The following is a 113,523-nucleotide window of genomic DNA, read 5'->3' as shown; positions in this document are numbered from 1 at the left end:
TGGGCGTCGTGGGCGGCGGGGCCTACGCAGAACGGGCGCGCATTGACTGGAGAATGGCGATGCCCATTCCGGCAACGCTCGACTATGTGCATGCGGCCGCCATACCGGAAGTGTTCGTCACTGCGCACGAAGCGTTGTTGCATCTGGGCCGCTTGCAGCGCGGCGATGCGGTGCTGATCCACGCAGCGGCGGGCGGGGTGGGTTCCGCAGCGGTCCAGCTGGCCTATGCAACCGGCGCGACGATTTTCGCAACGGCCGAAGCCTCGAAGCTGGAACGGATCGTTCAACTGGGTGTGGACCATGCGATCGACTACAAGACGCAGGACTTTTCGGAAGTCGTCGCAAGCAGGACGGGCAAACGTGGTGTCGATGTGGTCATCGACTTCGTGGGCGCACCGTATTTTTCCCGGAACGTCGCGTCATTGGCAAACGGCGGCCGGCTGGTGCAGGTCGGCATACTCGGCGGCGGCGGTGACGTCAGCGTGAGCCTCGAACAGATCCTGTACCGTCATCTGCAAATCATCGGCACGGTGATGAAGTCGCGCGACCAGAGCGAGAAACACGCGATGGTTCGGCGGTTTCGCGAACATTGGCTGGACCGCTTTGCGGGAGGCGCGGGTCTGGAGCCGGTCGTCGACAGCGTGTTTCCGCTCGCAGACGCCGCGGCCGCCCATCGACGGATGGAGTCTGCTGTGAACGTAGGAAAGATCATCCTGACGATGAGCGAAGATAGCTGACGTAGGGCCGATTCGCGTCGCGGCCCATGTACGAAGCTGGTTGATGGCAGTCAGGCGGACGGGAGCGCGTTGCTCATGGCCGGAAATAAAACCATTCGCGACGACGGGCCGGCAGCGCCGATGGTGCATGTCGCGGCTTCCCGCACCCGAATCGAACGTCCCGCACGTACCGGAACGGTATCGCTCCCTCGCAGCTTTCCGGCACGACGCTCAGAACAACACGCTCGAGGCGGTATCCGGATCCTCCGGCGTGAAGACTACCCCACCGTCGCCGGATTCGTCGCGCATCCGGCGAGGTTCGGTCTCGTCGAGCAGAGGCACCCCGCCGCACTCATGGAATTCCGCGTGCGGAGACGCCGTCTCGATCGGCAAATCCGGCCGCCGCCGGGCCATTCTGATTTTCGAAGTCATGACATCCTCCGTACATCGGCAATCGTATCGTCGCGCGACCTCGCTCACGCGCGATCGGCGGCCTCGGGCAGCGGTTCCGCGCCCTCGCACACCTCGTCCGCAGGCTGCGGCGCATCGACCCGCTTGCGAAACAATCGGGACGTCACCCACAGCACCCACGCGCCCGGACCGCTGAGCATCACGGCCATGAACAACAGGATGTGCTGGATGCCTAGCACCGGCCCCACGCTCGCGGTCAACACGCCCGCGAGCGGATACGAGAGCCCGTTGATCAGATAGAACGGCCCGATCACTTTGCCGAGGTGCTCGCGCTCGATCGCACGTACGCGCAATGTCCGGTTGAACACGTTGTACCAAGCAGCCCCCGCCATCGCGCCGAGAAACGCGATCACATAAACCCAGACACCCTGCGCCAATCCCATGCATACGAGCCCGGTGCACATCAGCGCGAAGCCGCCTGCACCGAGCCGATAGATGCTCCAACTGCGGGTCAGCTTCGGAATCAGCAACAGGTTCAGCAGCCCGAGCACGCCCGCGCCAGTGTTCATCAAGCCGAATACACTGTCGGATGCGCGGAACACGCCCGTGACGAGATATGCGTTCGCGCTCGCCGCGATCGCAAACGCGAGGTTGATGGCGAAGTTCACCAACGCAAGCAACACAACCGGCCGGTTCGCGATCAGCAATCGCCATCCCAGAACCAGGTCGTGCCGGACCCGACCGTGAGCGGTGCCGCGCGGGCTCGCCGGAAGTTCGCGCCAGCACCACGCGGCCAGCGCGAATCCGGCCGCCGCGACGAGCAGGAGCGGGAGCTTACCCAGCCATTGCGCCAGCCCCGCCGCAAGGGCTGGACCGAGGGCCATCGCGAGCAATTCGACGTTCTGCACCAACGACTGCAAATCCGACAGCTTGCCGCCGTCCGCTAGCATCGGCACCGTCTTTTCCACCGACATCCGCACCGGCGCGATCAGCAGCGACAGGAAGACGCTGTTGACCATCAGCGCAATGATCGTGGCCGACGGCATCGCGAAGCAGGCTGCCACGGCAATCGTCAGGCAGGTCATCCGGACGCGATTTGCATACCGGAACAACCGGCGGCCGCCGAGCCGGTCCGCGAACAAGCCGGCGAACGGATAAGCGATCAACGCCGGCACCCATTCGACTGCATATGCAATGCCCGAATACGCGAGGCTTCCGGTCCGCTGATAAATGAGAAGCGGCACCGCAAACAGCACCGTCTGCTCGGCGATCAATCCAAGCATCAGTCCCGACGCGAACCAGCGCAGCGAAGCGGAGCGCGATTCACCGATCAATCGCCACCTCCATGCTCGAGGCGCTCACGTCGCGACGGAACCCTGGCCGCCGTCCTGACCGATGAACACCACACGTTTCACTCGCCTCTGATCCATCATTTCGTATCACTTATCTATATCCTTGATTTTAGATTCCTGACCGGCTTTCCGATCTGGTGCGGCCGAGCCGCGCCAGTCGCGCAACATCGTGTGATCATCAGATGACGAGCGCTGCCTTGTCTTCGCTCCCGGCCGTCCGCGCTTCATACTGGCGAATCAGGGGCAGCACGTGGTGACAGAATCGCCGCATCTCTCCACGCGTCGGCCAGCCGGACAGGATGAATTCGCTGACACCGGCCTGCTTGTATTCGAGCAGATACCGTGCGACCTCGTCGTAGCTGCCCACCACACACAGGGCCGGGCCTCCGCGATAGGCGACGGCGCCCGTCCACAGCATCGGTGACAACCAGCCACCGGACGCCTGCTCGGCAAGATCGAACGACTTTTTCACCGCCTCCGAATCGCACGTCTTCACGAATGCCTGAACCTGCTGACGATGGGCTTCATCCGAGTTCGCCATCATGGCGGCCACTTCTGCATGTGCCTCTTCCCGCGTTTCGCGAGCCAGCACGTGCATGCGGATGCCGACGCTGCGCCCGGCCTCCAGGGGCTCACGAGCAGCGACCGCGATGCCCTCCGGCGTGTCGCCGTAACGCAGCCAGCAGTCCCCCGATTCGATGGTGATGCGCTTGGCCAACGCGGACGCGCCGCTCAGATAGATTCGCGGTCGCTCGCCGTCCTTGAATGGCAGGCCGAGGCGCGCGCCGTCGAACCGGTAGTGGGTGCCTTCATGCGACACCGGCGTCTCGCCGCGCCAGAACCGATGCAGCACACCGAGATATTCGGACGTGCGCTCGTAGCGCGCGTCGTGCGCCAGATAGTCGCCGTAGTACGCCTGTTCCTCCGGAGAAATGCCGGCGACGATGTTCAGCGAGATCCGTTTGTTCGACATCCACGACAGCGTATTGACTGCCTGCGCGAATAGCGTCGGCGGCAGCAGTCCCGGGCGATAGGCCAGCATGAACGACAGTCTGCGCGTCTCGCGCGCGAGTGCGCCGATCAGCGGCAACGGCTCCGGCAGATGAAAACCGATTCCCATCAGCAGCGTATCGATCTGCATGTCCTCCGCTTCCTGCGCAAAGTCCACCAGACCGTCGAGATCGAGTTCATTCGCGAGGTCCCGCTCGGACGCCTTAGTATTGCCCGCTCCGCGCGGCGCGCACCAATGAATCTTCAGGGGTTGAAATACCCGCATCGTCGCCTCTCCCGATAGTCGAATCCGGCCTGTTGCCGTAGTGACCTTCAGCTTAGGAGTCGAGCAACGAATCGAGCAAGCCCGCACCGCGCCGACGAAGAAACTTTGACGGCACACCAATTTTTTGATCCATCGCTGACATTTACCGGCCGCAATAAGTTCTCACGAATGCGCTGCGATCCGTCGCGCTCGCCTACTCTCGTCAACACGTCGAGGCCGATATCGAAGACGTATCGCGATTCCGCACGAATATGCGCCGGCCGACATTCCCGTGTGTCATTGCTGTTGCATCCGTTCTCGCATCACCGCCCTCCGGCGCGACACGACGCGGCCGGCGACGGTCACGAATGTTCATCGAAGAAAATGGAGCCACGCTGATGTTGAACCTGAGAAACAAACGCGTCGTCGTCTTCGCCGAGGGCTGCTTCGGCCCTGTGACAAGCAAGGTGGCGACCTCTTACCTGCGCTATCGCCACAGCGAATGCGTCGCCGTCGTCGACAGCCGTTGTGCCGGAAAGGACGTGGGCGAGGTACTCGGATACGGCCACGGCATCCCGGTGCTCGACTCGCTGGAATCGGCATTGCAGTTCGATCCGGACATTTTCCTGATCGGTGTGGGCCTGTTCTCCAACGCATTGCCCGATGCATGGCGCGCGCAGATAGCGCTCGCACTCGCCCGCGGGCTCGACGTCGTCAGCGGTCTGCATTTCCGAATTGCGACCGATCCTGATTTCGCCGCACTTGCGTCGGAATCCGGCGCACGGATCTGGGATACGAAAGAGCCGCCCGATACGCTCGCGACCAGTGAAGGCAAGCTCGACGCGCTCGATCGCTTCATCGTCCATACCGTCGGCACCGATTGCCGGGTTGGCAAGAAAACCACCGCCATCGAGATCGCGGAAGCTGCACGACGACGAGGCATCAACGCAGGTTTCGTCGCTACCGGCCAGAGCGGTATCTATATTAGCGGCGCCGGTGTCGCGATCGATGCCGTCCCGTCCGACTTCGTCGCGGGTGTCACCGAATCGCTCGTACTCGAATCGGCGCGTCACCACGACTGGATCGTCGTCGAGGGACAGGGATCGATTTCCCATCCCGCCTACAGCGGCGTCACGCTGGGCCTGCTTCACGGTGCCATGCCGCAGGCCCTCGTGCTGTGCCACGAGGCGGGCCTTGCACATCACAAGGGCTGGGCGCATGCGCCGCTGCGTCCGCTACCCGAACTCGTCACGCTGTATGAACAGCTTGGCTCGTTTCTGCGACCGGCGAAGGTGGTCGGCGTCAGCGTCCATACAGGTGCGCTTCCGGCCGAGCAAGCCGCGCGCGCCATCGAGGAGATCGAATGGGAAACGGGCCTGCCTGCCGTCGACGTCATCCGCTCGGGTGCTGACCGACTCGTGGACGCACTGAGCGTCCACGACCGGACCCTTCAACGCCTGGCGGCCTGACCGGCCGCCGGCTTTCGTCGTCCCGCCTGCATCGTCGCGCCATCGTCAAACACAGGAAGCGATTCAAATGACCGAACAGTCCAGCCTGCTCCATGTCGAACCCATCCACTCGCTCAAGGGTTACGCCGTCACCCCTTCGTCCAAGCCCGAGACCCAGCGCGCGATACTCGCCGCGACTCTCGCCGACGGCACGTCGATCGTCCACAACGATCTGCGCTGTGTCGAGACCAGCGCGATGAAGCAAGCATGCCGCGCACTCGGCGCGCGCATCGACGAACACGCCGGATACCTCGAGATCCGCGGTGTCGGCGGCGCGCTGCATCTGGGCCAGCGCGTCGTCGACGCGATCGGCTCGGGGCTCGTGTTTCGCACGTTCACCGCGTTGACGAGTTTCGCCGACTCGCCTGCCATCATTACCGGCGACACCATTCTGCGCACGCGGGTGATGAAGCCGTTGTTCGACGCACTCGAGGAACTCGGCGCGCGTATCGAATGCATCGGCGAGGCCGGCAAGGCGCCGGTCGTCAACTGGGGAGGCGGGTTGCGCGGCGGACGCTGCACGGTCCCTGGCAACGTAAGTTCGCAGTTCATCACCGCAATCCTGTTCGCCGCGCCGCTCGCCGACAAGCCGGTCGAAATCGCGATCGAAGGCGAATTGCTGTCGATTTCCTACATCCGCCAGACGATCGCGACGTTGCGCCATTCGGGAATCCAGGTTGACGTTACCGACGACTTCTCGCTGATCCGCGTCCAGCCGGGCAACTATCAAGCCGCGGAGTACCGGATCGGCGGGGACTACACATCGTCGTCGTACCTGATCGGCGCCGCCGCGCTGTTCCCCGGCACCTTCGTGCTGGGCAACCTCGGCAGCGAGAGCCTGCAGGGCGAGCGCGCAATCATCGATGTCGTACAGGCGCTCGGCCTCTCCGTCCATTTCGACGACACGCGCAATGAGCTGACGCTCGTCAATTCCCACTCCCAGCTCACCGGCGACTACGAATTCGACGCCAGCGATTTCCCGAACATCGTACCGACGCTCGCCGCGATCGGCGCCTACGTGAAAGGAACGTTCCGCGTGGTCGGCGGCTCGATCACGCGGCTGCACAAGTCGCCTCGCATCAAGGCGATGGTTAGCGAGCTGGGCAAGATGGGCGTCGACATCAAGGGCCTCTTCAAGGACGGCGTCTACGACGGCTTCGAGATCCGCGGCACCGGCGAGCCGTATCCGGGCGGCGTCGACCTGTCGAGCTGGGGCGACCACCGGATCTTCATGTCGCTGTTCATCGCATCGCTGCGTGCGCGCCAGCCGAACCGGCTCGAGGGTTACCGCGACGTGAACTGCTCGTTCCCCGACTTCTTCACGCAGTTCGAGCATCTCGGTGCCGCCTATCGCGAAGTCGGGACCGGCGCGTCGCACGACGACGAGCGTTCGCTACTGCAGGCGGTCTGATCCCAACGGAGAATTGTCATGCTTACCAACCAGCAACTGGCGTTCTATGCGGAACATGGTTATCTCGTGATCGAAAAACTCTTCGATACCGACGAGGTTGTTCGCTCGCTCGCCGCGATCGACACGCTGCTGTCGCCCGCCAATCCCGAGAAGCCGTATGAATTCGAACCCGAGGACGGCGCAACCGTGCGCCGGATCTGGTCGCCGACGCAAAAGCATCCCGCATTCAAGGACATGGCGACTGCCCCGCGCCTGCTCGACTGCATCGAAGGGCTGATTGGCAAGAACGTGCTGTTCCACTACAGCAAGCTCAACATGAAGGGACCGAAAGTCGGCAGTGTCGTCGAATGGCACCAGGACTTCTCCTACTATCCGCACACCAACGCCGATCTCGTCACCGCGCTGATCTTTCTCGACGATGCAAGCGAAGCGAACGGCTGCCTGCGCGTCGTACCCGGGTCGCACCGGCGCGGCCTGCTGTCACACGAGGTCGATGGATTCTTCCGCGGCAAGGTCCACGACGTCGATGAAGCTCGGGCGGTCAGCATCGAGGTGCCAGCCGGCAGCGTCCTGTTCCTGCACTGCCTGACGCTCCATGCATCGGCGCGCAACGTATCGCAGCTGCCGCGCCGCACGTTCCTGCCCGCCTATCGGGCGGCCGATGCATTCCCGATTTACTTCGGACCGCACGCCGCACACAACGAACCGGGTGTAGAACTGTTGCGTGGACAACGTTCGAAAGTCGCGCGGGTCGACCAGGGCACGCATCTGCTGCCGCTCGCCGAACGCGAATTCGGGTCCCTGTACGAGGTGCAGGAAGGTTCTCACCTGCGCAAGGCACTGACGACCATGAAAACGTCCGGCTACGCAGTGACGGCAGCCTCGGGACGCTGAACACGGGAGATCCGATGGACTGGAACGCCTTTTTGGTTCCGGCGCTGCGCGGGCTTGCTCCGTACCGGCCGGGCATCACCGAGGAAAAACTGCGAGCAGAGCGAGGCTTGCACGATATCCACAAGTTCTCGAGCAACGAGTCGCCGTTCCCGCCGCCGCCCGGAGTGCTCGCCGCGATGCAACGCGCGCTCGATCAATCGAACCGCTATCCGGACAGCGGCGCGCTGCTCGACAAGCTTGCCCGGCACCAGCGGGTTCCGGCCGACATGCTGGCGCTCGGAAACGGCTCGATCGACGTCATCGCATCGCTGGTCCAGGCGTTCGTTCCGGCCGACCGCAACGTCGTGCTGTCCGAGTACGGCTACTGTGCGTATCCGCCGTTCGTCACCACCCAGAGCGCTGCGCTGCGCATCGCGGCAAGCGGGCCGGATTTCGGTCACGACGTCGATCGACTACTCGAACAGGTCGACTCGAACACGCGCATGCTGATCGTTGACAGTCCGACTAACCTATCCGGCCGCTCGCTCACGGCCGCGCAACTTGAGCATCTGATCGCACAGCTCCCGTCCAACGTGCTGCTCGTGCTCGACGAGGCCTACGCGGAATTCGCGGACGACGACGCGCCGCGCGATACCGGGCAGTTGCCGCTATCGCATCCGAACGTCGTCGTCACGCGCACATTCTCGAAAGCATACGGTCTCGCGGGGTTGCGCATCGGATACGCAATCGCCGCTGCGGGCCTGATCGACGCACTGTCGCGGATCCGACCGCCCTTTCCGGTCAGCCGCGTCGCGTTGGCGGGCGCCACGGCGGCGCTCGACGACGAAGCGCATCTGGCCCGTGTGGTCGAGACGACCGCGCGAGGCCGGGCACGTCTCGCTGCTGACCTGCGCACGCTCGGCGCGACGGTCGTCGACAGTTCCGCCAATTTCGTGCTCGCCGACTTCGGTCCGCACGCGGCGCATATCTACGATGCGCTGCTGTCGCACGGCTTCATCACGCGGCAAATGTCTGCCTATCGACTGCCGACGCATCTGCGCATCGCGATCGGCACGCCGGACGAGATCGACCGGCTGGTCGATCTCGTGCGTCGACTCGTCGGGGCACGGACCGGATCGGACGCCAATGGAGTACTCGCATGAACATTCTCATCATCAACAATCTCGCGCAATTCCCGGGCACCGGGCGGTGGGATTTCGACCTGGTGCGCTACGACGAATTCGTCGATCACAGGCAGCATCGGGTCAGCTATCTCGTCAACCGTCGCGGCCGCTCCGCCGTGACCGCCTCTGCCGACAGCTACCGGCTCTATGAGCTCGACCGGCTGGACGACATCGCCGCCTACCGCACGGTCATCGCCGAAATCGTCGGCGCGAGCGGCCCGATCGACCGACTCATCGTCTTTTCGGAGTCGCTTCAGGATCTGGCCGCGCAATTGCGCGCCGAGTTCGATATTCCAGGCAAGAAGCCGGATGAGAACCGGCTGGGACGCGACAAGCTATTGATGAAGCAGAAGGTTCAGGAAGCCGGGCTGCGCACGCCGCGCTACCGGTCCGTGACGTCGACGGAGGTGAGCGGCGCACTCACGTTTGCCGAACAGACGGGCTACCCACTGATCCTGAAGCCGATCGACGGCCAGTCGAGCCACGGTGTGCAGAAAATCTGCGATGCGGTGCAACTGCGCACCGCGATCGCCAACCTGCCGTCCGGCGGCGCGTGGGATCTCGAGGAGTTCGTGGCCGGCACGTTGATGCACGTCGACGGACTCGTCGATCGAAACGGTAACGTAACGCTCGTCGTACCGTCTCGCTACGTCAACACCTGCCTCGATTTCACGGCCGGCGCACCGCTCGGCGCGATCATGCTGGAGCCCGGCACCGCGCTGCACGCCTACGTATCGAAGTTCGCGACTCAATGCGTGACGGCGATCGGACTGCGCGCGTGCCCGTTCCACCTGGAACTCTTCCATACCACCGACGACGAGCTGGTTTTTCTGGAGGTCGGTGCCCGCGTCGGCGGTGCCGACGTGCCGTCGATGATTCACCGCGCGACCGGCATCAACCTGTTTCGTGAGTGGGTCAACATGAGTCTCGACCAACCGGCACAGCTGTATGCACCGACCGGCTCGGTGGGGGCGTGGCTGATGTTCCCGCGGCCGACCTGCCTGCCGCAGCGCGTGCGATCCGTCACGCGGTTCGACGGGCGGCTCGACAGTCTGTATCGGCAACTGGTGCCGAGCGACGGACAGCTGATCGAGCACGAGGATGGCTACTGCTCGCTCCAGTCCGGCCGCTTTCTGTTCGACTCGCCCTCCGGCACGCAGGTCGCGCGCGATGTCGCGCACGTGCTCGAAGCCTTCCGCATCGAAACCACCCAACCGTGAGCTCCGGATCATGAGTACGCCCGCCCTGCTTCTTTTCGCGCATCAGGCCCGCTCTTACGCAGCGCTGGTTCGCACATATACGGAGCGCCTGGGCATCGCGCTCGTCATCCTCAGTTCGCGCGCTCGCGATTCGCGCGACCTCGAACAGATTTCCGCCGTGGGTGCCGCCCGGCTCTGGCACGTCGACGACGATTATCTGAACGATGTGCACGTCGAGGAGACGATGGCGGAGGCACGGGCGGAGAGCTTCGCGATCGTCGCGACGCTCGCCACATTCGAAGGCTACCGATTACTGATGGCGCGCGCCAATCGCCTGCTGGGCGCCACGGACGCCGATCCCGACGCGCTGCGGGTCTGTATGGACAAATTGCAGTGCCGCACGCAGCTCAACGCGCTCAACCTGAGCGGAGCACGCGCTACGCTGCTCGACCACGCGACGCTCCCCGCGCTGCTTGCGAGCGATCGATCATTGTTCGTCAAACCACGTCGCGGCGCCGGTTCGTTCGCCTGCTTCCGGCTCGATGCCGGCTTGACGCTTGCTCGCCTCGACGCGCTGCGCGAGCAGATGCGTGCCGACCTCGCGTTTCGGGCGATCTTCGACGGGCAGTTCGATTTCATCGCCGAAGACTACATCGGCGGCGACGAGTATAGCTTCGAAGTCGTCGCGACCGATGCCCGCAGCTACGTCATCGGCGTACACGCGAAATACCTCGACGACGCTACCGGTACGACGCTCGAGATGGGCAACTCGCTGCCGGCACCCGCCCTGTCCGACGCGCAGCAGCGCGAAGGCGAGCAGTTCATCGAGCAATGCCTCGCCGCACTGCGCCTCAGCGACGGGTGCTACCACATCGAGACCCGCTTCGACGGGCGAGCCGGCCGGTGGGACATCATCGAGATCAACGCTCGCATGGGCGGCGCCCTGATCAATCAGAGCGTCGGCGTGTTCACCGGCGGCATCTCGATGCTGGAGCTTTGGGTGCAAGCACTCTGTACCGAACGAACCGCCGCCGGCGCGTGGCACCGGCGCCTGGACGCGCTGCGCGAAAGCACGCGGCGGCGGGCGGGCACGCTCAGCGACGGCACCGTGTTCTTCAGCCGATACGGCGAACGCAATCGCACGCTCGAAGTGCTGTCGATCGACCGGCTGACGCCCGCGCCGGACATCGTCGACATGCCGGTCCGGCCTCACACCCGTCTACCCGATTCCGAACGCGGCATCTTCATCCTGAACGCGCTTTGGAAGGTGCCCGTGTCCGACATCGCGACCCAGGTGCGCGCGCTCTCGGCGATGCTCGACGCGCAGCTCGTCGTTCGCTATTCCGACTCAGCAGTTACCGATGCAGAACCCACACCCCAGGAGAAATCATGAATCGCGTCCAGCATTGCGGCATCGACCATCCGATTCCCTTCTACTCGCTCGCAGACGGCGAAGCTGTCCGTAATCGACTCGATCGCTATCTCGACAAGAAAATGGCCGAATGGGCGGCAACCGTCCCCTACGCGAGCCATCTCGAAGGCAGCAAGCTCGATAGCCAGTGGTATCGCCGTCATACCATCGAGCACGTCTGGCGCATTCGTCTCAGCCGCTCCGCGCACGCCAAGGCTCTCCACGCGATCACGAAGATCTCTCCCGAGGCCGCGCAGCTGTATGCGGAATACCAGGCCGAGGAAATGAATCACGACACGCTGTTCAGGCAAGACTGCAAGGCACTCGGCGTAACCGACGAGGAGTTGTACGCGACCGAGCCATTCCTCGCGACGAGGCTGCTGCAGGGGTTTTTCTACTTCATCGCCGAACACGAGCATCCGATCGGCGTGGTCGCGTCCAGCTACCTGGTCGAATACACGACCGCGAAGCTCACGCCCCGCCAGATCAAGTCGATGAAGGAGACGCTCGGTGAGGACAAGATCAAGGGGCAACTCGCGCACATCAATACGGACGTCGGAGACGATCACGCGGGCGAGATGTGGCGCATCCTGCGCTACCTGATTCGCGAGGAGGCGGACGTCGACAAAGTGCTGCGCTATTTCGACGACATCCAGACCATTCTCGCGCTGTATTTCCGCGAGCTCTTCGAGGCCACAGTCGGCCACCGCGCGGCAGCCTGAGCCACTTTCGACGGAGCGGACATGCATACAGTCATCATCAGCACGACCGGCGAATCGTTCGCGCTGCCGCACGACGCGTATCTGTCGGACGCGGCGGAGCTTCAACTGGGCGGACTGACCTTCGGATGCCGCGCGGGAATGTGCGGCATTTGCGTGATCGAGGTACTGGCGGGCATGGACAATCTTTCGCATCCCGAAGACAAGGAAAGCACGTTTCTCGAATGGCTCGGTCACGACCACGGCGACAAGCGTCTTGCATGCCAGTGCCGGCTGCGCGGCGACGTAACGATTCGACAGTGTTGAGGTCTTGATCGCCATGTTCGATATCGTGATGCTGTCGGGCAGTCCCACCGAGCCGTCGCGCAGTCGGCACCTCCTCCGCATTGCGTCGGAGCGGCTGACTGCGCGCGGCCACCGGGTGCAGTGCATCGACATCCGGCATCTGCCGGCTGGTGCTCTGCTTCATGCCGACTGGAACGATCCCGCCATTCAGGCGGCGCTCGAGGCCGTGCAGCACGCGGCCGCCGTCATCGTCGCGACGCCGCTCTACAAAGCGTCCTATTCCGGTTTATTCAAGGCCTTCCTCGACCTGCTGCCGCAGGCGGCTTTCGCAAACAAGCCGGTGCTGCCGTTCGCGACCGGCGGCAGTCTCGCCCATCTGCTTGCACTCGACTATGCACTCAAACCGGTGCTCACCGCGCTCGGCGCGCGGCACGTGCTCGACAACGTGTTCGCCACCGAAGCCGACATCGCGCGCGTCGACGGCGAATACCGGATCGCAGCGCCGCTCGCGCAGCGCTTGCACGGCGCGGTGGAATCGCTGATGCACGTGCTCGACGAACGTGCGGCGCTTACCCGTCTCGGCACTCTCGCGGCGAGCGAACGAACGGAGATAGCCGTCAACCCGTAGCGGCGCAGTCGACGGATTCGCACATGCGAGCCGGTGTTACCGCTTCATGCACGTGCTCGCTCATCCCGACTCGCTCGCGGTCGTCCGCGGCCAGAACCTCGCGCGCGCGATTGACCAGTTCCTCGGACAGCGTCTCGCAGACCGGGGGGGCCGCGCGCCATCGATGCCAGTACAACGGCACAGGAAGCGGCATGTCGTGTCGCACGTCGACGAGCCGGCCGTCTTCGAGAAACGGCAGCACCGTCTGCTCCGGCAGCATGCCGTATCCCAGGCCGGACTGGATCGTCTTGAGCTGCGACGCGATCGACGGCAGCAAGTTTCTTCGATAGCGGCCGACGCTCACGCCGAATGCCGCCTCGAAATACCGTTCGAGCAGCGCCGTGCGTCTGCCGACCTCGACCGCCGGAGCCAACGATGCAGCGTGGAGATTGAAGCCTTTCTCGAAATGGCGCTCGATGAAGGCCGAACTCGCGACACATCGATAGATCATTGCGCCGAGCGGTACGGCAATGCAGCCCTGGACTGGCCTCGACACCGTCGACACGCTGCCGATGATTTCACCACGCGCCAGCGCCGGAAAGGCCGGGTCCGCATCGTCGACAACGACTTCCAGTTCGAGCACGTTGCGCTCGATAATCCGGTGCGCGACCCGGCCGAACCATGCATCGATTGAATACGCATCGACGCCGACCGCGAGTTGCATGCCGCCCCGATTGCCACGACGGTCGATCTGGCTGAACGTATCGGCTTCGAGCAGACGCACCGCCGTGGTGTGCTTGAACAGAACTTCGCCCACCGGCGTCAGTGCCAGCGGCTTGCTGCGGACCAGCAGGGCCGCCGCCAATGCATCCTCCAGCGCCTTGATGCGTTGCGAGATGGCGGCCCTCGTAATATTCAGCCGTTCCGCCGCACGCTCGAAACTCCTCGTTTCGACGACGACGGCAAAAGCTTCGAGTTGTTGTCGATCTAGCACTGAAATCCCCTACCAAACTTCAAGCAAGTGATCCGTCCGCTCAACAGCGCGCGCGGGACGAAGGATTGCCCTCTCGTATCGCGCACGAAGAGGGGTTGAGCACCGCGCACTTGCCGTTTCGCCGCGATGCGGCACGACGACCCGTCATGCCGGGGATTAATCCAGCGGACTTTCCGTTTACCGAGGACGATCTCCGGCGATTCGACAAGGAGGCGGTAAGCCAACCTCAAATGGGATTAAGAATATTTATTTGATGAGTAACCTGCATAATTTCAAGTCACGGAGCCCATCTTACGTCTTTTTAAAAATCGTATTCACTGGCAGTTTTAACAGCTCGCTCGAAGGCTAATGCCAAAGCAGGTTATATCCAGAATGAAGATGTTTCAATCGCACGACAACCGATTTCCGCTTTAATTGGAAACAATGCTCAATCCACGCGCCGCCAGACGGAAATCGGCACATCGCCATTCGGTCGCGGCGTTACGCGATAACTCAATTCATTCCCTTTCAATTCGTAATTCCTTTTCTGTTCCTGTCCTACCCAATTCGGGAACGACGAGTTTTTGATGTGAAACGTCAGCGTGCCCTCTGCCGGATCGATCGTGATTGAACCGTAATGCGTGCTTGATCCCAGCACTGCATCTCGATACTCGTCGGGCGTGCCCTTGCTTTTGTCATTCGACGAAAAGCGCGGCCGTTCCGATTTGAAGATCTGCAGCGAATAATTTCCGCTCGTGTCGATCAACAGCAAGCCCTTCGGATCGGCACCATAGTCGCGGCCACGCGTCCCATCGGGATGTTGAACGTCGGCGGCGACGAGTGTCCAGGTACCTGCGAGCGACGGCGCAGCGGACGCGCCGGCCGGAATGATCGATGCGGCCAGTAGCAAGCCAGGGATACCTTGTCTGAGTATCGAACCGATGTTCATGGTCACTCCTTAGATGAAAGATTTGAAAGACACACCGCCTATATCGGCAACGGAATCCGCATCCATCCCGGTCGGGGGAGATGGTCGAGTTGATGGTAGCTGCGAAAATGTGCGATAAATACGATAATTCGAAACGGACCCATAAGAGAAACGACATCATGACCGTTCCTAATCTCGACATGGACGCGCTGCGCACACTGCTCGCTGCCGACCGGCTCGGCAGCCTCAATCGCGCCGCGGACCGGATCGGCCGCTCGCAATCCGCGGTCAGCCAGCAGATGCGCAAGCTCGAAACGCAGATCGGCCAGCCGCTATTTCGTCGCCAGGGGCGCGGCCTCGTCCCGACGGAGGCGGGTGATCTGATGTTGTCGTATGCACGCCGCATCCTGGAATTGAATGACGAGGCCGTGCAAGCGATCCGCGGCTCGGCGATCGAAGGCGCGGTTCGCTTTGGTCTGCCCGGAGACTTCGCCGAATCGTGGCTGCCCACCGCGCTCGGCCAGTTCAAACGCACACATCCTGCGGTGCGCGTGGAAATCGTGGTCGAACGCAACGGACAATTGCTCGAGCGGCTCGACGCAGGCGAACTTGACGTCGTGCTCGCGATGGGTGCCGAAAGCCGTGCCGACGCCGAGCACCTGATCACCCTGCCGATGGCGTGGATCGGGCCGGCCGGCCTCGACATCCGTCCGCCATCCGGCAAGCCGCTCGATCTTGCGCTGTACAAGTCGCCCTGCATGTTCCGCAAGGCCGGCACGAGCGCGCTGGACAACGCAGGTATCCCGTGGCGACTTGCCTATACGACAGGCAGCCTGCAAAGCCTGTGGGCGGGCGTCGCGGGCGGGCTGGGGATCACGCTGAGGACGATGGCCGGCGTCCCGCCGACGCTACGCCGGCTGGGCGAACGGGACGGCCTGCCGCCGCTGCCGTCGGTCGAGCTGTGCATCCACTCGGGCGATCTCGACGCGTCGGCGGCGCTCGTCAGTCTGAAGCGCGTCGTGGTCGACAATCTGATCGCGAATCTTGCCGATGCACGACGTGCCGCGTAGCGCGATCGCAACCCTAGCCCACAAAACCGTGCCACTTGGACCAGCAGGTCATGTCATGAAGCGGCTCAGTCGCGGCGCGGCACCAACAACCTGTCGCACCGCGACTGCAACCACCGCCCATAAGGCGCGCAGCAGCCCCGTTCCACGCTCCGCCCCAGCGACTCCCCAACAGCCTATCGCTTGTTTTCGCCGAATACAGGCTACGATTTGTATCTTGCAAATACATTCGATAGACTGTATTTACCCATTACAAGCGATCGCCTGTCATTCCGCGGAGAGCCCATGGCATTCCCTGTCCAGACCTTGCCCCAATTGCGCCCGATCCTCGTCGGCTTCCGAAAGGCAGCTGGGCTCACGCAGGCGCAACTCGCGGCCCGCCTCGGCGTCACGCAGCAGTCGTACGCGCAGCTCGAGGCCAATCCCTCGGCAGTCAGTATGGAACGGCTTTTCAAGGTGCTGAATGTGCTCGGCGTGCGCGTGACGCTCGAGCCCGGCGACGCTGCGGCGCCCGCACCTTCCGCGTCCGCGCCCGAGCAGACATCGCCGCCGTCTCGGCGTAGCTCGTCCGGCTCGTCAAACCGGTCCGCTCAGCCCGCCCCGGCGCCGGCCGCCGCGAAAGCCACGCGTGCGGCCACCCGCAAGCAGCCCGCCGCGGCCGCACCGCGCAAAGCGCGTGACGCCGGCCGCGAGGACTGGTGACGATGGTTCGCCGCCCCCGCCACGACCGTCTCGACCTGTGGATGAACGGCATTCCGGTCGGTTATTGGGAAATTCGACGCGGCGTCGAACGCCTCGTCTACCTGCCCACCTGGATCGACGATCCGCAGGGTCGGCCGCTGTCCCTGTCGCTGCCATTCACGCCGGGCAACCAGCCGCATCAGGGCGCGACCGTCGCCGACTACTTCGACAACCTGCTGCCCGACAGCCAGCCGATCCGCCGCCGCATCGCGCAGCGTTATCGGCTGGCGTCCACGGCGCCGTTCGAACTGCTCGCGTCGATCGGCCGTGACTGCGTCGGCGCGCTGCAATTGCTGCCGCCCGACGAGACGCCGCTGGACCTCGAATCGATCGACGGCACGGTGCTCGACGAAGCGGCCGTGGCCGGCGTGCTGCGCGACGCGACCGCCGCGCCGCTGCCGGGCCATGCCGAATCGGGCGACGAACTGCGCCTGTCGATCGCCGGCGCGCAGGAAAAAACCGCGCTGCTGCGTCACGGCAACCGCTGGATGCTGCCGTCGGGCAGCACGCCCACCACTCATATCTTCAAGCTGCCGCTGGGCCGCGTCGGCAACATGCAGGCCGACATGCGGACGTCGGTCGAAAATGAATGGCTGTGCTCGAAGATCGTCGCCGCTTACGGCTTGCCGGTGGCCGCCTGCGACATCGGCCGGTTCGACGATCAGAAGGCGCTGGTGGTCGAGCGCTTCGATCGCAGGCCGTCCCGCGACCGCACATGGATCCTGCGGCTGCCGCAAGAGGACATGTGCCAGGCTACCGGCACGCCGTCGGGCATGAAATACGAATCCGACGGCGGTCCGGGCATCGCGGCGATCATGGGCATCCTCGCGAATTCCGCCGCCGCGCAGGACCGGATGAACTTCTTCGTCACGCAGCTGGTGTTCTGGGTGCTCGCGGCCATCGACGGCCACGCGAAGAACTTCAGCATCGCGCACTTGCCGGGGAACACGTATCGCAGCACGCCGCTGTACGACGTGTTGTCCGCGCATCCGATCATCGGGACGCGCCGCAACCAGCTGTCGCCGCGGCGCGCACGGCTCGCGATGGCCGTGTGCGGGAAGAATCGCCATTACGTGATCGGCGACATCCGGCCGCGTCACTGGATCGCGCAAGGCAGCCGCGTCGGGCTGACCGAGGACGACGTGCGCGCAGCCATGGCCGACGTGGCGGCACGCACGGAAGCGGTGATCGCCGACGTCGCGTCGCACATTCCGGCGGATTTCCCGATGGATGTGGCCGACGCGATCTTCGACGGGATGCGCGCTCAGGCGCGCAAGCTGCAGGCGGCCGACTAGGCCGCCTGCACACCACGCAGCGTGCGCAGAATACGTCCGCACCCGTGGTCCGCACGATGGTCGCCGCCGTGCTCATGCAGCTGCGTGCCCGGCACGGAGCCCGTCGTACTCGATCCTGCGCTCCGCCGAGCGGCGATCGGGACCACGGCCGCCACTGCGCAACCGCACGACCGGCGCCCGACCAATGCAATGCGCGAACGGCTCGAAGCGGCATGCCGCCGCGTACTCGCGTCCGGCACTCGCTGAAAGCACCGCCGCGGCTGCCGCCCTGCTTGCGGCGGCCGCGCCTAAGCAATCCGCGGTACCGCTCAGCCGGCGTCGCGGGCGCGAGCCAGCGCGGCGAGGTTTCCTTCGCCGAACCCGTGATGCCCCTGACGCTGCACGATCTCGAAGAAGATCTCGCCGGGCCGGCGCTTGACGAAGGTCTGGAAGAACAGGCGCGGCACGCCGTCGGCGCCGATTTCGCCGTCGACCAGCACCGCGCAGCGGCGCAACGCGTCGAGATCGACGCCGTGCCCCGGCAGTCGCGCATCGACTTCGTCGTAATAGCGCGCAGGCGGCTCGACGAAGTCGACGCCGTTCGCGCGCAGCGCATCGACGCTCGCGACGATATCGTCGGTCGCGAGCGCGATGTGCTGCACGCCCTCACCGGGATGATCGGGCAGATACGCGTGCATCAGCTCGGTGCGGCGCGTGCCCTCCTCGTAGACCGGAATCCGCACCGCGCCGCAGGGCGACACCATCACGCGCGATTCCTCCGACACGTGCCAGTGCGCGTCGATCTCGTGGATTTCGCGAAAGTGGAGCAGGTCGTGGTAGAAGTCGAGCCACTCGCGCATGCGCCCCGCGCCGACCGTCTGCGTGAAGTGGTCGACCTGTTGCAGCCCGGTGCCCTCGCAGTGGAGATCGGCGTGCGCGGTCGCGATGTCGATCGGCCGGAAATCGATGTCGAAGATCGAGATGTCGCCGACGCCGCCGCGCTGACCGTCGCGCCCGCGCCAGCGATCGACGAAGTACAGGTGCGAATCGCCGATGCCCTGGATCGCCGGAATCTTCAGTTCGCCGACGCCGACCCGCTCGCCCTCGAACGCCCACGCCCCCAGCTCGATCGCACGCTCGAACGCACGCCGGGCGCTTGCCACGCGCAGCCCGATCGCGCACACGCCCATCCCGTACTCCTCCGCATAGCGAGCGGCGAATGAATCGGGCTCCGCATTGATCAGGAACTGCATCTGTCCTTGCCGGTACAGTGTGACGTTCTTGCTGACATGGCGCGCGACAGCCTTGAACCCGAGTTGCTCGAAGCGCTGCGCGAGCGCGTCCGGCACCGGCGCCGCGAACTCGACGAATTCGAGTCCGGCCATCCCGAGCGGATTGGCGGCCGGATCGGCAACGGGCGGCGTATCGCTGGACAGTGGGTGAGAATTGCCGGGCATTCCAGTCTCCGGAGGCATGCGGTCGGTGAGTACGCCCGACCTGCGCGGCGCCCGCCGGCCGATGCGACGGCCGAGGTCCGCCCGAGTCGGGCAAGGTTTCGATGGTCGAGATTTTAACCAGATCGTTCACGGCGGCACACCCCGGCCGTTCGGCCAGCCGGTGGCGCGTCTAGTGCAAACCCGCAAAGCGTCCGATAATCGCACATTGAAGAACGATAATCGCGCAAATCTCCCGATCGGCCAATTGCCGCCGTGTGGCGCGCGCCCTATTCTCGGTTCACCCAATCATCTCAATGCAGCATCGGACGCGGCGCCGCCGCGAATCACGATGCGCGATGCCAGGAGACACCGTCGTGACCCCAACTTTCGACACCCTCGACACCGCTGCCGGCGAGCGCGCCCGCAGCCAGGCCCGCAAGGCGGCGATCGGCAGCTTTGTCGGCGCCGTCGTCGACTGGTACGACTTCCTGCTGTATGGAATCGTCGCCGCGCTGGTCTTCAATTCCGCGTTCTTCCCGAAGGTCAGCCCGACGATGGGCACGCTCGCGGCGTTCGCGACCTTCGGCGTCGGCTTCCTGTTCCGCCCGCTCGGCGGCGTCGTGTTCGGCCATTACGGCGACCGGCTCGGCCGCAAGCGGATGCTGGTGCTCACCGTGATGCTGATGGGGCTGTCGACCGTCGCGATCGGCCTGCTGCCCGGCTTCGCGACGATCGGCTGGTGGGCGCCGGTGCTGCTCGTGACGATGCGCGCGATCCAGGGCTTCGCGGTCGGCGGCGAATGGGGCGGCGCGGCGCTGATGGCCGTCGAAAGCGCACCGAAGCAGAAGAAGGCGTTCTACAGCAGCGGCGTGCAGGTCGGCTACGGCGTCGGGCTGGTGCTGGCCACGGGCATCGTGTCGATCCTGAGCCACACGCTCGGCGACGCCGCGTTCAAGTCGTGGGGCTGGCGGCTGCCGTTCCTGTTCAGCATCGTGCTGGTGCTGGTCGGACTGTGGGTGCGCAAGAGCATGGACGAGTCGCAGGAGTTCGTCGAGAAGGTCGAGCACGGCAACCGCAAGCTGCGTCTGCCGGTGCTCGAAGCGCTGACGCGCCATCCGAAGGCGTTCCTGCTGATCGTCGCGCTGCGGCTGGCCGAGCTGTTCACGATGTACATCGTCACCGCGTTCGCGCTCAGCTATTCGACGTCGAACCTCGGCATGTCGCGCGACCTGTTCCTGAACATCGGCCTGCTGGTCGGCACGGTGAGCTGCGTGACGATCCCGAGCTTCGCGTGGCTCGCCGATCGCTTCGGCCTGCGCCGCATCTATCTGACCGGCGCGCTGATCGGGCTCGCATCGGCGGTGCCGTTCTTCGTCGCGCTGGAGTCGCGCTCGGTCGCGTGGATCGTCGTGTTCTCGATCCTGCTCGCCAATGCCGCGCACGACATGGTGGTCAGCGTCCAGCAGCCGCTCTTCACCGAGCTGTTCGGCGCCGAGTACCGCTACAGCGGCGCGGGCGTCGGCTACCAGTTCGCGAGCGTCGTCGGCGGCGGCTTCACGCCGTTCATCGCGGTGGCGCTGGTCAGCTTCGCGGGCGGCGCGTGGCATCTCGTGGCCGGCTATCTCGCCGTGGGTTGCCTGATCTCGCTGGTCGTCGCCGCGCGGATGCGGGTCGCCCAATGACGCCATGAGCGTCATGGCCGGCCCGGCATCGGCCGGCCATATGGGCCCGGCCATGCGCGGCGCGGCGCCCGGCCGACCTGCAGCCGCGCGTCGCGCCTGCAGCCAACGTCAAACACGGTCAAGCCCCCCACGCGCACGCCCCTTTTCCGTGCCGAACATTCCACGCCGGTCGCCGACCAATGGCATCATATGGGCCTACGTCAGTCACCGATACGCCCCCATATCATGTCGAATCTCATCGTCCACGGCGGCACCCCGCTGCGCGGGGACATCAAGCCGTCCGCGAACAAGAACGCCGTCCTTCCGATCCTGTGCGCCACCCTGTTGACCGATCAGCCGCTGCGTCTCGTCGGTGTGCCGGACATCACCGACGTGCGCAAGATCCTCGACATCTTCCGCACGCTCGGCAGCGACGTGTCGGTCGACTTCGCGACGGGCATCCTCGAGCTGCACCACCGCAACACGACGTTCGATCCGGCCGTCCACCGGCTGCCGGAGGCGATGCGCTCGTCGATCATGCTGATTCCGCCGCTGCTCGCGCGCTTCGGCGTCGCGCGGCTCGAAAACGACGTGAAGGGCTGCACGCTCGGCGTGCGCGAAATCGACCCGCACGTCGAGGTGTTCGAGCGCTTCGGCGCGCACATCGAGCGCACGCCCGATTCGCTGATCGTCCGCGCCGACGGCCCGTTGACGGCCAACGATCATTGGCTCGACTACGCATCGGTGACGACCACCGAAAACTTCGCGCTGTGCGCGACGGCGGCCAGCGGCACCTCCACGCTGATGAACGCGGCGTCGGAGCCGCACGTGCAGGAGTTCTGCCAGTTCCTCGCGATGATCGGCGTCGCGATCGACGGGCTCGGCACCTCGCGGCTGTGCGTGACGGGCGGCGGCAAGCTCGGCGGCGGCGAGTTCCGTTTCGCCGAGGACTTCCACGAGATCGCGACGTTCCTCGCGCTCGGCGCGATCACCGGCGGCGACATCACGGTGCGCAATTCGTCGCCCGAGCATTTCCCGCTGATCGACCGCACCTTCGCGAAGTTCGGCGTGACCGTCACGCACCGCGACGGCTGGTCGCGCGCGGAACGCGACGGCCCGCTGCGCGTGCGGCGTCCGTTTACGCAGAACATCCTCACGAAGGTCGAAGCCGCGCCGTGGCCGTACCTGCCGGTCGACCTGCTGCCGATCTTCATCGCGCTCGGCGTGCGCGCCGAAGGCAGCGCGATGTTCTGGAACAAGGTCTACGACGGCGCGCTCGGCTGGTCCGGCGAGCTGTCGAAGTTCGGCGCGCACGTGCTGCTGTCGGACCCGCACCGGCTCATCACGTTCGGCGGGCTGACGCTGACGCCGGCGCGCGTCGAAAGCCCGTACATCATCCGCGTCGCGATCGCGCTGCTGATGGTGGCCGCGAGCATCGAAGGCCGCTCGGAAATCATGAACGCGCTGCCGATCCGTCGTGCCCATCCGCACTTCGTCGAAAACCTGCGTTCGGTCGGCGCGAACGTCGAGTGGACGAGCAGCGAGTAACGGCATCCCGGATGCGGCGCACGCCGCATCCGATGCTTCGTGCCCATCCCGCCGCGTCGCTGCGGCGTCCTCCATCGCAAGCCGTCGACCGCATCGACCGCCTCGCCTCCCAGCCGCGCATTCGCACGATGATCGCCCGTCCGGGCGCGGCGACCGCACGCGCCCCACTCCGCCCTCGACGATGAAAAAGCCCGAACTCGACCGACGCGACTGGATTGCCGGCCTGGAAAAAGGCCTGATGATCCTGGAGGCGTTCGACAGTCAGCATGCACGGATGACGCCCACCCAGGCCGCCGCGCGCACCGGCCTCACGCGTACGGCCGCGCGCCGCTACCTGCTGACGCTCGAATCGCTCGGCTACGTGTACACCGACGGCAAGCTCTACGGGCTGACGCCGCGCGTGCTGCGGGTCGGCTGGTCGTACTTCGACTCGGCACGCCTGCCGCGCATGGTGCAGCCGTATCTGCAGCAACTGAGCGCGTCGCTGAACGAATCGGCGTACGTGAGCGTGCTCGACGGCTGGGAACTCGTGTTCATCGCCCGCAACGGCGTGTCGCGCGTGATGACGACCGGCTTCGTGCTCGGCGCGCGCGTGCCGGCGCCGCTGACGTCGCCGGGCGTCGTGCTGCTCGCCCATCATCCCGACCGCGAGGCCGTGCGCGCGTGGCTCGACGGCACCGAACTGGCGCCGTTCACGCCGCACACGATCACGAACAAGGCGCGCCTGCTCGAACAGGTCGACCACGCGCGCGACGCGGGCTTCGCGGTGATCGAGCAGCAATTGCAGGTGGGCGTGCGCGGCATCGCGGTGCCGCTGAAGAATCGTCACGGCGAAGTGGTCGCCGCATTGAGCACCAACATGCCGATCGCCGGCGAATCGACCGACGCGGCGGTGCGGCGCGTGCTTCCGCATCTGCAGGAAACGGCGCTCGCGATGCTCAACGTGCTGTAGCGGCGCGCCGCACCGCCCTCGCGTTCAACCGATGCGCCACCAGCGCGGCAACAGATCGCGCACCTCGCGGCGCCGGTAGCGATCGTCGATCAGATGCACGACGCCTTCGTCGCGTTCGGTGCGGATCACGCGCCCGGCCGCCTGCACGACCTTCTGCAGGCCCGGATACAGATAGATGTAGTCGTAGCCGTTGCCGAAACGCGCGTCCATCGCGCGCCGCATCTGTTCATTGACGTCGTTGATCTGCGGCAGGCCGAGCGTCGCGATGAACGCGCCGATCAGCCGCTCGCCGACCAGATCGACGCCTTCCGAGAACGCCCCGCCCAGCACCGCGAAGCCGACGCCGCGTCCGCCGGCGTCGAAGCGCGCCAGGAACGCGTCGCGCTCGCTTTCGGCCATGCCGGGCGACTGCGCCCAGACAGGCACGTCGGGATGGCGCGCCTGCATCAGCGCGACGACGCGCGCGAGATAGTCGAAGCTGCTCAGAAAGCCGAGGTAGTTGCCGGGACGTGTCGCATATTGCGCGGCGATCAGATCGACGATCGGCTCGAGCGAGCGGTCACGATCGCGCCAGCGCGTCGACACGTGGCTCGCCACGCGCACCGTCAACTGCTCGGCGCGAAACGGCCCTTCGACGTCGAGCCAGCCCGTGTCGGCCGGCAAGCCGAGCGTGTCGCGATAGAACCGGAACGGGCTCAACGTGCCGGAAAACAGCACGGTGGCGCGGGCGGCCTCGTAGCGCGGCGCGAGAAAACCGGCCGGTATCACGTTGCGCACGCACAGCGTCGACTGGATGCGACGGCGGCGCGCAGCCGGCACGAGCGCATCGACCGTGTCGAGTGCCGCCTGACGCGGCAGCGGCTCGCCGTGCAAGGTCGCGTCGAAGATCGACGCGCTGTCGAATGCATCGGCGAGCACGCCGAACTGGATCGCGTCGAAATGGAAGCGCAACAGCGCGTCGTCGTTCGCGCGCGGCGCATCGGTCAGGTGCTCGCCGATCGTCGCCACGAGGTTCTGCACCGCGGACACGAGCCCCGCCGGAATAGCCGGGTACGCCGCATAGCGCTCGGCCTGCGCACGATTGAGCGCGCCCCACGCGCGCGCGAGCCGGTCGAACGCCTTGCGCAGCGTCGGCGGCGCCGCTTCGCGCGCGGCGGCAAACGCGAACGGATCGAGCGACGCGCTGTACATCCGCCGGGCGCGGTCGAGCAGGTTGTGCGCCTCGTCGACGAGCACGCCGACGCGCCACTGGTTCTGCTGCGCGAGCGCATGCAGCATCGCGCTGCCGTCGTAGTAGTAGTTGTAGTCGCCGATCGCCATGTCGGACCAGCGCGCCAGCTCCTGCGCGAGGTAATACGGACACACGTCGTGCGCGAGCGCGGCGGCGCGCACGGTCTCGCGATCGAGCAGCCCCGCGCTGATCGCGGCGTCGCGCGCGGCCGGCAGCCGGTCGTAGAAGCCCTGCGCCAGCGGGCACGACTCGCCGTGACACGCGCGATCGGGATGCTCGCATGCCTTGTCGCGCGCGACGAGTTCGAGCACGCGCAGCGGCAGCGCCGGCGTGCCGGCACCGAGCGTCCTGGCCGCGTCGAGCGCGAGCGCGCGGCCGGGCGTCTTGGCGGTCAGGAAGAACACGTGATCGAGCTTGCCTTCGCCGCACGCCTTCAGCATCGGAAACACGGTGCCGAGCGTCTTGCCGATCCCGGTCGGCGCCTGGGCGATCAGGCAGCCTTCGTCGCGCGCCGCGCGATAGACGGACACGGCCAGCTCGCGCTGCCCGCTGCGGAACTGCCCGTGCGGGAACGTCAGCGCGCGCAGCGCCTCATCGCGGGCCGCACGATGCGCGGCCTCGCGCTCGGCCCAGCCGACGAAGCACGCGCACTGTTCGGCGAAGAACGCGGCGAGCGCCTCGGCGCTCAGCGTTTCCGTCAGCACGGTTTCGCGCTCGGACACGATGTCGAAATAGACGAGCGCGACGTCGATTTCGGCGAGGCCGCGCGTCGCGCACATCAGATGCGCATAGACCTTCGCCTGCGCCCAGTGCAACGCGCGATGGTTGGCCGGCATCGCGTCGAGGCTGCCGCGGTAGGTCTTGATCTCCTCGAGGCGGTTCGCGAGCGGGTCGTAGCCGTCCGCACGCCCGCGCACGGTCAGCGTGCCCCACGTGCCGGCGAGCGCGATTTCGGTTTCGTAGCGTGCGCCGCGCGCCGACGTGACGGCGCCGTGGCCGGCGATGCCTTCGAGCGCGGTCGGCGCGGGCGTGAAGCGCAGGTCGAGATCGCCGCGCCGCGCGGTGAACTCGCACATCGCCCGCACCGCGACGACGTAGCTCATGCGGACAGCCCCGCCGCTTCGGCGTGTTCGACGCCGGCGCCCGCCCATTCGACATCGACGACGCGCACCGGGATGCCGTGCGCCACGCAGTACGCGAGCCAGCGCGTCTGGTTGTCCTGCAGCCGGTCGCCGGGGCCCTTCACCTCGATCAGCTCGTAGCGCCGCTCGCCGGGCCAGAAGCGCACCAGATCGGGCAGCCCCGAGCGATTGCTGCGGATATCCGCGAGCAGGCGCGTGAACCACAGCCGCAAATGCTCGGGCGGCAAGCACGCGAGCGCGTCGTCGAGCAGTTCGTCGGTCAGCACGCCCCAGAACACGAACGGCGACTGCAGCCCCGTCTTGGTCGCATAGTGCCGACGGATCGTGTCCTGGTATGCGCCCGACTCGAGCTGTGCGAAACAGGCGGCGAACGCGTCCGCACGGCGCACCGCGAAATCGGGCGCGTGCAGGTCGGCCGGGCCGCGCTGGAACGGATGGAAGAAGGCGCCGGGCACGGCCGCGAACACGGGCTCCCAGCACAGCAGTCCGAACAGCGAATTGATCAGCGTGTTCTCGACGTAATGGACCGGCGCGCCCGGCTGCGCAAGATGGTCGCGCACCGCGTATTCGACGCTGACGGACGCGTCCGGGCGCGCCAGCACGAGCGTCTCGCGCGGCACGGCCGGCGCGCCGCGCGCGCGTTCGACCGGCTGCCCCAGGCGGCGCTGCAAGCGCGGCAGCATCCGCTCGACCCGCTGGCGTTCCTCGTCGCTTTCGAAGCGCTCGCGCGCATCGAGCGCGAGCGCGAGTGCATCGGCGATGCGTTCGCAGCGTTCCAGCACGCGAATGCGCCGATGCCGGCTGCCCGGCCACGCGCTGCGCGCATACGCGTCGAGCGCGGCGTCCCAGTCGGCGCGGCGCTCGCAGGTCTGGCCGAGCGTGAACAGGAGTTTTGCGCGGCGCGTCGCGAGCCACGGCTGCGCGCATTCGACCACGTCGATCGCGTCGAGCAGCTCGTCGAACGGCAGCTCGTCCGGCCAGGCGTCGAGCGCCGCGCGGCACGCGTGCAGCGCGAGATACGCATCGACGTCGGCCCGCTGCTGGAACGCGCGCGACGACGGCGCGAACGGCACGCTTTCGTACTGGAACACGCCGAGATCGGCGAGCACGAATTCGGTCCAGTCCTGATGAAGATTGCCGAAGAACATCAGCCGCAGCCGTTCGCACAGCGCGCCGACCGTCACCCGCAGCACGCGATCGTCGGCCTGGGCGCACCATGCGTCGAGCGGTTGCGCGACGTCGCCGTAAGCCGGGCGCAGGCGTTCGAGCCATTCCGGCTTGCGCTCGCCCGCATGCGCACCGAGCGACGGAACCATCTTCAGCAGATCGGCGCGCGTCGACAGCGCGAACAGCTCGTCGAGCGTCAGCGCGGGCGCCGGATCGACCCAGCCGAGCGCGGCGAGCGGCGCGGCCGCGTCGAGCGGGCAGCCGATCTCGTCATACGCGAGCTTGCTCGCGCGGAAGTCCGAGCCGTTGCGCATCAGCATCCGCACGAGCAATGCGCGCGATGCCTGCGGCAGCCGCGCAAACTCGGCGACGAACGCGCGCTCGGCGGCGTCGAGCAGGTCGTCGTAGCGCTCGCCGAGCCACGCGAGCGCACGTTCGAAGTTGGTCAGGTAGTAAAACGCCGGAGGCGGCGGCGATGCAGGCGTCACGGGATCGATCACTGTACGTTTGTACAGGTCGGAATCATATCACCGTGACGCCGGATGCCACAGGCGCGCGCGGGTGCGTCATCTGCGCGCCGCGGCGTGCCGAGGCAATCAGAACTGGTAGTTGACCGACATGTCGAACACGCCGTTGGTCGACTGCTGTGTGATCGGGCTGCGTCTTGCGCGCCCGACCAGCTGCTCGATCGCGCCGTCCATCGTCACGAACCAGTTCTTGTTGACGAACCAGACCATCGTCACGCCGGCGCCGAACGACTTCATCCCCGCGCCCGACGAATAGGCCGGCAGCCCCGAACGCGCGGCTGCGCCCTGGTTCACGCCGAACCAGCTGTTCATGTAGCGCGAATCGGCGAACGATACGGTGGGCCCGGCAAACCAGAAGAAATGCTCGTTGCTGCCCGGCATCGGCATGTACGCGGAGAAATCGCCGACCCAGCCGTTCGAGCCGCCGATGCTGCGCCGCACGTCGGCGCGCAGCACGAGCGGGAAGTCCTTCGAGATCACGTAGTCGGCGGCCAGCTTCATCACCGGCGCCGCGTTGATGTTGTCGAGGCCGTTCAGATGGCCGAGGTCGTCGGCCGAGCGGCGCCCGAGGTCATAACCGACCGACATGCTCACGCGCCAGTTCGGCCCGCGCAGCACGTTCGCGCCGAGCCCCTCGCCCGTCGACAGGAAGAACAGGTCGCGATAGCGGATGTCGACGTTCGGGCCGCCCATCACCCGATAGCGATCGGAGCCCTCATAGCGCGGCTGCAGCGTCATCGCGGCGCCGACGCTCACCTGCCACGTCGGGATCGTGGGGCTGAAGATCTTCCGCAGCGGAACGCCCGCCGAATATTGCCATTCGCCGAGCGGCGAAGGCGTCTGGGCCGCCGCGTCGCGCGCGCCGACCGCGGTCAGCGCAGTGAAGGCGGACAGGCCGAACACCAGCCGGCGCATGCCGGGTGACAGCAACGGGCGGGCAACGGTCATCGGGGCAATCTCCGTCGGGTATGCGTATCGAACTCGAATCAAGATGAACTCTGATCAAAGCGCGTCGCGCGCTGCCGGCCAAGGCCGCCGGCAGCGGGCCGTGCGAACGTAGCGTGCGCTTAACAGCAAATATCCTACGCGACGCGCGCAAAGTCGCAAAGCGCCCGTTGAGCCGGGGCGCTTTGCCGGGATCCGGCGCAAGCCGGGGCTGAATGGCTGAATCAGAAACGCTCGACGTGATAGTCGCCGGCGAGCGCGGCCGTGCTGCGCTTGGACATCATGCGCGAGAAGCCGTCGGCGAGCCGGCCGAGCGCGAGCTGCTTCTGGCTGGCGTCCCAGTGCGTATACGTGTAGTAAGCCGACTCGTCGAACGACACCGTGACGGCAGCCGGCCGGCCGCTTGCGCGAAAGCCGATCTGCAGCACACCGCCCGGCAGTTCCTCGATGTGATAGCGCAGCGAACGCGACTCGAAATAGCGGCCCAGCACCTGGGCGATCGCGCGCTTGTCCGGCGATTGCACGTGAATGTCCATGATGGTCCTCCTCTCAGTGAGCGCGCGGCCGGCTGCGGTGCGCCGCCCCCGCCCGGCATCCGTACCGGCGGCGGCCGCGACGGCGGGTCGCCTTGCGGCGGGCCGGCCGGCACGGGCGGGTCCACCGGATCGTCGTGCTCCGGCAGCGCTGGATCGGGATCGAGGTCGGGCGTGGGTTCCGGACGGTGCAGCAAGGATCGGCTGTTCATGTGGCTCCTGCGCGGCGGGTCGCGCGTGTCGATTGGCGCGGCGAGCGTGCGCAAACAGCGTGCCTGCTGGGCCTTGGTGGTCGTGTTTTTTGCGGCGGGCGATGCGGGCGGCGCGAGGTGGTATCGGTTGGTGAGCCGCTGCGGCGGGTTGCTGCGGAGCGCAGGGCTTGCGACGTGGGCCGTGCGCTGCGCGCGTTCGCGGCGACAAGCGATGAGCGCGCGCAGCGCGGCTTCGCGCAGAAGGTGCCGTCCCACGCAGCGCTCGTACGTTCCATTGAACTCGATAGATGCGCGGGGCGAGCTTCCTTGCGTCGAAACGCTCGCGCCACGTGCAGAAATCACCGCGTACCGTCGCCTCGCAGCGGCTTATTCGTCGGCGTTTTCCTTTCTTTGTCCCTTGGCGGATCGCGATGTATTGCCGCGTCCGCATGCGTGACGTCGCGACAAGCGACATCCCGCGCGCCGTATACAGGTACGGTCGTTGCGCCCTTCGATCCCGGAGGCTCGATCACTCGGGCTGGCGGCCGCGATGCCGTGTCAGCGGCCGCCGCTCCTTTCCGTCGCCGCATCAGCGTGTTGCGACGGCCGTGCCGGGAAGTCCATATCGACGAACCGATCGATGCAGGGCTCCCTGACAGCGCCCAACCCGCCCTCGGCGGCGCGAGCGCGATCGACGCCGCGACACCCTTCCGGCTCCGCGCGAACCACGCGCGCCGGGTGTCCTGACACCGCCGCCGCGATCACGGCTGACGGCGGCACCCGGCCCAGGCTGCGCGGCCACGCTGCGCCGGGCCGGACCGACCGGAGCAGACAGATGAAACGCATGGAACATGCATGGCACGAGGTCAGCGGCGCCGCCGGCGTCGCGGCGCTCGCGGCCGTCGAGAGCGCGCTGGTGTTCGCCATCGTCGTGATGACGGGCGTCGGACACTGACGCACTGCTCGTCGAGCCGGCCGCGGCGGAAGCCGTGGAAGATGTACAAGCGCGCTGGCAAATTTGTCGCACCGCGCGACCCGTTCGCCGGCCGCGAGCGAATCGCGCGCGGCACGCATCCTGCTCCGCGCTCGTCTTGCTCTGAAAAAGGAGGCGTCCATGTATCGCGTCAACGAGATCATGTCGCGCGACGTCGTCTGCGTCGCGCCGAACGACACGATCCGCCATGCGGCCGAACTGATGCAGCGCTTCGACATCGGCGTGCTGCCCGTATGCGAAGGCGGCGAACTGGTCGCGATCGTGACCGACCGCGACCTCGCCATACGCGCGCTGTCGCATGGCCATTTGCCCGACACGCCGGTGAAGGCCGTCGCGTCGGCGCCGGTGCAATGGTGCATCGAGGACGACGGCGTCGGCGACGTCCAGCAGCGCATGGCCGACGTGCAGTTGCACCGGATGCCGGTCCTCGACGGCCAGCGCCGCGTGGTCGGCATCGTGTCGCTCGGCGACATCGCGACGCGCGCCGGCGGCCCGGCGCGCGACGAGCTGGCCAACACGCTCGAGGACGTGTCGCTGCCGCGCCGGCGGTGATGGCGGCTACCCAGGCACCCCCTATCGTTTCGACCAGGAGAACAGCGATGACAACCGACCGGGCGCCACGCGCGCATGCAGGGATCGTCGGCGATGACGGCCGCTCGACGGGCGGGCCGGGGCCGGACGTGATGGCCGCCGGCACGCTGGAAGACGATCACGTGCTGACCATCGACGGCGACGACATCGGCAAGGTCACGCACATCATGCTCGATGTGCGCGCCGGCCGGATCGCGTATGCGGTCGTGTCGTCGGGCGGCTTTCTCGGCATCGGCGACAAGCTGCTCGCGCTGCCGTGGAACGTGCTGACGCTCGATGCGGAGCGTCGCTGCTTCGTGTTGCCGGTGCCGACCGAGCGCGTGCGCGAGGCGCCGGGCTTCGACAAGGATCGCTGGCCAGCGATGGCCGATCCGGCGTGGGCCGAGGCGCTGCATGCGTACTACGGCGCGTCGCCCTACTGGCTGATCGAGGAAGGCGAAACCGCGCTCGATTCGCCGCCTTACGAGGCGTCGCCCGGCGGCCCGGAGAATGACGCGACGACCGGGCGGCAATGAGATGGAGACGGCGGCCTAACGCGCCGCAACGGACCGTGCAAGCTCGCGCGCCGCGCGAAGGTGTTCGTTGAGCGTGGGTAGCGCATCGGCCGCGAACGCGCGAAGCTGCGCGTCGCGGCCGTCGCGACGTTCGGCTTCGTAGAGCTTCACCGCCGCCTCCTGCGCCGTCGGCCCGGCGACCGACAGATAGCCTTTGTCGAACGCCACGCCCGTTTCGGTGCGCAGCGCAGTGAGCGCCGGGTCGACCAGCATGCGCGTCTGCACGGGCACGCCTTTACGTGCGCCGAGCCGGCGCAGTTCGGCCGTCATGCGGCCGTAGTCGTCGACGATTCTGCGCGCGAACGCCTTCAATTGCGGATTCGACGAGCGCTCGAGCGCGAGCTGGCTCGCCTGCACCGCCGTCTTGCCGACGATGCCGGCCTTGTCGACGAACTCCGCATCGAAAACGGTGGGCCGCCGTGTCATGTCCGCCTCGTCGGGCGTCTCGCCCGGGCGCACGACGCCAGGGGCAACGCGCACCGAGGATGCCGGGGGCGGCTGCGGGAGCGCCGAGGTGGCGGCCAGTGCAAGCGCCGTCGGTATCGACAGCAGCAGCGGGATGCGAGGGGACGCCCTGCGGTGGCCTCTGTTGCCGTGATGGTTCGTGCTCGTCTTCATCGGCGTCTCCGTATTCGTCGGTCAATCGGCGCGCGAAAATCGCGACGGCTGCGGGCGTATGCGTCGCGGCGGCGCAGCGCGAACTCGGAACGGTTGCAGCCCCGTCACACGGCGCTCGTCCGGAACGCTGCTTCCAGAGCGCCGTCGGCGTCTCTCACGCACGTCCCTCCGCGTCATGCACGACGTGAAGCGCCGCCGCATGCTGTAGGTCGTGGCAACGCTGCTGCGTCAACTCGACCACCCCGCTGCGTCGCGCTACTTCCGGCCCACCTTCAGCCGATCCTGCACACCGCTCACGCCGCTGACGTCACGCACGACGCGGATCGCCGCCGCATGCTGCGGCTCGTCCGGCACGCTGCCCGTCAACTCGGCCACGCGGCCGTGGACCTGGACATCGATGTCGTCGGACGCGAGGCCGCGCTCGGCCACGAGCGCCGCGCGGATACGCGATGCGAGCGTCGCATCGCGCAGCTGGCCGCCCACCGCCGATGCTTCGCTCGCGAGCTTGTGCCCCACGCTTTCGTCGGCCGCTGCCGCGCGCGGCGTCGCGACGCACGCGCAGGACAGCAGCCACGCGCCGATGATCTGCGCGGCCGGCCGCATCCGCATCCGCATGCGATGCGCCGGTCGGCCGCCGATGCCGTCGCGTTGCGTGTAGTTCGATCGCTTCATCGTCCGCTCCTCGGGATAGGCGCATGCCACCGCAATTCAGTGCTGTCCCCGGCCGGCCGCCGCTCCGTCACCTTCGGACGACACGTCGACGATCACGCTCGCGAGCGTCGGCATATCGACCGGCTTGGGCAGATACGCGTCGAAGCCGGCCGCCATCACGCGCTTGCGGTCTTCCGCGCCGGTATGCGCGGTCACGGCAACCACGGGCATGCGTGCGTCGTCGCCCGGCAGATGACGGATGTGATCGAGCAGCCAGAAGCCGTCGCCGTCGGGCATGGCGAGATCGGACAGCACGACGCCAGGCCGCTGGCGCGACAGCGCGTTCAGCGCGTCGCGCCCAGAATGCGCCAGTGCGACCTGCGCGCCGAACGTTTCGAGCGCGGCCGCGAGACTCGCGCGCGACGTGGCGTCGTCGTCGACGACCAGCACGCGGTAGCCGTCGAGCGCGACCGCCTTCAACGCCGTGGCCGGGCGCGCCGGATCAGCGGCCGGATCGTCGGCGTCCCAGTCCACCGGCAACGTCACCGTCACGGTCGTGCCGAGGCCGGCGCCAGGGCTGCTCGCCGCCACGTCGCCGCCGTGCAGCCGCACGATATTGCGCACGATCGACAGGCCGAGCCCCAACCCGCGTTTCGGCGAGGCCGCGGCGCCTTCCGGCCGGTTGAACGTATCGAACAGATGCGGCAAACGCTCGGCGGAAATGCCGTGGCCCGTATCGGTGACCGCCATGCGCACGCGCGCGCCAGCGCGGGCCAGCGACACGGTGATGCGACCGCCCGACGGCGTGAACTTGATCGCGTTCGACAGCAAGTTGGACAGCACCTGGCGCAAGCGCTCCCCGTCCGCGGAAATGACGCAGTTCGTCAATGCGCAGTCGGTCGACAGCGCGATGCCGTTCGCGTCCGCGCTCCCGCCGAGTTCGCGCACCGCATCGCGCACGATGCGCACCAGATCGACCGGCGCGCGCTCGAGCCGCGTACGCCCGGTCGCGAGCGACGATGCGTCGAGCAGGTCGCCGACCATCCGCGACAACGACCGCGCGCTGCGATCGATCGCATCGATCGCCTGCTGCGCGAATGCCTGACCGTCGACGCTGCGCAACACCTCGACCCAGCCGTAGATCACGTTCAGCGGCGTGCGTAGTTCGTGCGATACGGTGGACAGCAATTCGTCCTTCAGCCGGTTCGACTGGTCCGCCTGCACGCGTGCGCCGCGCAACGCCCGCAGGTGGCCGCGCTCGTCGCGCCGCCGTTGGTCGGCCTCGCGCAGCGTGATCGACAGGCCCGTGCAGTTGCCGCCGGCATCGACGATCGGTGCGGCCGCGAAGCTCGCGCGGAAACGGCCGCCGTCGCCGCGCACGCACAGCACGTCGAACGGGCCGACGGCCGCGCGCGGGTGCTCGAACGACGCCGGAAGCGGCTGCAGCCGGAGCCAGCGCGGTGCGATCAACGTCGTGACGTCGCGACCGATTGCCGCCGTCGCATCGACGCCAAAGATCCGACGCGCGGCCCGGTTCCAGCTGACGATCCGCCGTCCCGCGTCGACGCCGACGATGGCGTCGGGCGACGCGTCGACCACGCTGTGCAACAACGCCAAGTCGTCGGAAGGCGCATGCTCGAGCGACGCGGCTGCGGGCTCGCGACGCGTCGGGCTGGGCGCTTCGTCGTCGCTGTCGGCGCCGCGCAAGCGGTCGTTCGCAAACAGCGGCTTGACGGCCACGACCAGTGCGCACTCGACGAAACTGATCGCGACGAACGCGACGGCCTGGGCCAGCAATTCGGAAGGCGCCGCCGGGCGCCACCACAGCGCGCCGATCACGGCGAGACTGACGGCGGTCGCAGCGAGCCCGCCGGCCAGCGAAGTCAGCCAGGCGGCGGCCGCGACGCCGGCATAGAACGGCAGCGGTGCGAAGGGCTCATGCACGCCGACGACGCGAATCGCCCACGCCTGCAGCGCGGACGCCACCCCGACAGCAAGCAGCACCCACGCGCCCTGCCGAAAGAGCTCACGGGTTAAGGTCCTCATCTTTACCTTGCATCGCGCCGGCGACCGTCATTTCGCGGCTGCCGCCCCGGCGGAGGACTAGCCGCAAAGCATGCCGGGCGAGCCTCGACGGCGCAGCAACCAGCGTACCTGCGCGGGATCTCGGGCGTAGGCCGCGGACGCCCCGCATGTCGCAGCGGCGCATGTCGGATGGCCCGCCGCGGTGCGCGCAGGCCTCCGGCCCTACAAATGTCTGACGAATTTGCATTCGTCGACTGTAAAAAAGCAACGATCCCGATCGCCGTAATGCGATCGGATATTTCTAGAGGCCACACGCCGCACATTGAAATTTTCTATATCGCGGCACTGCGACGGCCATTCCGTTGTCGATGTAGATATTGCAGCCGACGGAATGCGCGACGCCGATTTTCAAAACGGCGCGCGCTCTGACAGTCATGGTTGAATTCAATGTCCATCCAAAGCAACGCGGCGATGCATCGCGGCTGTCCGGCGGCTCGACTGCCGTACGCGTATTGCAGGACCGCATCGAGCGGATCGCCCCGACCGGCGCCAGCGTGATGATCGCGGGCGAAAGCGGGGTCGGCAAGGATATCGTCGCGCGGTGTCTGCACGCGCTCAGCGCGCACCGGGACGGACCGTTCGTGCCGGTCAACTGCGGCGCCATTCCGGCCGACATCGCCGACGCGCAGTTGTTCGGCCACGAGAAAGGGAGTTTCACCGGCGCGGTCGCGAGGCGCGAGGGCTTCTTCGAAGCGGCGTGCGGCGGCACGTTGCTGCTCGACGAAATTGCGGAAATGCCTGCGGCGCTGCAGGTGAAGCTGCTGCGCGCGCTCGAGTCGAACACGATCATGCGGGTCGGCGGCAGCGAGCCGATCGCACTGAACGTGCGCGTGCTGTCGTCGACGCGTCACAATCCGGCGGAAGCCGTGCGCACCGGCCGCTTGCGCGAGGATCTGTTCTACCGCCTCGCCGCCTTCGCGCTGTATGTGCCGCCGCTGCGGCAGCGCAGCGGCGACGCCGAGGCGATCGCGCATGAATTCGTCGCGGCGCTGAACGCACGCAACCGCGCGCACAAGCAGCTGACCGATGCGGCGATCGCGGCGCTGCGCGCGTATTCGTGGCCCGGCAACGTGCGCGAACTGCATAACATGATCGAGCGCGCGTACATCCTCGCGGACGACGGGATCGATCTCGCGCTGCCGAAGCTGGCGATGCCGCCCGAGCACACGTCGAACGACCGCATCGCGCTGCCGATCGGTGCGACGCTGCACCATGCGCAGCAGCGCTTCATCGCCGCCACGCTGCATCACTTCGACGGCAACAAGCCGCGCGCCGCGAAGGCGCTCGGCATCAGCCTGAAAACGCTCTACAACCGGCTGGCGCTGATGCGCGACGACGGCCACGCGTGAGCGCGGCCGCGCGCGGCGGGCCGCACCGCGTACCGGAGGAAGGTCAGGCGATCTTGAACTGCCCGACCGTCGTGGCGAGCGCGTTCGCCTGCGTCTGCAGCGCGGTGGCGGCCGCGGTCGACTGCTCGACGAGCGCCGCGTTCTGCTGGACCATTTCGTCGAGCTGCGTGACCGCGCGGTTCACTTCCTGGATCCCGCGCGTCTGCTCGTTGGCCGCATGGGTGATCTCCGAGATGATGGTCGTCACGTTGGCGACGTTCGCGACGATCTCGCGCATCGTGTCGCCGGCCTGCCGCACCTGTCCCGACCCGGCCGACACGCTCGCGACCGTCGATTCGACCAGCACCTTCACTTCACGCGCGGCCTGCGCGCTGCGTTGCGCGAGGCTGCGCACTTCCTGCGCGACCACGGCGAAGCCGCGTCCCTGCTCGCCCGCACGCGCGGCTTCGACGGCCGCGTTCAACGCGAGGATGTTGGTCTGGAACGCGATGCCGTCGATCACGCCGATGATGTCGCCGATCCGCCCCGACGCTTCCTCGATCTTGCCCATCGTCGCGACGACGTCCGACACCACGACGCCGCCGTGCGACGCGATCCGCGACGCCGATGCCGCGCGTTCGTCCGCCTGCGTGGCCGCAGCCGCCGACTGGCCGACCGTCGCGGTGATTTCCTCCATCGACGCGGCGGTTTCCTCGAGGCTCGCCGCGGCGGATTCGGTGCGCGACGACAGGTCCTGATTGCCCGCGGCGATTTCGTTCGCGGCCGTGCGCACCGATTCGCTCGCGTCGCGGATCTGTCGCATCACGTCGTTGAGCTTGTCGACGAAGCTGTTGAACGAGCGCGCGATGTCGGACACCTCGTCGCGGCCTTCGGCCGGCAGGCGCTGCGTCAGGTCGCCGGTGCCGGAACCGATCGAGGCCATTGCCTGACGGACCTGCGAGAGCCGGCGAAACGCGGTCGTCGTGATCGCACCGATGATCACCGACGCGATGCCGACGATCACCACCAGCGTAATCAACGACGCGGTCAGCAGCGATCGCATGCCGGCCGTCGCTTCCGCTTTGTCGAGCAGCACGAGCGCATACCAGTCGGTGCCGGGCACCGCCTGCGCGCGCACCAGCTTCGCGTCGTCGCCGACGTGCACTTCGACCGGCGCGGTGGCGGTCGCGATCGACGCGGCGCTCATGCCGCCGAGTTCGGACGACACGTCGGCGACCGGCTTCAGCGTGAGCTTCGTGTCCGGATGCGCGACGACGTGGCCGCTGCTGTCGACCAGCATCCCGAAGCTCGCGGGCGTCGGGTGGATCGACTTCACGTTGGCGATCACGCTGTCCATGCCGACGTCGGCGCCGACGACGCCCTTCAGCACGCCGTCACGCAGGATCGGCACCGCGAACGAGACCACCAGCTTGCCGGTGCCCGCGTCGACGTAAGGCGGCGTGACGACGGGCTTGCCGGCCTGCGCGGCCTGCTTGTACCACGGCCGCACGGTCGGATCGTAGTCGGACGGAATGCCGGTCGGGTCGGCGAAGTGGTACACCTTGTCCGCATAGCCGGCGTACACGTTAGTGAAGCCGCCGGCTGCGGCCATCTGCTTGAACACCGGCAGCGGATCGGGCGACAGCGCCGCATCCTGCAGCGACGCGATCATCCGGCTTTTGGTCGCGACCCAGTCGCCGATGCCGACCACGTGGCCGCTCGCGACGGAGGTCAGGTTGCGATCGATCGCATCGTCGTTGTACGAGCGCGCGATGAAGTAGTTGATGAGCGTGGTGGCGACGAGTGCAAATACGACGATTGCGACGCACGCGGCAAGAATGCGGGTGCGGATGGACGAGAGCATGGCAGCAACGACTCAGTAAGGAAGCGCGAACGCGCAGTGGACCAGTTCACCTGGTATACGGCAATTGCGCGGTTTACTTGAGGTTGTCGTGATGATTCGCAAACGTGTGGCGAATCGCGCGAGCGCTCGCCCATGCGCGAGCGGGCCGCCGGCATCCGGCGGCGCATCGGCGTCACGGATGCCGGCTGCTGCTCCTGTCCGACTCGTTGCGTCGCGTGCCGGACGACGCGTCGCGCTCGAGTTCGTCCTGCCTGCGCATGCGTTCGCGCAGATGGCGGATCGCGAACACGTGGATATAGTCGTGCACGCGCGCATCGGAGGACAGCGCGCGCACTTCGTCGTCGAGCATCGTGCGCAGCTGGTCGGCGTCGATCGCGCGCTGCGCGGCGGCGGCCTTCAGCGAATCAAGCAAATTGTCGGGTGACATCGACGGCTCCTGGCGGGTCGAGGAACGAAGATCAAGGGCACTACCTGAAGATTAACGACTGGACGCGCGCCCGGCGTGCGATGCACCGATGCGGGTTTGCGCGCGATCAACGGCACCTTGCGTGCCGCCGCGTCGACCGTTCGAAGGATCGATACGCGCGCAGATTCGCGGCTCAACTGGCCGCGAGCAACCGGAAGCATGACCACGTCCCCCCGAGGACGAGATATCGTGCGATCGCGCCGACGACGAACCGTCGCGATGACAGCGATACATAGAGCAAGTTAGACGGGCCGAAATGCCGCGTCAAGCAACGCGTGCAGACCGCCATTCGTCAGTTCGAAGGGGCAAGACAGGCCGCACGACGAGGCCGCACGACGCGTGCCCGTCACGGCCGCGGGATGCAGGTTCGAGCGGTATCGCGGCCGTGCATCGGCCGCACTTGTCAGTGGATTCCGATAGCCGGCGCGCATCGGCCTACAGCGACTTCAGCACGCACCGATTGGCAACGTCGTGCAGGCGGAAGATACTGACGTCATGAACCAAGCGTTCATACCGTTCATCGCGCAGCCGGCCATCGAGCCGGCACGCGGGGTCCGGCGCAGGAGACCAACCATGACATATCGCACGATCCGGGCCCGCGACGCACTGCGGCGCCCGCGCGCGCTGCCCGGCCCCGCGGGGTCGGCCGGGAATCGTCCGTACGAGGATCTCGACGCGCTGCTCGCGCTCGCCCGTGAAGCGGGCTTGCTCGTCACGCTCGATGCGCAGATCGGCCGCGAAAAGTACCAGAGCATTGCCGGTTCGGTGCGCGCGTTGCAGCGCTTTGCGGCGGCGCTGTGCGTGCGGACCGCCGCGCCCGCGCCGATCGTCACGATGCCGCGCCGCAAGCCGCGCCCCGGCTGGCCGCATCTGCGCGATCGCCGGCCGGGCTCGCGTGCGCACCTGCATGCGATGCATCGGTGCATGCGTGCATGCCGGCGTACGCGCCGCGCGCGCGATCAGCGAACGCTACGTGCCGCATGAGCGACTGAGCGCCGACGTCGGCGGCGTCGCATGACCGAGCCGCGGCCGCAGATGCATCGCTCCACGTCGCACCATCATCCGCCGTTGCACACCGCGACATCGAACCAGACCATACCTGCGAGAAAAGCCGTTGGCACGCGGCCAGGAAAGCGGACGGGGTGAACTCCACCCCGTCCGTTATCCAAGGCAGCCGCAGGCTGCCTACCCTCGTGCCAGAGAGTCCCTGACGGGATCGCGCGCTACGCGCTGCATGGCCGCACCCCGGAAAGCGGACGAATCGAACCGGCCCCAGATGCTCGCCGGATCGTGCGCGCCGCATCCGACGCGTCGAATCGCGGCGTGACGAGCGCACGACACGACGCACGCCGCGTGCGCAACTATTCCGAATATCTTACAGAAAGCACGCGTCGTTTCTACCGCAGGTCGACGAAAGCATCGCCCTTGCACGCGGCGCGGCCAATCCTTTACGCCGCGCCTCGCACCAGCAACACCGGCACCTGCGCGACATGAGCAATGCGCCGCGCGACGCTGCCGATCAGCCACGCCGCGATGCCGCGGCGGCCATGCGTACCGACGACGAGCAGCTCCGCGCGCCAGTGCACGGCATCCCGCATCAGCGCGTGCGCGACGTCGTCGCTGGTCGGGCGCGTTTCGACGATGCCGCGCTTGGTCGGATTTCCCGCGGCATGCAACAGCGGGCCGACCCGCGCGAGTGCGTCCTCGCCTTCCGCGCGATACGCGTCCTCGAGCGCGCGCACCGGCACGATGTCCGTCAGACGAATCGCGCGGTCGACGACATAGGCTGCGTACAGCAACGTCGTCGGCGCCGCGAAGCCGAGCCCGACGCGTACCGCGTGCAGCGACGGCTCGCTGCCGTCGACCGCGAACATCAGCCGCTGCAGCGGCCCGTCCGACGGCCGCGCATAGCCGGCCGGCACGATCAGCAGCGCGCACTGCGCGCGCGCCGTGAGCGTATCGGACACCGCGCCTTCGAACAGCCTCAGCAGGCCGTGGTGCGGGTTCGCGCCGACCACGAGCACATCGGCCTGCCATGCCGACGTGTCGCTCGCGAGCGCATCGGCCACCGTACCGCCGGTGACCGACGTATCGACGATCGCCTGCTCGACGGCCACGCCGCTGTCTTCGAACAACGCGGCAATGCGCGCGAGCGTCGCCTGCGCTTCACGCGTCATCTCTTCGCGCGCCGATGTCAGCAGCGCGTCGACGCGCGGGATGTCGGGCAGCACGAGGCGCGGATTGTCGATCGCGCAGATGATGCGCAACTGCATGCCGGGACGCAGCAGCGTGCGCGTGTAGCGGGCGGCCGACAGCGCCTCGGGCGTCGGATCGACGGCCAATGCGATTCTGGCGAGCGTCGGAATGGATGGGGTGGATGGCATGGCGGCGGTCTCCTCGCGGGCACGTCGTCGGGAGCGACGACGGATGCTTCGCGCGGCGGCGGTGCACGTCGGCCGGACCGCCGGCGCGGTCGCACGAATCGACGGCTGCGCACGCGAAGCGCGGACAAGCGATTTCGACAGCATATGACGTCCGGCCCGCGCACGCATGATCGTGATCAATGCGGCCGCGGGCCGTCGCCGGTGCGCACCGGTCCGCTTACGGCTTCGTCGGCGCGGATGCGCTCGCGCGGTTCGCGTAGAACATCGCATACGCGATGCCGAGCGGCACGCCCCTCACCGGGCCGATCGCGAGCGCGGCCGGAATCCGCACTATCGGCGCGCAGCGCCCGTCACTTCACTTGCACGCCAGCACGACCACGCCGCCGATACCGCCGGCATTCGGCACCGAGCCCGCGTAGCCGACGGCGACCAGCGGCTGCGTCGCATCGTGGCCGACGACGACCGACTGAATCGACAGCTGCCCCGTTTTCGACGTCCCGTTCAACGGTGCTTGTGCGTACGTCAGCGTGTACGCGGTGTTTGCGACGTTGAGCGACAGGCGCAGGTTGTCGAGCGTGCGTGCGCCGAGATCCAGCGTAGCCGTAGTCGCGCCGAGCGTGCCGGACGCGCCGCCGTTGTCGCTCGCGACCGTATCCGCGAGCAGTTGCGTGCAGGCGAGCGTACCGCTCGTCGCCGTCAACGCCAGCGGCGTACCGACGGCGTAATGAACGCCTTGCGTGCTGGTATAGGTGTTGCCGTCGGTGTCCATCGCCTGGTTCCACCGGCCGATCGCAACGTCGGTGCCGCTGCTCTGGATCTCGGTCACGGCGCCGTGATCGAGACCGAGACAGTCGGTCGCCGCAGCGGACGACGCGAGCGTGGTGAACGCGCCGCTTGCCTGCTGAACCAGACTCGACGCCGGCGCATTCGGCGCGGTGAAGTTGCGGTTGTTCGCATATGCGGGCGGCAGCGTGGGCACGGTCACGACGGCGAACTGCCCGTTATTCGCCGCGATTTGCGACGCGGAACCCGTGTACGTAAACTTGCCGGCCGGCCGACACGCCGCCTGGGCAGCTGGTGGCACAGGTTGCGGCGCTACGGGCGCCGGAGACGACGCCGCACCGGCAACGCCGGCGCTCATCGGATTCACGCCGTCGCCGCCACACGCAGACAGTGCCGCCGAGACGAGTGCAGTTGCCAACAGGGCCGGCAAACGAATGGATGTTTTCATGGTATTGGCCTCATGTATTCCCGTAGTTGTCGGGACTTTTTTGGTAAAGATGGGTTGCGGACTGCCGCATTGATCGACTGGTATTTGTGCTTCGTTTAGTCCGCTGAAACGTCGCACCACCGCCGTATCGTTACGCGGTCGAAACCGGTCCGGGTGGCGGCCTTCGGTGATCGCATTATCGATTTCGTATCGCGTGCCGCCGATAAACCGACCGCGCGTGATCGCTGCGTAGCGAACGAGCCGGTGTAGCGATCATCAACGGTGCCGGGAGGTTCGCATCGATCGCACCGGCTGCGTAGCGGTACATCGGGCTACGGCGGGCGGCCGATCGGTCACCGTGTGCTCCAGGCGCGGCTACACGGTGCGGTGGACGAGCGAGTGCTCGAATCGCAAGTCGCCGAAATAGTGGCGATCTGTCAATGCGCGCCCGGCCGATGCGCTGTTGCGACGCCAGGCGGGATTCCCGTATCTGGGCGCGTGCCGATTTGAATCGATCATTCTGGAATTGTCTCGGGATTACGCAGATTCGGGAGTTCGCCATCGTGTTTCGTTGATGGTTTTTCCGCGTGCGTCGCAATGTTTCATCGGCCCAGCGCATCCGCAATTGATATGGTGTTATTCACGGTGCGTGAGCGTAACAGAAAGCAGGCAAACCACAGTGTCAGAGATGATCAAACAGCTTCGGCGATCAACGTTTGTCGCTGCGACTTGCCGGGAAATACTTCTGATAAGAAATAATCGACGTTCTTGCTTGCCGGGTAAAACGCAATCCGAATATGAAGAATCGCGCCCGAAGTCACCGACATACGTGCGACGAAAGACGAAGCGAGCGCCGCCGCCTCACTTCGACAACGTCGCCCGCACCGTGTATTCGCCGGCGAGCGCGGCGCCATGGTGGTCCGGCTGCACGAAATACCGCGACGCATCCGCATCCGCCGGTAGCGGTTCGACCGGATAGCCGTGCTTTTCCCACGCATCGAGGCCACCCTTCAGCGCGCGGACGTTGTGGATCATCTTCTTGCGCTGCATCTTCGCGATCAGCCGCTTCGCGGTCGCCTCGTTCGGGCACACGCAATAGACGACGATCGGCCGCTTCAGCAATTCCGGATCGAGCAGATCCGGCGAATCGAGATCGACCGGCACCGCGCCGGCGATCCGGTACGGCTCGCGCTCGCGAATCGCGCGCGGGCGCGCGTCGAAGATCAGCGGCGGCTCGTTCGACGTCATCATCTCGACGAGTTGCGGCGGCGAGATGCGCACCTGCGCGAGGTAGCGGCGGAACTGCACGCGCCGCACCCAGCGGTACAGCAGGAACGTGATGAAGATCGCGAGAAACGCATCGAGGATCGTGCCGCCGCTCGCGCGCACCCACAGCACGAACTGGACGATCTGGTCGTGTACCGCTGCACCGCCGATGAGCCAGAACGCGGCCCACAACGACGCGCCGGCAAGATCCCAGAACAGAAACACGCCGATGCCGATCGCCGTCGTGCCGAGCAGCGGCGCCGAAACCAGCCCGAGGCCCGGCAGGAACTTCGACAGCACGAGCAGCGGCGCGCCGTAGCGTTCGAATACGTTACGCGCGAACCGCAGCGTCGTGTCGAGCGACAGCGAGAAACGCACGAGCCCGTTCAGCAGGCGCCGGCCGCGCGTGCGGCCCATGAAGAACCACAGCGAATCGGCGAGCATCGTTGCACCGATCGCCGCCGCGAACATGCTCGCCCACGACGCCTGCCCCATCGCCGCCATGGTGCCGCCGAGGATGAGCATCGGCACGGCCGGAACCGGCACGCCGAGCTGCGTGATCAGTACGCTCGCAAACACGGCCCACGGGCCGAGTGACGAGGGAATCGCAACGGGAAAGTGCCACACGGCGGCGCTCCTGGAAGACATGCGGACCGTGCGACGGGGCGGCCGTCGATACGGCAGGCAGCGATCGCCGCGGCACGTCCGCGGCCGATCCTGCACCACCGAGCATTCTAAACGGGTTTGCCGAGCGCCGCCGGGAACGTACCGGGCGCCGTCAGGCGTCGCGGCGCTGCGCGAGCGCCGCGACGTGTTCCGCGTACTGCGGGAACGCGGCGGCCAGCGCGGTCGCGTCCGCCAGCTCGAACTCGGAGAACTCGAACCCCGGCGCGACCGTGCAGCCGACCAGCGCGACGTGCTCCGGCGCGGCGCACCGCGCACCGAACCAGCGCCCGGCCGGCACGACGGCCTGGAACACGGTGCCCGGATGCGTGAGCGGGTTGCCGAGCCGGTGTATCGTCAGCCCGTCGTGCTCGTCAAGCACCCACACCTCGAGCGGGTCGCCTGCGTAGAAATGCCAGACCTCGTCCGAACGGATCCGGTGCCACGATGAATACGCACCATCGCACAGCAGGTAGTAGATCGCCGTCGACGCCGCGCGCGGCGCGCCGTCGGGGGCACGCGTGACCGCATCGGCGGCGCGGTAGGTTTCGCGGAAATAGCCGCCCTCGGGATGCGGTTGCAGATTGAACTGGCGAATCAAGTCGGCGGCGCTGATCGGCATGGTGGATGAAGTCGATGAAGGATGGAATCGGGCTGGCAACGCAGGATGGCAATGGGCCACCGCCGCGCCACCTGCCGCCGCCATGCAAACGGCGACGCGAGCGCGCGGGACGCCGCCTGCCGACGAAGCCCGGGCGAACCCGTGCCGATCCTGCCAGAAATTCCCGCGGACACGCAACCGCTGCGCCAACGCCGCTGATCGGCAACGAGCGCAGGCGGCCCGCGGACGAGCATGCCGTCGGTCCGCCGCCCACCGCAGCGCCTCACGGGGCCGCTCGTGCAACGCAGCACACGCTCGCCCGCCCTCCACGAGCGACCCTGCGCGGCCCGCATCGCCGCGTCAGGCGCCCGGAGCGGCGCTCTGCTGCCGCACCAGCAGCACCGGACGATCGGCCGCCCGCAGCAGCGATTCCGCGACACTGCCGAGCAACAGCCGGCGCAGGCCATGCCGCCCGCTCGTGCCCATCACGATCAGATCGGCGTCGGCTTCGGCCGCCGTGCGCATCAGCACCGCGGCGATGTCGTCGCCGTACGCGTCGAGCGCGCGCACGGTGCCCGGCACGCGATGCTGCGCGAGTACCGCTTTCGCGTCGTCGAGCACCTGCGTCGCCGCGTCGGCCGCCGCCGCATCGCCGTCGTGTTCGGCCGCGAAGCCCGCATCGACGTCGACGAGTTGCGGCCGATGTTCGACGACGTACGCACACGTCACGTTGCCGCCCGATGCCGCCGCGATCCGGATCGCCTCGTTCAGCGCGAGACGCGCGCTCGGGCTGCCGTCGAGCCCGACGAAAATCCGTTTGTACATGGTTTTTTCCTCCGAGCAGGCACGCGCGTAGCGCGCCCGTCATCGCGGGCCGGCCCGATGCCGGCTCGCCTGCCGAACAGTCTGCCGTGTGGGCCCGAGCCTCCGCTTGACCCGCGTCAAACGCCGCCGCGACGCCCGTCGCGACGCCTCGCGTCGGTTTTTTGGCTGGCCCCTATTACAAAATACGTGCAAAACGCGCACAATTTCACCTTCAAAATAGACGCCGTCCGCGGCCGGTGCGAGTTTTTTCCGGATTTGCCGCATTGCCCCGTGCCACGGGCAACCCCGACATCTGAATGGCTATCGAATGACCGCCAGTGGAACCCCGCCGCGTGACGCCCGAGGCCCGACGCGTTCGCCAAGCTTTTTACGCCAGCCGCTCGCGGCCGGTGTCGTTGCACTCTTCGCCGGCGCGGCGCTGTCGCTCGGCGTCGCGCTGCTCGTTCGCGAGCAGTGGCAAGGCGCCGTCCATACACGCTTCGAGCGTCGCACCTCGCACGTGAGCGCGATGCTGCGTCACGAGTTGCAATCAAGCGTCGCCGTGCTCGAAGGCGCGCGTGGCGCGTTCGCGCTCGCGCCGCAGATGACGCCCGAGCAATGGCGCCGGTACGTCGACACGCTCGATCTCGACAGCGGCCGCTCGCCGGTCCGGCTGATCGGCTACGCGCCGCTGTCGCCGGCAGCACTCGGCGCCCTCGCCGGCCATGCGCCGATGCCGGACGGTCCGCTCGCGGTCGCCGCACTCAGCGCCCCGGCGTCCAACGCGCCCGACGTGCATTTCGGCTCGTTCGATCAGGCGCCGCTCGCCCGCGCGCTGCGCAACGGCGACGTCGCGCTCGGCATTCATCCCGCCGACAGCGATACGTCCCGCGATGCGCGCACCCTCACCTTGTTTCTGCGCGCCGCGGCCGCGTCCCGGACGGCCGCCACGCCAGCCGACGCCGACGGCGTGCTGTTCGCCGAACTGAACCCGAATCGGCTGGTCGAGCGCGCGCTCGACGCGGAGCGCGGGCTCGATCTGCGCATCAGCGCGGGCGACAATCCGCATCCGATCGCGAGCGCGGAAACGACGACCGACGAGGCCATGGCGTCCCCCGACCTGATGCAGCGCACCGACCAGCTGAATTTCGGCGGCACGCTGCTCACGCTGGCCTATTCCGCGGACGGCCGTCCGAGCGCGACCGGCGCGCAGCGCGCGGCGGGCATCGTGCTCACAGCCGGGCTGATCGCGTCGATCGCGTTCGCGGCGCTGGTCCATGCGCTGCTGCGCGGCCGCGCGGGCGGCGCGGATGCCGGCGCGAACAGCCGCGGCATCCTGAACGAGGCGCGGATGATGGGCATCATCCGTTCGTCGATGGAAGCGATCATCACGATCGACGAGAAGCAGACGATCGTGATCTTCAACCCGATGGCCGAGCAGGTATTCGGCGTGTCGGCAATGGAGGCGATCGGCGCGCCGCTGTCGCGCTTCATCCCCGAGCGGTTCCGCGCCGCGCATGCGAAGCACGTCGACCAGTTCGGCGTGACGGGCGTCTCGGAACGGCAGATGGGTCGTCAGCGCGTGCTGTTCGGGCTGCGCGGCAACGGCGAGGAATTCCCGATCGAGGCGTCGATCTCGCAGATCCGCGACGCATCGGGCAAGCTCTATACGGTGATGCTGCGCGACATCACCGAGCGGCTGCGCGCGGAGAACGCGGTGAAGCAATCGCGCGAGGAGCTGCGCGAACTGTCGGCGAACCTGCAGAACGTGCGCGAAGAAGAAAAGACGCGCATCGCGCGCGAACTGCACGACGACCTCGGCCAGCAGCTCACCGCATTGAAGATGGATCTGTCGGTCGTCGAGCAGCAGTTGCGCGCGCAGGGCCACACGCAGCCCGACGACGGCGTGCTGTCGCACCTGCACGGGATGCGCCGGCTGATCGACGCGACCGTCGCGTCGGTTCGGCGCATCGCCGCCGACCTGCGTCCCGTGATGCTCGACGACCTCGGCCTCGTGCCGGCGATCGAGTGGCTCGCGAACGATTTCACCAACCGCTACGGGATCGACGTCGAGCGCACCATCGAAACGGGCGGCATCGCGTTCACGAGCACGGGCGCGACCACGCTGTTCCGGATCGTGCAGGAAGCGCTGACGAACGTCGCGCGCCATGCGGATGCGACACGCGTGGCGCTGCGGCTCGACATCGAAGAAGGCTTTTGCGTGCTGCGCGTTGCGGACAACGGCCGCGGCGCGGCGCCGGGCGGCCCCGCGCACGACAAATCGTTCGGGCTGATCGGCATTCGCGAACGCGCGCACATGCTCGGCGGCAGCGTGACGATCGACACCGCGCTCGCGCGCGGCTTCTCGATCACGGTCGCGTTCCCGCTCGGCGCTGTTCAACAGGAAAACACCCTCACATGATCAAGGTGCTCATCGCCGACGACCATACGCTCGTGCGCGACGGTCTGCGGCACATTCTGCAGAACGCCACCGGATTCGAAGTGGCCGGCGAAGCGTGCGACGGCCCGTCGACGATTGCGCTGGTCCGTTCGACGCCCGCGCAGGTTCTGGTGCTCGACCTGTCGATGCCGGGCCGCAACGGCGTCGAGCTGATCAAGCAGATCAAGGACGAAAAACCCGCGCTGCGCGTGCTCGTGCTGACGATGCACGCGGAGCAGCAATACGCGGTGCGCGCGTTTCGTGCGGGAGCGTCGGGCTATCTGACCAAGGAAAGCGCGAGCGCCGAGCTGGTCGGCGCGGTGACCAAGGTCGCGACGGGCGGCGTCTACGTCAGCCTCACGATGGCCGAGCAGTTCGCGCAGAGCCTGAACGAGCCGGCCGAGACGCTGCCGCATCAGCGGCTGTCGGATCGCGAGTTCGACGTGTTCCGCCGGATCGCGGCCGGCCAGACGCTGACCGAGATCGCACAGTCGCTATGCGTGAGCGCGAAGACGGTCAGCACCTACAAGACGCGGATCCTCGAAAAGATGCAGATGCCGCACGAGGCGGCGCTGGTCCGCTACGCGATGCGGCACAAGCTGCTCGACGAAGCGGACGACGTCTAGAGCCGCTTTCAGCGCGCCGGCACCGGGCACGCGAGATCGCCTTCCTCGCAGGACAGATAGCCCTTCAGCGTTTCGGTGCGCGTCTTCGTCAGATCGTCGAGGCAGGTCGACACGACCATCGGGTACACGCTGCCGCCTTCGGCGTTCGCACTCGAGAAGCTGCACTCGGCGTCGCGGTAGGCGATCCACGCGCGTTGTGCGCTCACGAGCTTGTCAGCGAGCGGCCGGGCGTCGCGCAGGCGCGCCGTGACGGCCTGATACGTGCGGTTCAGTTCCGCGTCGGATTTCTTGTACGCGCGATCGGCACACGCCGTCATCGCGGCCTGATCCGCCGCATCGGCGCAGTTCGTCTGGGCATGGGCAAGGTTCGCCGTCAGCGCGAGCGCGCACAGCAGACCGGTCGGGACACGCATGGATGCTCCTGTTTGTTTTTCGTTGAAGTCGTGGAACGTGGTGCCGGGCGTGTTGCTGGTGCCCGCCGCGCCTCGGCGCGCGGCGTCGCGAATCGGCCGGCGACAAGCGCGTTGCGCCGCCGACCGCCGCGTCGATACCGACCGCGATCCTAGCGCACGCGCGACCGGTTGTCAGCGCACGCCGCGGCCGTGCAAATGAAAAAACCCGCACTCAGGGCGAGTGCGGGTTTGTCGATGCAGCCGGCGCGGCGGCCGGCGGCCGCGTGACGACGAACGGCTCAGTGGCCGAAGTAGACCGACGAGCGATCGGTCGCGACCGGCACGACTGCGCGACGGCCGGACTGCGACGTCGCGACCGGGTTGGCACCGTAACCACTGACGTCAGCCTGTGCGCCGGTGTCGCGAGCAGCGGCGATCTTCGCCTGCGCAGCCTGGATGTTGTCCGGATAGTTCATCCAGTCGTTCGGGTTGTAGCCGGCCTTTTCGAGCTGGACCAGTTCCGCACGCACTTGCGCACGCGTCAGCGGCTGCTGGTTCGATTGAGCGAACGACACGACCGGTGCGGCGACCAGCGCGGCCAATGCAACTGCTTGGATCAGCGATTTCATGATGCGTTACCTCCAGATTGTTTTGTCGGGCGCTTCGGACTCGGTAGTCGTTGCGCATGAGTGGAAGTCTAGGAGGCGCGACTATCAGGGTAAATACTTAAATCGCAAATTCACTGTTGACGGCATCTGTACAATCTCGGGCGTTTCAGCGGAATCTTCAGATGATTACCCACACATTCGCGCGCAATCGCGGTCGGTAAGCGCGTTCGTCAGACCTCGTGCGCGTTGCTGCCGACATGGCGCCGTGCTCGGTTGCGACGGGCGCTTCGTCATCGCGCTGGCGCACGGACCGGAAGCGATCGAACAGGACTGCTGCTGCGCGGGATCACGCAGCGTCGTCTGCATCCGCATATATCGAAACGAAGCGGCACCTCGTCGCGCGCGAGCGCGACGTGATCAGTGATGGGGCCGCACCGGAAAGGCGCGGCGTGGCCGCGCGAAATGTCGCGACAACGTGATTACGGCAGCATCGCGCGAAAACCGAACGTCCGGTTACTGCGGATTGCCGGTGATACCGACCCAGGCATCGCCCCAGGCGCGACAGCCGATCGCAAGCTCATTGCGAACTGCTGGCGCTCTCCGGCGACGCAGGCGCCGGCGCCGGCCCAGGCGCGACGCCCGATGCCGCACCCGGCCCGGCGCCGCCCGCGTTCCCCGCGCTGCCGGCTGCCGGCGGCGGCAAGACCGGTGCTTGCGACGCGCCGCCCGACATCGCAGCCGCCGATGCGGCCACCTCGGATGCCGGAATCCATTGCTCGACGATGCCGCCGGACGCAGCCTCCGGCGCCGATGCTGCAGAGGCCGCCGAAGCCGCGGCCGCATCGGCGTCGGCGTCGGATTGCCGCTCGATACGCTGCGTCCTGATGCGCGTCGGCGCCTTCTTCGGCTCGGGTCCGAACCAGCCGTCGAACAGGTCGGTCACGCGCTCCCGCACCGACGCGAACCACCCCGGCGACGGCTCGGTATCGAATTTCAGCTTCGCATCGACGATCCGCGCGCGCTGCGCCCGCTGGAAGAACTCGCCGACGATCGGCAGCGCGCTGTGCGCGCCCTGCCCCCAATAGTCGCTGCGCAGCGTCACGCGACCGTCGTCGAAGCCGACCCAGGCGCCGGCCACCAGTCCCGGCTGCATCAGGATGAACCAGCCGTCCGCGTTGTCCTGCGTGGTGCCGGTCTTGCCGGCGACGTCGCCGCGCACGCCGAAACGCGTGCGGATGCTGCTGCCGGTGCCGCGCGTGACGACGTCGCGCATCACGTCGAGCAGCGTCTTGTCGGTTTCGCCGTCAAGCGCGCGTTCGGGCGGCGCCGGCGCGTATTCGGCCAGCACGTCGCCCTGCCGGTTTTCGATGCGCGTCACCATCTGCGGCTCGGTGTAGAGCCCGCCGTTCGCAATCGTCGCGTACGACGCGACCATCTCTTTCAGCGTCACCGGGCTCGTGCCGAGCGCAAGCGACGGCACGCGCTCGAGCGGGCTTTCGCGCACGCCCATGTCGCGTGCGAGCCGCGCGACGGCCGCCGGGCCGACCTTCTCCATCACCTGGGCGGTGATCCGGTTGCGCGACAGCGCGAGCGCATCGCGCAACGTCATCGGCTTGCCCGACGGTGGCACATCGTCGTTGGGCCGCCAGATCTCGCCGCCCTTCAGCGGAATCTCGACCGGCTGGTCGATGAAGGTGTCGTCGGGCGTCATCCCGCTCGCGAACGCGGCGCCATATACGAACGGCTTGAACGTCGAGCCGGGCTGACGCCGCGCCTGCGCGACGTGATCGAACGGCTCGCTCGTGAAATCGCGGCTGCCGACCCACGCGCGAATCTGCCCGTCGCGCGGATCGATGGCGACGAACCCGGCCTGCACGTCGGTCTTGGCCTTGCACAGCGCGCGCATGAAGCCGCGGTCGGCCGCGAGCTGCTTCATCGCGGCCGCGTCGTTCTTGCCGGCGTCCTGCGCCGCCTTGTATTCGGGCGACTCGCGCATGAAGGTGCGAAACACCTCGTTGTCCGTGCCGCAACCGTCGCTGCCGCTCCACGCATTGTTCGCGATGCCCTGCAGCTGGTTCGCCTGCTGCGTCAGCGCCTGCGTCGCGATCTGCTGAAGCCGTGAATCGATCGTCGTGCGCACGATCAGCCCATCCGAATAGATGTTGTAATCGTTGCGGTCGGCCCAGCCGATCAGCCATTTGCGCAGCTGCTGCGCGAAGTGCGGCGCCGGCCCCGGCGGCTCCTTCTGACGCTCGAAGTCGATGCGCAACGGCCGCCGCTGCAACTGCGCGAACTGCGCCGCCGACAGCTTGCCGTACTTCACCATCTGCGCGAGCACCGTGTTGCGCCGCTGCAGCGCGCGCTCCGGATTGAGCACCGGGTTGTAGTAGCTGTTGCCCTTGAGCATCCCGACCAGCGTCGCGGCGTCGAGCACGTCGAGCTCGTCGGCCGACTTGTCGAAATAGGTGCGCGCGGCCATCTCGACGCCGTACGCGTTGTACAGGAACGGCACCGTGTTCAGGTAGGTCTCGAGGATCTGCTCCTTGCTGTACACGGCCTCGATCTTCAGCGCGGTGATCGCTTCCTTTACCTTGCGCGTGAGCGTCGGCGCGCGGCCGATCTCGTCCGGATAGAGGTTGCGCGCGAGCTGCTGCGTGATCGTCGAGCCGCCCTGGCGATCGCCCGAGAACGTATGGAGCGCCGCCGACGCGGTGCGCTTCCAGTCGAGGCCGTGGTGCTCGTAGAAGCGATGGTCCTCGGTCGCGATCAGCGCGTCGACCATGTGCGGCGAGATCTGCTTGAGCGACACCCATTCGCGGTTCGACGGCTTGAATTCCGCGAGCACCTTGCCGTCGGCGGACAGCACCTGCGCGGGCTGATCGACGCGCGCCTTGCGGATGTCGCCGATGCCCGGCGTAAACGGTATCAGCGCGAGCACGTAGAGCAGGAACAGCACGGGCACGGCGGCGGCGGCGCGCAACGCGCCGCGTCGCGTCGGATGGCGGAGATGGCGCCAGGCGCTGGCCAGTACGCGCTTGACGGGCACGGCGGCAGCGGCCGCGACGGGTTGGGCGCGCGCGGCCCATTTGGCAAGGAGCTCACGCACTGACGACACGTTTCGGCGATTCACGCGGGTGGGGGATCTGCTGGAAAGGCTGCATCGTACCAAAAGTCGGGCGCAATTCCGGGCGGCGCCCGTTTGGCGGGGTTCCGCGGGTGATTTCTTGTCGAAAAAGGCGGGTGTGCGCAGTGGGAAGCTGCGCTATGCGTCGGGGAGACGGCAAGCGGGCGCGGTCGGTGCTGCCTGCGGATTCGGCGGATTCGGCGGATTCGGCGCTTTCGGCGCTTTCGGCGCTTTCGGCGGTTTCGGCGGGTTTAGCTGGTTTAGCCGGTTCGCCGCATTCAGCGCGCGTGCCGCGCCGATCGGCGGCGCCGTCACGGCGAATTGCTGCGTGGATGCCGCGCGCGACGGCCGTGGCTCGGATGGGCCAAACGCCGGGCCGCCGATAAGGTGGCCCGGCGATTGGTTATGTATCGAGCCAATCCACCATAAACCCGGTCAACCTCCGACCAGCCTCGCCCGATGTGCGTCGCCTTTGGTCGCGCTCAGAACCAAACCGCCACCGCCACCCTACTTCGGCGCGATGTCGCGTCGCACGCGGCGAATGTGCTGCTCGACGTAGAACGCAGCCGCATCGGCGTCGCCCGACACGATCGCCTCGTAGATCAGCCGATGTTCCGACACGTACAGCCGGATCCGGCCGGCATCGTAGATGCCGTCGTCCTTCAGACGCTTCCACAACGGCTGATCCATCGTCTTCGCGACTTCGTCGGCGATCTTCACGATCAACGGGTCGCCGGTCATCAACGCGAGTTGCCGGTGGAACAGCCGGTCGCTGTCGTTCCACAGCGCGCGCTGGTGCGGGTCGTCGATGTCCGCGATGGTTTCCATTTGCGCGAGATAGCCTTCGGCGACGGGATCGGCGCGGCCCTGGGCCGCCGCGAGACGCGCGATCGCCGGCTCGAGGATCAGCCGCACGTCGAGCGTCGACGTCGGGCTGAAGTCGGCATCGGCCGCGTCGCGCGCATCGCCGCGCTGCGCGAGCACGTCGAGCGGCGCCGCCACCACGTAGGTGCCCGAATTGCGCTTCGTGACGACCAGCCCTTCGTTCTGCAATGCGCCGAGCGCTTCGCGCACGGCCGGGCGGCCGACCTGGAACAGCGCCGCGAGCTCGCGCTCCGACGGCAGCCGCGAATCGGCCGCGTAACGCCCCGCGCGAATCTCGTCGCGGATCTTCTCCGCGACCTGTTCGTAGATCTGCAACGGCCGGAAACCGGCTTCGGGCGATTCGGGACGTGCGGACATCATCTGCGGCTCCTGCCCTGGGCCGGGCGTGGTCTGGAACGGGTTCGCACTATACCGGAGCGGCATCGGCGCCGACAGGTGCAACGCCCCATCTGGACGGATATTAGAACCAAATTCAGCGAAATGCCGACCTTCCAGCTTGCCGGATGCCGCCAAATTGGTATAGATTCGATCCACAATGGCGATTGCCGCTCGCCTCCCGGGCCGCCGACTGCAGCACGCGCAGCATGCACCCACCGACTTCACCACCATACCGACCCACACCATGACCGCTGCCAGCCCGATCCCCTCGTTCGACGCCACCGAAACGGCCGCCCTGCTCGACTACCCGGCGCTGCTCGCCACGCTCGCGCAGACCGTCGCCGACTACGCGGCGGGCGAAATCGTCAGCCCCGAACGCCTGGTCGTGCCGCTGCAGGCAGGCGGCGTGATGCTGTCGATGCCGTCCAGCGCGCGCGATCTGGCAAGCCACAAGCTCGTGAACGTATGCCCGGGCAACGCCGCGCGCGGGCTGCCGACGATCCTCGGCCAGGTGAGCGCGTACGACGCGACGACCGGCGCGCTGCGCTTCGTGCTCGACGGCCCGACCGTCACCGGCCGCCGTACGGCAGCCGTCACCGCGCTCGGGATCCAGGCGCTGCACGGCGCGGCACCGCGCGACATTCTGCTGATCGGCACCGGCAAGCAGGCGGCCAATCACGCCGAGGCGCTCGCGGCGATCTTCCCCGCTGCGCGTCTGCACGTGCGCGGTTCGCGCGCGGGCAGCGCCGCGGCGTTCTGCGCCGCGCATCGCGCGCAGGCGCCGCAGCTCGCGCCGCTCGACGGCGACGCGATTCCCGATGCGATCGACGTCGTCGTCACGCTGACAACGAGCCGCACGCCCGTCTATCGCGAGGCGGCGCGCGAAGGGCGGCTCGTGGTGGGGGTCGGCGCATTCACCGCGGACGCCGCCGAAATCGACGCCGACACGGTACGCGCGAGCCGGCTCGTGGTCGACGATCCGGCGGGCGCGCGCCACGAGGCCGGCGACCTGATCGTCGCGCAGGTCGACTGGCAGCGCGTCGCGTCGCTCGCCGACGTGCTGCGCGGCGCGTTCGAGCGCAGCGGGCCGCTGCTGTTCAAGACCGTGGGCTGCGCCGCGTGGGATCTGGCCGCGTGCCGCACGGCGCGCGACGCGCTGGACGCGCGCCAGCGCGGCTGATTCGACGGCGGCGCGACGCTCCCGGCAGCGCCGCGCCGCCGACCGCACGACCAGCTGGACGACCAGCTGCACGCCCCGCCGCACTGCCGATTCCCCGACGGCGTTGTAGGAAACGCCCTACAACGCGCCGAACTCCCCTACAAAAACTTCCAGTTCGGCCGATTTCCTTTTCGGCGGCGCAACACGATACTGGCCGGATGAATGCCAGCCTGCCACCCGCCGCCGCGCTCAGGGTGTTTCTTGTCGACCACGCGAATGCCGTCCGGCAACGGATCGCGTTGCTCGTCGGCGCGATTCGCGGCGTCGTGGTCGTCGGCGAGGCGGAGGACGGCCAGGATGCGCTGACGCACATCCGCGGCACGCACGCGGACGTCGTGCTCGTCGATCTGCGCCTCGCGGACGGCAGCGGCCTCGATCTGATCGGCGCGCTGTCGAAGGCCGTGCCGCGCATCGTCACGATTGTGCTGACGAATCATTCGGCGCCCGCATTCAGAAAGGCATGCGCGACGGCCGGAGCCGACTACTTCTTCGACAAGACCGTCGAATTCGACGCCGCGTGCCACGTGATCGAATCGCTGGTGCACGCTCGCGCGCACCAGCCCTGACCGAGCCGGAGTGACTCATGCATCAAGCCACCGCCTGCGCCGCCGATCCCGCCATCGCGCCCCGGCCGAACGTTCCGCTTCCCGCGTCCACGCGTCACGACGGCGCGAAGCATTGCGCAGTCCGCTGTTCGGCCTGCGTGATGCGCTCGATGTGCCTGCCGCCGCAACTGACCGCCGCCGAGTACAGCCGGCTCGACGCGATCATCTGCGCGACGCGACAGGTGCGCCAGGGCGACACCCTGTTTCGCACCGACGATCCGTTCCACAGTCTGTACGCGGTGCGCGCAGGCTCGTTCAAGACGGTGATGATGCATCGCGACGGCCGCGAACACGTGACGGGTTTTCAGATCGCAGGGGAAACGCTCGGCATGGAGGGCGTCGGCCATGGACACCATTGCTGTGACGCGATCGCGCTCGAGGACAGCGTCGTGTGCGTGATCCCGTTCGCCGCGCTCGAGGCCGCGTGCCGCGAGCTGAGGTCGATGCAGCATTTCATCTACCAGATGCTGAGCAGCGAGATCGTGCGCGGATCGAGCCAGATGCTGCTGCTCGGCACGATGTCGGCGGAACAGCGCGTTGCGCATTTCCTGCTCGATCTGTCTGCACGCTTCGAGGCGCGCGGCTACTCGGCGTCGGAGTTCAACCTCCGGATGACGCGCGAGGAAATCGGCTGCTATCTCGGGATGAAGCTCGAAACCGTCAGCCGGATGTTCTCGCGCTTCCATCGCGACGCGCTCATCGAAACGCGCGGCAAGCGCGTGCGGATCATCGACGCGCCGGCGCTCGCGCAGGTGTAACCGGTCGCGCGTGCGGCGCCGGCGCGCTCCAGCGCGTGCCGGTGCGGGTCGCACGTCAGTGCGCGGCGGTGCCCGTCTCGGCCGCCGACAATGCGGGCGACAGCGGATCGTCCGCGTGCCCCGCGGCCAACACCCGCTCGGCCGCGGCGAACGCACGCCCCATCGCTTCGTTCACGTCGACGCCGCTGCAGGCGGGCACCGGCGCCACCGCACGGCCGTTCATCAGCAATTCGAGCCGTACGTCGTACAGCGCGTCGTCGTCACTCGTCGCGCGCGATTCGATCGCCAGGCGACATTCGTCGACCCGCGCGTGGAAGCGCTCGAGCCGCACCAGTTGCGCGCCCGCTTCAGCTTCGAGCGCGGCCGAACCCGCGAATCCGACGCAGACGATCTGCATGCCCACGCCCATGTTGCTCCCTCCTGACGGGTCACACGCTGGTCGACCACGTTGCCTGTCCTACAAGTCCGCCTGTTGCCGAATCCGGCAATCGATCCACACACGATCGGCGCGCGAGGTTCACACGCTGAATGTCTGCGCCGCCTTCATTTCGATCCACGTCATCCCGGCCCGCAGCCCTTCGATCGCCGCCTCGTGCTCGGTCGGATATGCATGACTGTGCTCGAACGTATGATGAAAGTGCGTCGGCCCGGCACCGTGCTCGACCGTCACGCGGCAGCGGAATCCGCCGGATTCGCATTGCCGCGTCTCGATCTCGACGGACCAGTCGCGTTCATGAATCGTGCCTTGCAGTGTCATGCGCCCTCCTGCAGTGTCAGTCGGCCATCCGGAAGTGGCCGCTGTGCAGCAACACCGGCCGGCCGCCGATTTCGGCGAGCATCCGGGCCGCCATCGCCTCGATCGCCGGCCGGTGTGCTTCGAATGCAACCAGCAAGTCGCGCTCGAGCAGCGAGCGCGCACCGAAATGGTCTTCGAGTGCTTCCGCCGTGATCGCGCACGGCACGCCGTGGCCGTCGACCCGCGCCGAAAACGCGACGACCAGGTCACGCCCGCGATACTCGGGCGGTTCCGGTGGAAAGGCTATCTGCATTTGTGCGCCTGTCATCGTCGGGACGATTCAAGCCATGAGCATAACGGCCCGCGCCACCGTCCGATTGACCCACGTCAACCGGGCCGCAGCGCGCGCCGCCGCCGTGCCCGATCGCGCCGCCGCATGGGCTCAGTCGGCGTCCGAAGCGATCGTCGCGCCGCGCGCCTCGAGCAGTTCGCGCAGCACGCTGCGATGGCAGCGGCGCTCGTCCTCGCAGTAGCAGCCGATCGAAAATGCGCTCGTCGCCGACAACGCGGCGAGCAGGTCGAGCACCTTGGGAGCGTCGCCGTGCGCCATCTCGGCGCGGAACCGGCGCGTGAATGCGTGCCACTGCGCGTCGGTCTCGGCGGCCTGCGCGTCGGCCACGAGCTCCGCGCTCGGCGACAGCGTCGGCAGCCACACGTCATAGTAGTCGCGCGACGCGAATTCCGCCTTCGGCACGCCGCGCGGCGGCCGCCGCACCGTGCCGATCCGTGTGCCCTCGCCGGCCGCCCGCGGCGTGCCGAGCCGTACGATTCGAATTGCCATGCCGCTCCTTTGCTACGGATTCGATTCCGTATCGTACTGCCGCACCCGCGCCGCACAACAAAAAACCGGCTGCCTCCGCGCGGGAGACAGCCGGTTTCGTCAGGACGATCGGGCGTGCCCGGACGCCGCTCGGACGCCCCTCAGACGCCCCTCAGACGCCGCTCTTCAGCACCTTGCCAATCGCATCGGCGACGATGCCGACGTTCGAATCGTTCAGCCCGGCCACGCACATGCGGCCCGAACGCAGAATGTAGACGCCGTGCACGTCGCGCAGCGCGTCGACCTGCGTCTCGGTCAGCCCGGTGTACGTGAACATCCCGCGCTGCTTCACGTAGCGCGTCAGCGCTTCGCCGCTCACGTGGTCGCGCAGGCCGTCGTGGATCGCCTGGCGCATCCGCGCAATCCGGCGGCACATCGCGGCAAGCTCTTCCTCCCACTGCTTGCGCAGCGCCGGCGTGTTCAGCACGGTCGCGACGAGCTTCGCGCCATACGTCTGCGGGTTGCTGTAGTTGGAGCGCACCGCGCCGGCCAGCTGGCCGAGCACGCGCTCGGCCGCGTCCGCATCCTCGCACACGACGCTCAGCGCGCCGACGCGCTCGCCGTACAGCGAAAAGTTCTTCGAGAACGAATTCGCGACGAGCGCCGGCACGCCGCGGCGGGCCAACTCGCGCACCGCGAACGCATCGGCGTCGAGGCCCGCGCCGAAGCCCTGATACGCCATGTCGACGAACGGCAGCAGCTCGCGCGCCTCGATCACGTCGATCAGCTTCTCCCACTGGCCTTCGTCGAGATCGACGCCGGTCGGGTTGTGGCAGCACGCATGCAGCAGCACGATGCTGCGCGCCGGCAGCGCGTCGATCGCCGCGAGCATCGCGTCGAACTTCAGGCCGCCCGTCGCCGCGTCGTAGTACGGGTAGGTGTTCACCGTGAAGCCGGCGCGCTCGAAGATGAAACGGTGGTTTTCCCAGCTCGGATCGCTGAGCCACACCTGCGCGTCCGGGAAGTAGCGCTTCAGGAAATCGGCGCCGACTTTCAGCGCGCCCGAGCCGCCGAGCGTCTGCACGGTCGCGATGCGGCCGGCCGCCCGCGCCGGGTGATCGGCGCCGAACACCAGCGCCTGCACCGCGTCGCGGTACGCGGCGAGGCCGACCATCGGCAGATACGGCTTCGGGCCGACGTCGCGCTGCAGCGCGGTTTCGGCCTCGCGCACGGCGGCCATTACCGGAATCCGGCCGTCGGCGTCGAAATAGATGCCGATGCTCAGGTTGACCTTCTGGTCGCGCGGATCCTTCTGGAAGTTCTCGTTGAGCGTCAGGATCGGGTCGCCCGGGTACGCGTCGATGTGTTCGAACATGGCTATGTCGGTCTGGTTCGTAGGAGTGATCGGGTGCGGGCCTGCGTCAGCGGGCCGATGCGCCGTCGCCGAGCGCATAGCGGGCATTCTTCTGGCGGAACCGATACCCGATCGCGAGCACCGCGAGCCAGACCGGGATCAGGTACACCGACAGGCGCAGATCCGGCGTCAGGTACATCACGACGAGAATGCCGGCCATGAACGCCAGGCACAGATAATTCGTGAAAGGATAGCCGAGACTGCGGAACGAAGTCTGCTCCCCAGCGATGCGCTTGGCCTGACGGAATTTCAGGTGAATCAGCGTGATCATCGCCCAGTTGATGATGAGCGCCGACACGACCAGCCCCATCAGCACCTCGAACGCCTTGCCGGGCATGAAGTAGTTGACCAGCACGCAGACGCCGGTGGCGAGCGCCGACGCGCCGAGCGCGGCGAGCGGGATGCCGCGCCGGTTCACCGAGCACAGCACCTTCGGCGCGTTGCCCTGCGTCGCCAGCCCGAACAGCATCCGGCTGTTGCTGTACACGCCGCTGTTGTAGACCGACAGCGCGGCCGTCAGCACGACCACGTTCAGCACGTTGGCGACGAGGTTGCTGCTCAGCGCATGGAAGATCAGCACGAACGGGCTGCCGCCGGTGACGACCTTCTCCCACGGATACAGCGACAGCAGCACGGCCAGCGCGCCGATGTAGAAAATCAGGATGCGATAGATCACCTGGTTGGTCGCGCGCGGAATGCTGTGCTTCGGATCGTCGGCCTCGGCCGCGGTGATGCCGATCAGCTCCAGCCCGCCGAACGAGAACATGATCGCCGCCATCGACATCACGAGGCCCGACACGCCGTTCGGGAAGAAGCCGCCGTGCTGCCACAGGTTCGCGATGCTCGCTTCCGGCCCCGCGTGGCCGCTCACCAGCAGCCAGCCGCCGAAGCCGATCATGCCGACGATCGCCGCGACCTTGATGATCGAGAACCAGAATTCCGTCTCGCCGTACGACTTCACGCTCGCCAGATTCAGCAGGTTGATCGCGACGTAGAACACGAGCGCCGACACCCAGGTCGGCACGCCCGGCCACCAGTACTGCACGTAGATCCCGACGGCCGACAGCTCGGCCATGCTGACGAGGATGTACAGCACCCAGTAGTTCCAGCCGGACAGGAAGCCGGTGAAATGGCCGACGTATTTGTCGGCGAAGTAGCTGAACGAACCGGCGACCGGCTCGTCGACGACCATCTCGCCGAGCTGGCGCATGATGAAGAACGCCACGACGCCTGCGACCGCATAGCCGAGCAGCACGGACGGGCCGGCCATCTTGATCGTCTGCGCGATGCCGAGGAACAGCCCCGTGCCGAGCGCGCCGCCGAGCGCGATCAGCTGGATGTGCCGGTTCTTCAGCCCCCGCTTCAGGCCGTCCTTCTCGTTTCCAGAAACCATGTCTTCTCCGTTCTGTCCGCCTCCGCCCGAAGCGGTGCGGCGCGCCTCGGTGTGCCGGGCGCTGTTTTACTGTGCCGGCCACCGTTCGTGGAGGCGCCGGGTTGGGGACTGCGATCTTCGCGCGGCGGCGCCCCTTCGTCCGCAGGCCCGCCGGACCTGCCGCGGAGGGCCGCCATCGCCCGCATGGTCGCGGCCGTACGCGAAAATCCGGCGTCAGTTTAGCGTCGCGACCGCGAAATCGGGTTGCGTAACCCGCTCATGCAAACCCTACATTATGAGATAAGATTGCACGCGGGAGACAGATGAGGAAACAAAAATGCCTGAACCGGTTCTCGATCGCGTCGATCGCCACTTGCTGGCGGTGCTGCAGGAGAACGGCCGTGCGTCGAACCTCGATCTCGCGAAGGCGGTCGGCCTGTCGCCCGCGCAGACGCTCAGGCGCCATCGGCGCCTCGAGGAGATCGGCGCGATCCGCCGTTACGAAACCCGCCTGTGCCCGGACACGCTCGGCTTCGGCGTCACCGCGTTCGTGCACGTCACGATGGAGCGCGGGCATATCCGCGACCTGTCGAAATTCCAGAAGCTCGTGTCCGATCTCGCGCAGATCCAGGAATGCTTTTCGGTGACCGGCGATATCGACTACGTGCTGAAGGTGGTCGCGCGCGATCTGAAAGGCCTGTCGACGTTCCTGCTCGAGACGCTGATGCGGATTCCCGGCGTGAGCGGCGTGCATTCGAGCGTCTGTCTCGATGAAATCAAATGCACGAGCGCGATGCCGGTCGAAACCTGACGCGCTGCCGCGCAGCGCGGGCCGCCTTGCTCAGCGCACGGCTTCGAACGCGCTGATCAGCAGCGCGCCGCCGGCGATCACCGCACATCCGGCCGCGCGACGCGGCGTCAGCCGCTCGCCGAGATACACGCGCGCGATCAGCGCCGCGAACACCACGCTCGTTTCGCGCAATGCCGACACCGGCCCCATCGGCGCACGCGCCATGGCCCAGATCACGATCGCGTAGGCGAGCGCCGCGAACACGCCGCCGCACGCGGCCTTCGCGGTGTCGGCGAGATTCTGCGCGAGCCGCAGCGGCCCCGCCCGCAGCCGGTAGTACGCGGCCATCAGCGCCCCGGTCAGCACGAACGTCCACGCCGCATAGCCGATCGTGCTGCCGCTTTCCCGCACGCCGATTCCGTCGACGACGCTGTACGCGGCGATCGAAACGCCGGTCGCGAACGCGATCGGCAGCACCTGCTTCATCCGGTGCGCCGCGCCCGCGCGCCGCTCGAGGCCGATCGCCATGATGCCCGCGCAGATCAGGACGAGTCCGCATTGAGCGCCGGCGCTCAGGCGCTCGCCCGCGAACGCCGCGGCTCCGAGCGTGACGAGCAGCGGCGCGGTGCCGCGCGCGACCGGATACGCGACGCTCAGGTCGCCGTGCTCGTACGCGCGCACCAGCAGCAGCGTGTAGACCACGTGAATCGCCGCGGACGCGACGACGCAAGCCCAGCTCGCGGCCGCGATCGGCGCGGCGGCCGGCAGGAACAACAGCGCGAACAGCCCGATCGCGATCTGCAGGACGGTGGCCGAGCGCAGCCGGTCGCCGCTGCTGCGCACCAGCGCGTTCCACGACGCATGCAGGAAGGCGGCACACAGGACGGCGAACAGGACGGGAATCGGCACGTTGGACACTCGCTGACGGCAGCGACGCGGAATGGGTCGCCGCAGGCCGATCATCGTAAGAATCCGTCCCGGGCTTGTCAAAAAAGGCTTGCGGACCGGCTTCGCCGAATGAGCGACCGGCCGCGCGACGCAGGAGGCGCACGAGGCGGGCCTCGGCGATGCCGACACATGCCGCCGCCGTCATCGCACGCGCCTGAACGCGCGCCGTTCCTTTCCACTGTCTTTCGCATCGGCGCGCGGCGTAATGGAATCGATACCGGCACGCAATGATCGCGAAACCGCTCCGCCCCCATATCTTCATACCAAGCTGTTTCAATGCCGGGGCTCTACCACGAGCGCCGCGCCGAACCGACCCGGTGACGCAGCGGCGCTCCTTCGTCGAACAACCTACCTGGAGTTTCCCGATGTTTCGTCAAGCCTTGCTCGTCACCGCCTGCGCCGGCGCCACACTGGCGCTGTTCGCCTGCGGCGGCAGCGACGGTCCCTCGTCGACGCCCGCGGTGTCGTCGCAGGATGCGCTGCAGACCGCCACGCCGATCAAGCACGTCGTCGTGATCTACGGCGAAAACGTGTCGTTCGACCACTATTTCGGCACTTACCCGAACGCGACGAACCCGGCCGGCGAGCCGGCGTTCACCGCGAAGGCCGGCACGCCGTCGATCAACGGGCTGACGGGCACGCTGCTCACCGCGAACCCGAACTTCACGAACACCGCCAACGGCACCGACGCGGCCAATCCGTTCCGCCTCGATCGCACACAGGCCGCCACGGCCGACCAGAACCACGCGTACACGGCCGAACAGCTGGCCGCGGACAACGGCCTCGCCGACCTGTTCCCGAAATACACCGGCAAGGCGTCGGCGGGCGGCGCCGGCGCGTTCGGCACGAAGGGCCAGGTGATGGGCTACTTCGACGGCAACACCGTCACGGCACTGTGGAACTACGCGCAGCGCTTCTCGATGAGCGACAACGCGTACACGACGGTCTACGGCCCGTCGACGCCGGGCGCGCTGAACCTGATCGCGGGCCAGACCAACGGGATGCAGATCGTCAAGACGTCGAAGCAGCCGTCGACGCTCGCGGCCACGTCGTACTACATCAACGACGGCCAGGGCGGCCTCACGATGATCAACGACGTCGACCCCGGCTACGACGTGTGCTCGAGCACGACCGACCAGGCGATGATGAGCGGCAAGAACATCGGCGACCTGCTGAACGCCGCGAAGATCACCTGGGGCGGCTTCATGGGCGGCTTCAACCTGTCGACGACCAACGGCAACGGCACGACGGGCTGCGCGCGCAGCACGGTCGCGACCGCGGTGAACGCGGCGACGGCCGACTACATCCCGCATCACAACTGGTTCCAGTACTACGCGTCGACGTCGAACCCGCAGCACACGCGGCCGAGCTCGATCGCGGCGATCGGCTCGAGCGTCCAGACGGACGGCAAGACGGCGGAGCCGGCGAACCACCAGTACGACAGCGACGACTTCTTCGCGGCCGTGAAGGCAGGCAACTTCCCGTCGGTCAGCTTCCTGAAGGCGCCGGCTGCACAGGACGCGCACGCCGGCTACTCGGACCCGCTCGACGAGCAGGCGTTCGTGACGAAGGTGGTCAACTTCCTGCAGCAGCAGCCGGACTGGCAGAACACGGCCGTGATCGTCACGTATGACGACTCGGACGGCTGGTACGACCACGTGTACACGCCGCCGACCCATGCGTCGTCCGACGCGGTCGACCAGCTCAACGGCAACGGCAAGTGCGGCTCCGGCGGCACCACCGGCGTGAACGGCAGCACCGTGAACGGCCGCTGCGGCCCCGGTGTGCGCATCCCGCTGGTCGTGATCTCGCCGTACGCGAAGCAGAACTACGTCGACCACACGCTGATCGACCAGGCATCGGTCCTGCGCTTCATCGAGGACAACTGGCTCGGCGGCCAGCGCATCGGCGGCGGCTCGTTCGATGCGGTCGCAGGCGACCTGCGCGGGCTGTTCGACTTCTCGTCGAAGCCGAACACGGCGCCGCTGTATCTCGATCCGACCCAGGGCACCGTGCTGAGCGCGGCGCCGGCGAACTGACCGGTACCGCCTGACCGGCCTCTGTCGGCCGGCGCATCGCGCGCCGGCCGTTTCCATTTCAAGCGCCGCCGCGTGCGGCGCCCGACCGCCTCGACCCACAGCATGACAGCTCGTCCCGCGTACCCGTCCCCCGACACGCCCGGCGCCGCCGCGCCGCGCTCCCCCACCCGCGTGCTGCGCCGCGCGGCCTTCGTGCTCGCCGCGGCCGTGCTCGGCTACGGCGCCTTCGCGGTCGCGTTTCCGGCGCGCACGCCGGCCGCGATCGGCGAGGTCGTCGCGAACTGGACCGGCGCCAATCCGCATCCCGTGGTGCTGCAGCGGCCGCCCGTGCAGCCGCTGTCCGCGGTCGCGCAGCTCGGGCGCGCGCTGTTCTTCGATCCGTCGCTGTCGGCATCGGGCAAGCAGTCGTGCGCGTCGTGCCACAGCCCCGACCGCGCTTACGGGCCGCCGAACGCGCTCGACGTGCAGCCCGGCGGCCTCACGATGACGCAGCAGGGCTACCGCCCGCCGCCGTCGCTGATGTATCTGTACCGGCAGCCGAACTTCAGCATCGGCCCCGATGCGGGCGAAAACGACGCGGCGCCGAGCGTCGCGCAGCAGGCGGCGTCGGCTGCCGGCGTGGTCAAGGCGCAGAAGGTGGCCGGCACGGCGGCCGCGCCGCAACTCGTGCCGCAAGGCGGCATGTTCTGGGACGGCCGCGCCGACACGCTGCAGCAGCAGGCGTTCGGGCCGCTGCTGAACCCGGTCGAGATGGCCAACGCGAGCATCGACGACGTCGCGCGCAAGCTCGCGCAGTCGCCGCATCGCGCGCGCTTCGAGCAGTTGTTCGGCCCGCGCGTGTTCGCGAGCTCGCAGCTCGTCGTATCGGAGGCGATGTTCGCGATTGCGCGATACCAGGTCGAGGACCGGTCGTTCCATCCGTACGACAGCAAGTACGATCGCTGGCTGGAAGGCCGCGCGCGCCTCACGCAGACCGAGCTGCGCGGGCTGCGGCTCTTCAACGATCCGGCCAAGGCCAACTGTGCCGGCTGCCATCTGTCGCAGCCGGGCAAGGACGGCCTGCCGCCGATGTTCACCGACTACCAGTACGAGGCGCTCGGCGTGCCGCGCAACCGCGCGCTCGCGGCGAACCGCAACCCGGCGTTCCACGATCTCGGCGTGTGCGGGCCGTTCCGCGACGACCTGAAGGACCAGACGCAGTACTGCGGGATGTTCCTCACGCCGACGCTGCGCAACGCGGCGACGCGCCAGGTGTTCTTCCACAACGGCGTGTTCCACACGCTCGATCAGGTGATGGCGTTCTACAACGAGCGCAGCATCGCGCCGCAGAAGTTCTATCCGCGCGGCGCGGACGGCAAGGTCGACGAATACGACGACATTCCGCCGCAATACCGCGCGAACGTCGACGTGACCGATGCGCCGTTCGACCGCAAGCCCGGCGACCGGCCCGCGATGACCGAGCAGGACATCAAGGACATCGAGGCGTTCCTCGGCACGCTGACCGACGCGCCGCAGAAGTAGCCCGCGCACGACGCCGGCCGCGCATGTGGCGTCGGCGGCGTCAGCGGCACGCGCGGATGCAGAGGAATGCGGGCGAGCGCGACAGCTCCGCATGGAGCCGTTCCGACACGGCCTTCATCTGCGGCAGCGGCGTCGGTTCGACGAAGCGGTCGAGCCGCCAGCCGGCGTCGGCGAGCGGGTTCAGGATCTCGGCCAGCGGCCGGCGCCACGCTTCGACATAGGGTTTCGGTTCGCCGAAACCCGACCAGTGGAAGCCGAACCGGCTCGTTTCGAAGTACGTGCCGTCGCCGCGCGTACGCTCGTCCATCCAGTCGCGCATCGGATGCGCCATCGAGAACACCAGCGTCGCGCCCGGCCGCGCGACGCGCGCAAATTCCCGCAGCGGCACGGCGAGATCGCGCACGTAGTCGAAGGCGAGCGAGCACAGGATCTTGTCGAAGGCGCGCTCGGGCAGCCAGTCGAGCGGCGCCGCGAGATCGCCCTGCGCCACCTCGACCGCGAGCCCGGCGCAGCGCGCTCGCGCGAGCGCGACCATCTCGGGCGTGATGTCGAACGCGTGGACGGTCGCGCCGTGGCGCGCGAGGTGCTCGCTGCAGATGCCGGGGCCGCAGCCGGCGTCCAGCACCGCGAGGCCGGCGACGTCGCCGAGCAGCGCCAGCGACGCCGGGCGTTCGTACAGCGCGTTGTGCGCCTTGGTCGGCGCGATGTCCGCGTAGCGTTGCGCGAAGCTCGCGTATGCGTCGCGCGCGCTCGGCTGAGTCGGATCGGTCATGGCGGCGTCCATCGGCAGGAAACGGAATGCCGATTCTGCCTGAACGGCGCGCGGCCGGCGCATGCGCGGCGATGCGCTGCGTACGCCCCCTAGCGAGCCGCCGTCGCGCCGACGCCCACCGCCGCGACCGCATTCGCCCGGCGTTGCGCGAGCTGCTGCGCGAACCGGTATGCGGTGAGCGAGCCGGCCACGGCCAGCAGCATCGGCACGAGGCTGTCGTGATTCGCGCGCGTGAATTCGAGCAGCAGGACGACGGCCGTGATCGGCATCTGCATCGACGCGGCGAGAAACGCGGTCGCGCCGACCAGCGCGCAGCCGCCGACCGACGCGCCCGGCCACACGGCGCTCCACAACCCGCCCAGCACGACGCCGAGCAGCGCGCCGTTCGCGAGCCCCGGCGTCAGCAGCCCGCCCTCTGCGCCCGCGCGCAGGCTGCCCGCTTCGATCAGCACCTTCAGCACGAGCAGCGTGGCCGCGAGGCCGACCGTCAGCGTGCCGTCGAAACCGAGCGACGCCGGCCCCTTGCCGTTGCCGAGCAGTTGCGGGAAGCGCATCGCGAGCAAGCCGATCACCGCGAAGTTGACGAGCGCGAGCACCGGCAGCCACGCGCCCTTCGGCGCATCGGCGCGCGCGCGGGTCGTGAGCCGCACGAAGCCGTACGCGGCGAAGCCGAACAGCGGCCCGCAGACGATCGACCACGCCACCAGCGGCGTGCTCAGCACGAACGGCGGCACCGTGTACTGATGTTCGTTGCCGAGGCCGAGCCACGCGACGGCCGCGGCGAGCGCCGACGTGACGAGCGCCACCACCAGCGCGCGCAGCTCGAACGTGCCGACGAGCACTTCGAGCACGAACACGGCGCCGCCGAGCGGCACGTTGTAGACGGCCGCGAGGCCGGCGCCGGCCCCGCACGCGACCATCAGCCGACAGTCGGCGGGCGTGAGCCCCGCGCGCTGCGCGAGCCGCCCGGCGAGCAGCGCGCCGATTTCGCGCGGCGCGACCTCGCGGCCGAGCGGCGAGCCGAGCGCGACGGTCACGATCTGCAACAGCGCATGAACCGTGGTGCTGACCAACGGCATGCGCGGATCGGCCGCGCGCACGGCGCGCCGGATGCTGACGAGCGGCCGGCCGTAACGGTACAGCGCCCACCAGCCGCCGCCGGCGACGAGCCCGCACACGATCAGCACGCCGGCCCGCCGCAGCGGCTCGGCGCGCGTCACGCCGGTCAGAAAGCTCTCGGCGCCGATCACATGCGCGAGGTCGTAGCCGTACGCGACGTGCTGGATCGCATGCAGCAGCAGCGCGAGCAGCATCCCGCCGAAGCCGGCTCCGATACCGGTCAGGACCGTGACGATGGCGATCCGCGCGAACGGGCTGGCGGGCGGCGAAACAGGCGTGGGGGCGGACGGCAGATCGGGGCGCATGGGCAGGCGAGTCAGGATCGACGCCGCGGCGCGCACCATGCGCGCCGCTGTCAGGAACGCATCGTAGGTGCCGGCCGATCATGAGGCAAACGTCTTTTTCGAATCAAGTCATGCGCTTCATGACTATATCGGGGAAACGAAGCCGCGGCGCGGTGCGCCGCGCCGAACGCGTCACGCCGGATACGTGATGCGCTCGGGCTCCCGCCGCATGATGATTTTCCCGTGGCGAACCGACAGCGTCGCCTTCGCCTGCCGCCGCACCGCTTCGTAGTCGCTGTCGGCGTCGAGCACGACGAGGCTGGCCGGCCGCCCGACCTCGATCCCGTAGCGCTCGCCGAGATGCATCGTCGTCGCGCCGTGGTCGGTGACGAAGTCGAGGCAGCGCTGCAGGTCCTGGTAGCCCATCATGTGGCAGATGTGCAGGCCGGCGTCGAGCACGCGCAGGATATTGCCGTTGCCGAGCGGATACCACGGATCCTTGATCGAATCCTGTCCGAAGCACACGTTCAGCCCGGCGCGATCGAGTTCGGCGACGCGCGTGACGCCGCGCCGCTTCGGAAACGTGTCGAAGCGGCCCTGCAGATGGATGCTCTCGGTCGGGCACGACACGAAGTTCAGCCCCGCGCGCTTGAGCAGCCGGAACAGCTTCGAGCAGTACGCGTTGTCGTAGGAGCCCATCGCGGTGGTGTGGCTGGCCGTCACGCGCGCGCCCATCCCGCGCACGCGCGTCTCTTCCGCGAGCACTTCCAGAAAGCGCGACTGCGGATCGTCGGTCTCGTCGCAGTGGACGTCGACGAGACAGCCGGTGCGCTCGGCCAGCTCCATCAGGAAGCGGATCGAGCTGACGCCCTGCTCGCGCGTGTTCTCGAAATGGGGAATCCCGCCGACCACGTCCGCGCCGAGGTCGATCGCCTGCTCCATCAGCGCGCGGCCGCCGTCGAACGACTCGATGCCCTCCTGCGGAAACGCGACGATCTGCAGATCGATCAGCCCGCGCGCCTCCTCCTTCACTTCGAGCATCGCCTTCAGCGCGGCGAGCGTCGGGTCGGTAACGTCGACGTGGGTGCGCACGTGCTGAATGCCGTGATCGCGCAACATGCCGATCGCCGCATGCGCGCGCGCCTTGGTGTCGTCGTGCGTGATGGTCGCCTTGCGCTCGGACCAGCGCTCGATCCCCTCGAACAGCGTGCCGCTCATGTTCCAGGCCGGCTCGCCGGCCGTGAGCACCGCATCGAGATGAATGTGCGGCTCGACGAGCGGCGCGATCGCGAGCCGGCCGCCCGCGTCGACGTCGTCGGCGTGGCCGGGCGCGAGCGGCGCATGCTGCGCGTCGATGCGGGTAATCGTGTCGGCGTCGATGCCGATCGTGAACAGGCCGTCGCGGCCGCGCAGGCGCGCATTGATGACGTTCATGTGGGTCCAGGCGTGAAGCGGCCACCGCGGGCCGCGGGTGGGAACGGGTGAGCGAGATGCCGCGTCGCGCTCAATGGAACGTGTGGATCGTCAGGCCGGTCGCCGCGCGCATTTCGTCGTTCGTCACGTCGCGCACGTGCTTGCCGAAGGTCCATACGTGCCGGCCGGGATCGCGCGCGCGATACGTGCGGTCGCCGTAGAATTGGTCGGCCGGCGGCTGCAGGATCTCGGCGCCGGCCGCACGCGCGCGCTCGCAGTGCGCGTCGATGTCGGCGTCGTCCGGAAGATGCACGTGGACGTGCTGGGTATTGCGGCCGCCGGTGTCCTCCGGCGACGCGATGCAGTCGGCCCAGGCGCCACCGACCATGACGAGACCGTCGCCGAACGTCATTTCCGCGTGCGCGATGTCGCCGGCCGGCGTCATGACGACGATCGCGCGCTCGAAGCCGAACGCGTGCTCCAGCCAGTCCAGCGCGCCTTTCGGGTCGCGATAGCACAGCGCGCTGCTGAGGGAAGGTCGGCGGGGCGTGACCATCGGAATCTCCGGATCTCGGTATGGGCCTGTGCATTGTCCATGCGCACCGCGCGCCGATCAACTGCTCGCACCGGCGAGCCTGCATGTTGTCGATTTGCGACACGCCGCACACCCAGCCGGCGTCTTGCGGAGCGCATCGGCGACGAAAACGCGTATGGTTCCGCGGCTGCAGCGATTTGTGAACTCCGTGTGACACACTTTTGCGTAACTCGCAACAGTGTCTCCGGACGGCCGTCGCGCGAATCGGGCGCGCGCGCCCCTAAACTTGCGCCGAACTTTGGTCATCCATCCACACGCAGGAGCTGTCAGATGAAGAAAACCCTCGTTGCCGCCGCATGCACGACCGCGCTGTTCGCGCCGCTCGCCCATGCACAAAGCTCGGTCACGCTGTACGGCCTGATCGACGCCGGCATCGCCTATACCAACAACGCGGGCGGCGCATCGCTTTGGCGCATGACGAGCGGCACGATCAACGGCAGCCGCTTCGGCCTGAAGGGCTCCGAAGATCTCGGCGGTGGCCTGAAGGCGCTGTTCGTGCTCGAGAACGGCTTCAACGTGAACAACGGCGCGCTCGGCCAGGACAGCAAGCTGTTCGGCCGGCACGCATACGTGGGCCTGAGCGAAGCCGGCTACGGCACGCTGACGCTCGGCCGCCAGTACGACACGATGGTCGACTTCGTCGCGCCGCTGTCGGCGACGTCCGGCGACTTCGGTGACACGGGCTTCGCGCATCCGTTCGACAACGACAACCTGAACCACTCGGTGCGTATCAACAACGCGGTCAAGTACACGAGCGACACGATCGCCGGGTTCAAGGTCGGCGCGCTGTACGGCTTCTCGAACGCGACGAACTTCGGCAGCAACCGCGCCTACAGCTTCGCGGCGAGCTACACGAACGGCCCGCTGAAGGTCGCCGGCGCGTACCTGCAGATGAACGGCACCAAGGGCTCGACCAGCGCGAGCCCGGGCGCGACCGACGTCGCGGAAGCGAAGAGCCTGAGCCAGGGCGGCTGGTCGGTCGGCGCGGACCGCATGCGTTCGTACGGCGGCGGCCTCAGCTACGTGTTCGGCCCGGCGACCGTCGGCTTCGTCTATACGCGCTCGCAGTATGACAACTCGGGTTCGTTCGGCTCGACCGGCCAGGTCGCGTTCAACAACTACGACCTGAACGTGCGCTATGCGGTGACGCCGGCCGTGAGCCTGGGCGCAGCCTACGTCTACACGGACGCGAGCGTGTCGAATCCGGACAGCAAGCACGGCACCGATCCGAAGTGGCACCAGGTCGACCTGCAGGCCGTCTACAAGCTGTCGCGCCGCACCGACCTGTACGCGGAAGCGATGTATCAGCACGCATCGGGCCGCGGCTACCAGGCGTTCATCAACACGTCGGGCGGCGCATCGACCACCGCCAACCAGATCGTCGGCACGATCGGCATGCGCACGCGCTTCTGAGCGTCGATTCGGCTGATCTGAACGCCGCCCGCAACGATGAACCTGCCCTGACCGGCCGGTTCATCCGACGCGGGCGGCGTTCATTCATGCTGCATCCCAGAATGTTGTTCCATCTGAGAAGCTGCCTGCCTGGAATCGGGGTTTTTGCGCCTGCGTGCGCTGAATAGACTGGCATCCATGGATCGAATCGCATTGCGATCATGCATCGCGATCGTCGAACCGGCCTCACCCCGTGTACAGGAGAATCTCGTGAAATCGCTCGTCGTCACCGCCGCTGCTGCCGTGCTGCTCGTCGCTCCGGCCCTGTCGTTTGCCCAGTCGGCCAAGGCGCCCGCCACGCGCGCGCAGGTGCTTCAGGAGCTCTACGATCTCGAATCGGTCGGCTACAACCCGGCACTCGGCGACGCCGGCAACTACCCGGACGATCTCATGGCCGCCCAGCAGCGCCTCGCGGCCAAGCGGCTCGCCGCGCGCGATGCGGCGCAACGCGCGTACGGCCCGGCCGAAGGCGGCGCGACCGAATCGGGCGTGGCGGCGAAGCCTTCGCTGTAACGCGCATCAAACGACGCCGCGCCCGCACGATACGCATCATGCGGGCGCGGCACGGCGCACGGCTTCTACACGACGCCCCGCAAGCGATGCGAGCCGCGCAACCCACACAGGGCAGGCGTTCGCCGCTCGTGCAGCACGCTCAGGCTTCCTGCGGCTCGCTCTCGCGCGCGATCGCCTGCAGCATCTCGACGTCGTGCGCGATCATCCCCGGCACCTGCGCGCGCAGCATCTCGACCCAGGTGCGCACCTTCGCGTCGACGAAACGGCGCGACGGATACAGCGCATACACGTTCATCTTCTGCAGGATGTGGCTCGGCAACACGCGCACGAGCGTGCCGTCCTGCAACGCGTCGATCGCCGAATACAGCGGCAGCATGCCGATGCCGAGGCCGTCGCGGATCGCGAGCGCGAGCGACTCGGCCGTGTTGGTTTGCACCGGCCCGGCGACATGGATCTGCTCGACGCCGTCGGCGCCTTCGAGCACCCACTCGTGCGTCGGGAACGCCGGCGTGCAGAGCGTCAGGCACGCGTGCGCGCCGAGATCGGTCGGATGCTCCGGCGCGCCGTGGCGCGTCACGTATTCGGGCGACGCGCACAGGATGCTGAAGGTCGAGCCGAGCAGGTGCGACACGAGTTCCGAATCGGGCAGCGACGACGCGGTCACGACCGCCATGTCGCTCGTGCCGTCGAACAGGTCGGGCATCCGCTGCGACAGCGACAGTTCGATCGACACGTCCGGATACTGCGCGTGATAGCGCGTGAGCGTGGGCATCACGTAGTGATGGCCGACGCTCGCGAAGCTGTGCATGCGCAGCACGCCCGCCGGGCGCTCGTGCGCGCAGCTCGCCTCCTCCTCCGCGCGATCGACGTCGGCGAGAATCTGGCGACAGCGCCGTAAATAGTTTTCGCCGGCCGAGGTCAGCGCAAGGCGGCGGGTCGAGCGATTCATCAGACGAGTGCGCAGCCGCGCTTCGAGCTCGGACACCGCGCGCGACATCGCGCCCGTCGTCGAGTTCAGCGATTGTGCGGCGGCAGTGAAACTGCCTGTCTCGACCACGCGCGTAAACACGCGCATGTTTTGTAGCGTATCCATTCCTGTAAGCCACCTGTAGCAGAGCCGTCATTTTCCTCCAGCGGGTGCGACAGATTGTTGCCACGCCAGCAACTATCGTTTCCCTGCAACTGCGTTAATGCACACGCGCGGCGCTCCTACAATCGGTGCCTCATCAGTCGACTGGTCCTGTTCGGCCGCACGACGGCACCGCACGGACCTCTGCCTTTTCATGAAGCCACAACCTGCGATCGAGCAACCTCCCATCGAACCGCCACGATGGAGCACCTGGCTCGATCCGCTCGGCAAAGCCGCACGCGACTGGGCGACGAGCGACGGGCTGATCTGGCTGCACCTCGCCAAGACCGTGCTCGCCGCGCTGCTCGCGATGGGCATCGCGATGCGGCTCGAGATGTCGCAGCCGCGCACCGCAATGACCACCGTGTTCGTGCTGATGCAGCCGTTGTCGGGGATGGTGTTCGCGAAGAGCTTCTACCGCGTGCTCGGCACGGCGGCCGGCCTGGTGGCCGCGTTGGCGCTCGGCGGCCTGTTCGCGCAGCAGCCCGAGCTGTACATGGCCGGCATCACGCTGTGGATCGGCAGCTGCATCGCGCTCGCGGTGCGCAACCGTCACTTTCGCTGGTACGGCTTCGTGCTCGCCGGCTACACGGCCGCGCTGATCGGCCTGCCCGCGGTGATGACGCCGCAGACGCTGTTCCAGTCGGCGCTCACGCGCGCCGCCGAAGTCGCGCTCGGGATCGCCTGCTCGGGTGCGGTCAGCGCGCTGATCCTGCCGCTCAGTTCCGCGAAGGCGTTGATGCGCTCGCTGGCCGCGCGTCGCGTGAAGTTCGCCTCGTTCGCGGCCAGCGCGCTGTCCGGCGAGCTGGCGCGCGGCGACTTCGAACGGCGCTTCGCCGACTTCGTCGACGAGATCGTCGGCTTCGAGGCGAACCGTGCGTTCGCATCGTTCGAAGACCCGCACATTCGCGCACGCAGCCGCCGGCTCGCGCGGCTGAACAGCGAGTTCATGAACGCCTGCACGCGGCTGCACGCGCTGCACCAGCTCATCAAGCGCCTGCGCGTGAACCAGTCGGACGCCGTGCTCGGTGCGATCGCGCCGCACCTCGACGGCCTCGCGCAGCGGATCGCCGCCTTGCGCGACGAGCGGCAGCGCGGCATCACGACGACGACCGGCGCGCTGCTGGAACTGCGCCGCTTCCACGCGGCGCTGCCGAAGGCCGCACGCGCGTCGCGCCGCGCGATCGAGGATCATGCGGCCGGCGGCCTGCTCGATTTCGATACCGCGATCGAGCTGATGTATCGCTTCATCGGCGAGTATCTCGGCTATGCGGACACCAACGCGTCGCTCGACCGCGACGATCATGCGTTCGAGCGCTCGGTCACGCACTACGCGGTGAAGACGAATTCGTTCTTCGTCGGCTTCGCGTTCCTGCGCACGCTCGTCGCCGTGGGCGCGATGAGCGCGTTCTGGATCGCGTCGGAGTGGCCGAGCGGTTCGCTGGCCGTGATCTCCACGGCCATCGCGTGCGCGTTGAGCTCGACGTCGCCGCGCGCGCCGAAATTCGTCGCACAGATGAGCGTCGGCGCGGCGTTCGCGACGGCCGTCGGCTACGTGTGCCTGTGCTACGTCTATCCGAACATCGACGGCTTTCCGCTGCTGTGCGCGGCGCTCACGCCGGTGCTCGGCCTCGGCGCATTTCTCGCGATGCGACCGGGCCTGTCCGGCTACGGGATCGGGTTTGCGGTGTTCTTCTGTCTGCTGGCCGGGCCGGACAACGCGATTTCGTATACGCCCGAGTTGCTGATCAACAACGGCGTCGCGGTCGTCGTCGCGCTGCTCGCCTGCTCGATCATGTTCGCGGTCGTGTTTCCGACGCACATGCCGTGGCTCACGTCGCGCATCGCGCACGATCTGCGCCGCCAGGTCACGCTCGCCTGCGAAGACACGCGCGAAGGTCTCGCCGCGCGGTTCCAGTCGAGCACGCATGACCTGATGGCGCAGCTGCGCACGCTGCTCGTGAAGCGCACGCGCCAGCATCGGATTGCATTGCGCTGGATGCTGTCGACGCTCGAGGTCGGCCACGCGGTCATCGACCTGCGCGACGAGATGAACGAGTTCTGCGCAACGAAGCCGCCGCAGACGCTGCACTGGACCGCATCGGTCGACGCGGTGCTGCACGAGCTACCGCGCTTCTTCGACGATCCGACGCCAAGTCACCACGCCCGCACGCTGAAATCGGTGAATCTGGCGATCCGCGCCGCGCAGCATACGCTGCATGCGTGGTACGCGGTGCCCGACGAGCGCCACCGCATGCAGCGCATCATCGGCTGCCTGCACTTCCTCCGCAGCGCGCTGCTGGACAAGGATGCGCCGTTCAATCGTCACTACGGCTGAAGGCGGCGGAAACCGTGTCGGCTGCGACGGCGATCGATGCGCACGCAACCTCACCCTTGTTGCGATTGGAAATAAGCTCTACACCCGCGGTGATTAATCTTTAGGCACCGCGAGCCTATAGTTTGGTCACTGCCGGCGACGCCGGTACTGACCCAGGAGAGCCCCAAATGAAGCCGCTGTATCTCGCCGTCGTTGCCCTGTCGCTCACCGCTGCCGTCGCGCACGCCCAGCCCGCCCCGGCCGACGGTGCACAGCAACCGGCGAACCGCGCCGAAACCGTCGAGGCCGCAGGCCGTGTCGATCGTACGCAATCGAAGCAGGAAGATCCGAACGCCTGCGTGGGCCCCGTCAGCTTCTGCAACGTCTACTTCGGCAGCTGAGCATGACGCCGCGTCGTCATGGCCCGGCCCGCCGCGCGCGCATCGTCCGCATTGCCTGCGCGCGCGCCCGACGAGCCGGCCGATCGCTGCAACCGCATTGCCCGTCACTCCGCTTCGATTGAAGCGGCGTGGTCGTTTCAGGCCCGCCGCCCTGGGCGCCACGTCGCCTCGCCTCGCCTCACCTCGCGCACCGCATCCAGCAGCCGTCCCGCCACACCGTCACCCTGCCGACGCGATGAACCCGCCGTCGGGCGCAGGATGCGGCACGTACCAGCCGAAATACACTTCAGCCTCCACGATCCGACCATCGCGCACGCGTAATCGCTCCGCGTTCCGGAAGCGCTTGCCGCTCGTCGTGTCGGCTTCATAGACGACGAACACGTACTCGCCGTGCACGGCGACGTCGACGAACCGGAAACCGGCGAGCAGCGCGCTGTTCGGCCAGCAACGGGCCAGATACGCGTCGCGGTCGAGCCGGTTGTCGAGCGGGCTGGTGAAATGGAAATCCGGCGCAATCAGCGCTTCGATCGCGTCGCGGTCCTTGTCGACGTACGCGCGGTAGCTCGCGCGTGCAACCTCACCGGGGTCGTCGGGCATCGTCGTTACCTCCGAAGATAGCCGGGGCGAACGCAACGGCCGTGCGTCGCCCCGAAAGCATCGGGCAGACATCATGCGGCAGCGAGGCCGCAGGCCCGCGCCGCCGCGATTGCCGGGTCGCGGGCGCGCGGGCATGATGTGGGCCAGCGTGCCGGCTGAACGCGCAGCGGTTGTCGCCGCGCGCGACCGGCATCCTGAGCAATCCGCGTGCCGGCGCGGGCCGTCTACGTCACCGAATCCATGTCACTACGCGCATTCAGAACGCTGGTCGCGATCGCCCGATACCGGACCTTCGCACGCGCCGGCGAAGCGATCGGCCTTACGCAATCGGCGGTGAGCCTGCAGATCAAGGCGCTCGAAAGCGAATACAACGTCAGGCTGTTCGACCGGTCGCGCCGTCAGCCGGTGCTGACCGAAGCCGGCAACATTCTGCTCGCGCAGGCCGAACAGGTGCTCGCGCTGGTCGACCGGATTCCCGATGCGCTCAGCGACGAGAAGAAGCTCGTCGGCCGGCTGCGCATCGGCGCGATCCAGACCGCGCTGTCGGGGCCGCTGCCCGATGCGCTGCTGGCGCTGCGCGCCGCGCATCCGTCGCTGCACGTGCACGTGTCGGCCGGCATGTCGGCCGAACTCGCGAACCGCGTCGCCGCCGGCGAGCTCGACGCGGCGATCACGACGCGCCCGGTGCGCCCGCACCCGCCCGCGCTCACGTGGACCACCTTGTACGAAGACCGCTTCTGGCTGCTCGCGCCGCCGCACGCGACGCAGCGCGACGCGCGCACGCTGCTCGACGCGCTGCCGTTCATCCGCTTCGACGCGCAGGCTTGGGCCGGCCGAATGATCGCCGCCGAGCTGCGCCGCATCGGCGTGCGCGTGCGCGAGCAAATGGTGCTCGACAGCGCGGAGACGATCGCACGGATGGTCGCGCGCGGCCTCGGCGCGGCGATCGTCGCGCTGCCCGACGCGACGCTCGCGCGGCTGCCGCCCGTCACGCGCCTGCCGTTCGGCGAGCCGCAGATGGGCCGCGAGGTCGTGCTGCTCGAACATCAATCGCGCCCGGCCGAGCGCTTCGCGCGTGCGCTGGCGGCCGAAGTCACCGCGTCAGCGATGAGAATTTCTCATTGAACGCCCGATAATTAACCATTATTGCTGCTGGATCGGCGTGCTAACTTGGCGGCATCGTCACTCTTTCGATCGCCCGCCGTCATGTCGCCTGCCCGCTGGATTCCCGCGTCGCCGTGCTTCGCCGCCTGCCTGAGGGCGCGCCGATGATCGGCCCCGTCCTGCTCGCGCTCGCGCCGGTCGCGCTGCTCGTCGCATTCGGCCACGGGCTGCGGCGCACGGGCTTCATCGGCGACGCGTTCTGGCCGCAAGCCGAGCGGCTCTGCTATTACGTGCTGCTGCCCGCGCTGTTCGCGCACGGCCTCGCGAATGCGCGGCTGCAAGCGCTGCCGGTCGTGCCGCTCGCCGCGGCGCTGGTCGGGTCGACCGCGGTCGTCGCGGCGCTGGTGCTGCTGGTTCGCCGGTTCGTGCAGGTCGACGGCGCGGGCTTCACGTCGGTGTTCCAGGGCGCGGTGCGCTTCAACAACTATGTCGGCACGGCGCTCGCCGCCGGGCTGTTCGGCGCGCGCGGGATCGCGCTCGCGGCCGTATGCGTCGCCGCCATCGTGCCGACCGTCAACCTGATGTGCGTGCTGGTGTTCGCGCGCTTCGGCGCGACGCGACTCGGCGCATGGGCGCTCGTGCACCGGATCGTGTCGAATCCGCTGGTCGTCGGCTGCGCGCTCGGGATCGCGATGCAGGCGGGCGGGATCGCGTTTCCGCCAGCGATCGAGCCGGCCGTGCGCGCGCTCGGCGCCGCGTCGATGCCGCTCGGCCTGCTGTGCGTGGGCGCTGCGCTGCGGTTCGACGCAGCGCGCGGCTGGATGCAGCCGATGTGTATCGCGTCTGCGTTCAAGTTCATGGCGATGCCGCTTGCGACGCTCGCGGCCGGCCGCCTGTTCGGGCTCGGCGATGCCGCGCTGACGATCGCGCTGCTGTTCCAGGCGCTGCCGACGTCGTCCTCGTCGTACATCATGGCGCGCCAGCTCGGCGGCGATGCACCGCTGATGGCAGGCATCACCGCGTTCCAGACGATTGCGGCCGCATTCGCGATGCCGGTCGTGCTGGCCGCGTTCGGCGCGCTGCCGATGTAGCGCTGAAAGGTCGGCGGGTGGAGGGCGACGGGTTGTCGCCGTTTCGCCGTATTGCCGTATTGCCGTGTCACCGTATTGCCGTGCCGCGATGCTGCCGTATGCGGTGCCGCGGTATCGAGGCGCTACGGAGCCGCGGGCGCCTGCGGTGCTACGGGCGGCGTCGTCTGTCGCACATCGCCGCGTCAGCCGCCGCGCGTTCGCGCGTGCGCCCGACGTCGGCGCGCGCCAACGCTTCCGACCGCGAACGCTCGCACCGCTTCCGCCAATCGCCAATCGCCGCCCGCCCCACCGATGCAGCCGCACGCGCGCCTGCATACCCCCAGCGGCGCCGATGCGCGCCCGCTTCTTCTCGCAGCCGCGCCGAAAACCGCCTATGGTGAATGGAGCGTGTCGGTGCATGCGTCGCGCACGACCGTCCGACCGTCCGACGCCCGCACCGGCGGCGCCGGCGCCGCGTTCCGGCGCCACGCCCCGCAATTGCGCGCACGCCCGGCCGTGTGCGCGATTGTGCCGCCCACCGGACCATCAGGAGGTATCCATGAAAGCCGTGCTGCTCGTCAGTTCCGCCCTGCTCGCCATGGCGTCCGTTTCGGCGTCGGCTCAAGGCTCGATCACCAAAATCGAAAACGGCGCGCTCGTCGCCGCGAACGGCATGACCGTCTACGCGTTCGACAAGGACAAACCGAACGCGGGCACCAGCGCGTGCAGCGGTCAGTGCGAAGCGCTCTGGCCGCCGTACAAGGCCAGCGCGACCGATGTGCCGGTCGGCCCCTATACGATCGTCAAGCGCGACGATGGCAGCCCGCAATGGGCATACAAGGGCAAGCCGCTGTATTTCTTCTCGAAGGACATGAAACAGGGCGACCGCAACGGCGACAACTTCAAGAACGCATGGCACGTGGTCGCGCCGTAGGCGCCCGTCGCGCGCGTTCACCGCGCCCACGCGGGCCGCACGCATGAAAAAGCCCGCGCCGATCGTCGCTCGGCGCGGGCCTGCGTTGCTTCGCACACGCGGCGCCGCGCACCGGGCGCGGCAGCCGCGAACGCGTCAGCGGTTCGACGGGAAGCTGAACACCGTCCCTTCCCGCACGCCGGCCGACGGCCAGCGCTGCGTGATCGTCTTGCGCTTCGTGTAGAACCGCACCGCGTCCGGGCCGTAAGCGTGCAGATCGCCGAACAGCGAGCGCTTCCAGCCGCCGAACGAGTGGTACGCGACCGGCACCGGCAGCGGCACGTTGATGCCGACCATGCCGATCTGGATGTTGTCGCTGAAATAGCGCGCGGCCTCGCCGTCGCGCGTGAACAGGCACGTGCCGTTACCGTATTCGTGCGCGTCGATCAGCGCCATCGCTTCGTCGAGCGAGTTCAGCCGGATCACGCCGAGCACCGGCCCGAAGATCTCGTGCTGATAGATCGGCATGCCCGGCTTCACGTGGTCGAACAGGCACGGGCCGAGGTAGTAGCCGCCGTCGTGGCCGTCCACTTTCACGCCGCGGCCGTCGACCACCAGCGTCGCGCCGGCGGCGACGCCCGCGTCGACGAAGCCCGTGACCTTGTCGAAGTGCTGCTTCGTGACGAGCGGCCCCATGTCGACGCCCGCGCCGTTGCCGGGGCCGACCTTCATTTTTTCGATCTCGGCCTTGAGCCCGGCGACGATGCGGTCGCCCGTTTCATCGCCAATCGCGACGACGAGCGGAATCGCCATGCAGCGCTCGCCGCACGAACCGTAGGCGGCGCCCATCAGCGCGTTCACCGCGTTGTCGATGTCGGCGTCGGGCATCACGACCGCGAAGTTCTTCGCACCGCCCAGCGCCTGCACGCGCTTGCCGTTCGCGCAGCCGGTCGAGTAGATGTACTCGGCGATCGGCGTCGAGCCGACGAAGCTCACCGCCTTCACGCGCGCGTCGGTGAGGATCGTGTCGACCGCCTCCTTGTCGCCGTTCACGACGTTCAGCACGCCGGGCGGCAGGCCGGCCTCGAGCGCGAGCTCGGCCATGCGCAGCGTCGACGAAGGCGTGCGCTCCGACGGCTTCAGCACGAACGTGTTGCCGCACGCGACGGCCATCGGCCACATCCACAGCGGCACCATCACCGGGAAGTTGAACGGCGTGATGCCGGCGACCACGCCGAGCGCCTGGAACTCGCTCCACGAGTCGATCGCGGGGCCGACGTTCTTGCTGTGCTCGCCCTTCAGCAGCTCGGGCACGTAGCTCGCATATTCGACGTTCTCGATGCCGCGCTGCAGCTCGCCCATCGCATCGGCGAGCACCTTGCCGTGCTCGGCCGTGATCAGCGCGCACAGTTCGTCCGCATGCTCTTCGAGCAGCGTCTTGAAGCGGCTCATCACGCGCGCGCGCTTCAGCGGCGGCGTGTTGCGCCACGCCGGGAACGCGGCCTGCGCGGACGCGATCGCGGCGTCGACGGTCAGCTGGTCGGCAAGCGCGACGCTCTTGTGCGATTCGCCGGTGGCCGGGTCGAACACCGGCTGCACGCGGCTGCCGCCGTCGACGCGCTTGCCGTCGATCAGATGGCCGAGGGTGGAAGTCACATTGCTGTCGTGTTTCATGGATGGCTCTTTCGTCGATTCGTTGGTCGCGGTCACGTCGGTGACCGCGGTGGTCGCGATGACGCGGCGCTCGCTCAGTCGACTTCGTTCAGCGCGTCGGACAGCGCGTTGACGAGGTTGTCGATCTCGCGCTTCTCGGCGATGAACGGCGGCGCGAGCTGGATCGTGTCGCCGCCGTAGCGCACGTAGAAACCCTTCGCCCAGCAACGCATCGCGATCTCGTACGGACGCCGTGCCGGCTCGCCCGGCAGCGCCGCGATCGTCAGGCCGGCCGCGAGCCCGTAGTTGCGGATGTCGGCGATATGGCGCTGCCCCTTCAGCCCGTGCACGGCCGCCTCGAAATGCGGCGCGAGATCGCGCACGCGCGCGACCGCGTCTTCCTTCACGAGCAGGTCGAGCGCCGCCACGCCGGCCGCACACGCGACCGGGTGCGCCGAATAGGTGTAGCCGTGCGGGAACTCGAGCATGTAATCGGGGCCGCCGGCCGCCATGAACGTGTCGTAGATCTCCTTCGTCGCGATCACGCCGCCGAGCGGCTGCGTGCCGTTGGTCACCTGCTTCGCGAAGTTCATGATGTCGGGCGTCACGCCGAACGCATCGGCGCCCGTCATCGCGCCGGAGCGGCCGAAGCCCGTGATGACCTCGTCGAAAATCAGCAGGATGTCGTGCGCGGTGCAGATGTCGCGCAGGCGCTTCAGATAGCCCTTCGGCGGGATGACCACGCCTGCCGAACCGGAGAACGGCTCGACGATCACGGCCGCGATGTTCGACGCGTCGTGCAGCGTGATCAGGTCGAGCAGACGGTCGGCGAGGTCGGCGCCGTTATCCGGCATCCCGCGCGAGAACTTGTTTTCGGCGAGCTGCGTGTGCGGCAGGAAATCGGCGTCGATGCCCTGGCCGAACAGCTTGCGGTTCGCGCCGATCCCGCCGACCGAGATGCCGCCGAAGTTCACGCCGTGATAGCCCTTCTCGCGGCCGATCAGGCGCGTCTTCGTGCCCTTGCCCTTCGCGCGCCAGTAGGCACGGGCCATTTTCAGCGACGTGTCGGCCGCCTCCGAGCCCGAGCCCGTGAAGAACACGTAGTCGAGGCCGGCCGGCGTCAGCTCCTTGATCTTGTTCGCGAGCTCGAACGACTTCGGGTGGCCGAACTGGAACGCCGGCGCGTAGTCGAGCTGCGCGATCTGGCGGCTCACCGCTTCGGTGATTTCCGTGCGGCCGTGACCGAGGCCCGTGCACCACAGGCCCGACAGGCCGTCGAAGATCTTGCGGCCTTCGGCGTCCGTGTAATAGGCGTCCTTGGCGGACACGATCATCCGCGGGTCGGACTTGAACTGACGGTTCGCGGTGAACGGCATCCAGTGCGCGTCGAGCCATGCGGCGTCGGTGCGGAGGTTCGTGTCTTCGTGCTGGCTGGCGGAGATCGTGTCGGTCATGTGGGTCGGCGCGGTGCGCCCCTCGTACGGGTAATGATGTTGCGCATTGTCGGGACGCCGATTAGTCTTTTGAATATCGCAATATCAATGTTCACTTGCGCAACTATGCAAGCAAAGAAACCGAAGAGCCGCGCGCTGCTCGGGCAGCTCAGCGACATGGACCTGCGGCTGCTGCGGGTGTTCAAGGGCGTGGTCCAGTGCGGCGGGATGGCGGCCGCGGAACTCGAGCTGAATATCGGCATCTCGACCATCAGCCGCCACGTGAAGGATCTGGAAACGCGCCTCGGCCTGGTGCTGTGCCGGCGCGGCCGCGCCGGTTTCACGCTGACCGCCGAGGGGCAGACCGTCTACGAGGAGACGCTGCGGCTGCTGGCGTCGATGGAGGCGTTTCGCAGCAGAATCGACGGCATTCACGACAAGATGGGCGGAGAACTGCACATCGCCGTATTCGACAAGACGGCCACCAATCCGCAGGCCCGGCTCGGCGACGCGATCCGCCAGTTCGCGGACGAGGCGCCGGACGTGGCGCTGAACCTGCATGTCGCGTCGATCAACGAGGTCGAGCGCGGGATCATCGACGGCAGCTATCAGGTCGGGATCATTCCCGCGCACCGCAACTCGGGCAGCCTCGTCTATGCGGAACTGTTCGACGAGCGGATGCTGCTGTACTGCGGCCGCCAGCATCCGCTCTACGACGCGCCGCACGGCAAGCTCACGTGGACCTCGATCCGCAACCATGCGTTCGCGGGGCTCGGTTTTCACTCGCCGAACATGGAGCTGAGCCATCGCGCGAAGCTCACGCGCAGCGCGACCGCCTCCGACCAGGAATCGATCGCGACGCTGATCCTGTCCGGGCGCTATCTCGGCTTCCTGCCCGACCATTACGCGGAGAGCTTCGAAAACAAGGGGCTGATGCAGCCGATCGCGCCGCATCGGTTCAATTACCGCTGCCGCTTCGTGAGCCTGCTGCGGCGCTCGCCGCGGCCGTCGCGGGCGGCTTTGCTGTTCCAGTCGTGCCTCGAGGCCGCGCATGCGGCGGGGCATGCGGGCGAAGGATCGGGGGAGCGGGCGTAGGCGGGGCATTGAGGCGGCCGCGTCGGGCAAAGTAGCCGGGATGTCGGCGCATGTGTGGAACCGCCGTTGGCGGTCGGCGGTTGCCCCCGTGCCCGGCGCCGACCGCCGCGCCCCCCATCGGCCGCCCGATCCGCCTCTGCGATAATGCGCACTTCCCGTTTCCGCTCCGCCTCACGCCATGACGCAGCCGTCCGCCCCGCTCTCCACCGACCTGCCGCCGATTTCCTGCCTGCCCGGCGATGCGCTGCCGTGGCTGCCGATGAGCGCCGACCTGCCGGGGCTCGCGATCAAGTACCTGCACATCAACGCGGCTGAGGACACGCTCACCGCCCTGCTGAAGATGCCGGCCGGCGGCACGCTGCCGCGTCATCGCCACGACGGCGACGTGTTCGTGCACACGCTGCAGGGCGCATGGCGCTACCGCGAATACGACTGGATCGCGCACGCCGGCTCGACGGTGCTCGAACCGGCCGGGTCGGTCCATACGCCGGAAACGCTCGGCGCGCCCGGCGACGACGTGATCACGCTGAACGTGATGCGCGGCGACCTCGTGCTGCTCGACGACGACGGCCGCGAGACCGCCCGCGAGAATTGCCGCGTCGCGCTGCTGCGCCAGCGCAAGCACGCGCGTACCGCACCGCACGACGCGACGGCCTTCGTCACCCGCTAAGACCGGCAACAGCGGCGCGCCGCGAGGCCGACCGGGCGGGCGGCGGACGGCCCCGCTCGTCCGCGTCTGCCACCCGCCCGCCGCCCATCATCGAAAACGCCGAAAGAACCGCCGAATATCGTCGGCCAGCAGGTCCGGTTCTTCCATCGCCGCGAAATGGCCGCCGCTCGGCATGTCGGTCCACTGCACGACCTCGAACACCCGTTCGACCCAGCTGCGCGGCGGCCGGCTGATCTCCTTCGGAAAGCGGGCGAACGCGATCGGCACCGTCACGCGCTGCCCGGCCGCGAAGCGCATCGGCTGCAGCCGGTTCTCCCAATACATCTGCATCGACGAGCCGATGCACGCGCTGAACCAGTAGAGCGAAATGCCGGTCAGCAGCGTGTCGTGCGAAAACCGCCGCGCGACGTCGCCGTCGCAATCGCTCCACGCGCGAAACTTCTCGGCGATCCACGCGGCGAGCCCGGCCGGCGAGTCGTTGAGCGCGGCGGCGAGCGTCTGCGGCCGCGTCATGTGCACATGCGCATAGCCGCCTTCCAGCGCGGCCCATTCGGCGCGCTCCTTGACGAACGCCCGTTCTTCGTCGGTCAGCGGCGCGGCCGCGTCGATCGCAGGCTCGTAACTGCCCGGCAGGTAGTTGAGGTGGATGCCGTCGACCACGTCCGCATGTCGCGCGCCGAGCGCGATCGACACGCCCGCGCCGAGATCGCCGCCCTGCGCGCCGAAGCGGCGATAGCCGAGGCCGGCCATCAATGCGGCCCAGCAGTCGGCGACCTGAAATGCCGCGACGCCGGGCGCCGCCGGCGGCGGCGAGAACAGGAAGCCGGGCAGCGACGGCACGACGACGTCGAACGCGTCGTGCGGGTCGCCGCCGAACGCGGCGGGGTCGCACAGGCGCTCGATCAGCGCGTCGAATTCGAACACCGACCCTGGCCAGCCGTGCGTGATCACGAGCGGATACGGGTTCGGCCCCGCGCCGCGCCGATGGATGAAATGCACGCGCTGCCCGCCGACGTCCGCGACGAACTGCGGCAAGCGGTTCAGCGCCTGCTCGGCCGCGCGCCAGTCGAATCGTTCGGCCCAGTACGCGGTCAGGTCGCGCAGCCACGCGCCGTCGACGCCCTGCTGCCAAGGCTCGGCAGGCGTCAGCAGCGGCACGCGCGTGTCGCGCAGGCGCCGGCGCAGGTCGGCGAGCGCATGATCCGGAATCTCGATGTTGAACGGGACGGCGTGCATCGTGTCTCCTCGCGAAGGATATCGACGCGATTCTGCGCGATTTTTATAACGCGCGCAGACGGCGCCGCGACGCGTCAGCCGGCTTCGCCCACGTCTGCGCGCGCGTCGCGCCGGATCGCCTGCGGCGGCACGCCGAAGCCGCGCACGAACGCATCGCGCAGATGCCGCCGGTCGCGAAAACCGTTCTCCTTGGCGATCACGTCGAGCGAATGCCGGCTCTGCTCGATCATCAGCCGGGCGGCCTCGAGCCGCAGCCGCTCGATCGCCTTCGCCGGCGACTGCCCGGTTTCGAGCGTGAACACGCGGCTGAACTGCCGCGGGCTCAGGTGCACGGCGTCGGCCAGCGCCTCGACGGTCAGCGCACGGCCGAGGTTCTGCCGCGCATAGTTGAGCGCGTTCTGGATCCGGTCCGACTTCGGCGCGAGATCGAGCATTTCGGAATGCTGCGACTGCCCGCCCGCGCGGCGCTGCTGCATCACGAGCTTGTGCGCGACCGAGCGCGCGGCCTCTGCGCCCAGATCCTTCTCCACCATCGCGAGCGCGAGATCGAGGCCCGCGGTCATCCCGGCCGACGTCCACACCGGCCCGTCGACGATGTAGATGCGGTCCTCCTCGACCCGAACGTCCGGAAAACGCTTCTGCATGTCGCGGCCGAACGCCCAGTGCGTGGTCGCGCGGCGCTGTGCGAGCAGCCCGGCCTCGGCGAGCACGAACGCGCCCGTGCAGATGCCGGCGATCCGCCGCGCGCGCGGGTTGGCACGGCGCAGGAACGCGACGACCGCGGCCGGCGCGGGCGACGCCAACGGATCGTTGACGCCCGCGACGATCCACGTGTCGACGTCGGTGCGCCGGCCCCGCAACGGTCGCGTAGCGACCCGCAGCCCGAGCGACGAGCGCACCTCGCCGCCGTCGACCGAATAGTTGTCCATCGCGTAGAACGGCTCGCCCGCGGTCAGGTTCGCGTACTCGAACACCGATTGCGCGGCGAGCGCCATGATCTGGAAGCCGTCGCTGAGCAGAAAGCCGATGCGGTGCATGCATATCTCCGGAGGCGGGCGGGCGGGCGTCGCGATCGCGATTGACCGGCCCGATGTCCGAAATCATACCCATCTACGTCATTTGTGTCGCGGCGATTCGACGCCAGAATGCAGCCATGCAGTCACCCTTTTCCCCAACACGGAGCGACATCATGACTGAAGCACATCGCGGTACGGCCGTCATCACGGGCGCATCGTCCGGCATCGGCGCAATCTACGCGGACCGCCTCGCGCGCCGCGGCTACGACCTGATCCTGGTCGCACGCAATCGCGACCGGCTGGCCGCGCTCGCCGAGCGCATCACGAACGACACGCGGCGCAGCGTCGAGATCGTCGCCGCGGCCCTCAACGATCGCGCGTCGCTCGCCGCCGTCGAGGCGAAGCTGAAGGAGGACGCGAGCATCACGCTGCTCGTCAACAACGCGGGCGTCGGCACGCACGCGGCGCTGCTGGACAGCGACGTCGACGCGATGACGCGGATGATCGACCTGAACGTCACCGCGCTCACGCGGCTGACCTATGCGGCCGTGCCCGGCTTCGTCGCACGCGGGCGCGGCGCGGTGATCAACATCTCGTCGATCGTCGCGTTGTCGCCGGAAACGCTCAACGGCGTGTACGGCGGCACCAAGGCGTTCGTGCTCGCGTTCAGCCAGTCGCTGCATCACGAACTCGCGGAGCGCGGCGTGCAGGTGCAGGCCGTGCTGCCCGGCGCGACCGCGACCGAATTCTGGCAGACCGGCGGCCTGCCGCTCGAGCACTTGCCGAAGGAGATCGTGATGTCGGCGTCCGAGCTCGTCGACGCGGCGCTGGTCGGCTTCGATCGCGGCGAGCTCGTGACGATCCCGTCGCTGCATGCGGCCGACGAATGGGAAGCGTACGACGCCGCGCGTCGCACGATGGCGCCGCATCTGTCGGCGAACGCGCCGGCGGCGCGTTATGTGGTTGCGCGGTAGCGCGGCGGCGCTCGCCCCTAAATCACCCCCGCCGCCCCGCGTCGCCCTTCACCCCCACCAGCAGCGCGACGCCGCTCAGCGCGAGCAGCGCGGCCAGCAGGTACACGGCGAGATCCATGCTGCCGGTGCGGGTGCGGATGATCCCGATCACCCACGGGCTGACGATGCCGCTCGTGATCCCGATGCTGCTGATCAGCGCGATCCCGGCCGCCGCCGCGTTGCCCGACAGGTAGCGGGTCGGCACCGCCCAGAAGATCGGCAGCGCGGCGAAGATCAGCGTCGCCGCGATCGACAGGCATGCGAGCATCGCCGCAAAGCTGTGCAGATGCAGCGTGAGCGCCGCGAGCGCAAGCGCGCCGCCGAGCGTGCAGCACGCGAAGTGCCGGCGGCGCTCGCCGGTGCGGTCCGAGCGGCGCGCGATCAGGATCAGTCCGACGGCGCCGACGGCGTTCGGCACGACCGTGTAGAGGCTCACGGCCACGACGTCGGTGACGCCGAAGTCGCGAATCATCAGCGGCATCCAGAAGTTGAGCGTGAGCGACGCGCAGGTGAGCGAGAAGTAGACGAACGCGAACAGGTAGACGCGCGGATTCGCGAGCGCGGCCGCCACGCTGCGCCGGTCGTGCGCGCCGTGCGCGCGGGCATCGCCGCAGACGGCCGCGACGCGCGCCTTTTCGTCGGGCGTGAGCCAGGCGGCGTCCTGCGGGCGATCGACCAGATACGTGAACGCGAAGCAGGCGAGCACGATCGCCGGCGCGCCCTCGATCGCGAACATCCACTGCCAGCCGTGCAGCCCGAGCACGCCGCTCATGTCGCGCATGATCCAGCCCGACAGCAGGCCGCCGAGCACGCCGGCGACCGCGACGCCGGCAAAGAACACGGAGATCGCCGCCGCGCGCCGGTTCGACGGGAACCAGTAGGTCAGATACAGCACGATGCCGGGGAAGAAGCCGGCCTCGAACACGCCGAGCAGGAAGCGCAGCACATAGAAATGCGACGGCTGCGACACGAACATCATGCCGGTCGACGCGAGCCCCCACAGCAGCATGATGCGCATGAAGGTGCGGCGCGCGCCGAAGCGTGCGAGCAGCAGGTTGCTCGGCACCTCGCAGAACACGTAGCCGACGTAGAACACCGCGGCGCCGAGCCCGTACATCGCGTCGCTGAAGCCGAGGTCGTGCTTCATCTGCAGCTGCGCGAAGCCGATGTTGATGCGGTCGAGGAACGACACGACGTAGCAGAGGAACAGGAACGGCACGATGCGCCACGCGATCTTGCGGAACAGCAGCGCATCGCCCGCTGCGGGCGCGCCGGCGGATTCGAAGGCGGGAGCGGAAGCGGAAGCCGAGGCGCTCGCGTGCGCGAGCGTCGCTTCGGCGGGAAGCGGTTGGGGCATGTCTGTCTCCAAACGGGCCGCGCGATGCGAGCGCGCGGCAGTCTCCGAGGGCGTGCGTGCGCCCTGCTTTCTTGTGAGATCGGAACGCGGCGCGCCGATGCGCGCCGTCAGAACGACGGCCGGACGTCCGCGCGGACGCCGCGCCGCCGAGCCGCCCTCAGTCCTGCAGCGCGGCCCACATTTCCTTGTCGCGCTGCGCGGTCCAGATGCGCGGATGCGTGATGCCGCTCGCCTCGTCGAACGCGCGCGACACGTCGAACGGCAGGCAGTGCTCGTAGATGAACACGTGGCCGAACTTCGGGTCCATCGCTTCGCGCGTGAGCGCCATCGACGCCTTCAGGTCGAGCTTGCGCTCGACGGCCTTGCGGCCCTGCTCGAGCAGCGTCGTCACGAAGTCCTTCGTGTAGTCGAGGCCCTTGTTCACGTCGGCCGGGCTCAGCAGCGCGGGGCCGCGGCCCGGCACGAGCTTGTCGGCGCCGAGCGCGCGCAACGCCTCGAGCGTGGCCGGCCACTGTTCGAGCTGCGCGTCGCCGCAATAGCACGCGGCGTCGTATTCGACCAGATCGCCGGAGAACAGCACCTTCTGCGACGGCAGCCAGACGATCGTGTCGCCCTTCGTATGGCCCGAGCCGACGTGCATGATCTTCACCTCGAGCTTGCCGAGGAACAGCGTGATCTCGCGCTCGAACACGAGCGTCGGCCAGGTCAGGCCGGGCACCGTCTCGACGCCCGCGAACAGCCGCGGGAAGCGCTCGATCTCCGACTTCATGTCCGCTTCGCCGCGCTCGACGATCATCTCGTAGGTGCCGCGGCTCGCGATCACGTGCTGCGCGCCTTCGGCGAAATATGCGGACGCGCCGAGCACGCGCACCGCGTGGTAATGCGACAGCACGACGTGCTTGATCGGCTTGTCGGTCACGCTGCGGATCTTCGCGATCAGGTCTTGCGCCATCGCGGGCGTCGCGGTCGTGTCGACGATCAGCACGCTGTCGTCGCCGACGATCACGCCCGAGTTCGGGTCGCCTTCGGCGGTGTATGCGTACGCGTTCTCGGACAGCTGCGTCCAGGTGATCTTCTTCTCTTCGAGATCGGCTTGGGAGGCGAATGCTTTGGCCATGTTGCGTTCCGTGGCTGCGAGCCATGTGTTGAAGGGAGTGAGCCGATGATCGTCCTGCGTCGACAATTTGTCAATGACAAACGCGCTTGCTATTGTTTAATACGGGTAAACCTGCGGACGGGCGCGACAAGGGGCGTCGGATACCATGCGGGGTTTCGTCATCGGAAGAATCAACGCGTGCAGAACCATGAAGTCAGCGCGGACGACGCGCCGCCGAAGGCGCAGCGCGGCATCCAGAGCGTCGAGGTCGGCGGCCGGCTGCTCGACGCGCTCGCGCGCCGGCGCAAGCCGCTCGGGCTGTCGGAGCTGGCGGCGGCAGCCGGCCTGTCGAGCGCGCAGGCGCACACCTATCTGGTCAGCCTGACGCGGCTGGCGCTCGTGAAGCGCGACGCGCTGACCGGCAACTACGAGCCCGGCCCGCTGTCGCTGCGACTCGGGCTGATGTCGATCGAGCGCCAGCCGGCCTATCGGGCCGCGCTGCCGCATGCGGCCAGGCTCGCCGAAACGGTGGGCTTGAGCGTCGCGCTGTCGGTGCCGGGCGTGCTCGGGCCGACGATCGTGCGCATCGAGCACGGCGGCTATCCGCTGCACATGAACCTGCACGTCGGCTCGGTGATGTCGCTCGACGCGACGGCCACCGGCCGCGTGTTTCGCGCGTTCGGCGATCCTGCGCAGCTCGACGCGATGACGGCGAGCCACGCCGCCGGTGCAGATGCGCATGAATACACACACGCCGACGCACATGCCCGGCCCGACGCGCACCCGTCGCGCGCCGAACTCGACGCGATCCGCGCACGCGGCATCGAGCGCAGCGTCGATCGGCCCAGCCCTGGGGTCAGCGCGATGTGCGTGCCGGTGCTCGACGCACACGGACGGCTGCAGCTGGCATTGACGGTGATCGGCCCGAGCGGCTCGATCGATGTCGGCTGGGACGGCCCGATCGCGACCGCCCTGCGCGACGCGGCACGGCAAGCCACTGCGTCGCTCGACGCCGCGCCCGACGTGCGGCCGGGCACGCCGGCCGTGCCGCGCATCCCGCCCGCCCTCGGCGACGATGCGAAAGCACAGCGCGGCATCAACGCACTCGACAGCACGGGCGAGTTGCTGCTCGCACTCGTATCGGCCGGCCGCGGGCTGCCGTTGCGCGACCTCGCGGCGGCGGCCGGCATGCCGGCGGCCAAGGCGTTTCCGCATCTGGTGAGCCTGCAGAAGATCGGCCTGCTGAGCCGCGACGACGCCGGCTGCTTCGACGGCGGTCCGCTCGGCCTGGCGCTGGGGCTGATCGCGATGCAGCGCGTGTCGCCGACGCGCGATGCGGAGCCCGAGATCGTCGCGCTCGCGGCCGCGACCGACATGAGCGTGGCCGCGGCGACGCTCGGGCCGCTCGGCCCGACCGTGATTCGCCTGGAGGAATCGGCGCGGCCGCAGCACGTGAGCCTGCAGGTCGGCACCGTGATGTCGCTGGTGAATACCGCGATCGGACGCGTGTTCGCGTCCGGCATGTCCGACGACGTGCTCGCCGGCCTGCTGGCCGACGAGCCGGTGCGCCTGGCAGGCGGCGCGACGCAAGTGGACGACGGGTTCCGTGCGCGGCTGGCGACGATCCGCGCGGACCAGCTCGATTTCGCGTTCGACGCGCCGGTGCCCGGCATCGGGACGATCGCCGCGCCGGTGTTCGATCACACGGGCAGCATTCGGCTGGTGATCGCGATCATCGGCTCGTCGCGCGGTTTCCCGCGCGGGACGGACAGCGAACTCGCTCATACGCTGCTCGCGGCCGCGCGCCGGCTGTCGTGGCGATTCGGGTGGATCGGCGGGTGATTGCCTGCGGTTGCTTGCCGTCCCTCGGCGGTGCTCGCCGGCGTGTTGCCCGCGTCGCAATGCCGTGACGGCGCGGCCGCGACGCTACTGGCCGTCACCTCTCGGCGAAGGCGTGCAGGTCCGTTGTTGTGCAGTCGCAACGATAACCGTCAGGAATTCTCATATAACGAAATCGCATTTCACAAGGTGGCGATGTTTCTCTATCATTAGGGTTATCCCTAATCACCACCCAAATGGGGTTTCGTCATGCAAACGTCTAATGTCTCGAACCGCTCTGCCGAATCCGCTGGCTGGCTCGCACGTATTGGTGATCTGATCGCGGAAGCCTGGGCACTGCACCTCGAAAACTGCGAAATCATCGCGCAAGCACACGCACGACTGCCGCGCTAAGCGCGCGTCGAGCCGACCGGCCCGCTTGGTCTTACGAGCCGTCGGTTCAGTGCCGATAGACGTAACGACGTCCGGGCGTCTCGCGGAAACACCGAAGGCGCACCCGACAGCGCCGGCCGCCGCGTCGCGGAAGATTCATCCGCTTTCAATCGCCGTCGGTGCCCCGGATCCGCAGCCGCTGCGCCCGGTTCGAATGCCACGCGCAGCGGGCCTCGGCGGCGCGATGGTAGCCGCCTTCCCCACTTCGACCGTAGTCCGCCCGAGCCGCGCCCGGGCCGGCCGCGCCCGCGTCGTCACACCTGAATCGACGGCACGTCTTTCATGCACCGCAGCGCGAACATCGAGCGACTGTGGCGAATGCTCGAAATCCGGTACAGCTTTTCGCGTAGGAAACGCTCGTAGCCGGCCGTGCCGTCCACCGCGACCTTGATCCAGTAGTCGTACTCGCCCGACACCAGATACGCCTCGAGCACCTCCGGCAGCGCCGCGAGTTCCGCGCCGAAGCGGCCCAGCGCATCGTCCTCGTGGCGATCGAGCGTGACTTCGAGGATCACGATGTCCGCGTAGCCGAGCATGCGTTGGTTGACGAGCGCGACGTAGCCGTCGATGTAGCCGTCGAGTTCGAGCTGCCGCGTGCGGTTCCAGCAGGCGGTGGTCGACATGCCGATCTGTTCGGCCAGTTCGGCGTTCGACAGACGCGCGTTCTTTTGCAGTGCAGCGAGGATCTTGCGGTCCTGGTTGTCGAGGGTTTTCGGCGTGCGTTCGCGGGTGGCCATGGCAAAAGGAATTTTCTACTGAGAATTTTCATTCTAGCCGAACGAGGTTCCGATTTGAGCGGCCCTTCGCCGGAAAACAGGAAGCCTTTTAACCGCCGCGCTTGATACATTTTCTCCATGCCTGTCGACCGGCGCGCCCGCTGCGACAACCCCCTCGCGACGGATGTCCGACCGCAATCACGAGTTGCGGCGCCGGTCACGCAGGCATGCGAAACCCGCCTCCCATACGCCTATCCGGTTGTCCGGGCCGGCGCCCGAACCCCTGTTCCGTGGTCCCTGTCATGTCGTTCCGGCTTTATCTGTCGTTCGTCGCTGCATCGGCCGTCCTCATCTATGCGCCCGGCCCCGTCAACCTCCTCACGATGAACCAGGCATTGCGCACCGGCTGGCGCCGCGCGCTGCCCTGCGTATGGGGCGGCACGCTCGCCGTGCTGCTGCAGCTCGCACTGACCGCGCTGTGTCTGAACTCGCTGGTCCACCTCGATACGCACGCGCTCGCCGTGCTGCGCTGGGCCGGCGCCGCCTACCTCGTATGGCTCGGCTGCAAGCAATGGCTGAGCCGCGCGCCGGCCGACGCTGCGGCGGCCGCGACGCCCGCGACCGGCCACGCCGCGCGCGACGCCGAATCGGGACGTGCGCTGTTCTGGCGCGGCGTCGCGACGTCCGGGCTGAACCCGAAGACGCTGTTGTTCTTCCCGTCGTTCTTTCCGCAATTCCTCGTCCCGAATGCGGACTGGAGCTTGAACGGGCAATTCCTGCTGCTGGCGACGACCTTCGCGTTGCTGTTCGTCGGCGGCATGGCGTCGATGGCGCTGCTGTCGCACCGGCTCAGCCGCGCATTGCAGCGACCCGCGCGGATGCACGCGATGAACCGCGTGACGGGCGGGCTGCTGGTCGGGATGGGCGCGATCATGGCCGGTTGGAACTGAGGGCCGCGGGCGGGCGCGCCGGTGATTGCGCCCGTGTGACGCGCGGTAGCCCGGAATTTGCGGCGCGGGAGTGGCCGGGCCGCGTAGGTCCGTCGCATAGAGCAGACCGCGTGGGCAGTATCGCGTCGACTCGCCGCATCGGCTGACTCGGTTCGGCACTTTGGGACATTCGGCACCGGGACGTAGGCCGTCGACGATCATTAGCATCATATTTTTGAACCGCTATAATTTTCTGCGCCTTGCTAGACCCATTCCCGGAGCATTTCGATGCGAATCCGAAGCACTTATTTGAAAGTGAATAACCTCGAGCGGGCCGCAACATTCTGGGAAAATCTATTAGAGCAGCCGCCGAACCGCAAGACGGAGAGATGGGCCGAGTTTTCGCTAGGTGAAATCCGATTCGGGTTATTACTGAACGATTTCGGTGATGAGTTCGCCGGTAGCGGATGCGTACCGGTGTTCGAGTTCGATATATCTGACTTGCACACATTTGTGGAACGCGCGAAGGCTCTTGGAGCAAAAGTCGTTCTCGATGCGCTAAACATTGAGACCATGCAGGGCGTTGTTCTCAGCGACTCCGAGGGCCACGAATTCGAGCTGTGCAGTTGCCACGAATAGTTTGCTGTCCTCCGCAGGAACCGGTCGGCTTGCTTCCTGCAACGGACGTCGACCGACTAACCACAAGGATGGAACCCCGTGAAACACGCAGGTCTAGCAGCGCTCGGGCAGCTTGAAAGTACCCTTCGCGACTTGCGTGAGTTTCCGGACTTACGTGAACGTTCAACCGGTGTTTTTTACAGAAAATCTCGATCTTTTCTGCACTTCCACGAAGATGCGACGGGGCTTTACGCCGACCTTCGAGTCGGCCAAGAATTTGAACGATTCCCTGTGAATTCAGCAATCGATAGGGATGTTTTAATGGCAGCAGTTCATCGCGCGTTGGAATTATAGGTTCCTATCTTAAGCTATGTAACACACAAGACCCATTTGGACCGGTCAAAGTTTTGAATCACGCTTAAGAGAAACTGCATCATGAAGTGTCGGCGGTCGGAAGCTTCGACTGTCCGAATCGGATTGCAGATTCAACCGGTCGATGCAACACACTAGAATCTGCGCAAGCAGTGGAGGTGTTGCAAATGAAGCAGAGGCCGAGGATCTACTATTCTGAGAGTCAGAAAGCACTCATGTGGGACCGCTGGCGTAAAGGTGAAACGATTCATCAAATTGCCAAACTGTTCGATCGGGGCCACTCTTCGATACAGCGGATTCTGTCAGAGGCCGGCGGCATCGAGCCTCCGCAAAGACGTCGCGCACCGCAGACATTGACGCTCGCGGAACGCGAGGAAATCTCTCGCTGCCTGGTGAGCGGATTATCGATTCGGTCTATTGCGGTCAAGCTGGGACGTGCTCCTTCCACGATCAGCCGCGAGCTGCAGCGCAACGGAGGCAGCCAAGGTTATCGAGCGAGCCGTGCGGATGAGCTCGCCTGGGATCGGGCACGTCGCCCAAAGATTTGCAAATTAGTGAGCAACCAGACGCTGGCGCGAGTTGTCGCTGCAAAGCTGAGGCTGCAGTGGTCCCCTGAGCAGATTTCTGGTTGGCTCAAGCATGCGTATGCCGTCAACAAGGACCATCTGGTGTCACACGAGACGATCTATCGGAGCCTCTATATTCAAGCCCGCGGTGCCCTGAAAAAGGAATTGCTTGAACACTTGCGACGCTCTCGAGCGATGCGCCGGTCTCGCCATCACACATTGAAAACCGAAGACCGCACGAACATTCGCGACGCTGTATCGATCAGTGAACGCCCCGCGACGGCGGAGGATCGCGCGATACCCGGGCACTGGGAAGGTGACTTGCTGTTTGGCAACGCGACCAGCCAGATTGCGACTCTTGTCGAACGTCAGAGTCGATACGTGATGCTGGTAAAAGTAGCCGGTAAGGATTCCGAGGCTGTGGTCAACGCGCTGATACGACACGCCAGCAAGTTACCTCGAGAACTATATAAATCGCTGACCTGGGACAGGGGCACGGAAATGGCTGATCACAAACGCTTTACCGTGGCGACCAAGATTCAGGTCTATTTCTGCGATCCGCAGAATCCGTGGCAACGCGGCTCGAATGAAAACATGAACGGACTGCTGAGGCAGTACTTCCCGAAAGGCACCGACCTCTCTGCCTATTCCCAAGCCCAACTCGACGCTGTAGCGAGGCGTCTCAACGAGCGTCCGCGTAAGACGCTAAACTTTGACACACCCGCCCAGCGGTTCCATCAATCTGTTGCATCGACCGGTTGAATCCGCAATCGATCACGGCCCTCGATGAAGTGACGGAAAGAGCAATCTCAGGCCTTGTCTGACGCTGACTGAGAGATCAGGTCTCGACTTACGCAACTCTGTCGCATACATCGCGATCGCAGCGCGTAGGTCGCATCCGCGCGGCCACACCACATCAGCCTTCGCGCGTAGATCGCGTCGCATAGGCCGTATCGCGTGGGTCGCACCGCGCTGCCCACCGCCATCGCCCGCCAAGAACACTCCCCCGCTCCACGCGCCCAGTACAATCGCGCGATGTCCGAACTCCTCACCTACGGCGGCCTGTTCGCCGTGTCGATGATCGCGGCGACGCTGTTGCCGCTCCAGTCCGAAGCCGTACTCGCCGGCCTGCTGCTCGCCGCTCGCGAGCCCGCGTGGGCGCTGGTGCTCGTCGCGAGCGTCGGCAACGTCGCGGGCTCGGTGATCAACTGGGCGCTCGGCCGCGGCATCGAACACTTCCGCGAGCGCCGCTGGTTCCCGATCAAACCGGCCGCGCTCGCGCGCGCCGAGCGCTGGTACGCGCGCTATGGCCGCTGGTCGCTGCTGCTCAGCTGGGCGCCGGTGATCGGCGATCCGCTGACGATGATCGCCGGCGTGCTGCGCGAGCCGCTGTGGTCCTTCACGGCGATCGTCACGATCGCGAAAGTCGCGCGGTATCTGGTCATCGCATGGCTCGTGACGCGCTGACGGCGTCCGCCCCGGCATGCCGGCGCGCGCGCGCACTGCGCACCCGGCCGGTTTCGCATCGCTAAAGAATCCGCCGAAGCTGCCGTACTCCTTACAGTCTGCGGTGACGCGTGCGTTCCGCTCCTCTCACCCACTCAGGATTCCCATGAGATTGACCCACTTGGGCCGGGCGAGCGTCGGCGCGCGTCTGGCCGCGCTGGCGTGTGTACTCGTCGCACTGCTGTTCACCGCGTTCGCATGGGCGCTCGCCCACTTCGCCAGCGAGCAGCTGGCCGATGAAGCGCATGCACGCATCGCCGACAAGGAGCAGTCGATCCGCGCGATGGTCGAGATGTTCGACAAGGCGCTGTCGGCCGAAGCCAACCGCGCGATGGCGCTGTTCGCGAGCTTCCTGCCGGCCGATTTCTCGCTCGATCCGGCGCGCACCGTCGACATCGGCGGCGTCGCCGCGCCCGTGCTGTCGGCCGGCGGCCAGCCGCTCGATCTCGACTACGCGATCCCCGACCAGTTTCTGCAGAAAAGCGGCGCGATCGCGACGATCTTCGCGCGCGACGGCGACGACTTCGTGCGAATCACGACGTCGCTGAAGAAGCAGGACGGCACGCGCGCGGTCGGCACGCGCCTCGACCGCGCCGGCCCGGCGTACGGCCCGCTCGTCGCCGGACGCAGCTACACGGGCCTCGCCAAGCTGTTCGGCCGGCCGTACATCACGCAATACAAGCCGGTCACGGACGCGACCGGCCGCGTGATCGGCGCACTGTTCGTCGGCCTCGACGTCGGCGCGGAACTGCAGGTCGTCGAGAACGGCATCCGCGCGTTGAAGATCGGCGACAACGGCTACTACTTCGTCGTCGATGCGTCGCCGGGCGCCTCGCGCGGCACGCTGGTCGTCCATCCCGACGCGGCCGGGCAGCGCGCCGACGACACGCGCGCGCCGTACGCGCAGATGCTCGCCGCCGGCCAGGGCCGGCTCGCGTACACGTCGCTCGACCCGGCCGCGCACGACGCGCAGCCCACCGCGAAATTCGTGTCGTTCACGACGATCCCGCAATGGCAATGGCTGGTCGGCGGCATCGCGCTCGACGACGAGTTGCTGGCCGGCATGCGCACGCTGCGCAATCGCTTCCTGATGATCGCGGCCGTGCTGGTGGCGGCGTTCGCGGGGCTGTTCGTGCTGGTCGTGCGGCGCGTCGTGAGCCGGCCGCTCGATGCGGCGGCCCGTGCGTCGGAACGCTATGCGGCCGGCGATCTCAGCGTGCGGATCCGCGATGGCGCGACCGCGCGCGGCGTCGCCGGCAACGACGAAATCGGCCGGCTGGTGCAGGCGGTGGACGGTATCGGCGACGGCCTCGCCCGGATCGTCGCGCAGGTGCGCGGCAGCGCTTCGGACATCGCGAGCGGGACGGTCGGCATCGCGGCCGGCAGCAGCGACATCGCTGCGCGGATCGCGACGCAGGCGAGCAGCGTCGAGCAAACGGCCGCGAGCATGGAGCAGATCACGACCGCCGTGCAGCAGAACGCCGAGCACGCAGCGCAGGCCGATGCGCTGGTGGCGCACGCGTCGGCGGCGGCCACCGACGGCGACGCGGCCGTGCAGCGCGTGGTCGCGACGATGGACGACATCGGCCGCACGACGCGCCGGATCGCCGAAATCACGACCACGATCGAAGGCATCGCGTTCCAGACCAACATCCTCGCGCTGAACGCGGCGGTCGAGGCCGCACGGGCCGGCGAGCACGGCCGGGGCTTCGCGGTGGTCGCGGCCGAAGTGCGCGCGCTCGCGCAACGCAGCGCCGCCGCAGTGAAGGAGATCGAGGGGTTGAGCGCCGAATCGGCGACCACGGTCGAACAGGGTTACCGGATCGCGGACGCCGCGCGCGGCACGATGCGCGACATCGTCCAGCGCGTCGAGCAGGTCAGCACGCTGATCGGCGAAATCAGCACCGCGTCGCGCGAGCAGTCGACCGGCATCGAGCAGGTGAATCTGGCGATCACGCAGATCGGCGACGCGACGCAGCAGAATGCGACGCTGATCTCGGCGGCCGAGCGTGCGGCGGTCGCGTTGCGCGACCAGGCCGCGCAACTGTCCGAAGCCGTCAGCGTGTTCCGGCTGGCGCGCAGCGCGTGACGTGCTACGCCGCCGCGCGACCGGACCGTTACTTCGTTACTTCTTGTCGCCGGCCAGGTCGATCGCCTTGTCCGATCCGACTGCGTTGCGCAGCTGGAACTTCTGGATCTTGCCGGTCGAGGTCTTCGGCAGCTCGCCGAAGCGCACGACCTTCGGCACCTTGAAGCCTGCGAGCAGTTGGCGGCAATGCGCGAAGATTTCGTCCTCGGTGGCGCTCATCCCGTTGCGCAGCTCGACGAACGCGCACGGCACCTCGCCCCACTTCGGATCGGGCATCGCGACCACCGCCGCGACTTCGACGGCCGGATGCCGGTACAGCGCGTCCTCGACCTCGATGCTCGAGATGTTCTCGCCGCCCGAAATGATGATGTCCTTGCGGCGATCCTTGATCCGGATATAGCCGTCGGGCGTCAGCACGCCGAGATCGCCCGTATGGAACCAGCCGCCCTGGAACGCCTCGTCCGTCGCATGCGGGTTCTTCAGGTAGCCCTTCATGCAGATGTTGCCGCGGAACATGATCTCGCCGAGCGTCTCGCCGTCGGCCGGCACCGGCTCCATCGTGTCCGGATCGAGCACCGTCGCGCCCGCTTCCAGGTGGTAGCGCACGCCCTGGCGCGCATTGAGCCGCGCGCGCTCGTCGTCGGGCAAGTCGTCCCAGTGCGCCTGCTTCGCGCAGACGGTCGCCGGGCCGTACACCTCGGTCAGCCCGTACACGTGCAGCAGGTCGAAGCCGATTTCCTTCATCTTGGCGATCACGGCCGGCGCCGGCGCGGCGCCCGCGACCATCGCATGCACCTTGTGGTCGATCCCGGCGCGCAGCTCGGCCGGCGCGTTCGCGATCGCGCTCTGCACGATCGGCGCGCCGCAGTAATGGGTGATGCGCTCGTTGCGGATCAGGTCGAACACGGTCTTCGCGTCGAACCTGCGCAGGCAGACGTTGACGCCCGCGCGCGCGGCGATCGCCCACGGGAAGCACCAGCCGTTGCAGTGGAACATCGGCAGCGTCCACAGATACACGGCGTGCTTCGGCATGTCCCATTCGAGGATGTTGCTGATCGCCGCCAGATAGGCACCGCGATGGTGATAGACGACGCCCTTCGGGTCGCCGGTCGTGCCGGACGTGTAGTTCAGCGCGATGGCCTCCCACTCGTCGGCGGGCGGCGTCCAGGTGTAGTCCGGGTCGCCGCTCGCGACGAACGCTTCATAGTCGGTCGCGCCGGCGAAACGGGCGGGATCGGCGGGCATCGCGTCGGCGACGCTGACGATCTTCAGCCCCGGCACTTCCAGCGCCGCGCGATGCGCGAGCTCCGCATATTCGGTGTCGACGATCAGCACCTTCGCTTCGCCGTGCCGCAGCATGAACAGCATCGACGCGATGTCGAGCCGCGTATTGATCGTGTTGAGCACGGCGCCCGCCATCGGCACGCCGAAGTGCGCTTCGACCATCGCGGGAATGTTCGGCAGCAGCGCGGCGACCGTCTCGCCGCGCCCGACGCCGGCCCGGGCCAGCGCGCTCGCGAGCTGCTTGGCTCGCGTGTAGGTCTCGGCCCACGTGCGCCGCACGTCGCCATGCACGATCGCGAGCCGCGCGCCGTAGACTTCCGCCGCGCGGACCAGGAAATCGATCGGCGTGAGCGGCACGTAGTTGGCTTCGCGGCGGCCGAGTCCGGCCTCGAACATCTGGGTCATGATCCTGTCTCCGTCTTCTTTCGGCCGGCGCGCATGCACGGCGGCCTGCTTTGATGTGGTTCAATTGCCGATAGCCTAACGGGCGCTATTGTGAGCCGTCTGTCATCGAAACGACAGAGTCCCTTTCGAGCGTTTCGCGTTATCCCTATCCTCGCAAACCCGCACCCATGCACGACCATCCCGTTGCGCCGCCCGAGACGGCCGCGCCCCACGCCGAGCCGCCGGACGACCAGTCGGCCGACTTGACCGTCACGGCCGTCGCGACCGTTGCGACCGTTACTCCGGCCGGACCGGGCGCATTTGACGCACCCGACTCGGCCGTGGCGGCGGCCGCCTCCATCGTCCCCGCCGAGCCCGCCCCACTCCCCGACCTCGCCACGATGTTCGGCCAGTGCGCATGGTTTCGCGCGCTGGCGCCCGAGCACCAGGCGCTCGTGCTCGCGCAGTCGCACGCCGAGCGGCACGAGGCCGGCGACGTGATCGCGCAGCGGCTCGCGCCGTCCGAGTACTGGATCGGCGTGCATCGCGGCCTGCTGAAGCTGGCGATCTTCAACGCCTCGGGGCGCGGCTGCACGTTCTCCGGCGTGCCGTCGGGCGGCTGGTTCGGCGAAGGCAGCGTGATCAAGCGCGAGCTGCGCAAGTACGAGGTCGTTGCGGTCCAGCGCTCGACCGTGCTGATGGTGCCGGTCGACACGTTCCACGCGCTGCTCGACACCAGCCTGCCGTTCACGCGCTTCGTCATTCATCAGCTGAACAACCGGATGGGCGAGTTCATCGCGTCGATCCAGAACAGCAGGCTGCTCGACGTCGATGCGCGGGTCGCGCAGTCGCTCGCCCAGCTGTTCAACGCGGCGCTGTACCCGGACACCGGCCCGTCGCTCGCGATTTCGCAGGAGGAACTGGGGATGCTCGTCGGCGTGTCGCGGCAGCGGATCAACCAGGCGTTGCAGCAGCTCGAAAAACGCGGCGTGCTGCGGCTCGCCTACAACCAGATCGAGGTCGTCGATCTGGCGGCGCTCGCGCGGGTCGGCATGGAGCAGATCTGAGCGGCGGGGGTCGGCGCGAGGAACCCGATGAATCCGACGAATCGGTGCGCGCCGCCGCACGCGATCCTGACAATTCCGCCAGTTTCGCGCCAGTAACGCGTTGCGCGCCGTCACCTATCATTCGAAGTCCGCGCGTCGATTTGCGGCTCGCCGCACGGTCGTTGCAGCGGCTAGCCATGCAGGATCGCGGCGCCGGGCGCACACGAAGTCGCGCGAAATCGCACGCATCGCGCCGCCGTCAAGGCCGTGCAGCCGTTCCCGCAGCCCGGCGCGCACGCCGGCCCTCAATCCGTTACGCGAACCTGTCCATGAAAGTCCTGATCGTCGAAGACGAACCGAAGGTCGTCGAATACCTGAAGAGCGGCCTGACCGAGGAAGGCTGGGTCGTCGACACCGCGCTCGACGGCGAAGACGGCGCGTGGAAGGCCGTCGAGTTCGACTACGACGTGGTCGTGCTCGACGTGATGCTGCCGAAGCTCGACGGCTTCGGCGTGCTGCGCGCGTTGCGCGCGCAGAAGCAGACGCCCGTGATCATGCTGACCGCCCGCGACCGCGTCGACGATCGCGTGCGCGGGCTGCGCGGCGGCGCCGACGACTATCTGACCAAGCCGTTCTCGTTCCTCGAGCTGATCGAACGGCTGCGCGCGCTCACGCGCCGCGCGCGCGTGCAGGAATCGACGCTGATCTCGATCGGCGATCTGCGCGTCGACCTGATCGGCCGCCGCGCGACCCGCGACGGCACGCGCCTGGACCTGACCGCCCAGGAATTCCAGCTGCTCGGCGTGCTCGCGCGGCGCAGCGGCGACGTGCTGTCGAAGACGACCATCGCCGAGCTGGTGTGGGACGTGAACTTCGACAGCAACGCGAACGTCGTCGAGACGGCGATCAAGCGGCTGCGCGCGAAGCTCGACGGCCCGTTCGCGGACAAGCTGCTGCATACGATCCGCGGCATGGGCTACGTGCTCGAGGCGCGCGACGACGGCGACAGCGAGAGGCACGCATGAAGCGCTCGATCACGCTGCGGCTGGCGGCGATGTTCGGCATCGTGTCGCTGCTCGTGTTCTCGCTGGTCGGCTGCGGGCTGTTCGCAGTGATGGAACGCCAGCTGTTCGCCGAGCTGCGCGCGACGATCGACACGCGCGCGAAGGTCGCGCAGATGATCGTCTCGCATGCGACCACGGCGATGCGCGGCCGCCTGATGCAGGACAAGCTCGCCGACCTCGAACCGCCCGACGGATCGACGCGCTACCAGATCGACAGCCCCGACGCCGACTTCCGCTTCGGCCGCCCGGTCGACGGCGTGCCCGTCGGCCCGCCGCTCGGCGCGTTCCAGCAGTACGCGCTGAACCACAGCAGCTACGACGTGATGACGAAGACCATCCCGATCGCCGGCAGCGGCGAGCGCCCGGACCTGAAGCTGATCGTCGCGTCGTCGTGCGAACGCACGCAGCGGATGCTGCGCCGCTTCGCGTGGACGCTCGCGGCGCTGATCGCGATCGCCAGCGCCGTCACGCTGCTGCTGGGCCGCGCGGTCGCGCGCTTCGGGCTCGCGCCGCTCGACCGGCTGTCGCAGGACGCGGCGAGCGTGAGCGCGACGAACCGCCGCCAGCGGCTGCACACCGACGCGCTGCCGACCGAGCTGCGCGAGCTCGCCGCGTCGTTCAACGGCGCGCTGGAACGCATCCAGCAGACCTACGCGCGGCTCGAGGCGTTCAACGCGGACGTCGCGCACGAGCTGCGCACGCCGATCAGCATCCTGATCGGCCAGACGCAGGTGGCGCTGACGAGCCGCGACCGCTCGGTCGACCGGATGCGCCAGACGCTGCAGTCGAACCTCGAAGAGTTCGAACGGCTGCGCGTGATCATCAACGACATGCTGTTCCTGTCGCGCAGCGATCGCGGCGAACGCGCGACCGACCTGAAGCACGTGTCGCTCGCCGACGAAGTGCGGCGCATGCTCGACTTCCTCGAAATTCCGCTCGACGAGGCGCAATTGCGCGTGCAGCTGCACGGCGATGCGCGCGCGGCCGTCGATCCGTCGCTGTTCCGCCGCGCGATGACGAACCTGCTGATCAACGCGATCCAGCATTCGGCGCCCGGTGCGACGCTGACCGTCACGATCGCGCGCCGCGACACGCTCGTCGACGTGTCGGTCGCGAACCCCGGCGAGCCGATCGACCGCGAGCAGCGCGCGCACGTGTTCGAGCGTTTCTACCGGCTCGAGGAAGCGCGCGCGAACAGCAAGGAAAACCACGGGCTCGGGCTGTCGATCGTCAAGGCCGTCGCGGAGATGCACGGCGGCGGCGTGTTCGTCACCTGCTCAGGCGGCGTCAACACGTTCGGCTTCTCCGTGGCGATACATGCGGACGGCCGCGCTCCCGCGCGCGGTGTCGAGGCCGACGGGCCGCCCGTGCTGGCGCAGGCATCGCGCGCGCTGCGCTGACGGTCCGCGCGCCGAGGGCAGTTTTCTTCAATACGGGCGCACGCCGCGGCCTTAGTCTCGATGCGACTTTGACATTCGCATGGAGACACCTGATGAGCATGCTGGTTTCGATGGCCGCGTTCGCGCTCGCATCGTCGATCACACCCGGTCCCGTCAACATCGTCGCGCTCAGCGCGGGCGCACGCCACGGTCTTGGCGCGAGCCTGCGCTATGCGGCCGGCGCGACGCTCGGTTTCGTCGCGCTGTTCCTGCTGATCGGCCTCGGCATGCACGCCGCGCTCGCGCGCTGGCCGATGCTGACCACGGCGATCCAGTGGTCGGGCATCGCGTTCCTGCTTTACCTCGCGTTGCGGCTCGCGCTCGACGACGGCCGGCTGCCGGCCGACCCGCAGGCAGCGGACGCGGCCGGCCCGTCGGCGGCCGCAGGCGCCGCGATGCAGTGGCTCAACCCGAAGGCGTGGCTCGCCTGTGTGGCGGCGATGGGCGCCTATGCGGCCGACGGCGGCCGCGCACAGGTGTGGCAGTTCGCGGCGCTGTATCTGGTGATCTGCTTTGCGTCGATCGCATGCTGGGCGTATGCGGGCGCCGCGCTGCGGGAACGGCTCGCGAACGCGCGCCGGATGCGGCTGTTCAACCGTGCGATGGCGCTGCTGCTCGCCGGCAGCGCGCTGTATCTGCTCGACGTGTAGCGGCGGCGCTTCGTTGCATGCCGTCGCGGCGGGTGCGGCGGACGCGGCCGCCCGTCGACGACGAGCGCCGCAGCACGCGCCTCAACTCGCCGCGCTTCGATACTGGCCCGGCGTCGCGGCCGCGATGCGGCGGAACGCGCGCTGGAAATGCGCCTGATCCGCGAAGCCCGCATCGAGCGCGACGTCGGCGATCGACCGGCCGCGCCGCAGCTCCGCGCGGCCGTACTGCACGCGCCGGTCGATCAGGAATGCGTGCGGCGTCATCCCGTAACGGGCGTTGAACGCGCGGATCAGATAGGACGGCGACAGGCCGGCGGCCGCGCAGATCGCATCGAGCGTGACGGCCTGACGGCAATGCGCGGCGATGTAGTCGGCCGCGCGCGCGAGCTTGGCGTTGTCGGCGCCCGGCCGGCGACCGGCCGGCAACGCGCGGTCGAGCGCGCGATGCAGCGCGGTGAAGAACTCGACCGCCGCGCTTTCCTTGCCGAGCGGATCGACCTCGGCCGCGACCAGCGTGCGATAGAAGCCGCCGAACTGCGCGAACAGGTCGCGCCGCTGCGTCGCCTTCGCGGCGAAGCCGTGGAAATCGCAGTTCGGGCTGCGTCCCAGCGAATGCTGCAGACGCGCGAGCCACGGCACGTCCACGTAGACCATCCGGTATGCCCACGGATCGGCGCCGTCGGGATTGCACGCATGCACCTGCTCGGGATCGACGATCACGAGCACGCCGCGCCCCACGTGATCCTTGCGCGCGCCGTTCAGATAGGTGCTCGTGCCGCCGACGATCGCGCCGAGCGAAAACGTGTCGTGCGTGTGCTTCGCGTAGCAGATCGACCGGCCGTCGTCGACGCTGCGCGCCTCGATGAACGGCAATGCGGTGTCGCGCCAGAACGGCGACGGCACGGCGGCAGGACGGGCGGAACGGCTCACGCGACAGGCTCCCGGTTCGGACGGCAAACGCACACCGTACAAGACTGCGCGGCGCGGCGCAACAGCGAACGGACGCGTTGCCGCCGAATCGCCTAAGCTTTGGGTTCCACCCGCCGCGGCGCACGCGGCGGCTCCCTTCCTTCTTTCACCGGTACGCTCATGCACATCGATCTGACAGGCAAGACCGCGGTCGTCACCGCTTCCACCGCCGGCATCGGGCTGGCAATCGCCGAGGGGCTCGCACGTGCGGGCGCGCGCGTGATCGTCAACGGGCGCAGCGACGAGTCGGTCGAAGCCGCCCTCGCGCAGTTGCGCGCCACGGTGCCCGGCGCGCAATTCGACGGCGTCGCCGCCGATCTGTCCGACGCCGAAGGCGTCGCACGTGTCACGCAGCACACGCCGGACGCCGACATCCTCGTCAACAATGCCGGCATCTACGGGCTGAAGGCCTTCTTCGACATCGCCGACGACGAGTGGTCGCACTACTTCGAGATGAACGTGATGTCGGGCGTGCGTCTCGCGCGGCACTACCTGAAGGGGATGCTCGCGCGCAACACGGGGCGCATCGTGTTCATTTCGTCGGAATCGGGCTTGAACATTCCGGTCGACATGATTCATTACGGCTTCACGAAAACCGCGCAGCTGGCGATCGCGCGCGGGCTCGCGAAGCTCGCGGCCGGCACCAACGTGACGGTCAATTCGGTGCTGCCCGGCCCGACGATGTCGGAAGGCGTGCGCGCGTTGCTGAAGCAGACCGCCGACGAAACCGGCCGCAGCATCGACGACGTCGCGGTCGATTTCGTGCGCAGCCAGCGCGCCAGCTCGATCATTCAGCGGCCGGCGACCACCGAGGAAGTCGCGAATCTGGTCGTGTACGTTTGCTCGCCGCAGGCGTCGGCGACGACGGGCGCCGCGTTGCGCGTCGACGGCGGCGTGGTGGACACGATCGCGTGACGGCAGTGTGACATTGCACGACGGCGGGCCTTGCGCCTTGCCGTCTGCCTTGCCGTCGTACTAGCGCGCGGCGGCCTTGTGCGACTGGAGCATGCCCTTGCGGTCGGCATCCATGCAGGTGTCGAAGCCGGATCGCGTGACCGCGCCGGCCTTGTCGAACACGACGAAATAAGGCCGGTGTTCGTTGCCGTGTTCGATGAAGTAGTTGTAGCAGACGCCGCTGCCGTTGCGGACCATCCACACGCTGCGCGGGTTGCCGGCAGCGCGCACGACGTCGGCGCGGGTCGTGCCGTGCCGCGATGCGGCGCGCGGCAACGGCGTGCGTGAATACGAGAACGGCAGCCACGAGTCGAACCACGCGCAGCCATGCAGCATCAGGCAACTGGCGGCCAGGGACAGCGTCGCGGCGGGACGGGACAACGGAATCAATCGCATGCTCGGGGAAACCTGCTGCGCCATGCCGGCGTGATCGAAAGCCCCATGCTACTCGACCTTTGGGTCCGGATCGAAAAGAAATCTACAGACAGGTGGCCGACGCGCCGGCCGGCGCGTCCGTCGTCATGCGACCCACTCGGACCACAGCATCGTCAGCACGGTCATCAGCGCGGGGCCGACGAACAGTCCGATCAGCCCGAACGTCTCGGCGCCGCCGAGGATGCCGAACAGCACCAGCAGGAACGGCAGCCGCGTCGAGTTGCCGATCAGCACCGGCCGCACGAAATGCTCGGCGACGAACACGACGACGATGCCGAGCGCCAGCACGACGATCGCCCATGCCGTCGCGCCCTGCACGAACAACCACAGCGCGGAGCCGCAGAACACGATCGGCGCGCAGAACGGCAGCATCGCCGCCACGGCCGTCACGAAGCCGAGCAGCGCCGCATGCGGCAGCCCGGCCAGCGCGTACGCGACGCCGAGAATCGCGCCTTCGCCGAGCCCGACGACGACGAGCCCCGTCACGGTGCCGTACACGGCCGCGACCATCCGCTCGATCAGCGCGGCGCCGCCGCGTCCGAACGCACGCCGCGCGCCCAGCAGCAACGCGCCCGACAGCTGGTGGCCGGCGCGCATGATGACGAACAGCGTGACCAGCATGAAGCCGAATTCGAACAGCGCGTGTGCGAGCTTCGTGCCGAATTGCCGCCCGAACGCGATGACCTTCTCGCCGTTCGCGCCATGCATCGCCGTGCCCGCGTGCAGCGGGTGACCGAGATTGGCCTGCCACCAGTCGGCGATCTGCGTGGAGCCGTAGGGCAAGCGGCTCACCACGTCGGGCAGCGCGATGCCGTTGTCCTGGATCGAGTGCAGCCAGATGCGCAGGTCGTGCGCCTGCGCAATCGCCTGGCCGAGCGCGATCGCGACCGGCAGCACGACCAGCAGCGAAACGCCCGCGGTGACGACGGTCGCGATCAGCGTCGGCCGGTCGCGAAACCAGCGGTTCGATTCGAAGCGCTTCAACAGCGGCCACAGCGCGATCGCGATCACGCAGGCCCACGCGATGGCGGGAAGAAAATCGCGGATCACCCACAACGCGAGCACCAGCAGCGCCGCATACAGCACGACGCGGGCGATCTGCTGTGCGCGCGGCCGCGCGGCGATGTCGTTTGACGGCGGGACCTGTGCGGTCATGGCACCTCGGAAAGTAGGAATGGCGGTTCGCGCAGGCCGCATGCCTGCACGAACCGCCATTCTATCCATCGATGTCGCGACGCGAGGCACGCGCCTTGCCAAGCATTGTCAAATGCACGGCGCGTGCTCGCGCTCTGGCTCAGGCCACCTTGTCGGCGACGCGGTAGCGTTCGAGCCAATGCGCGTACGGCGCGGGCAGCGTCCACGACGGACGCTCGACGCCGAGCTGCTTGGCCGCATAGTACGGCCAGTGCGGATCGGCCAGATGGGCGCGGCCGACCATCACGAGGTCGAGCTGCTGCTCGGCCACGACGCGATTCGCGAGCTGCGGCGTGTCGATGCCCCACGCGGACGACACCGGCAGGCCGGTCTCGCGGCGCACGCGTTGCGCGATCGGCGCGAGGAACGCCGGCCCCCACGGAATCTGCGCATCCGGCGTCGAGAAGCCGACCGACACGCTCAGCATGTCGAGCCCTTCCTGCTTCATCCGCTGCACGAGCGCGATCGATTCGGCGAGCGTCTCTTCATCGCGGCCGTCGTATTCGATCACGCCGAGACGCGCGGTCAGCGGCAGATGCTCGGGCCATACCCGGCGGACGGCTTTCAGCGTGTCGACGAGGAAGCGGCCGCGGTTTTCGGCCGAACCGCCGTACTCGTCGTCGCGCTGGTTCGAGTGAACCGAGAAGAAGCTCTGGCCGAGATAGCCGTGCGCGAAATGCAGTTCGAGCCATTCGAAGCCGAGGTCGCGGGCGCGCTGCGCCGACGCGACGAAATCGGCCTGCACGCGCGCGATGTCGTCGTGCGTCATCGCGCGCGGCATCTTCGGCAAATGCGCGCCGAACGGGATCGCCGACGGCGCGATGGTCTGCCAGCCGCGCGGGTCGCCTTCCGCGATGTGGTCGTCGCCTTCCCACGGACGGTTCGCGCTCGCCTTGCGGCCCGCATGCGCGATCTGGATGCCGGGAACCGCGCCGGCCGCCTTGATCGCCGCGACCGACGGCGCGAATGCTTCGGCCTGCGCATCGGTCCACAACCCGGCGCAGCCGGGCGTGATGCGGCCTTCCGGCGCCACGGCCGTCGCTTCCGCGATCACGAGACCGGCGCCGCCGCGCGCGATGCCGGCCAGATGAACGTGATGCCAGTCGTTCACGACGCCTTCCTCGGCGACGTACTGGCACATCGGCGGCACCGCAATACGGTTGCGCAGCGTGACATCCTTGAGTTTGAACGGTTCGAACAGGGCAGACATCCACCACTCCTTTGTGTTGGTCAGGCAAAACGACGGGGTGAGCCGCCGTGCGAGGCGCACGGCGGAACGTTTTGGGGCGACCGGCGCGCGAACCAAGCGCGCCGGCGCAAATTGAGCCGGCGCGACAATCGCCGCGCCGGGTACGCGCTTACTGGCGGCCGAGCTTCGCGAGCAGCGCCTCGGCCGCGGGCGCCGACGACGCGGGGTTCTGCCCGGTGATCAGCAGCCCGTCGGTGACGACGTGCGGCGCCCAGTCGGCGCTGCGCTCGAACTGCGCGCCGTTGGTCTTCAGCATGTCCTCGACGAGGAACGGCACCACTTCCGTCAGCTCGACGGCCGCTTCCTCGCTGTTGGTGAAGCCGGTCACGCGCTTGCCGCGCACGACCGACTCGCCGGTGGCCGGGTCCTTCACGTGGCGCAACACGCCCGGCGCGTGGCAGACGGCCGCGACCGGTTTGCCGGCCGACAGGGCGCGCTCGATCAGGCCGATCGAATGCAGATCCTCGGCGAGATCCCACAGCGGGCCGTGGCCGCCCGGGTAGAACACCGCGTCGTAGTCGTCGACCGACACGTCGGTCAGCTTGCGCGTGGCCGCCAGTTCGGCCTTGGCGGCCGGATCGGCGTCGAAGCGGCGCGTCGCGTCCGTCTGCGCGGACGGATCGCTGCTCTTCGGGTCGAGCGGCGGCTGGCCGCCCTTCGGCGACGCGAGCGTCAGCTCGACGCCCGCATCCTTGAACGCGTAGTACGGCGCGGCCAGCTCCTCGAGCCAGAAGCCGGTTTTCTTGCCGGTGTCGCCGAGCGTGTCGTGCGAGGTCAGGACAACCAGAATCTTCATGATCGGATACTCCTTCGAATCGGGTGGATCGGGCCGCGTCGCGGCGGCGGTCGATGTCGCGCATGGCGCGTGCCGCTTGTCGCTGCCGGCGACGACTTGGCGCCTGCCGGTTAGGCCGTCGCCGCGCGGCAACGTGCCCGTCCACGCAGAATATGTTTGCCTGGCTATTAGACCAGTCGTCTAGTTGAAAGGCATAAAAAAGACGGAAGTTCCGCCCAGATCGACAGGACTTCGGCGCACAGGCCTGTATGGCGGCTGTCTCGTTGCACTGTCGAGACGGGATGATAGTCGCGAATTAGACCGGTCGTCTAGTCGCGTCGACTACACCCTGTCGATGTCATGGCTTTTGTGGAGCTGGCGAACTCCACCGGGCCGACGACCGGCGGCTCGCCCTCGCCTCGCACCGCCGCGTCGCCGCACCGCTCAGCCTGGCGGCGGCCCGTCGGTGTCGCCGATCTCGAGCACCGGGTGCTCCAGCCGCTGCCCGTGCACGCCATTGGCAAGCAGCCCGAGCATCAGCTCGGCCAGCGCGCGCCCGGTTGTATGGCCGGTCGGCTGCACCACCGCGGTCACGCGATGCGGAAGCGCGACATCGGGCGGCACGCCGTCGTAGACGATCAACGACATGTCGTGACCGAGGCGCAGGCCGCGTTCGACCAGCGCGCGAAACGCACCGCAGCCGGCGATGTTGTTGTCGACGAGCAGCGCCGTCGGCGGTTCGGATACGGCGAGAAGCGCCTCGACGCCTTCGCGTCCGCCGTCGCGCGTAAACGCGCATTCGATTTGCCCTGCCGGATCAGGCTCGATGCCCGCCTCGCGCAGCGCCGCGAGATAACCGGCACGGCGCTGCATCGCGAAATTGAGCGCCAGCGGCGCGCTGATCATCGCGATGCGGCGATGACCGAGGCCGATCAGCCGCCGCACGGCGTCGCGCGCGCCCGCCTCGTTGTCGAAATCGAACCACGCATAGGGCTCGCTGACGCGGGTGCGGCCGTAGGCGACGTACGGAAACGCGCTCGACCGCAGGTAAGCGAGCCGCGGATCGTCGACCAGCGTGCGCGCAACGATCAAGCCGTCGACCAGTTTGCCTTCGACGAGGCGCCGATAGGTGTCCAGTTCCGCGTTCGGCCGCGCGGCCGCGATGATGAAATCGAGATTGCGTTCCGCGAGCCGCTCGGTCACGCCTGCCACCACTTCGCCGAAACGCGGGTCGCCCAGATCGCCCGCGCCGAACGGATAAACGATGCCGATGGTGTCGGCCCGCCCCGTCGCGAGCCGGCGTGCGGTCGGGTCGGCCACATAGCCGAGTTCGCGCGCAGCCCTCATCACACGCTCGCGGGTCGCCTCGCTCACGTCGTCATAGCCGTTCAGCGCACGGCTGACCGTCGTGCGCGACAGCCCGAGCGCATCCGACAGCGCCTTCAGATTCACCTTCACGTTGCTCCTCGCTCGAGTCGCGCCCCACCAGCGGCGCGGCAATTATTTCCGGACAGCAATTAATACCGTCAAAAAATTATCTTTTGACGACCAAACCGGTTTGAAATAGTATCCAAACCGGTTTGGAAATCGATGCCACCGTCATTCGTTCACCTTTACCGTCAACGGGACAACTCACCGCCATGACAAGCTTTCCCTTTTGCCGCGCGACCGCGGCCAAACGTTTGCTGTTCGCCGGCGCCGCACTGGCCGCCTTCGCGGGCGCTGCGCAAGCGCAGACCTCCGGCGCACCCGCGCCCACGCCTCACACGCAGCAGGCGCATGACCCCGAGAGCAACTTCACGATGCGCTGGACCCGTGCGGACATCCGTCAGATCGTCGCACAGTCGCACACGTCCGGCGCCGACCGGAACTCGCTGCCGCAGGCGTTGACGATGCCCGCCATCCCGCAGGATTTCCCGCTGATCAATTCGGACGTCTGGGTGTGGGACACCTGGCCGCTGGCGGACCTGCGCGCAAACCAGCTCAGCTACAAGGGTTGGGAAGTCATCTTCTCGCTGACCGCCGACCCGCACGCCGGCTATACCTTCGACGACCGCCACGTGCATGCGCGCATCGGCTTCTTCTATCGCCGCGCGGGCGTGCCGGCAGCGCTGCGGCCGGCGAACGGCGGCTGGATCTGGGGCGGGCATCTGTTCCCGGACGGGGCGAGCGTGAAGGTGTTCGGCACGTCGCCGATGACCAACAACGCCGAATGGTCGGGCTCCGCGCGCCTCACGCATGGCGACAACGTCAGCCTGTACTACACCGCGACGTCGTTCAACCGCTCGGCACCGGGCGGCGCCGACATCACGCCGCCGCAGGCGATCATCACGCGCGCCGACGGCCATATCCATGCCGACGACAAGCATGTGTGGTTCACCGGCTTCGACGACCACAAGGCGCTGCTGCAGCCCGACGGCAACTACTACCAGACCGGCCAGCAGAACACCTACTTCTCGTTCCGCGACCCGTTCGTGTTCACCGATCCCGCACACCCCGGCAAGACCTACATGGTGTTCGAAGGCAATACCGGCGGCCCCCGCGGCGCACGCACCTGCACGGAAGCCGATCTCGGCTACGCGCCGAACGATCCGTACCGTGAGGACCTCAACGCCGTGATGAACGCGGGCGCAGTGTATCAAAAGGCCAACGTCGGTCTTGCGGTGGCCACCGACCCGCAACTCACCGAGTGGAAGTTCCTGCCGCCGATCCTGTCGGCGAACTGCGTCGACGACCAGACGGAGCGCCCGCAGATCTATCTGAA

102 protein-coding genes (2 of these 102 cut by a window edge) are annotated in these 113,523 nt (G+C 67.7%); 51 read left to right on the top strand and 51 right to left on the bottom strand.

Translation table 11 applies throughout. The features are described 5' to 3' along the window. Positions 1-737, top strand: partial view of an NAD(P)H-quinone oxidoreductase gene (locus MBR110_RS18620; RefSeq protein ID WP_011882224.1) — the 3' portion only. The gene continues 259 nt to the left of window position 1, outside the view; only the last 737 of its 996 coding nucleotides appear in the window; the start codon falls outside the window, past its left edge; it ends in the stop codon at positions 735-737. Between the two features lie 210 nt (positions 738-947). Here MBR110_RS18620 and MBR110_RS18615 read toward each other — a convergent pair whose 3' ends face one another. The 3 genes from MBR110_RS18615 to MBR110_RS18605 all read right to left on the bottom strand — a co-directional run bounded on the left by MBR110_RS18615 (position 948) and on the right by MBR110_RS18605 (position 3,755). Continuing rightward, positions 948-1,148 carry a hypothetical protein gene (locus MBR110_RS18615; protein WP_043292230.1) on the bottom strand — a complete coding sequence of 67 codons (201 nt, stop codon included), beginning with the start codon at positions 1,146-1,148 and terminating at the stop codon, positions 948-950. 44 nt (positions 1,149-1,192) lie between these two features. Beyond that, entirely contained in the window at positions 1,193-2,410 is a 1,218-nt protein-coding gene (locus MBR110_RS18610) for an MFS transporter (protein WP_224020179.1), read from the bottom strand. A gap of 247 nt (positions 2,411-2,657) precedes the next feature. Further along, the gene (locus MBR110_RS18605; protein ID WP_011882222.1) at positions 2,658-3,755 is read right to left on the bottom strand and encodes an LLM class flavin-dependent oxidoreductase; all 1,098 of its coding nucleotides are present in this window, start codon (positions 3,753-3,755) and stop codon (positions 2,658-2,660) included. A 347-nt stretch (positions 3,756-4,102) separates the two neighbouring features. Between MBR110_RS18605 and MBR110_RS18600 the strand changes: the two genes are divergently transcribed. The 9 genes from MBR110_RS18600 to ssuE all read left to right on the top strand — a co-directional run bounded on the left by MBR110_RS18600 (position 4,103) and on the right by ssuE (position 12,952). Next, positions 4,103-5,203, top strand: a complete 1,101-nt coding sequence (locus MBR110_RS18600; RefSeq protein WP_014724886.1) for a DUF1611 domain-containing protein — start codon at positions 4,103-4,105, stop codon at positions 5,201-5,203. Positions 5,204-5,270: 67 nt separating this feature from the next. After that, complete coding sequence (aroA, locus tag MBR110_RS18595; protein ID WP_046426531.1) at positions 5,271-6,653, top strand: 3-phosphoshikimate 1-carboxyvinyltransferase; 1,383 nt, start codon at positions 5,271-5,273, stop codon at positions 6,651-6,653. A gap of 18 nt (positions 6,654-6,671) precedes the next feature. Further along, positions 6,672-7,547 carry a phytanoyl-CoA dioxygenase family protein gene (locus MBR110_RS18590; RefSeq protein WP_011882218.1) on the top strand — a complete coding sequence of 292 codons (876 nt, stop codon included), beginning with the start codon at positions 6,672-6,674 and terminating at the stop codon, positions 7,545-7,547. A gap of 14 nt (positions 7,548-7,561) precedes the next feature. After that, positions 7,562-8,689, top strand: a complete 1,128-nt coding sequence (gene hisC, locus MBR110_RS18585; protein ID WP_014724888.1) for a histidinol-phosphate transaminase — start codon at positions 7,562-7,564, stop codon at positions 8,687-8,689. A gap of 62 nt (positions 8,690-8,751) precedes the next feature. Then, entirely contained in the window at positions 8,752-9,930 is a 1,179-nt protein-coding gene (locus MBR110_RS18580; RefSeq protein WP_258569985.1) for an ATP-grasp domain-containing protein, read from the top strand. Positions 9,931-9,940: 10 nt separating this feature from the next. Then, on the top strand, positions 9,941-11,302 hold the full coding sequence (locus MBR110_RS18575; RefSeq protein ID WP_181709467.1) for an ATP-grasp domain-containing protein: 1,362 nt from the start codon (positions 9,941-9,943) through the stop codon (positions 11,300-11,302). Continuing rightward, a complete protein-coding gene (locus tag MBR110_RS18570; RefSeq protein WP_011882214.1) occupies positions 11,299-12,042 on the top strand; it encodes an iron-containing redox enzyme family protein in 744 nt (247 codons plus the stop codon). Before MBR110_RS18575 ends, MBR110_RS18570 begins: the two co-directional genes overlap by 4 nt. A gap of 21 nt (positions 12,043-12,063) precedes the next feature. Further along, a complete protein-coding gene (locus tag MBR110_RS18565; protein ID WP_011882213.1) occupies positions 12,064-12,345 on the top strand; it encodes a 2Fe-2S iron-sulfur cluster-binding protein in 282 nt (93 codons plus the stop codon). Between the two features lie 13 nt (positions 12,346-12,358). Then, entirely contained in the window at positions 12,359-12,952 is a 594-nt protein-coding gene (ssuE, locus tag MBR110_RS18560; RefSeq protein ID WP_011882212.1) for an NADPH-dependent FMN reductase, read from the top strand. Here ssuE and MBR110_RS18555 read toward each other — a convergent pair. Further along, positions 12,942-13,925: an HTH-type transcriptional regulator ArgP gene (locus MBR110_RS18555; protein ID WP_014724891.1), complete on the bottom strand. Its 984-nt coding sequence runs from the start codon at positions 13,923-13,925 to the stop codon at positions 12,942-12,944. The two genes, ssuE and MBR110_RS18555, sit on opposite strands and share 11 nt — an antisense overlap. Before the next feature lie 427 nt (positions 13,926-14,352). Next, complete coding sequence (locus MBR110_RS18550; RefSeq protein ID WP_034193539.1) at positions 14,353-14,853, bottom strand: lipocalin-like domain-containing protein; 501 nt, start codon at positions 14,851-14,853, stop codon at positions 14,353-14,355. Between the two features lie 158 nt (positions 14,854-15,011). On the opposite strand from MBR110_RS18550, the gene MBR110_RS18545 reads away from it, so the two are divergent. The 3 genes from MBR110_RS18545 to MBR110_RS18535 all read left to right on the top strand — a co-directional run bounded on the left by MBR110_RS18545 (position 15,012) and on the right by MBR110_RS18535 (position 17,935). After that, positions 15,012-15,902, top strand: a complete 891-nt coding sequence (locus MBR110_RS18545) for a LysR substrate-binding domain-containing protein (RefSeq protein WP_014724893.1) — start codon at positions 15,012-15,014, stop codon at positions 15,900-15,902. 282 nt (positions 15,903-16,184) lie between these two features. Next, complete coding sequence (locus tag MBR110_RS18540; RefSeq protein ID WP_014724894.1) at positions 16,185-16,601, top strand: helix-turn-helix domain-containing protein; 417 nt, start codon at positions 16,185-16,187, stop codon at positions 16,599-16,601. Between the two features lie 2 nt (positions 16,602-16,603). Then, a complete protein-coding gene (locus MBR110_RS18535) occupies positions 16,604-17,935 on the top strand; it encodes a type II toxin-antitoxin system HipA family toxin (protein WP_181709466.1) in 1,332 nt (443 codons plus the stop codon). A gap of 308 nt (positions 17,936-18,243) precedes the next feature. Here the strand turns inward: MBR110_RS18535 and MBR110_RS18530 are convergent, their stop codons facing one another. Next, positions 18,244-19,371 (bottom strand): 4-hydroxyphenylpyruvate dioxygenase family protein, encoded by a 1,128-nt coding sequence (locus MBR110_RS18530; protein ID WP_011882206.1) that lies wholly within the window; start codon positions 19,369-19,371, stop codon positions 18,244-18,246. A 353-nt stretch (positions 19,372-19,724) separates the two neighbouring features. On the opposite strand from MBR110_RS18530, the gene shiA reads away from it, so the two are divergent. The 3 genes from shiA (at position 19,725) to MBR110_RS18515 (ending at position 23,511) form a co-directional block, all read left to right on the top strand. Next, the gene (gene shiA / locus MBR110_RS18525) at positions 19,725-21,032 is read left to right on the top strand and encodes a shikimate transporter (RefSeq protein ID WP_014724897.1); all 1,308 of its coding nucleotides are present in this window, start codon (positions 19,725-19,727) and stop codon (positions 21,030-21,032) included. Between the two features lie 225 nt (positions 21,033-21,257). Beyond that, positions 21,258-22,559: a UDP-N-acetylglucosamine 1-carboxyvinyltransferase gene (locus MBR110_RS18520; protein ID WP_059474895.1), complete on the top strand. Its 1,302-nt coding sequence runs from the start codon at positions 21,258-21,260 to the stop codon at positions 22,557-22,559. Positions 22,560-22,740: 181 nt separating this feature from the next. Further along, on the top strand, positions 22,741-23,511 hold the full coding sequence (locus tag MBR110_RS18515; protein WP_011882203.1) for an IclR family transcriptional regulator domain-containing protein: 771 nt from the start codon (positions 22,741-22,743) through the stop codon (positions 23,509-23,511). 24 nt (positions 23,512-23,535) lie between these two features. On the opposite strand, the gene MBR110_RS18510 is transcribed toward MBR110_RS18515, so the two are convergent. The 4 genes from MBR110_RS18510 to MBR110_RS18495 all read right to left on the bottom strand — a co-directional run bounded on the left by MBR110_RS18510 (position 23,536) and on the right by MBR110_RS18495 (position 29,059). Further along, on the bottom strand, positions 23,536-25,845 hold the full coding sequence (locus MBR110_RS18510) for an ATP-dependent DNA helicase (protein WP_034193536.1): 2,310 nt from the start codon (positions 25,843-25,845) through the stop codon (positions 23,536-23,538). Continuing rightward, positions 25,842-27,539 (bottom strand): VRR-NUC domain-containing protein, encoded by a 1,698-nt coding sequence (locus MBR110_RS18505; protein ID WP_059621737.1) that lies wholly within the window; start codon positions 27,537-27,539, stop codon positions 25,842-25,844. Before MBR110_RS18505 ends, MBR110_RS18510 begins: the two co-directional genes overlap by 4 nt. A 108-nt stretch (positions 27,540-27,647) precedes the next feature. Next, positions 27,648-28,526, bottom strand: a complete 879-nt coding sequence (locus tag MBR110_RS18500; protein WP_045578020.1) for a MipA/OmpV family protein — start codon at positions 28,524-28,526, stop codon at positions 27,648-27,650. A 221-nt stretch (positions 28,527-28,747) separates the two neighbouring features. Beyond that, positions 28,748-29,059 (bottom strand): hypothetical protein, encoded by a 312-nt coding sequence (locus MBR110_RS18495; RefSeq protein WP_060093049.1) that lies wholly within the window; start codon positions 29,057-29,059, stop codon positions 28,748-28,750. A 1,302-nt stretch (positions 29,060-30,361) separates the two neighbouring features. Here MBR110_RS18495 and MBR110_RS18490 point away from each other — a divergent pair. Both MBR110_RS18490 and MBR110_RS18485 read left to right on the top strand, forming a co-directional pair. Beyond that, positions 30,362-30,793 (top strand): CBS domain-containing protein, encoded by a 432-nt coding sequence (locus MBR110_RS18490; protein WP_059461054.1) that lies wholly within the window; start codon positions 30,362-30,364, stop codon positions 30,791-30,793. A gap of 47 nt (positions 30,794-30,840) precedes the next feature. Next, positions 30,841-31,347, top strand: coding sequence for a PRC-barrel domain-containing protein (locus MBR110_RS18485; protein WP_034193534.1), 507 nt, complete (start codon positions 30,841-30,843; stop codon positions 31,345-31,347). Positions 31,348-31,362: 15 nt separating this feature from the next. Here the strand turns inward: MBR110_RS18485 and MBR110_RS18480 are convergent, their stop codons facing one another. From MBR110_RS18480 to MBR110_RS18470, 3 genes are all read right to left on the bottom strand, one after another. Continuing rightward, positions 31,363-32,004 carry a DUF4142 domain-containing protein gene (locus MBR110_RS18480; RefSeq protein ID WP_059621696.1) on the bottom strand — a complete coding sequence of 214 codons (642 nt, stop codon included), beginning with the start codon at positions 32,002-32,004 and terminating at the stop codon, positions 31,363-31,365. 255 nt (positions 32,005-32,259) lie between these two features. Beyond that, positions 32,260-32,676, bottom strand: a complete 417-nt coding sequence (locus tag MBR110_RS18475) for a BON domain-containing protein (protein WP_034193559.1) — start codon at positions 32,674-32,676, stop codon at positions 32,260-32,262. A gap of 36 nt (positions 32,677-32,712) precedes the next feature. Then, complete coding sequence (locus tag MBR110_RS18470) at positions 32,713-34,701, bottom strand: hybrid sensor histidine kinase/response regulator (protein ID WP_034193533.1); 1,989 nt, start codon at positions 34,699-34,701, stop codon at positions 32,713-32,715. Positions 34,702-35,114: 413 nt separating this feature from the next. On the opposite strand from MBR110_RS18470, the gene MBR110_RS18465 reads away from it, so the two are divergent. Beyond that, on the top strand, positions 35,115-36,089 hold the full coding sequence (locus MBR110_RS18465) for a sigma-54 interaction domain-containing protein (RefSeq protein ID WP_011882191.1): 975 nt from the start codon (positions 35,115-35,117) through the stop codon (positions 36,087-36,089). Positions 36,090-36,132: 43 nt separating this feature from the next. Here the strand turns inward: MBR110_RS18465 and MBR110_RS18460 are convergent, their stop codons facing one another. Next, positions 36,133-37,932 carry a methyl-accepting chemotaxis protein gene (locus tag MBR110_RS18460; RefSeq protein WP_014724910.1) on the bottom strand — a complete coding sequence of 600 codons (1,800 nt, stop codon included), beginning with the start codon at positions 37,930-37,932 and terminating at the stop codon, positions 36,133-36,135. A gap of 172 nt (positions 37,933-38,104) precedes the next feature. Continuing rightward, positions 38,105-38,359 (bottom strand): DUF3562 domain-containing protein, encoded by a 255-nt coding sequence (locus tag MBR110_RS18455; RefSeq protein ID WP_011882189.1) that lies wholly within the window; start codon positions 38,357-38,359, stop codon positions 38,105-38,107. Between the two features lie 612 nt (positions 38,360-38,971). Here MBR110_RS18455 and MBR110_RS18450 point away from each other — a divergent pair. Continuing rightward, a complete protein-coding gene (locus tag MBR110_RS18450) occupies positions 38,972-39,382 on the top strand; it encodes a hypothetical protein (RefSeq protein WP_011882187.1) in 411 nt (136 codons plus the stop codon). Positions 39,383-39,846: 464 nt separating this feature from the next. Here the strand turns inward: MBR110_RS18450 and MBR110_RS18445 are convergent, their stop codons facing one another. The 5 genes from MBR110_RS18445 to MBR110_RS18425 all read right to left on the bottom strand — a co-directional run bounded on the left by MBR110_RS18445 (position 39,847) and on the right by MBR110_RS18425 (position 45,347). Continuing rightward, on the bottom strand, positions 39,847-40,782 hold the full coding sequence (locus MBR110_RS18445; RefSeq protein WP_011882186.1) for a universal stress protein: 936 nt from the start codon (positions 40,780-40,782) through the stop codon (positions 39,847-39,849). Positions 40,783-41,137: 355 nt separating this feature from the next. Further along, positions 41,138-42,013: a hypothetical protein gene (locus MBR110_RS18440; protein ID WP_011882185.1), complete on the bottom strand. Its 876-nt coding sequence runs from the start codon at positions 42,011-42,013 to the stop codon at positions 41,138-41,140. 840 nt (positions 42,014-42,853) lie between these two features. Beyond that, on the bottom strand, positions 42,854-43,885 hold the full coding sequence (locus MBR110_RS18435; RefSeq protein WP_014724915.1) for a DedA family protein/thiosulfate sulfurtransferase GlpE: 1,032 nt from the start codon (positions 43,883-43,885) through the stop codon (positions 42,854-42,856). Between the two features lie 151 nt (positions 43,886-44,036). Then, positions 44,037-44,543, bottom strand: coding sequence for a cupin domain-containing protein (locus MBR110_RS18430; protein ID WP_014724916.1), 507 nt, complete (start codon positions 44,541-44,543; stop codon positions 44,037-44,039). Between the two features lie 339 nt (positions 44,544-44,882). Then, entirely contained in the window at positions 44,883-45,347 is a 465-nt protein-coding gene (locus MBR110_RS18425) for a universal stress protein (RefSeq protein ID WP_011882181.1), read from the bottom strand. 307 nt (positions 45,348-45,654) lie between these two features. Between MBR110_RS18425 and MBR110_RS18420 the strand changes: the two genes are divergently transcribed. Together MBR110_RS18420 and MBR110_RS18415 are read left to right on the top strand one after the other, a co-directional pair. Next, on the top strand, positions 45,655-47,748 hold the full coding sequence (locus MBR110_RS18420; RefSeq protein ID WP_046426567.1) for a PAS domain-containing sensor histidine kinase: 2,094 nt from the start codon (positions 45,655-45,657) through the stop codon (positions 47,746-47,748). Continuing rightward, positions 47,745-48,392 (top strand): response regulator, encoded by a 648-nt coding sequence (locus tag MBR110_RS18415; RefSeq protein WP_011882179.1) that lies wholly within the window; start codon positions 47,745-47,747, stop codon positions 48,390-48,392. Before MBR110_RS18420 ends, MBR110_RS18415 begins: the two co-directional genes overlap by 4 nt. A gap of 8 nt (positions 48,393-48,400) precedes the next feature. Here the strand turns inward: MBR110_RS18415 and MBR110_RS18410 are convergent, their stop codons facing one another. The 4 genes from MBR110_RS18410 to MBR110_RS18395 all read right to left on the bottom strand — a co-directional run bounded on the left by MBR110_RS18410 (position 48,401) and on the right by MBR110_RS18395 (position 53,761). Next, positions 48,401-48,805 (bottom strand): lysozyme inhibitor LprI family protein, encoded by a 405-nt coding sequence (locus MBR110_RS18410; RefSeq protein ID WP_059454243.1) that lies wholly within the window; start codon positions 48,803-48,805, stop codon positions 48,401-48,403. A 278-nt stretch (positions 48,806-49,083) separates the two neighbouring features. Then, the gene (locus MBR110_RS18405) at positions 49,084-49,413 is read right to left on the bottom strand and encodes a DUF4148 domain-containing protein (RefSeq protein WP_011882177.1); all 330 of its coding nucleotides are present in this window, start codon (positions 49,411-49,413) and stop codon (positions 49,084-49,086) included. A gap of 556 nt (positions 49,414-49,969) precedes the next feature. After that, complete coding sequence (locus MBR110_RS18400; RefSeq protein ID WP_181709465.1) at positions 49,970-52,507, bottom strand: penicillin-binding protein 1A; 2,538 nt, start codon at positions 52,505-52,507, stop codon at positions 49,970-49,972. A gap of 516 nt (positions 52,508-53,023) precedes the next feature. Continuing rightward, positions 53,024-53,761, bottom strand: a complete 738-nt coding sequence (locus tag MBR110_RS18395; protein WP_014724920.1) for a FadR/GntR family transcriptional regulator — start codon at positions 53,759-53,761, stop codon at positions 53,024-53,026. Between the two features lie 262 nt (positions 53,762-54,023). Here MBR110_RS18395 and lhpI point away from each other — a divergent pair, with 262 nt between their 5' ends. The 3 genes from lhpI to MBR110_RS18380 all read left to right on the top strand — a co-directional run bounded on the left by lhpI (position 54,024) and on the right by MBR110_RS18380 (position 56,361). Next, positions 54,024-54,959: a bifunctional Delta(1)-pyrroline-2-carboxylate/Delta(1)-piperideine-2-carboxylate reductase gene (gene lhpI / locus MBR110_RS18390; RefSeq protein ID WP_059894990.1), complete on the top strand. Its 936-nt coding sequence runs from the start codon at positions 54,024-54,026 to the stop codon at positions 54,957-54,959. Positions 54,960-55,156: 197 nt separating this feature from the next. Beyond that, positions 55,157-55,564, top strand: coding sequence for a response regulator transcription factor (locus MBR110_RS18385; RefSeq protein WP_014724922.1), 408 nt, complete (start codon positions 55,157-55,159; stop codon positions 55,562-55,564). Positions 55,565-55,581: 17 nt separating this feature from the next. Then, on the top strand, positions 55,582-56,361 hold the full coding sequence (locus tag MBR110_RS18380) for a helix-turn-helix domain-containing protein (RefSeq protein ID WP_011882172.1): 780 nt from the start codon (positions 55,582-55,584) through the stop codon (positions 56,359-56,361). A 55-nt stretch (positions 56,362-56,416) separates the two neighbouring features. On the opposite strand, the gene MBR110_RS18375 is transcribed toward MBR110_RS18380, so the two are convergent. From MBR110_RS18375 to MBR110_RS18350, 6 genes are all read right to left on the bottom strand, one after another. Beyond that, positions 56,417-56,770 carry a metal ABC transporter ATPase gene (locus MBR110_RS18375; RefSeq protein ID WP_181709464.1) on the bottom strand — a complete coding sequence of 118 codons (354 nt, stop codon included), beginning with the start codon at positions 56,768-56,770 and terminating at the stop codon, positions 56,417-56,419. Positions 56,771-56,878: 108 nt separating this feature from the next. Further along, on the bottom strand, positions 56,879-57,118 hold the full coding sequence (locus tag MBR110_RS18370) for a hypothetical protein (protein ID WP_011882170.1): 240 nt from the start codon (positions 57,116-57,118) through the stop codon (positions 56,879-56,881). 16 nt (positions 57,119-57,134) lie between these two features. After that, a complete protein-coding gene (locus MBR110_RS18365; RefSeq protein ID WP_011882169.1) occupies positions 57,135-57,425 on the bottom strand; it encodes a DUF1488 domain-containing protein in 291 nt (96 codons plus the stop codon). A 114-nt stretch (positions 57,426-57,539) separates the two neighbouring features. Then, a complete protein-coding gene (locus tag MBR110_RS18360) occupies positions 57,540-57,938 on the bottom strand; it encodes a DUF488 domain-containing protein (RefSeq protein ID WP_011882168.1) in 399 nt (132 codons plus the stop codon). A 151-nt stretch (positions 57,939-58,089) separates the two neighbouring features. Further along, positions 58,090-59,292 carry an amino acid aminotransferase gene (locus MBR110_RS18355; RefSeq protein ID WP_011882167.1) on the bottom strand — a complete coding sequence of 401 codons (1,203 nt, stop codon included), beginning with the start codon at positions 59,290-59,292 and terminating at the stop codon, positions 58,090-58,092. Between the two features lie 46 nt (positions 59,293-59,338). Then, complete coding sequence (locus tag MBR110_RS18350) at positions 59,339-60,724, bottom strand: amino acid permease (protein ID WP_011882166.1); 1,386 nt, start codon at positions 60,722-60,724, stop codon at positions 59,339-59,341. Between the two features lie 316 nt (positions 60,725-61,040). Between MBR110_RS18350 and MBR110_RS18345 the strand changes: the two genes are divergently transcribed. Continuing rightward, complete coding sequence (locus tag MBR110_RS18345; RefSeq protein ID WP_011882165.1) at positions 61,041-61,514, top strand: Lrp/AsnC family transcriptional regulator; 474 nt, start codon at positions 61,041-61,043, stop codon at positions 61,512-61,514. A gap of 30 nt (positions 61,515-61,544) precedes the next feature. On the opposite strand, the gene MBR110_RS18340 is transcribed toward MBR110_RS18345, so the two are convergent. Further along, the gene (locus tag MBR110_RS18340) at positions 61,545-62,402 is read right to left on the bottom strand and encodes an EamA family transporter (RefSeq protein ID WP_034193558.1); all 858 of its coding nucleotides are present in this window, start codon (positions 62,400-62,402) and stop codon (positions 61,545-61,547) included. Positions 62,403-62,806: 404 nt separating this feature from the next. Between MBR110_RS18340 and MBR110_RS18335 the strand changes: the two genes are divergently transcribed. Together MBR110_RS18335 and MBR110_RS18330 are read left to right on the top strand one after the other, a co-directional pair. Then, positions 62,807-64,480, top strand: a complete 1,674-nt coding sequence (locus MBR110_RS18335) for a phospholipase C (protein WP_011882163.1) — start codon at positions 62,807-62,809, stop codon at positions 64,478-64,480. Positions 64,481-64,582: 102 nt separating this feature from the next. After that, positions 64,583-66,001, top strand: a complete 1,419-nt coding sequence (locus tag MBR110_RS18330; protein WP_011882162.1) for a cytochrome-c peroxidase — start codon at positions 64,583-64,585, stop codon at positions 65,999-66,001. A gap of 40 nt (positions 66,002-66,041) precedes the next feature. On the opposite strand, the gene MBR110_RS18325 is transcribed toward MBR110_RS18330, so the two are convergent. From MBR110_RS18325 to MBR110_RS18310, 4 genes are all read right to left on the bottom strand, one after another. Then, positions 66,042-66,773, bottom strand: a complete 732-nt coding sequence (locus MBR110_RS18325; protein WP_059567842.1) for a class I SAM-dependent methyltransferase — start codon at positions 66,771-66,773, stop codon at positions 66,042-66,044. 89 nt (positions 66,774-66,862) lie between these two features. Further along, positions 66,863-68,197 (bottom strand): chloride channel protein, encoded by a 1,335-nt coding sequence (locus MBR110_RS18320; RefSeq protein ID WP_043292454.1) that lies wholly within the window; start codon positions 68,195-68,197, stop codon positions 66,863-66,865. Between the two features lie 171 nt (positions 68,198-68,368). After that, positions 68,369-69,610: a cytosine deaminase gene (gene codA, locus MBR110_RS18315; RefSeq protein ID WP_014724931.1), complete on the bottom strand. Its 1,242-nt coding sequence runs from the start codon at positions 69,608-69,610 to the stop codon at positions 68,369-68,371. Positions 69,611-69,680: 70 nt separating this feature from the next. Further along, positions 69,681-70,145 (bottom strand): VOC family protein, encoded by a 465-nt coding sequence (locus tag MBR110_RS18310; protein ID WP_014724932.1) that lies wholly within the window; start codon positions 70,143-70,145, stop codon positions 69,681-69,683. Positions 70,146-70,454: 309 nt separating this feature from the next. On the opposite strand from MBR110_RS18310, the gene MBR110_RS18305 reads away from it, so the two are divergent. Further along, the gene (locus MBR110_RS18305) at positions 70,455-71,597 is read left to right on the top strand and encodes a porin (RefSeq protein ID WP_011882157.1); all 1,143 of its coding nucleotides are present in this window, start codon (positions 70,455-70,457) and stop codon (positions 71,595-71,597) included. 249 nt (positions 71,598-71,846) lie between these two features. Beyond that, complete coding sequence (locus tag MBR110_RS18300) at positions 71,847-72,149, top strand: DUF4148 domain-containing protein (protein WP_181709463.1); 303 nt, start codon at positions 71,847-71,849, stop codon at positions 72,147-72,149. A gap of 139 nt (positions 72,150-72,288) precedes the next feature. Here the strand turns inward: MBR110_RS18300 and MBR110_RS18295 are convergent, their stop codons facing one another. Then, a complete protein-coding gene (locus MBR110_RS18295) occupies positions 72,289-73,242 on the bottom strand; it encodes a LysR family transcriptional regulator (protein WP_011882155.1) in 954 nt (317 codons plus the stop codon). A gap of 190 nt (positions 73,243-73,432) precedes the next feature. Here MBR110_RS18295 and MBR110_RS18290 point away from each other — a divergent pair, with 190 nt between their 5' ends. Continuing rightward, complete coding sequence (locus MBR110_RS18290; RefSeq protein ID WP_011882154.1) at positions 73,433-75,616, top strand: FUSC family protein; 2,184 nt, start codon at positions 73,433-73,435, stop codon at positions 75,614-75,616. 167 nt (positions 75,617-75,783) lie between these two features. Further along, entirely contained in the window at positions 75,784-75,996 is a 213-nt protein-coding gene (locus MBR110_RS18285) for a hypothetical protein (protein WP_011882153.1), read from the top strand. Positions 75,997-76,215: 219 nt separating this feature from the next. Here MBR110_RS18285 and MBR110_RS18280 read toward each other — a convergent pair whose 3' ends face one another. Next, positions 76,216-76,593, bottom strand: a complete 378-nt coding sequence (locus tag MBR110_RS18280) for a nuclear transport factor 2 family protein (protein WP_011882152.1) — start codon at positions 76,591-76,593, stop codon at positions 76,216-76,218. Between the two features lie 240 nt (positions 76,594-76,833). Here MBR110_RS18280 and MBR110_RS18275 point away from each other — a divergent pair, with 240 nt between their 5' ends. From MBR110_RS18275 to MBR110_RS18265, 3 genes are all read left to right on the top strand, one after another. Beyond that, positions 76,834-77,718, top strand: a complete 885-nt coding sequence (locus tag MBR110_RS18275) for a LysR substrate-binding domain-containing protein (protein WP_059577837.1) — start codon at positions 76,834-76,836, stop codon at positions 77,716-77,718. Positions 77,719-77,861: 143 nt separating this feature from the next. Beyond that, positions 77,862-78,788, top strand: coding sequence for an AEC family transporter (locus MBR110_RS18270; RefSeq protein WP_011882150.1), 927 nt, complete (start codon positions 77,862-77,864; stop codon positions 78,786-78,788). Positions 78,789-79,326: 538 nt separating this feature from the next. Further along, on the top strand, positions 79,327-79,701 hold the full coding sequence (locus tag MBR110_RS18265) for a COG4315 family predicted lipoprotein (RefSeq protein ID WP_014724939.1): 375 nt from the start codon (positions 79,327-79,329) through the stop codon (positions 79,699-79,701). A 135-nt stretch (positions 79,702-79,836) separates the two neighbouring features. Here MBR110_RS18265 and MBR110_RS18260 read toward each other — a convergent pair whose 3' ends face one another. Next, positions 79,837-81,354: a CoA-acylating methylmalonate-semialdehyde dehydrogenase gene (locus MBR110_RS18260; RefSeq protein ID WP_034193517.1), complete on the bottom strand. Its 1,518-nt coding sequence runs from the start codon at positions 81,352-81,354 to the stop codon at positions 79,837-79,839. 74 nt (positions 81,355-81,428) lie between these two features. Then, positions 81,429-82,787: an aspartate aminotransferase family protein gene (locus tag MBR110_RS18255; protein ID WP_011882147.1), complete on the bottom strand. Its 1,359-nt coding sequence runs from the start codon at positions 82,785-82,787 to the stop codon at positions 81,429-81,431. 105 nt (positions 82,788-82,892) lie between these two features. On the opposite strand from MBR110_RS18255, the gene MBR110_RS18250 reads away from it, so the two are divergent. Further along, on the top strand, positions 82,893-83,861 hold the full coding sequence (locus MBR110_RS18250; protein WP_011882146.1) for a LysR family transcriptional regulator: 969 nt from the start codon (positions 82,893-82,895) through the stop codon (positions 83,859-83,861). 178 nt (positions 83,862-84,039) lie between these two features. After that, positions 84,040-84,531, top strand: a complete 492-nt coding sequence (locus MBR110_RS18245; RefSeq protein ID WP_014724941.1) for a 2,4'-dihydroxyacetophenone dioxygenase family protein — start codon at positions 84,040-84,042, stop codon at positions 84,529-84,531. An 87-nt stretch (positions 84,532-84,618) separates the two neighbouring features. Here the strand turns inward: MBR110_RS18245 and MBR110_RS18240 are convergent, their stop codons facing one another. Both MBR110_RS18240 and MBR110_RS18235 read right to left on the bottom strand, forming a co-directional pair. Continuing rightward, positions 84,619-85,767 (bottom strand): epoxide hydrolase family protein, encoded by a 1,149-nt coding sequence (locus MBR110_RS18240; protein WP_059734468.1) that lies wholly within the window; start codon positions 85,765-85,767, stop codon positions 84,619-84,621. Positions 85,768-85,841: 74 nt separating this feature from the next. Continuing rightward, entirely contained in the window at positions 85,842-86,804 is a 963-nt protein-coding gene (locus tag MBR110_RS18235; protein ID WP_014724943.1) for a GlxA family transcriptional regulator, read from the bottom strand. Positions 86,805-86,956: 152 nt separating this feature from the next. Between MBR110_RS18235 and MBR110_RS18230 the strand changes: the two genes are divergently transcribed. After that, entirely contained in the window at positions 86,957-87,757 is an 801-nt protein-coding gene (locus tag MBR110_RS18230) for an SDR family NAD(P)-dependent oxidoreductase (protein ID WP_059734469.1), read from the top strand. 22 nt (positions 87,758-87,779) lie between these two features. Here the strand turns inward: MBR110_RS18230 and MBR110_RS18225 are convergent, their stop codons facing one another. Further along, positions 87,780-89,153: an MFS transporter gene (locus tag MBR110_RS18225; protein WP_014724945.1), complete on the bottom strand. Its 1,374-nt coding sequence runs from the start codon at positions 89,151-89,153 to the stop codon at positions 87,780-87,782. A gap of 157 nt (positions 89,154-89,310) precedes the next feature. Then, on the bottom strand, positions 89,311-90,270 hold the full coding sequence (locus tag MBR110_RS18220; RefSeq protein ID WP_034193512.1) for an MBL fold metallo-hydrolase: 960 nt from the start codon (positions 90,268-90,270) through the stop codon (positions 89,311-89,313). 177 nt (positions 90,271-90,447) lie between these two features. Here MBR110_RS18220 and MBR110_RS18215 point away from each other — a divergent pair, with 177 nt between their 5' ends. Continuing rightward, positions 90,448-92,091, top strand: a complete 1,644-nt coding sequence (locus MBR110_RS18215; RefSeq protein WP_059463801.1) for an IclR family transcriptional regulator — start codon at positions 90,448-90,450, stop codon at positions 92,089-92,091. A gap of 683 nt (positions 92,092-92,774) precedes the next feature. On the opposite strand, the gene MBR110_RS18210 is transcribed toward MBR110_RS18215, so the two are convergent. Further along, on the bottom strand, positions 92,775-93,257 hold the full coding sequence (locus tag MBR110_RS18210; protein WP_011882138.1) for an Lrp/AsnC family transcriptional regulator: 483 nt from the start codon (positions 93,255-93,257) through the stop codon (positions 92,775-92,777). Positions 93,258-93,538: 281 nt separating this feature from the next. On the opposite strand from MBR110_RS18210, the gene MBR110_RS18205 reads away from it, so the two are divergent. The 6 genes from MBR110_RS18205 to MBR110_RS18180 all read left to right on the top strand — a co-directional run bounded on the left by MBR110_RS18205 (position 93,539) and on the right by MBR110_RS18180 (position 99,316). Then, positions 93,539-94,186 (top strand): LysE family translocator, encoded by a 648-nt coding sequence (locus MBR110_RS18205; protein WP_034193510.1) that lies wholly within the window; start codon positions 93,539-93,541, stop codon positions 94,184-94,186. 267 nt (positions 94,187-94,453) lie between these two features. Beyond that, positions 94,454-94,804 (top strand): VOC family protein, encoded by a 351-nt coding sequence (locus MBR110_RS18200; RefSeq protein WP_011882136.1) that lies wholly within the window; start codon positions 94,454-94,456, stop codon positions 94,802-94,804. Positions 94,805-94,882: 78 nt separating this feature from the next. After that, positions 94,883-95,137 (top strand): hypothetical protein, encoded by a 255-nt coding sequence (locus MBR110_RS18195; RefSeq protein ID WP_072465343.1) that lies wholly within the window; start codon positions 94,883-94,885, stop codon positions 95,135-95,137. A 185-nt stretch (positions 95,138-95,322) separates the two neighbouring features. Then, complete coding sequence (locus tag MBR110_RS18190) at positions 95,323-96,483, top strand: IS30 family transposase (RefSeq protein WP_034193953.1); 1,161 nt, start codon at positions 95,323-95,325, stop codon at positions 96,481-96,483. Positions 96,484-96,756: 273 nt separating this feature from the next. Then, the gene (locus tag MBR110_RS18185; protein WP_011882135.1) at positions 96,757-97,188 is read left to right on the top strand and encodes a YqaA family protein; all 432 of its coding nucleotides are present in this window, start codon (positions 96,757-96,759) and stop codon (positions 97,186-97,188) included. Between the two features lie 145 nt (positions 97,189-97,333). Further along, on the top strand, positions 97,334-99,316 hold the full coding sequence (locus MBR110_RS18180; protein ID WP_041494142.1) for a methyl-accepting chemotaxis protein: 1,983 nt from the start codon (positions 97,334-97,336) through the stop codon (positions 99,314-99,316). 36 nt (positions 99,317-99,352) lie between these two features. Here MBR110_RS18180 and MBR110_RS18175 read toward each other — a convergent pair whose 3' ends face one another. Continuing rightward, entirely contained in the window at positions 99,353-101,005 is a 1,653-nt protein-coding gene (locus MBR110_RS18175) for an acyl-CoA synthetase (RefSeq protein WP_011882133.1), read from the bottom strand. Between the two features lie 167 nt (positions 101,006-101,172). Between MBR110_RS18175 and MBR110_RS18165 the strand changes: the two genes are divergently transcribed. The 4 genes from MBR110_RS18165 (at position 101,173) to MBR110_RS18150 (ending at position 105,183) form a co-directional block, all read left to right on the top strand. Continuing rightward, positions 101,173-102,051: a Crp/Fnr family transcriptional regulator gene (locus MBR110_RS18165; protein ID WP_264169110.1), complete on the top strand. Its 879-nt coding sequence runs from the start codon at positions 101,173-101,175 to the stop codon at positions 102,049-102,051. Between the two features lie 308 nt (positions 102,052-102,359). Beyond that, positions 102,360-103,055, top strand: a complete 696-nt coding sequence (locus MBR110_RS18160) for a heavy metal response regulator transcription factor (RefSeq protein ID WP_059454267.1) — start codon at positions 102,360-102,362, stop codon at positions 103,053-103,055. Continuing rightward, the gene (locus MBR110_RS18155) at positions 103,052-104,494 is read left to right on the top strand and encodes a heavy metal sensor histidine kinase (RefSeq protein ID WP_011882130.1); all 1,443 of its coding nucleotides are present in this window, start codon (positions 103,052-103,054) and stop codon (positions 104,492-104,494) included. Before MBR110_RS18160 ends, MBR110_RS18155 begins: the two co-directional genes overlap by 4 nt. A 92-nt stretch (positions 104,495-104,586) precedes the next feature. Further along, the gene (locus MBR110_RS18150; RefSeq protein ID WP_059463800.1) at positions 104,587-105,183 is read left to right on the top strand and encodes a LysE family translocator; all 597 of its coding nucleotides are present in this window, start codon (positions 104,587-104,589) and stop codon (positions 105,181-105,183) included. 81 nt (positions 105,184-105,264) lie between these two features. Here MBR110_RS18150 and MBR110_RS18145 read toward each other — a convergent pair whose 3' ends face one another. Continuing rightward, positions 105,265-106,113: an AraC family transcriptional regulator gene (locus MBR110_RS18145; protein ID WP_034193505.1), complete on the bottom strand. Its 849-nt coding sequence runs from the start codon at positions 106,111-106,113 to the stop codon at positions 105,265-105,267. Between the two features lie 159 nt (positions 106,114-106,272). On the opposite strand from MBR110_RS18145, the gene MBR110_RS18140 reads away from it, so the two are divergent. Continuing rightward, positions 106,273-107,067 (top strand): SDR family NAD(P)-dependent oxidoreductase, encoded by a 795-nt coding sequence (locus tag MBR110_RS18140; RefSeq protein WP_059734471.1) that lies wholly within the window; start codon positions 106,273-106,275, stop codon positions 107,065-107,067. A 60-nt stretch (positions 107,068-107,127) separates the two neighbouring features. On the opposite strand, the gene MBR110_RS18135 is transcribed toward MBR110_RS18140, so the two are convergent. The 5 genes from MBR110_RS18135 to MBR110_RS18115 form a co-directional block, all read right to left on the bottom strand. Continuing rightward, positions 107,128-107,502 (bottom strand): hypothetical protein, encoded by a 375-nt coding sequence (locus tag MBR110_RS18135; protein WP_181709462.1) that lies wholly within the window; start codon positions 107,500-107,502, stop codon positions 107,128-107,130. Positions 107,503-107,625: 123 nt separating this feature from the next. Further along, on the bottom strand, positions 107,626-108,696 hold the full coding sequence (locus MBR110_RS18130; RefSeq protein ID WP_014724958.1) for an AI-2E family transporter: 1,071 nt from the start codon (positions 108,694-108,696) through the stop codon (positions 107,626-107,628). 139 nt (positions 108,697-108,835) lie between these two features. Continuing rightward, positions 108,836-109,945, bottom strand: a complete 1,110-nt coding sequence (locus MBR110_RS18125; RefSeq protein ID WP_014724959.1) for an NADH:flavin oxidoreductase/NADH oxidase — start codon at positions 109,943-109,945, stop codon at positions 108,836-108,838. Positions 109,946-110,093: 148 nt separating this feature from the next. Next, positions 110,094-110,780 carry a type 1 glutamine amidotransferase domain-containing protein gene (locus MBR110_RS18120; protein ID WP_011882123.1) on the bottom strand — a complete coding sequence of 229 codons (687 nt, stop codon included), beginning with the start codon at positions 110,778-110,780 and terminating at the stop codon, positions 110,094-110,096. Positions 110,781-111,203: 423 nt separating this feature from the next. Further along, positions 111,204-112,217 carry a LacI family DNA-binding transcriptional regulator gene (locus MBR110_RS18115; protein ID WP_181709461.1) on the bottom strand — a complete coding sequence of 338 codons (1,014 nt, stop codon included), beginning with the start codon at positions 112,215-112,217 and terminating at the stop codon, positions 111,204-111,206. A gap of 182 nt (positions 112,218-112,399) precedes the next feature. Here MBR110_RS18115 and MBR110_RS18110 point away from each other — a divergent pair, with 182 nt between their 5' ends. After that, positions 112,400-113,523, top strand: partial view of a glycoside hydrolase family 68 protein gene (locus tag MBR110_RS18110; protein WP_059559600.1) — the 5' portion only. Its footprint extends 457 nt past the window's final position; 1,124 of the gene's 1,581 nt are visible here — the first part of the coding sequence; its start codon is at positions 112,400-112,402; its stop codon lies beyond the right edge, outside the window.

The sequence above is a fragment of the Burkholderia sp. MBR-1 genome, from assembly GCF_013822785.1.
In the GTDB taxonomy this organism is placed as follows: domain Bacteria; phylum Pseudomonadota; class Gammaproteobacteria; order Burkholderiales; family Burkholderiaceae; genus Burkholderia; species Burkholderia vietnamiensis.
The sequence above is the reverse complement of the archived record's forward strand: the minus strand, read 5'-3'. Positions and strand labels throughout refer to the sequence as shown.

What these genes read in the sequence shown, in the direction of transcription:
- MBR110_RS18615 (WP_043292230.1), bottom strand. Translation starts at nt 1,148, where the DNA reads ATGACTTCGAAAATCAGAATGGCCCGGCGGCGGCCGGATTTGCCGATC.
- MBR110_RS18610 (WP_224020179.1), bottom strand. Translation starts at nt 2,410, where the DNA reads ATGCTTGGATTGATCGCCGAGCAGACGGTGCTGTTTGCGGTGCCGCTT.
- MBR110_RS18605 (WP_011882222.1), bottom strand. Translation starts at nt 3,755, where the DNA reads ATGCGGGTATTTCAACCCCTGAAGATTCATTGGTGCGCGCCGCGCGGA.
- MBR110_RS18600 (WP_014724886.1), top strand. Translation starts at nt 4,103, where the DNA reads ATGTTCATCGAAGAAAATGGAGCCACGCTGATGTTGAACCTGAGAAAC.
- aroA (WP_046426531.1), top strand. Translation starts at nt 5,271, where the DNA reads ATGACCGAACAGTCCAGCCTGCTCCATGTCGAACCCATCCACTCGCTC.
- MBR110_RS18590 (WP_011882218.1), top strand. Translation starts at nt 6,672, where the DNA reads ATGCTTACCAACCAGCAACTGGCGTTCTATGCGGAACATGGTTATCTC.
- hisC (WP_014724888.1), top strand. Translation starts at nt 7,562, where the DNA reads ATGGACTGGAACGCCTTTTTGGTTCCGGCGCTGCGCGGGCTTGCTCCG.
- MBR110_RS18575 (WP_181709467.1), top strand. Translation starts at nt 9,941, where the DNA reads ATGAGTACGCCCGCCCTGCTTCTTTTCGCGCATCAGGCCCGCTCTTAC.
- MBR110_RS18570 (WP_011882214.1), top strand. Translation starts at nt 11,299, where the DNA reads ATGAATCGCGTCCAGCATTGCGGCATCGACCATCCGATTCCCTTCTAC.
- MBR110_RS18565 (WP_011882213.1), top strand. Translation starts at nt 12,064, where the DNA reads ATGCATACAGTCATCATCAGCACGACCGGCGAATCGTTCGCGCTGCCG.
- ssuE (WP_011882212.1), top strand. Translation starts at nt 12,359, where the DNA reads ATGTTCGATATCGTGATGCTGTCGGGCAGTCCCACCGAGCCGTCGCGC.
- MBR110_RS18550 (WP_034193539.1), bottom strand. Translation starts at nt 14,853, where the DNA reads ATGAACATCGGTTCGATACTCAGACAAGGTATCCCTGGCTTGCTACTG.
- MBR110_RS18545 (WP_014724893.1), top strand. Translation starts at nt 15,012, where the DNA reads ATGACCGTTCCTAATCTCGACATGGACGCGCTGCGCACACTGCTCGCT.
- MBR110_RS18540 (WP_014724894.1), top strand. Translation starts at nt 16,185, where the DNA reads ATGGCATTCCCTGTCCAGACCTTGCCCCAATTGCGCCCGATCCTCGTC.
- MBR110_RS18535 (WP_181709466.1), top strand. Translation starts at nt 16,604, where the DNA reads ATGGTTCGCCGCCCCCGCCACGACCGTCTCGACCTGTGGATGAACGGC.
- MBR110_RS18530 (WP_011882206.1), bottom strand. Translation starts at nt 19,371, where the DNA reads ATGCCCGGCAATTCTCACCCACTGTCCAGCGATACGCCGCCCGTTGCC.
- MBR110_RS18520 (WP_059474895.1), top strand. Translation starts at nt 21,258, where the DNA reads ATGTCGAATCTCATCGTCCACGGCGGCACCCCGCTGCGCGGGGACATC.
- MBR110_RS18515 (WP_011882203.1), top strand. Translation starts at nt 22,741, where the DNA reads ATGAAAAAGCCCGAACTCGACCGACGCGACTGGATTGCCGGCCTGGAA.
- MBR110_RS18510 (WP_034193536.1), bottom strand. Translation starts at nt 25,845, where the DNA reads ATGAGCTACGTCGTCGCGGTGCGGGCGATGTGCGAGTTCACCGCGCGG.
- MBR110_RS18500 (WP_045578020.1), bottom strand. Translation starts at nt 28,526, where the DNA reads ATGACCGTTGCCCGCCCGTTGCTGTCACCCGGCATGCGCCGGCTGGTG.
- MBR110_RS18495 (WP_060093049.1), bottom strand. Translation starts at nt 29,059, where the DNA reads ATGGACATTCACGTGCAATCGCCGGACAAGCGCGCGATCGCCCAGGTG.
- MBR110_RS18490 (WP_059461054.1), top strand. Translation starts at nt 30,362, where the DNA reads ATGTATCGCGTCAACGAGATCATGTCGCGCGACGTCGTCTGCGTCGCG.
- MBR110_RS18485 (WP_034193534.1), top strand. Translation starts at nt 30,841, where the DNA reads ATGACAACCGACCGGGCGCCACGCGCGCATGCAGGGATCGTCGGCGAT.
- MBR110_RS18480 (WP_059621696.1), bottom strand. Translation starts at nt 32,004, where the DNA reads ATGAAGACGAGCACGAACCATCACGGCAACAGAGGCCACCGCAGGGCG.
- MBR110_RS18475 (WP_034193559.1), bottom strand. Translation starts at nt 32,676, where the DNA reads ATGAAGCGATCGAACTACACGCAACGCGACGGCATCGGCGGCCGACCG.
- MBR110_RS18470 (WP_034193533.1), bottom strand. Translation starts at nt 34,701, where the DNA reads ATGAGGACCTTAACCCGTGAGCTCTTTCGGCAGGGCGCGTGGGTGCTG.
- MBR110_RS18465 (WP_011882191.1), top strand. Translation starts at nt 35,115, where the DNA reads ATGGTTGAATTCAATGTCCATCCAAAGCAACGCGGCGATGCATCGCGG.
- MBR110_RS18460 (WP_014724910.1), bottom strand. Translation starts at nt 37,932, where the DNA reads ATGCTCTCGTCCATCCGCACCCGCATTCTTGCCGCGTGCGTCGCAATC.
- MBR110_RS18455 (WP_011882189.1), bottom strand. Translation starts at nt 38,359, where the DNA reads ATGTCACCCGACAATTTGCTTGATTCGCTGAAGGCCGCCGCCGCGCAG.
- MBR110_RS18450 (WP_011882187.1), top strand. Translation starts at nt 38,972, where the DNA reads ATGACATATCGCACGATCCGGGCCCGCGACGCACTGCGGCGCCCGCGC.
- MBR110_RS18445 (WP_011882186.1), bottom strand. Translation starts at nt 40,782, where the DNA reads ATGCCATCCACCCCATCCATTCCGACGCTCGCCAGAATCGCATTGGCC.
- MBR110_RS18440 (WP_011882185.1), bottom strand. Translation starts at nt 42,013, where the DNA reads ATGAAAACATCCATTCGTTTGCCGGCCCTGTTGGCAACTGCACTCGTC.
- MBR110_RS18430 (WP_014724916.1), bottom strand. Translation starts at nt 44,543, where the DNA reads ATGCCGATCAGCGCCGCCGACTTGATTCGCCAGTTCAATCTGCAACCG.
- MBR110_RS18425 (WP_011882181.1), bottom strand. Translation starts at nt 45,347, where the DNA reads ATGTACAAACGGATTTTCGTCGGGCTCGACGGCAGCCCGAGCGCGCGT.
- MBR110_RS18420 (WP_046426567.1), top strand. Translation starts at nt 45,655, where the DNA reads ATGACCGCCAGTGGAACCCCGCCGCGTGACGCCCGAGGCCCGACGCGT.
- MBR110_RS18415 (WP_011882179.1), top strand. Translation starts at nt 47,745, where the DNA reads ATGATCAAGGTGCTCATCGCCGACGACCATACGCTCGTGCGCGACGGT.
- MBR110_RS18410 (WP_059454243.1), bottom strand. Translation starts at nt 48,805, where the DNA reads ATGCGTGTCCCGACCGGTCTGCTGTGCGCGCTCGCGCTGACGGCGAAC.
- MBR110_RS18405 (WP_011882177.1), bottom strand. Translation starts at nt 49,413, where the DNA reads ATGAAATCGCTGATCCAAGCAGTTGCATTGGCCGCGCTGGTCGCCGCA.
- MBR110_RS18395 (WP_014724920.1), bottom strand. Translation starts at nt 53,761, where the DNA reads ATGATGTCCGCACGTCCCGAATCGCCCGAAGCCGGTTTCCGGCCGTTG.
- lhpI (WP_059894990.1), top strand. Translation starts at nt 54,024, where the DNA reads ATGACCGCTGCCAGCCCGATCCCCTCGTTCGACGCCACCGAAACGGCC.
- MBR110_RS18385 (WP_014724922.1), top strand. Translation starts at nt 55,157, where the DNA reads ATGAATGCCAGCCTGCCACCCGCCGCCGCGCTCAGGGTGTTTCTTGTC.
- MBR110_RS18380 (WP_011882172.1), top strand. Translation starts at nt 55,582, where the DNA reads ATGCATCAAGCCACCGCCTGCGCCGCCGATCCCGCCATCGCGCCCCGG.
- MBR110_RS18375 (WP_181709464.1), bottom strand. Translation starts at nt 56,770, where the DNA reads ATGGGCGTGGGCATGCAGATCGTCTGCGTCGGATTCGCGGGTTCGGCC.
- MBR110_RS18370 (WP_011882170.1), bottom strand. Translation starts at nt 57,118, where the DNA reads ATGACACTGCAAGGCACGATTCATGAACGCGACTGGTCCGTCGAGATC.
- MBR110_RS18365 (WP_011882169.1), bottom strand. Translation starts at nt 57,425, where the DNA reads ATGACAGGCGCACAAATGCAGATAGCCTTTCCACCGGAACCGCCCGAG.
- MBR110_RS18360 (WP_011882168.1), bottom strand. Translation starts at nt 57,938, where the DNA reads ATGGCAATTCGAATCGTACGGCTCGGCACGCCGCGGGCGGCCGGCGAG.
- MBR110_RS18355 (WP_011882167.1), bottom strand. Translation starts at nt 59,292, where the DNA reads ATGTTCGAACACATCGACGCGTACCCGGGCGACCCGATCCTGACGCTC.
- MBR110_RS18350 (WP_011882166.1), bottom strand. Translation starts at nt 60,724, where the DNA reads ATGGTTTCTGGAAACGAGAAGGACGGCCTGAAGCGGGGGCTGAAGAAC.
- MBR110_RS18345 (WP_011882165.1), top strand. Translation starts at nt 61,041, where the DNA reads ATGCCTGAACCGGTTCTCGATCGCGTCGATCGCCACTTGCTGGCGGTG.
- MBR110_RS18335 (WP_011882163.1), top strand. Translation starts at nt 62,807, where the DNA reads ATGTTTCGTCAAGCCTTGCTCGTCACCGCCTGCGCCGGCGCCACACTG.
- MBR110_RS18330 (WP_011882162.1), top strand. Translation starts at nt 64,583, where the DNA reads ATGACAGCTCGTCCCGCGTACCCGTCCCCCGACACGCCCGGCGCCGCC.
- MBR110_RS18325 (WP_059567842.1), bottom strand. Translation starts at nt 66,773, where the DNA reads ATGACCGATCCGACTCAGCCGAGCGCGCGCGACGCATACGCGAGCTTC.
- MBR110_RS18320 (WP_043292454.1), bottom strand. Translation starts at nt 68,197, where the DNA reads ATGCGCCCCGATCTGCCGTCCGCCCCCACGCCTGTTTCGCCGCCCGCC.
- codA (WP_014724931.1), bottom strand. Translation starts at nt 69,610, where the DNA reads ATGAACGTCATCAATGCGCGCCTGCGCGGCCGCGACGGCCTGTTCACG.
- MBR110_RS18310 (WP_014724932.1), bottom strand. Translation starts at nt 70,145, where the DNA reads ATGGTCACGCCCCGCCGACCTTCCCTCAGCAGCGCGCTGTGCTATCGC.
- MBR110_RS18305 (WP_011882157.1), top strand. Translation starts at nt 70,455, where the DNA reads ATGAAGAAAACCCTCGTTGCCGCCGCATGCACGACCGCGCTGTTCGCG.
- MBR110_RS18295 (WP_011882155.1), bottom strand. Translation starts at nt 73,242, where the DNA reads ATGGATACGCTACAAAACATGCGCGTGTTTACGCGCGTGGTCGAGACA.
- MBR110_RS18290 (WP_011882154.1), top strand. Translation starts at nt 73,433, where the DNA reads ATGAAGCCACAACCTGCGATCGAGCAACCTCCCATCGAACCGCCACGA.
- MBR110_RS18285 (WP_011882153.1), top strand. Translation starts at nt 75,784, where the DNA reads ATGAAGCCGCTGTATCTCGCCGTCGTTGCCCTGTCGCTCACCGCTGCC.
- MBR110_RS18280 (WP_011882152.1), bottom strand. Translation starts at nt 76,593, where the DNA reads ATGCCCGACGACCCCGGTGAGGTTGCACGCGCGAGCTACCGCGCGTAC.
- MBR110_RS18275 (WP_059577837.1), top strand. Translation starts at nt 76,834, where the DNA reads ATGTCACTACGCGCATTCAGAACGCTGGTCGCGATCGCCCGATACCGG.
- MBR110_RS18270 (WP_011882150.1), top strand. Translation starts at nt 77,862, where the DNA reads ATGATCGGCCCCGTCCTGCTCGCGCTCGCGCCGGTCGCGCTGCTCGTC.
- MBR110_RS18265 (WP_014724939.1), top strand. Translation starts at nt 79,327, where the DNA reads ATGAAAGCCGTGCTGCTCGTCAGTTCCGCCCTGCTCGCCATGGCGTCC.
- MBR110_RS18260 (WP_034193517.1), bottom strand. Translation starts at nt 81,354, where the DNA reads ATGAAACACGACAGCAATGTGACTTCCACCCTCGGCCATCTGATCGAC.
- MBR110_RS18255 (WP_011882147.1), bottom strand. Translation starts at nt 82,787, where the DNA reads ATGACCGACACGATCTCCGCCAGCCAGCACGAAGACACGAACCTCCGC.
- MBR110_RS18250 (WP_011882146.1), top strand. Translation starts at nt 82,893, where the DNA reads ATGCAAGCAAAGAAACCGAAGAGCCGCGCGCTGCTCGGGCAGCTCAGC.
- MBR110_RS18245 (WP_014724941.1), top strand. Translation starts at nt 84,040, where the DNA reads ATGACGCAGCCGTCCGCCCCGCTCTCCACCGACCTGCCGCCGATTTCC.
- MBR110_RS18240 (WP_059734468.1), bottom strand. Translation starts at nt 85,767, where the DNA reads ATGCACGCCGTCCCGTTCAACATCGAGATTCCGGATCATGCGCTCGCC.
- MBR110_RS18235 (WP_014724943.1), bottom strand. Translation starts at nt 86,804, where the DNA reads ATGCACCGCATCGGCTTTCTGCTCAGCGACGGCTTCCAGATCATGGCG.
- MBR110_RS18230 (WP_059734469.1), top strand. Translation starts at nt 86,957, where the DNA reads ATGACTGAAGCACATCGCGGTACGGCCGTCATCACGGGCGCATCGTCC.
- MBR110_RS18225 (WP_014724945.1), bottom strand. Translation starts at nt 89,153, where the DNA reads ATGCCCCAACCGCTTCCCGCCGAAGCGACGCTCGCGCACGCGAGCGCC.
- MBR110_RS18220 (WP_034193512.1), bottom strand. Translation starts at nt 90,270, where the DNA reads ATGGCCAAAGCATTCGCCTCCCAAGCCGATCTCGAAGAGAAGAAGATC.
- MBR110_RS18210 (WP_011882138.1), bottom strand. Translation starts at nt 93,257, where the DNA reads ATGGCCACCCGCGAACGCACGCCGAAAACCCTCGACAACCAGGACCGC.
- MBR110_RS18205 (WP_034193510.1), top strand. Translation starts at nt 93,539, where the DNA reads ATGTCGTTCCGGCTTTATCTGTCGTTCGTCGCTGCATCGGCCGTCCTC.
- MBR110_RS18200 (WP_011882136.1), top strand. Translation starts at nt 94,454, where the DNA reads ATGCGAATCCGAAGCACTTATTTGAAAGTGAATAACCTCGAGCGGGCC.
- MBR110_RS18190 (WP_034193953.1), top strand. Translation starts at nt 95,323, where the DNA reads ATGAAGCAGAGGCCGAGGATCTACTATTCTGAGAGTCAGAAAGCACTC.
- MBR110_RS18185 (WP_011882135.1), top strand. Translation starts at nt 96,757, where the DNA reads ATGTCCGAACTCCTCACCTACGGCGGCCTGTTCGCCGTGTCGATGATC.
- MBR110_RS18180 (WP_041494142.1), top strand. Translation starts at nt 97,334, where the DNA reads ATGAGATTGACCCACTTGGGCCGGGCGAGCGTCGGCGCGCGTCTGGCC.
- MBR110_RS18175 (WP_011882133.1), bottom strand. Translation starts at nt 101,005, where the DNA reads ATGACCCAGATGTTCGAGGCCGGACTCGGCCGCCGCGAAGCCAACTAC.
- MBR110_RS18165 (WP_264169110.1), top strand. Translation starts at nt 101,173, where the DNA reads ATGCACGACCATCCCGTTGCGCCGCCCGAGACGGCCGCGCCCCACGCC.
- MBR110_RS18160 (WP_059454267.1), top strand. Translation starts at nt 102,360, where the DNA reads ATGAAAGTCCTGATCGTCGAAGACGAACCGAAGGTCGTCGAATACCTG.
- MBR110_RS18155 (WP_011882130.1), top strand. Translation starts at nt 103,052, where the DNA reads ATGAAGCGCTCGATCACGCTGCGGCTGGCGGCGATGTTCGGCATCGTG.
- MBR110_RS18150 (WP_059463800.1), top strand. Translation starts at nt 104,587, where the DNA reads ATGAGCATGCTGGTTTCGATGGCCGCGTTCGCGCTCGCATCGTCGATC.
- MBR110_RS18140 (WP_059734471.1), top strand. Translation starts at nt 106,273, where the DNA reads ATGCACATCGATCTGACAGGCAAGACCGCGGTCGTCACCGCTTCCACC.
- MBR110_RS18135 (WP_181709462.1), bottom strand. Translation starts at nt 107,502, where the DNA reads ATGCGATTGATTCCGTTGTCCCGTCCCGCCGCGACGCTGTCCCTGGCC.
- MBR110_RS18130 (WP_014724958.1), bottom strand. Translation starts at nt 108,696, where the DNA reads ATGACCGCACAGGTCCCGCCGTCAAACGACATCGCCGCGCGGCCGCGC.
- MBR110_RS18125 (WP_014724959.1), bottom strand. Translation starts at nt 109,945, where the DNA reads ATGTCTGCCCTGTTCGAACCGTTCAAACTCAAGGATGTCACGCTGCGC.
- MBR110_RS18120 (WP_011882123.1), bottom strand. Translation starts at nt 110,780, where the DNA reads ATGAAGATTCTGGTTGTCCTGACCTCGCACGACACGCTCGGCGACACC.